The sequence below is a fragment of the Algoriphagus formosus genome (genome assembly GCF_002807035.1).
GTDB lineage: Bacteria > Bacteroidota > Bacteroidia > Cytophagales > Cyclobacteriaceae > Algoriphagus > Algoriphagus formosus.
In genome coordinates this window covers 230,686-346,028 of record NZ_NIUC01000001.1, presented here as the reverse complement: position 1 = coordinate 346,028, position 115,343 = coordinate 230,686, and the positions used below count along the sequence as shown (strand labels likewise).

Genomic DNA, 115,343 nt, shown 5'->3' with positions numbered 1-115,343 from the left:
GAGAGGAGTCGCTTTGCATTTTCCAAGCCCAGTGACCAAGCAATAGTTGCTTTAAGCGCTTCACTTGGCTCGGCTTTGTCCACAATGATTGCGCTAAGCGCAAAAATCCCAATTCCACTTTCTCGGTCAAGTTCATTCCTTTTATAGGCATCCACCAGATTACTTCGCATAGTTTGAAGGGCACTTCCTACGCCATAAGGCATGATATTTTGAATCCCATCCAAAATCGAAAGTTCAAGCTCAGAATTCCCAGTATTCAAGATTGAACTGGTCTTTACAAAACCATAATTATCGCTGGTGGACCATTCATATCTAAAGCATAGCTCTAGATCCAGGTTTTCCTCTTCAAACAAGATTTTATTACCAAAAACACTCTTGTATAGATTCCTTTTCAACCGATACTCATTGGCGAAATGGATAGAAAATGGTTCCCAAACATGGGTTTGGTTGTTTTTCTGAACACGAATGATTGATTTCGAGCCGGTTACTTCTGATGACTCGAGGATTTTATCATCAGTGTAATAAGGAAAAAGTGCATTTTCGGGGTCTTTTCTACCGGCACTAAGCCCTCCATTACTTCCAATAAACAACCAATGATTATAGGGGCTGATAATGCTCATAAAGAAGGGGAGCATTTGATCAGAATTTGAAATTTTTAAAAATACCTCGGAGTCAATGACCTTGGTTTCAAGATTTATTGGTTGATTTTCTTCGTATTCACTGATACTTTTTTGCATATAAAATTTTTTGGACTAAGAATAAAGACTTTAAAATAAAGCTATCTGCTAAACCAAACGAGCGATAAGGCCAATTTCTTTGTTGCTTCTCCCTGATACCATGAATCTTTCTAACATTTTGCCTTTTCGGGACTCCATGGACTTTGGTTGAGGTTCACCTATTTTTATTGGCTAGTTGAATAGATTCGACTAAATCAATAGCTGAAAAATGTTTTTCAATTTTTTCTAGGGTCATTCCTGGTGAAAAGGGATTTATTTCATGTGCTTTTTTCAGGGCAAAATAAGCGGCTCTTGGATAGAGTTTATAGTAACCTTCTGGGTTTGTTTCACCTTTAGAAGTGATCCCAAACCACTCCTCATTCATGTTTTTCTCGCCTTTTTTATAATCAAATTCGTATCCGCCATTCGCCCAGGATGCTTCATTGTTATGAATATCCAGTTCTACGGTTTGACCGGTTTTCCACCAACCGTCACTGAATTGAAATGTAAATCCTCCCAGGGAATTTCCGGATTTTCCCAAGCCTGCAGCATTTTCATAGATTTCTTTCCAATTTTCAACCATGTAGAATGCTTGAGACTTTTGATCCTCAGTTTTTGTAATGGCATTGAAAGCATCTGCACCAAATTCTGTAAAAAGAATGGGTTTATTCAATTCATTTTTAACGCGCTCAAAAGCATCTCCAAAGGATGAGCCGCGGTACATATTTGTTCCGAAAATATCTATGTCCTGACACTCTTCTTTTATGATCTCTAGAAAGAGTAAATCACCGTTACAAATAGCTATGGGCACAGTCCTGTCAATTTTTTTCATAGCGACAGTTGCCTCATTAAACAATTTGTACATGGCAGTTGCTCGGATGATAGATTCCTCATTCTCCTCTGGAATATCCTCTGTTTCAGCGCCTTCCCAGAATAATCCATAGTTGTTCTCATTACCAAGCAGGTAGAGTAGGAGGCCTTCTGTCCCTTGGTACTCCTTTACCATCTCTACGACTTCCTTCAGTAATTTTCTTCTTACCCTGGAGTCAGAATATTCCGTGTTTTCCATCCAACCATCATTAAGGTCCATTCCATATCGACCAAAAGCATGATTGAGCATGGTATAAATTCCGTAATTCTTATAGATATATGCAATCCATCTTGAAGGTATACCCGTGTATATTCGCACCGAATTGACCCCCATGTCTTTTAAAAGTGACATTTCATCATCAAGAGCTTTCATGATGAATTCATCCGGTTGATCCCAAATACTATAGTCGAAATTGGTGCCTCTTGGAAAATAATCCCAGTTCATACCATTGACCATAAAACTTTCTCCTTCAACCAAGAGCTTTATTCCTTGATCATCATTAATCAGTTCTACTTGAGAATTTTGAGAATAGAGGATTTCAGGGATAAGAAGGCAGACGAGAATTAAAAAGGTGGAAATTTTCATTGGGCTTAAATTGTAAATTGATTACGACTATTTATGAAATAATCTTGTTTCAAATCATAGGTAAGTACTCCATTTATGACTGATATAGCAAGGATGAGTACTACGTCATTTCTTTCATATGACTACTACAAAATTTCAAAATTGAGCCATCCAATTGATTTTCTGATTGCATTTGCATTGATAAAGCGGGTAGAGGTCGAATAGATGCCGATTGTGAGGTTGATTAACATCATCGTCCTAAATTTCTGTCTTAGGGTTAAAAATTTATACTCTGATTCTGGCTAAGCTATGTTGAATTGCTTTGATTCTAGCGGGGAAGGGAAAAGGCTTGTTAATGGTGGGTGTTTCAGAGATGAAAGAAAGAATAACAACAGTCGTTTTTGCAAGTAAAATGGCGTAAGGGATGGTGTCACCCCAGGTATGGACCTTAAAGCGGGTTCAATTAATGTAAAAATTTGTACGCCGAAAAAGCCAAAACGGGTTAGCAAGTCAACTATGGTACATCTGCAAGCTTGTTTTTCAAGAGAATGAATGGTTAGCCTTAAAAAGGCTGCTTTAAGAACTTGAAAAACACTAGTCAACTTAGACAAAAATATGGTCTTGACTTTGACCAGAACATCTACATGAAAGAAAGAAATTTTTATAAAAACATTGATAAGTATGATGGTTGAGGTTACTTTGAATGAGAGAAAATAATACCTAATAATCCGACAGGAATAATAAAGTTAATCGCTGATGAATAGATCACCGGAAAATTTCACCAAAATTCAATTCGTTGCGAAGTCCAAACTTTACAAACCTGCTTTAAGGAAAGAGTTTGTAAATCGAAAAGCTCTTATCGAACAGTTGGAGGCCAATATTTCTGCACCATTTACCTTGGTCTCAGCTTCAACAGGTTGTGGTAAAAGCATAACAGTAAGCCAATGGATTGAAGAAAAGGGGCATAATTACGGATGGCTCTCCCTTGATGAGGAACACAATGACGTGCAGGTTTTCCTAACGTATATAGTTGCCTTATTCAAAGAACAATGGCCGCAAAGAACCTTCCATTTGGAATCTTTGCTTGGAGGAAGTGATCTTCCATCAAATTTAATTTCTGCCCTTCTGATCAATGATTTGGATGAAACTCACGAGCCTTATGTTCTGGTTCTGGATGACTATCATGTCATCAGAGAACAGAAAATTCATGAAATCATTCAGGAAATTTTGCAGTTTCCTCCGGAGAAATTTCATTTGGTGATTCTGACCCGACGGGACCCTCCATTTAAAATGGCTAGGCTAAGGGCACAGAATAAGCTTTTGGAGATCAGAATGGTGGATCTTGCATTTACTGCGGATGAGGCAATAAAACTTCGATCTAAAATTGCTTCCACCATTACGGATGAACAAATAAAGTCCTTAATCCAGAATACAGAAGGATGGATTACTGGAATCACTGTAGGACTTATGGGATTAAAAGAGGGGATTTCATTTGAGAAAATTCTGGCATCTCTGACAAATAGCAATTCCATAATTTCGGACCTGTTTGATGAAGTTGTCTACAAGGGATTGCCAATAAATATCCAAAAATACCTGATTTTGACTTCTTTGTTGGATCAATTCTCATTGGAATTGATCAGAACTATGGAAGCATCCATAGATGACAGTGACTTGACACAACCCGGGTGTAGAGAATTTATAAGATTGTCAAGGGAGCGTAATTTCTTTCTCATCCCACTTGATTCTACGGGCGAGTGGTACAGATATCACCACTTATTCAGGAGCCAGCTGAATTATCGAACCGAACGCTATTTTACCAAGGAAGTTGTTGAGCGTCTCTATAAAGCAGCAAGTGGTTGGTTTGAGGAAAACCAAATGTTTGAAGAATCACTGATATATGCAATTAGATCAAAGGATCTTCAATTTGCTGTGACACTTTTTAACAGACATCGAATTGAATTGTTTAATCACGATAGGATCCAAAAACTGAATCAGTTTATTTCCCTTTTCCCCCCTCAGGCGATGAATGATTGCCTTGAAATAGTACTTAGTTCGGCAATGTTACAAAACTACAATGCCAACTTTGTGGATTTGGCAAAACACATCGATCGCGCCGAAGAGCTATCCAAAGCGTTGGATTTCTACAAACCCTACGATAGGAAGTTGTTTGGTGAGTTACACTGTTTAAAGGATATTATGTCCTTCAAATCAGGAGATATTGAGCGAACACTATTTTATGCGGAGAAAGCGATGGAGTTCATCCCTGGGGATGAACACTATTTTCATCGGGAATCCTCTGTGGCCTATTATTCCATGGCCTTGTACGTCAAGGGTTTAAAAGATCAGGCGTTGGAGAATCTGGATAGTGAGTTCGGAAAATTTGCGTCTTCGGACCCTTATTATAAGATGCGCTTGTTGCAGGGAAGATGTTTAATTCATTTTCTGGAAGGAAATACGGACCTGTTGGCAACTGATGGCGAAGCCCTTAAAACGTTTGCTGCCTCAGACATATTCCCCGCTGCTTGGATGATGGGCGCGTATAGTTTAGCTACTTCGCTATACATTACTAACCGTCTTGATAAAATCGGGGAATTCCATGAAGATGTAAAAAAACACCGCTATAGAGGTTGGCCCTTATGGATCATGCACTTTTATTTTATAAAGTGTCTTTCAGACATGGCTACAGGTAAATGGGAGGAACTAGACCGTGAAATTACTCACTGCGAAATTCTGGCAAATGAATTTGGCCAGGAATCAATTAAGGGATTGGTGAAAGCATTTCAAGTGGAAGTGTTTCTGAGAAAAGGTGATATTGATAGTGCGGTTGCTATTTCACCATTCGCAAACTTCAATGTAGGCTCTTCTTTTTGGGGGCTCTATTATATACCGGAATTAACTCAGGTAAAGCTCCTCATTTTAACAGGTAAAGAGGAAAAGGGAAAAGAACTCCTTCAAAATTTAATTCATTCTGCAAGGGAGTACCGCAAAAATAATCACCTTATTCAATGCCTTGCACTGAAGGCAATTGTGTATGCAAGGGAATCTCGGTATGAGCAGGCAAAGGAACTCCTTTGTGAAGCACTTGCACTGTCAAAAGATTTAAATCATAAGCGTACCTTCCTAGATATGGGATGGGGGATACTTCCTTTATTGAAGGAAATTGGCGAAACCCAGGCAGATAATGCACACGTCCTAAGTCTTTTAAATGCCTTTGAAGAAGAAAAACGTTACTCCCTTAAAAAAGGTCCTGAAAAAAACATAACGCCCAAAAAATCTATATCAGATTTATCAAAACGTGAATTGGAAATTCTTTTGCTTGTTTCCCGGGGTGCCAATAATGGGGAAATTGCAGAGGAATTATTCATTTCCCTGGACACCGTTAAAAAACACCTCTACAGGGCTTACCAGAAACTTTATGTCAATAATCGAATGGCAGCGGTCCGCAGGGCTCAGGAACTCGATTTATTGCCCGAGGAGTAAAACCTGATAAAAATCATACTCCATATCTCTTCTCTTTATTGAATGTCCACTTTAGTGGCTATTGCTGATGGATTTCGATCAATACTTTTGACGTGATCAAATCATCATCACTTTGTCTCATCCACATACCTATACTATTCAGTTTTCAGGCCCTGGTACCTATCGAATCAGGGTCCTGGGAAACATAGGTAAGAATATGCTGGATCTCTTTGAGGGGATAGTGGAAAGCGTGGATGATATCGGTGAAGGAAAGGTTTCCACTTCAATAATCGTAAATGTCCTTGATCAGGCCCAATTATGTGGCATCATCAATATACTCTACGACCATCGCCTGGCACTTATCTCCCTTATTTGGGCTCCATCTTACAACATCAAAGAGAATATTAGCACTTGAAAACACTTGGAATATGAAAAAATCACTTTTAACCCTCTTTATTTCTGTACTTATTTTCAGCAGTTGTAATCAGACAACCACTGAAAAAGGGGCAGATCCGAATCAGGAATTTGACGTTGTCATCCTTAATGGACGCGTCATGGATCCGGAGACCAACTTTGACGGCATCAGAAACGTCGGTGTTAAAGACGGTAAAATTGCGATCATCACTGAAGCTGAAATCTCTGGAAAAGAAACCATTGATGCTACTGGACATGTTGTTGCCCCCGGTTTTATTGACACCCACTATCATGCCACCGACGTGCTCGCTACCAAAATGGCATTAAGAGACGGTGTCACTACAGGTATGGATCTTGAAGCCGGTTCGTTCAATGTAAAAGCGTGGTACGACGAAAAAGCAAAGACGGGGTGGCAAGTCAACTACGGTACAACAGCCAGCTTGTTATTTAATAGAATGGCTGTGCATGATCCTGATGCTGAACTTAGCGGTCCAGTCGATTTTTCTACTGTTCCAACTTATGCAGCCAAAGCTTTGACAGATGGCGTTCAAGGTTGGGCAGATACAAATTCCACTATCGAGGAAATGAATAAAGTGATGGCTTTAATGGATGAAGATCTTCGACAAGGAGCCATTGGTGTTGCTGTGCCCGGCGCATATATGGCTAAGGGAATGACCAGCTACGAGCTTTTTACCGCACAACGGGCCGGCGCTAACTATGGCCGTCTTACATCTGTTCATACCAGGTATCATCTTATATCAGAAACACCCACTGAAGCTCCAATAGCCTTCGACGAGGTGTTTACCAATGCAATGTTATTAGACGCTCCCTTATTGATGGCACATAACAATGATTTTGGCTGGTGGGAAATTGAAGAAAAATTGCAATTGGCAAGAGAAAAAGGATTGAATATGTGGTCTGAGTATTATCCTTATGCTGCCGGATCAACAGCAATAACAGCGGCTTTCTTAAGCCCTTCGGAATGGGTGGAGAAACGTGGTTATAAATACGAAGAAACCATCTACGACCCTGTTGATGATCAATACCTTACCAACGAAACGTATGCTGCACTGATGAAAAAAGATCCGGGAAGATCAGTTGTTGTCGAATTCCCCTATCGAAAAGAGTGGATGAATCACTGGTTGGCAATTCCTCACATGACTATTGCGAGTGATGCGATGGCAGGCGTTGGTGCAGACGGTACTTTATTGCCATGGGATGCGGATTGGACTGAATACCGAGGCCACCCTCGTACCTCTGGCTCGCATGGTGCTGCATTCCGATTGGCTCGCGAACAGGGTGTGCCATTGATGTTTACTATATCGCAAGCCAGTTACTGGCCAGCCAAACACTTGGGAGATACCGGGCTTGAAGCCATGAAGGAACGCGGCAGAATTCAAGTTGGAAAAATTGCCGACATCACCATTTTTAATCCTCTTTCCATTACAGATAATTCAAGCTTCAAAGTAGGCGAGCATGGTACCCCTACCACCGGTATTCCTTATGTAATTGTGAATGGTGTAATCGTGGTAAAAAACAATGAAGTACTCCCCGTAAAACCAGGACAGGAAATTCGTTTCCCGGTCGAAGCCAAGGGAAGGTATACACCAATTAATCAAGAAAAATGGTTAAATGAACATACTATTGGTCTAAATCCAGAGCTTGGGGAGATGCATTTAGATGATGACTCTGGTGCGGGAAAAGCAGTGAAGAAAAATTAATTAGAAATTAAAATTCATAACATGAAAAAAGCACTTTTAACCCTCTTTATTTCAGCCCTAATTTTCAGCAGCTGTAAGGAGACAACCACTGAAAAAGGGTCTGACCCCAATCAGGAATTTGACATAGTCATCCTTAATGGACGCGTCATGGATCCCGAAACCAATTTTGATGGCATCAGAAATGTGGGTATCAAAGACGGCATAATCGCCTTAATTACCGAAGAAGATATCAAAGGAAAGGAAACCATTGATGCCAAAGACCATGTGGTAGCACCTGGATTTATCGATGGTCATCAGCATACTATTGAGCCCTATATCTATCGTCTCATGTTGCGTGATGGACGCACAACTATTTTAGATTTAGAGGTTGGAGGATTCGGTCCGGAAATCGACAAATTTTATGATCAAAGAGAAGGCAACGCTCCGGTCAATTATGGAGTGGCCGTTGCCCATGAATTGGTTCGAGCTGCCGTGTTAGATGAATTCAAAGATTGGAAACGATATTACACTTTGGATGCGGCTGGTGTACGATCGGGAAAAGAAGGATGGTCAAAGACCCGTCCAAGTCTGGAGCAAGCCAATGAAATTCTCAAAATGATGGATGAAGGTTTGCGTAAAGGAGGCATAGGTATCGGTTCTACTGTTGGCTATATGCGAGAAGGGGTTTCTTCTAGAGAAATTTTTGAGCTTCAAAAACTTGCTGGAGCCTACGGTCGCCAAATAGGTATGCATTTTAGATTGACGCCCGGATCGGATGTAGAAGAAACCTTGGGTATTCAGGAAATGCTCGCCAATGCTTCAGCTTTAGGCGCCCCGGCCAATGCACTTCATTTCAATAACCCCGGTTATAATTTGGTTTATGAACTACTGCTTAGAATGCAAGAAAAAGGCAACAATGTGTGGGGAGAAATATATCCGTATGCTGCTGGCTCAACAGCCCTAAACGCAGTATTCTTGGAGCCAGAGATTTGGGTAAATGCACTTGGCAATAAATATGAAGAAACCCTTCAAGACGTGGAAACTGGAGAATTTTACACCCAAGAAACACGAGAAGAAATGCTGAAGAAAGAGCCTACCCGTTTAGTCCTTGTTTATAAAAGCAAAGAAGAATGGATAGTGAATTGGATTAAAATGAAAGGAGTGGCTATAGGTAGCGACGGTATGCCTTTCATACCCGATGACGGACTTACATGGGAAACTCCCTACGAAGACTTTCCTAATACCCACCCACGCTTAGCCGGTTCGTTCGCCAAAGTTTTACGATTAGCAAGAGAAAATAATATTCCTTTAATGCAGGCTGTTTCCATGACCAGTTATAACTACGCAAATCCTTTAGGCAAAATGGGTCTTAAAGCCATGCAAGTGAGAGGAAGATTACAAGAGGGTATGGTAGCTGATATTACCATTTTTAATCCTGAGACCGTAACTGATAATTCGACATATGCCAAAGGTACACTTCCATCAACCGGGATTCCTCATGTAATAGTAAATGGCATCATTGTAATGAGAGATTCAGAACCTATAAAACGCTTCGATGCTGGTCAACCCATTCGTTTTGAGGTTGAAGAAAAAGGACATTTTGAACCCTTATCTGTCGAAAATTGGGAAAAAGCTTTCTATGCCTCACCCGCTGATTTTAGTGGAGCTGCCCTAAAGTAATACAACTTTAATAATTGGGAGAGCCATAATCTCTCAAAAAAACGAACCAATAAATTGAAAGACTTTTTAAAAATGAAAAAACCGCTCCTTGTATGTATTCTTTGTGTCCTCAGTTTAGGACTGTTTGCTCAGGAGCAAGCCAAGCAAATCACTCTGTTTACCAATGTCCAAGTGTTTGACGGAACATCAGATCAACTGATCAAGGCAGATGTATTGGTTGAGGGCAACCTCATTAAGCAAATATCAAAAGAACCATTGATGGTTATGCAAACCGATAATGTTAGTATTATTGATGGGCAAGGCATGACCCTTATGCCTGGTCTCATCGACAACCATTGGCATACGGTATTTAATTTCTGGCCGGTAAGCAAACTCTTAAATACAGATTTCGCGCACCTTGGCATCAATGCAGGCCACCATTCAGGAAAAACCCTGTTAAGAGGGTTTACTACGGTGAGAGATGTTGGCGGCAATTCTTTTGGTGTAAAAAAGGCAATAGATGAGGGTACCATTTTTGGCCCAAGGATATACCCTTCTGGCCCCACGATCAGCCAAACTTCGGGGCATGGCGATTTTCTGGCGCCCAATGCAGTTCCTTCTAACCCGGATCAAGCATTAGATTACATTCAGAGAACAGGCCATACAATAATTGCGGATGGAGTGCCGGAAGTGACAAAAAGAACCCGTGAGGCACTTAGAATGGGGGCTACCCAAATTAAAGTGATGGCTGGCGGTGGAGTATCTTCTTTGTATGACCCGCTCGATGTTACCCAATATACCAAGGCTGAGGCCGAGGCTATGGTTGAGGTCGCCGCAAGTTGGTACACTTATGTCGCCATCCATGCCAATACCGATGATGCCATTCAAATGTGGGTAAGAGCTGGCGCAAAATCCGTCGAACATGCTTTCCTCATCACCGAAGAAACCGCTAAACTCATGGCCGAGAAAGGTGCATGGTTTAGCATGCAGCCCATCATAAACGATGAAGATGCCATTCGATTTGAAGACCCAATCAGCACAGCAAAATTTGTTGAAGTAACTGACGGTTTGGATAATGCGATTGCTTTAGCCAAAAAATATAAACTGAAAACCGCATTCGGTACTGACATTCTCTTCGATGCAAAGTTGGGCGAAAAGCAAGGAAAATTGCTTGCTAAACTGAAAAGATGGTACACCCCTTACGAAATCCTGAAAATGGCCACTTCCGGCAATGCCGAATTGGTGAAACTCTGCGGCCCTCGAGATCCCTATCCACACCCCATAGGCGTTATCAAAGAGGGTGCTTATGCGGATCTGATATTGGTGGACGGCAATCCAATAGAGAATATTGATTTAGTTGCCGATCCCGAAAATAAATTTAGGGTGATCATGAAAGACGGTGTTCTATATAAAAACACTCTAAAATAATTCATTTTCAGTATATAAATCAGAGTTTATGGAAAGAAGAAAATTTGTTACGCTAGCTGGTTCTGCAGGTGCTGCTATAGCATCAGTACCTCTACTTTCCTTTTCTTTGAAAGAGGAAAACAAATTGAAAAAAAATAAAAAATTAAGAGTCTCCTATGTAGGTTTTTTCCATGAAACCAACACCTACCTCACCGAGGGCATGGGCGAAACCACGCTCGACAGAATGCGCACGTTCCGGGGCGATCAGATCAAGAATATGTTGAAAGGAACTGCCATTGGTGGGGCAGTGGATGTGTGCGAAGAAGAAGGCTGGGACTTGCTTCCCGGTCTCATGTACTATATAGACTGGTGCTTTAGTACAGTAAGCGATGAAGCTTGGAAAGAGGCGAAAAAGGAGATCATGGACACGCTGAAATCACAGTTGCCAATGGACATCGTTTACCTTGGTGTTCACGGTGCCGGCATGGTGATTAGTACGAATGATCTTGAAGGAGACTTGGCGGAATCGGTCAGAGAACTGGTTGGAAAGGACACGATGATTGTCTGGAGTGGTGACCTGCATGGCAAGATCACAGATAAAATGAAGGACAATATGAATTTCTTCAGTGCCTGCAAAGAATATCCTCATATGGATATGAATGCTTGCGCGCGTGATGCGATGTATCGTGGTGCTGCTATCCTGGCAGGAGAATCGAATCCCACTCCCGCATATCGCAAAGTGCCCCTGATGATGGGCATGAGTAATACCGAAGAGGAGGGCACCTTTGCAAATCGTCTTAAAGAAAAGTGCATTGAAATAGAAAAGCAGCCTGGTGTTCTGAACTGCTCTGTTATGCATGGCTTCCCATATCAGGACAGCAATTTTTGTGGCGTGTACCCAATGGTCACTACCGAAAAAAACCTCAAGCTGGCAGAAGAACTGGTGGACGAACTGGCACAATGGATATGGGATCACCGGAAGGAGTCTATCCTTCCATTAGAACCTTTGGACAAAACGATGAGCACTGTGCTGGCCATGCTTGAGAAGGACGGTCGCTATGTTCTCGAATTACCAAAGAAAGGCGGTCTCATCGACCATACCCCGATTGTGATTGGGGACGCGGCAGACAACCCTGGAGGGGGCGCCGGAGGGGGTGGTACCCACCTGCTAAAGGCCCTTATGGAGACCAAAGGCTTGGGGAAAGTCGCTTTCATGTCCATACACGATCCGGAAACTGCAAAGGCAGCAGTGGCTGCTGGTGTAGGAGCAACAATCGATGTGAGCCTTGGTGGCAAATATGAGGCGTTGGCGGGCGAACCGATCAAGACCAAAGCCTATGTCAAGTCCATTTCGGATGGGAATGAGACCGTTCGCGGGGGAACCGCTTTCAAGGGTCCATTCCAGCTTGGCCCTACCGCCAGATTGATCATTGAAGCGGAAAATACGGTGGATGTCATCGTTATTTCCGGCCTGTGCCAGACCTATGATGATACGCAGGGACGTCCGCATGGCATTATCATTCAGGAATACGATGTGATAGGTGTCAAAAGTGGGATGCACTTTCGAGCATTCTATGAAAACTTCACCGATAAGTTACTGCTCGCTGATGTTCCCGGAACCACTAGTCGCGATATTACCCTTTTCGAGCACACCAAGCTAAAGTATCCTATCTATCCTTTAGACGAAAACGCAACTTTTAGTATAAGAGATTAATGTTAATCGATTAAAAGCAATTATTAATGTTTATAACAAAAGAAAGATGAAGAGAAATTTGAAACTATTATTTACTCTAATAATCTCGGCATTATTTGCAGTTCAACCGGCATTTGCTCAAAAGCAAAATGTTGAAGCTCTTTCTAAAAAGATTGAGAATCTCACAGAGAAGTTAGCAGGTCGCATAGGAGTGGCGGCACAGGAAATTGGTTCGAAGGAGACGATCACCATAAACGGCGATGAACAGTTTGTGATGGCGAGTACCTACAAGGTTGCGATTGCCGCTGCCGTGCTGGATCGCGTGGACAGGGGGGAGCTGCGGCTCGACCAGATGGTCGATGTCACACTCGATATGATGATGATCGGGGACGCTGCGCTTAATGGCAGATTCGTTCACCCTGGGATCCAGTTGTCGATTGCGAACCTGATCGAGGTGATGATCACGGAGAGCGACAACACGGCGACTGACATCTCGATGGGGCTGGCCGGTGGCCCCGCGGCAGTGACCAACTATCTGCGCAGGATTGGGATCAGCGATTTCAGGGTCGATCGGTCGACAGGCGAGATCATCGGGGAGTTCTATGGTTTGCCGGGACCGGCCACGCATAAACTCGCCACAGAGGTCTTCAAGGCTCGGCCGGAGCTCTTGAAGATCCAGAGTGACCGCAATCTGGACTTCGAGGCAGATCCACGTGACCAAGCAACGCCCTTTGCGATGCTGCAGCTCCTGCTTGCCATTGACGGTGGCAAAGCGACGAGCTCCGAGAGCCGCGACTTCCTAATTAATGTCATGTCGCGCACGCGCACGGGCTCTGGCCGGCTCAAGGGGCTGCTGCCCAAGGGAACGCCCGTAGCGAACAAGACCGGAACTATAGGGGGAGTAGCCAACGACGTCGGCTATATCACGCTACCCGACGGCCGACGTTTTGCGATTGTAGTATTCACTAAGAGTAGTACGACTTCAGAAGCTGATCGTGATCGGGCCATTGCAGAAGTGACACGGACTTTATACGACTTTTATTATTTAAAGCCCTAAGACGTATTTCAATTATTATTTATAGGAGAAAAAAATGAAAAAAATAATTAAACAACCAATAAAGTTGCTATTTACTGTAATGATCTTGTCATTATTTGCAGTTCAACCGGCATTTGCACAAAAAAAGCAACAGTCCAATAAAACAATGACAAAGAAGCAGGGCCAGGCGACCTTTGATGCGGTTCTCGCCGAAACTGCTGAACTGATCAAGGAAATGAAAATCCCGGGGCTTGCTGTCGGGGTTATCCATGGACCCAATACCTACAGCGCCGGCCTCGGTGTCACCAAGGTAGGCACCGACGAGGCAGTTACCCCTGATACGAAATTTCAAATTGGCTCTGTGACAAAAACCTTTCTTTCGACGGTGGCCATGCAGCTGTCCGAAGAAGGCAAACTGGATTTGAACGCCCGTGTAGTGGACATCCTGCCGTGGTGGAGAGTTGCTGATCCTGATGCTACTTCCAAAGCGCGGGTCGTTGACTTGTTCCATCATCGTGCTGGCTGGTATGGCGACCACGGTTTTCTTCGTGTTCCTCCGGGTGGATCTATATCCGAGAAGGTCATGCTCCAGGCAGCTTACGTCGAGCAGATCTATCCGTTCGATCAAACCTGGATGTACAACAACACCAGTATCACCTTTGCTACCCATGTGGTGTCGCATATCGGCGGAAAGCCGATCGAGACCCTAATCGAAGAGCACCTGCTCAACCCACTCGGCATGGATTCGTCATCCTTTAATTACGACACCACTCCTCCGGCTAATAACTACGCATGGGGTCATCCGCCGATCTACGGGGAAGGCAGCATCAGTGATCTAAAACCATACTACATTCCGTTGATTAGAGAGTCCGCAGCCTCCGGCGCACTCCGGTCTACGGTTACCGACATGCTGAAATACGCCCGCTTTCAGCTGGACGGCAAGGACGCCTCAGGGAACCAGCTGCTGTCACAAGAAGCACTGGACTATGCCCACGCTCCGGCAGTCGAGGCTGAGACCGGCGACTTCACTGGGCTGACATGGTTTGTCCACGACTACGGCGGGGTCACCAGCCCCAGCCACGGGGGGAATTGGCCAGGCACGCGTTCTTTTCTGCAACTGATCCCTGATCACGACTTTGCCGTAGTGGTTTTGGTTCACAGCGATCGCGGAGCCGAGGCCTATAAAAAAGTTGCAAACGCAATGGTCAAGGCCTTCACTGGTATCGAGGCTAAGTCTCCGGTGGCAGCGGGTGTTGATGCGTCTGTCCTCGACCCATTTGTAGGTGTCTTCAAGGGTAATTCCCAAAACATTGAGATTCGCAAGGAGGGTGACAAATATGTGTTTATCCAGTTCTCCGCATTGACTAGCGGGGCGGATCCCGCACCTGCCAATGTGGCTAACACGGCTGATGGCTATTTTATCATCACCGAAGGCCCAAACAAGGGATCTCTTGGTGAATTGCTCAAAGATCCTTCTGGTGAATACAACTACGTGCGATTCAACCACCGGATCTTCATTCGGGGAGAAGGGGCGGTCGACGAGTTCGATCTCTCCGGATCAGTATTCGACAAATAACCTGTTCGGAAGAGGATATATCAATTCACGCCTTATGAAATTCCCAAGATGGTAAAATTCATCAAAGCTGAATTGATTTAATTGAGTGTGCTACGCTATTCTTACCAGGCAGATCCTCTTGGTATGATTGAAAGTGGTAGCTAAACCGATAGCCACTTGGTGAATGGAAACCCATTGGAAAACCTTGATTTGGTCAAGGATTCCGGTAAAAACTTCGTTGTTATCATGAAGGACTGAGTGATCTATAAAAACACACTTAAATAACAAGTTTAAAGACTGGCACTCAGATAGTAGCCATTAAATAAGGTTGCTGTCTGGGCGCTATCATGCCAGCCAATGTAATGCAAGTAATTGATAATATTGGTTTTAGAGTTCTTGGTTCTATTACTGTGGGGGATTTGGCACTTAGTACGCCACAATACTATAAAATGTTCATAGTAGAGATGATTCTGGTACCTAGAATTATGATTGATTATACAAATATACAGCCGGAAGAAAGTCTCTAATGTAATACCTCAAAAAACGAAACCTTGAATGCTGACTTTCTAAAAATAAATTTGACGCTATCAAAATCCATTTATATGAAAAACACTTTACTTCGATTATTTACTATCATTTGGTTAAGCTTTCTCGGATTTGATACTCAAGCTCAAAACTCAAAAAAAATTATCAACAGCGACTTGCTTACTGAATATGGGATTTCTCCCAAAGCTTTAGATGCAGCACTGAGTACTACCCTTCAAAAAGGAGAGTTTACACAGAAAATGGAGGTGTCCAGAACTTTGGATGGTAAAACAGAAAGTTCAAATTTCTATCTCATCTACGACCCCACATATAAAGAGGGAATAGATATTCAATTAGCATTTAACGAAGATTCAATTAGTATTTTAAAACAAAAATTACTTTTAAAAACTATGCAGGAAATGCATTCTTTCAGTCGCTTATCCAAAGAGAACCTTTATGATGAAAAGTCTTTAAAAGTAATCAGTAATGAAGGAAATACCATAATTATATCATATAGGTACAATAAAAGCATGCTGGAACCTGAGCTGATGTATGCGAAAAAATTATTGGGTAAAATATATATAGTCGATGGCCAATTAGAAAAAGTTGAATTGACTAATGAGGCGCCTATAAAATTTATGGGACAAAAGGTCGAAGCAGAAAATGTAATCTCCACTACATACTTTACTCGCACCCAAAGCCATGATGGGTATATCGTGAAATCTACAGATCAGAAATACAATTACCAAAAAAAGAAAGATAGGGTGGAGGTAATTATCAAAGGTACTACTGTTGAATATAAAGATGAAGATGGAGTTGCCCTCTCTTGGCCAGAAAAAACTAAACCCTTTACTCTTGATTCGAGCGCTAAAACATTAACCGGAAGTCTTGGTTGGGGTCTTCCGATTTACGGTAAAGGAGCTAGAAAGCTGGGCTATAGTCTCCCTAGACCTATTGGAATTAATATTTTCAGTCATCAACAAGCTCAACAACTACAGTTTACTGATCTTCAAGTTGGATCGAATGAATCTGATTTGGTTTCATTGGTTAATCTTTTTGAACTGGAGGGATCGACTGTTGATCAATTTACAAAAGTCACAATGATTAAGGGGGATGTTTGGTTACTTCCATTTCTCAATGTAATGGGAGTATTTGGACAAGGTAAAAACCAAATTGATGGATCTCTTTTTCTTAGTGAAGAGGTGAAAGACGCGCTATCAAAACTTGGTTGGATTATAGGTCTTGATCCTGATGACATCCCTGACTATCTCCCCATCCAATCTGAGTTGACAGCATTAACTTATGGAGGGGGCGTCACCCTTGCTGGAGGGGTAGACAATATTAATGTCTCATTAAGTTATCAGTTTGTGGCCTCAAGTATTCCTGAGGTCAACACTACCAAACTTGCTCATGTATTGGCTCCCTCTTTAGGATACATGACTAATTTTGGAATGAATGTGATGATAGGTGCACAGGGCCAATTTTACAATACTAACACCAAAGGCTTTATCGGTTTACCCAATGATAACAATTTGAATTACCAGGTAAATTTCAAACCCATCAGATGGAATTTTATTGCTGGTCTCTATGTGCCTATCTCTAATCACTTGGAACTAGCCGTGCAAAGTGGATGGGGTCAAAGAAGGTCTTTGACCTTTGTGTTTGGCTATAGATTCTAACTAGAAAGAAGAATTTAAAATCTTTGCCATGGAACCTTCCAACTTAAAACTTTTCCTTTTCCTTATTTCTTTATTAGTCTCGCTTCCAAATTTTGCACAAGAAGAAAATGAGCAAAATTCGGCAGATATAGCTAAAGAATTGGCGAATCCCAATACCGTCTTGGGTACCATGAACTTTAACTTTGATTTTATGCACTATGATGGCACTTTGCCCAATGCAGGAAGCCAAAACAGCTTTGCTATGAGTTTTCAACCTAGCCTTCCCATGCCAATAAACAAGACTACCAATCTTTTTGTAAGACTAAATATTCCGGTTTATTTTTCGCAGTCGGCATATGGCCCAAATGGTTTTGAAAATACTGGGGCCAATCTAGGAAATATAAGTGCTGACATAGCGGTGGGTAAAACATTTCCATCAAAAACCGTAGTTGTTCTTGGCGTGTTCGCCAGTTTCAGAACGGCAACAGACGATGCCTTAAAATCTCCTTATACATTAATAGGGCCTGAGCTAGCCTTGGCTCAAATTTTTAATTGGGGGGTTGCTGGTTTTATGATAAATCATTCATGGAATGCGAATAAGGTTGACCCAAATTCTAATGATAGTTTTTCTAGTTTGGGTGATGATATCTGGATTTTTTCGGAAGGAGGGGAGTCTGCTAGTATTACCGCTGGTCAATATTTTTATGTGATTACTTTACCAAATGCCTGGCAAATCACTGGCTCACCTACTTGGTCTATTAATCACAAAGCCTCTAAAGGAAATAAATTCACATTTCCTATTGGTACGGGTGTAAATAAAGTGACCCGTATTGGGAAGTTACCTCTTAAAGTAAGCATACAATATTGGTTTTATGTAGCCTCGCCTGAAGCTTATGGGCCTCAACATCAACTACGTCTTACGATTGCTCCTGTTGTGCCATTACCCTGGTAAACAACTCCTTAAATTCAATTATTAGAGCAAACCTTATAACAAAAAAGTTCTATGAAAGATTCCATTCTAATAACATTAATCCTGTTGCTTTCCATACCAAAAGTAGCAAATGCACAGGACTGGCATCCCGGAGATACGCTTAATATAGTTAAAACCGATTCAATTCGAATTAGTGATTTTAGAGATAATATAATTGACTATACCGGGCAGGATTTGGTAGATGCTACTTTCCCAAACTCATGGCCATTATTTGGAACCAAAGCCCGAATGGCTATTGGGGGTTATGTGAAATTGGATTATATCCAGGATTTTGATGGCGGTTATAATCGATTTCAATATGAAATCCAGAACGTTCCAGTGGACGGAGATGGGCGCCCCGCACAAAGTGGTTATATGAACCTGCATGCGCGCGAATCGCGGATCAACTTTGATATTCGAAGTATAAACGAGGTTGGTCGCCCTTATCAAATTTTTATTGAATTAGACTTTTATAACCTTGATCGCGGGCCATTTAACCAAACCCCAAGACTCCGCCATGCATACGGTGTTATGGGCCGATTACTTATTGGTAGAACATGGGGTACGCAATCGGATTTGTTTGCTGTACCATCTACTATTGATTTTGCAGCAGGTGATGCATTAACAGGAACGCGAAGAGCTCAGGTGCGATGGGAAGACAAACTTGGAAGCAAGTTTATGTATGCGTTAGCTCTTGAAATGCTCGAATTTCCAGGTATTGATGGAAGAGATACTGTTGGTCAAGCCAGTCAACAACTCCCTCTTCTAACTGGGAGAATTACAAAAAAAACAGCTTCAGGTGGTCGCTTGTTTTTAGGAGCTTCGGTTTTTCAACTCCGTTGGGATGGATTGGGTATAATTCCAAATGCTACTGCAATGGGTTGGGGTTTTAGCTTTAGCGGGCGAGAATACTTTGGTGCAAAAAATCATTATTTTCGTTGGATGACCAGTTATGGACAGGGTTGGGGTAGCCAAATTGTAGCTACAATTGGCACAGAATCTTCGGCCATAGTAACACCGCAAGGCAATTTGGAGCAGATGCCAGCATTGAATATAGGTGGTGGATTTGGATTCCGCATATTAAATACACTTATAGCGAATCTTAACTCAAACTTTTATTCTATTGATCCTTCACAGTATAAGACAGGATATGATATGAAAGCAGGTATGTCGGGTCATGCTAATTTGATATGGTCACCAATAAAAAGTCTGAATACTGGAATAGAATATATGATAGTACAACGCACTAACGTTAATGAATCAAAAGGTACAGGCAGGCGAGCACAGTTGATGATTAAGTATTTGTTTTAAACGAAAATAACAGGTTTTATTTAATTACACTAATTGCATTTTTCCTATGATTTTCCTAATGATGACGAGCTATTCAAATGCAGAGTCAGATAGTAGTAATCCAATTAAATTGGGTTAGACAAAAATCAATGATTATGCTTATTGTTACATAATTTATATTATGTTAAGTAAAGTTTTTTTTCACCTACACATTCTGAAATATTTTTAACTTAGGCCCCGTCTTTAAGTCCACCACCCTAATGAAGATTTCTTTTACTAGTCTAGGCTTGATTCTAGGCCCACTTTCATTTTTTATCATCCTGTATGGCGTAAATTCTCCCGATTTAAATCAAGAAGCTTTGGCCATGTTGGCTTTGGCCAGCTGGATGGCGATCTGGTGGATCACTGAAGCACTACCTATAGCAGCTACTGCATTCTTGCCTTTAATTCTAATGCCTACTCTGGGAATTCTTCCTATAAAATCTGTTTCATCAAACTACATGCATCCTACAGTGATGCTATACATGGGCGGATTTCTAATGGCTACAGGAATTGAAAAATGGAATTTACACCGGAGGATCGCCCTATCGATTATTCAATTGATTGGAACTAACTTAAGAACTATCGTCTTGGGATTTATAGTAGCTACAGGTTTTCTTTCTATGTGGATTTCCAATTCGGCAACTTCACTGATGATGCTTCCGATTGGCTTAGCAGTTGTGAAGCAGTTTCAAGAGCAATTTGGAGCTGATCAATCCCAACTCAGCGATCGATTGGGTAAAAATATCATGTTGGGCATAGCCTACAGCGCATCCATTGGTGGAGTGGCTACCTTGATCGGTACCCCTACCAATACTATTCTAGCAGCCGTAGTCAGTGATCTTTATGATTACACCATTGGCTTTAATGAATGGATGCTTTTTGGCTTTCCCCTCGCTGTTTTTTTAATTCTCATTTGCTGGTGGTATTTGGTCTCTTATGCGAATCCCCTTCCCAAGAACTTTAAGCTAAATGACGCGAAACATATAGTAAAAGAGCAACTTATAAAACTTGGAAAAATCTCCTATGAAGAAAAAAATGTATTGATAGTCTTTGGCTTAGTCTGCTTCTCCTGGATTTCAAGAAGCTTTTTTCTGGCTAAGTTTATTCCAGGCATCGATGATACCATTATCGTTTTGACAGGAGTCTTGGTTTTGTTTCTCCTCCCCGATTCAACTAAAACTAAAAGAATTTTGGATTGGAAAACCGCTGAACGCATCCCTTGGGGTATTTTGATACTTTTTGGAGGTGGTTTGGCTCTAGCGGAAGGATTCAAAGAAACCGGACTGGCGGAATGGATTGGTCAACGGTTTACCTTGATAGAAGGAATTTCTTTCTTCTTATTGCTGCTGATTATTATCGCTTCGGTCAATTTCCTTACGGAAGTTACATCCAATGTGGCCACAGCTTCCATGCTTCTACCGATTTTGGCCTCTGTCGCCCTCAAGCTGGATCTTCATCCATTTGGCTTAATGGTGGGCGCTACTTTAGCTGCGAGTTGTGCATTTATGCTTCCTGTGGCTACTCCACCCAACGCTGTCGTATTTGGATCAGGCTTTCTACAAATGAAAGATATGGTCAAAGCAGGGTTTTGGCTAAATATTTTCTCCATACTGATAGTTAGTCTCTTAGTGTATTTCCTTCTTCCCGTTCTTTGGAATATCGATCTGGAGATTTATCCTTTTTGATTTTTCCCAAACTCAGATAAAATAACCTTGCATCCTTTAAACTTTCTAATTCCTAAGGAGATGGCTTCGTCACAACTTGATATTTTAACAAACAATGATTTTGAAATCAGCTCCTCGCCATGACTATAAACATCCTATTCCTACTACTTAACTCCCAAACTTCCTAACTCACCAACCTTCCTACTTCCTAACTCCCTAACTTCCCATCTCCCAAACTCCCTTTCTTCCTAACTCCCCAACCCCCAAACTTCCCTCCTCCCACCGTTCCATCCCACTAAACCCACTATTCATCCCAACTTTTTGATGTCTAATTAAGGATTTGCGATTCTTGTGTCCATGAAGGCAAGCAATCCAATCCAAGAAAAAGTAAAAAGGCATAGAGGAATCTATTTCCTCTTGCTGCTCGCCCTTGTTTGTTATCTCTACCAACTAGTAAACTTGATTTAATCCCAGCATTATGAAGGAAAGAAGTTTTGATTTTAGACAGATCGAATGGTGGATTACCACTTTGGTTTTCGTCAGTATCGTGCTATTCAATTTGATCAGCATGAATACCAATCGCTGGGCAGGAACTCTCCCCTCGCCCTATGACCGTATTTTTGTTCCTACCGCGCTCTATGTGGTATTTTATATTTTCCATATGCAGTTGATTCCAACCTATCTGAAAAACCGGAAAATCGGTCCTCTGATCGGTTGGGGAATCCTGACTTTTGGACTCGCTTTTATTTTTTCTACGATTCTGACAGTAGCATCAGATCGCTCCTTCGAGAAGCTTTTCCAACTCTTCTTGGGGGTTATCTTCTTGTATATCAGCCATCAAGGAGGAGCATTGGTTTTGAAGAATATGCTCACACCGCCTCGGGTTTCTTCCTATTACTTTTACAATTTGACCCGGATGATTCTGACGTTTATAGTGCTCATTTTCTTTTTGTTACTAGGGCAGTCATCAATCATCAATGAAGGGGTTCTGATTCTATTTATCATGATTTTTCCTGTACTCCTATCCTTGGTTTTATACAATTATTACCTGGTCTATGGCAAGCGGAAAGCTGGCAAAAACAAGCAGGCCAATTGGTATTTGGCGCTTTTATTAGTGATTATTTTTATCATATTTTTTGCAATAGCTGCAGAGAATAATCAGGAAGAAATCATTTTAATTGGATTTTTGATCAATGGAATTATTTTATTGATAATCAATCCTTTATCAAATCTGATTTTCAAGAAGTACGAAAACCTGACAGGTAAAATTTTCAACCTCAGCACGGAGGTAGGACAAGGACAGGCAAACCTTGATTTTCTTCGCTCTCAGATCAATCCGCACTTTCTTTTTAATGCCCTAAACACCCTTTATGCGAGTGCATTGATGGAAAATGCAGAAAAGACTTCTGACGGCATCCAAAAGCTGGGAGATATGATGCGTTTTATGCTTCATGAAAATCAGCAACCCAAAATCTCCCTTTCTCGGGAAATAGACTATCTCCGAAATTACCTCGACTTACAGATGCTTCGTTTTGGCTCGCAGGAAAATCTCGATGTAGATTTTCAAATCAATACGGATGGCTGTCAGGGTCAGATTGCTCCCATGCTATTGATTCCTTTTGTAGAAAATGCTTTCAAACACGGGATTTCTGCGAAGGAAAAGTCTTGGATTCGGATGAACTTGCGATGCATCTCAGGCTCGGTTCATCTCGACTTGGTCAATAGTGTGCATCCAGTCAAGTCTACAGAAAGATCAAATGAAACTTCAGGGATAGGTTTGGAAAATGTGAAAAAGCGTCTCAACTTGGTTTATCCCAACCGGCATCAATTAAATATTGTATCCAATGACTCGGATTTCTTTGTACATTTTTCAGTGCAAATTCATTAATCTATGATCAAAGCTATTGCCATCGATGATGAGGGTTTTGCATTAGAAGTGATCAAATCCCATGCTTCGAAAGTGCCTTTTTTAGAGATTCAGGCCAGCTTTACCAATGCAATGCAGGGACTGGAATACCTTAAAAATCATGATATCCCTTTGGTTTTTCTAGATATCAATATGCCGGATATCTCAGGAATTGATCTGGTAGAACTCCTTCCTGCTGGCACAGAGGTGATTTTTACTACAGCCTATTCGGAGTTTGCGGTAAAAGGATTTGACTTAGAGGCTTTGGACTATCTCTTGAAGCCTTTCAACCTTACCCGCTTTGTGAAGGCCTGTGAAAAAGCCAGAACTCGTATTTTGGGAAATACAGATGATTCCTGGACTTTCATCAAAACACAGGAAGGTCAGGTGCGAATAGACTTTCCGGACTTATTGTACTGCGAATCGCAGGGGAATTATGTGATTTTTCAAAACAGTGAGGAAAAGTATCAAAGTCGGATGACACTTCAGGAAGCCGAGCGACTGCTGCCCTCCTACTTTATCCGGACCCATCGTTCATTCCTTGCCAATAAAAACCAAATCAAAGTTGCAGAAAAGCATCAGTTGCGACTTGGGAAATTTATTGTCCCGGTGAGTTCTACTTATTCTGATGAAGTCATGACCAAAATTAAAATCGAGTAGGAAAAAATAGACCGATGGAGATCAAAGAATTAATTGAAAGACCCGAAATTGACCAAGATAGCAAACTTAATACTGCCTATTCTCTGTTAAAGAATCTTTTGTCAGAATTGAGAAAAAGAGAGATACCGATTGAAATTTTGAATTCTATCAATCAGGAAATTGATAAGTTAAATGGCTTTTCAGGTTCGGATAAAGAACTGCTAAAGCAGGTCCGAAATTCCCAATCGCTGATTCTTTCCCTTGTCAAAAAAGAGCTTGGTCTAGTTACAAAAGGGCATTTTCAAACCATGTGGATGGCTATGGGAATGGCAACTTTTGGGATTCCATTCGGAGTGGTTTTTGGGCTTACTTTGGGAAATATGGCATTCTTTGCAATAGGTATTACGATCGGTATGTCCATCGGGTTGGCAATAGGTGCAGGAATGGATAAGAAAGCGCAGGAAGAAGGAAGGCAGTTGGATATTGAAATTAAAGCCTAAAAATGAAGCTGGTATTCCTTTCGATATTCTAAGGGTGTTTTTTGGGTTCGCTGCCGAAAAAGCCGATTGAAATTAGAGAGTGTATGGAAGCCTGAACTAAAGGCTACTTCGCTGACATTCAAATCAGTATCGTGCAGCAGCTTGCAAGCATGAGCAATTCGAACTTCGGTCAAAAAATCAGAAAAAGAGCGGTTCATCCGGGATTTGAAAAAGCGACTGAAAGCTGAAACCGACAAATTAGCAAGGCCAGCTGCATCTTCAAGTGATACTTTTCCTTGGAAATGATTCATGACATAATCATGCACTTTACCCATTCTATCTTCTTCAGATTCTTTATGTGAGTTGATATAACCAGGATTAGCGATCAATTGCTTTTCGTTGGAATGAGCAATTGTTTCCAAGATACTCAACAAATGAATGACTTGGCTTGGACCGGAACTTTGGAGCATGTCCAGCATCAGCTTTTTCACCTGAAGATTGGTCTCTCCCCCTATTTCAATTCCAAACCTCGATTGCTCAAGTAAAACAGAAATGGGCTCAAACTCTTTAAAAATAAAGGGTGAATCATTCAGGAAATTCTCAGGGAAATAAATCACCACGCCGCGAGTTTCCAATTGATTTTCACTACGAAAATAAGCTGGATCATTTCTCCATAGATGCGGAAGATTAGGCCCCGTCAAGACCATATCCCCTTCCCGAAAAGCCTGAATATTATCTCCGACGAAACGGGTTCCCCTACCCTTCAAAACAGTAAATAACTGATATTCGGAATGAAAGTGCCAATTGACATCAAAATATGGGGCTACCAAGTCCTTAATCAAAAGGGCTTTGTTTTCGGGAATTCTTGACTTTTTTAAGGGCTTTCTCACTGCTTAATGACTTAATTTTATCATTACGGGACCTAAATAAGCAAAATACAGTCAGAAAATACCAACAAATAGGAAGAAGTATTCAACAAAATTGTGGAATATAGCTACTCGATATTGCTTAAACCCAAATAATCATGAATCTAAAGAATATAGGAACTAGCCTTTTTGCGCTTTTGCTTCTATTGATAGCGAGCTGTAGCCAAAGCAAAAAGGAAGTTTTCCTCTCTATGACAGAGCCAAGAAGAGTTGAAATTCTTGTGCTTGGACACGAAAGCGAACATCATAATTCCGAGAAATTCATGCAGCATCTTGGAATTCCTTTGTTCCAAAAAGGCATCAATCTGACTTACACTGCCGATCCCAATGATCTGAATGAGGATATGCTCTACAATTATGATGGCTTGATGATTTATGCAAATCATGATGACATCACCTCTGATCAGGAAGATGCTCTCAAAGACTATGTACAAAGCGGAAAAGCTTTAATTCCAATCCATAGTGCTTCTTGGTGTTTCCGAAACTCTGATTGGTATATCAATACTGTGGGTGGCCAGTTCGAATCTCATGGAGAAGGCAATTTCACAGCTACGATTGTCGATGCGGATCACCCCATCATGAACGGGATTGAGGAATTCGAAACTTGGGATGAGACTTATGTGCATTCTCAACTCAATCCAGATATGCATGTTCTAATGGAGCGTGTGGATGGAGACCACCGAGAGCCTTATACCTGGACATTGGAAGAAGGAAAAGGTAGAGTTTTCTACACCGCTTTTGGACACAATGAAGAGACTTGGAAGCAGCCTGAATTTCAAGAACTCGTAGCAAATGGGATTTTGTGGGCTGTGGGTGATGAGGTAAATGCACTTTTGGCAGCTTATGATATTCCTCAGCCGGAATTTCGAGATGCAGAAATTCCAAACTATGAGCGAAAGGATCCCGCCCCACGCTATCAGCTTCCGCTTTCTCCTGAGGAAAGCATGAAAACCGTACAGCTTCCTGTAGGATTCGAAATGACACTTTTTGCTTCTGAACCGATGATCATCAATCCAATGTCAATGACTTGGGATGAAAGTGGTAGGCTTTATGTAATCGAAACAGTCGATTATCCGAATGAGGTAAGAACTGAAGGAGGAAATGACAAAATCAAAATTCTAGAAGATACTGATGGAGACGGAAAAGCTGATAAGGTGACCGTTTTCGCAGATAATTTGAATATCCCAACTTCAATCATGGCTGTCAATGGAGGGATTTTAATATCCATGGCTCCTGATTTTGTTTTTCTAAAAGACACCGATGGAGATGATGTAGCGGATGTGCGAGAAGTCATTATGACTGGCTGGGGAAAAAGCGATACACACGCTGGTCCATCCAATCTCAAATATGGATTTGATAATAAAATTTGGGGAGTTTTAGGATACTCTGGATTTAGAGGTACTGTCAGCGGAGAGGAGCATTCTTTCGGGCAGGGTGTTTACCGCTTTAAACCGAATGGGGAAAATCTGGAATACCTAGGCAATACTTCTAACAATACTTGGGGTTTGGCCTTCACAGAAGACTTTGAAACCTTTATTTCTACTGCAAACGGACAGCACAGTGTGTACTTTTCAATGGAAAATAAATATGTGAAGCGTCCGGTCTTCCAAGGTTCAGCCAATACCGTCCATGGAATCGACAGTCACTACGATATGCCTCACCTGACCCCTTTCCTTCGTCAAGTGGATTGGCATGGAGGCTACACGGCAGCTGCAGGACATTATTTCTACACAGCAAGAAGTTTCCCGGAGAAATTCTGGAATCGAATTGCTTTCGTAGCTGAACCTACCGGCCGAGTCCTACACAATGCCGTCATCGAATCAGATGGTTCAGGATATACCGAGAAGAATGGATTCAATATTTTGGCTAGTTCGGACGAATGGTTCTCCCCTGTTCATGCGGAAGTAGGACCGGATGGAGCCCTTTGGGTGGCGGATTGGTATAATTTCATTATTCAGCATAATCCAACGCCAAGAGGCTTCGAAAATGGAGCTGGAAATGCTTACATCAACCCACTTCGTGATAGTCAGCATGGAAGAATCTATCGCGTAAGTTATAAAGGAGGGGAAGACTCCAAAACCTTTGATCTTCGGGATGCCAGTAATGCCGAACTGATTGAAGCTCTGAAAAGTGAAAATATGTTTTGGAGATTGACTGCTCAGCGTCTGATTGTAGAGCAGCAAAATACCGAAGTAATCCCTGACCTATACAAGATAATCGCTGACCAATCAGTAGATAAAATTGGTCTAAATGCTCCGGCAGTCAATGCCCTGTGGACACTTCATGGACTTGGCCAATTGGATGGAAGTAATAAGGAGGCAAGTATGCTTGTAGAAAAGGCCCTTCGTCATCCATCAGCTGCTGTTCGTAAAAATGCATTACGTGTTTTACCATCCAATCAAGAAAGCTTGAGAGCGATTTTAGGGTCCGGTATTTTGGATGATTCAGACATGCACACAAGAAAGTTCGCGTTCCTTGCACTTTCTGAAATGCCTTTCTCTGAGGATGCAGCTAAAACTTTGCTTCAGACAGCTGAAAAAGATGAAAATGGTCAGGATCCATTTTTGCCTCAAGCAATGTTTGCGGCAGTACTCTCCCATCCTACCGAATTTGCTAAGCGAGATAATACAGCGGCACTTCAAGCTTCAGGAGACTCTGAGTTGTCTTTGGCAGATCGAATCAGTAGAAGCTTGGTGGCCGAGCAATATCCATTGGATTCAAGAAACTCCATCCTCTTTCCTCCGGACATAGCTGGAAAAGAGATTTCAATTCGAATGATCGTTTCCAAAGCGAATAATCCAATGGATGGAATTTTGGTAGCTTCTGGCAATAACACGAATGGCTACAGTTTGTACATTTTTGAGGATGCGCTTCACTTTGCAGTAGCACAGGATGAAAAATTGACAATCATCAGTACCAAAAACCCACTTCCTGAGGAGCAATTTATCATTGATGCCAATTTGGTGGAAGATGGAAGCATGAGTTTGAAAATAAACGGTGAAGAAATTGGCAAAGCCAAAACCAAAGGTCTATTCACGGCAGAACTTTCTCCTAGAAGAGTTCGTGTAGGCCAAAATGATTCTAGAAATCAAGTTGGAAAATATGTGGGAGGTTGGATGTTCTCAGGAAGAATAAGCAACAAATCTACTTTGGCATTGAAAAAGCCAGGAACAGATCTCTCTGATGATTCAGATAAGGTTGCTACGGTTTCAGCCAATGGAACTTCGATTGTCAAGCTAGCTGTCATCCCACACGAGATGAAATATGACAAGACCACCTTTACCGTAAAGGCTGGTTCACAGGTGACTATCGACTTTGAAAACCCTGATTTCATGCAGCACAATCTAGTTATCGGTCAAAAAGGCTCGATGGAAACTATTGGAGAAGCTGCAGATGCCTTGGCCAGAGATCCGAAAGGAGCTGAGCAAAATTATGTACCTAAAATACCGCAAGTCATAGCCGCCACTCGATTGGTCGATCCTGAAGGACGGGAATCACTGGTTTTTGTAGCTCCTACCGAACCCGGAGAATACCCATTTGTCTGTACCGTACCGGGTCACTGGAGAATTATGAACGGAATTATGATTGTGGAATAAGGATGGCTTTAGATGTAAAATTTGGTGTAAGTACCTGGCTTTGGACTTCACCCTTTAATTCAGATACGATTTCTCTTTTTGAGAAAATCAAATCCTTCGGATACGATGCGGTAGAAATACCGGTCGAAGATCCTGAGTTGATTGACATTGACCGGGTCAAGAAAGCGCTCGCAGAACATGCTCTCAAACCTATCATCTGCGGGGCTTTCGGGCCTACCCGGGATTTGACTCATGAGGATCCCAAATTCCATCAGACTTGCTTCGATTACCTGGATGCTTGCTTTGAAATTGCTTCCGAATTGGGTGCAGGCTTTGTGGGAGGCCCTATGTACTCTGCTGTAGGCAAAGCCCGCTTGGTATCTCCCGAGCAACGAAAAGTCGAATGGGATCGTGCTGTCACTAATCTTCAGAAGGTAAGCAAACGAGCCGGAGAATTCGGGTTGGAGATCGCCTTAGAAACCTTGAATCGATTCGAAACAGATCTAATTAACACTGCTGCAGAACTCAAGCAATTAATCGCTGATATCAACGAACCTCAAGCGAAGGCTCTTCTGGATGGCTTTCATATGAGTATTGAAGAACCAAGCATTGAAGATGCCATTGCAGCTGTTGGGGACAAATTAATCCACGTGCAAGTCTCTGAAAACTACAGAGGAACCCCAGGTACTGGACAGACAAATTGGTCTGCATGGAAACGAGGCTTGGAAAAAATCAATTACCAAGGTGCCATTTCCATCGAAAGCTTTACACCGAATGTCAAGGAATTGGCCGGAGCGGTCTGCATTTGGAAGCCATTGGTGCCATCTCAGGATGGCTTCGCCAAAGAGGGGCTTGAATTCTTGAAAAAATGGGCAGCTGAATAGACAAAAGTATCAAGACGCAAGTATCAAGAAAACACTAAACAACATCTGACATCCGATAATATTTTATTCTTTTAAACCCAAAAAACAACGTATCTATGAGCCAAAAACCAATCAATATTGCCATCATCGGCCTTGGATTTGGTGCTGAGTTTATTCCCATCTATCAAAAGCACCCCTTGGCTAACATGTATGCCGTTTGCCAAAGAAATAAAGAAAAAGCCGAAGAAATCGGGAAAGCTTTTGGCATCGAAAAAGTCTACACAGACTATGACGAGCTGCTAAAGGATCCAAATATCGACGCAGTCCATATTAATACCCCTATCCAAAATCACGCGGAACAATCCATCAAAGCACTGAAAGCGGGAAAACATGTAGCCTGTACTGTTCCGATGGCAACTACCGTAGATGAATGCCGTCAGATCGTCGAACTCTGTGAAGAAACGGGGTTGACCTATATGATGATGGAAACAGTAATCTACAGCCGGGAATTTCTTTTTGTAAAGGAAATGTATGAGAAGGGTGAATTGGGGAAAATTCAATTTCTAAGAGCTTCGCATCAGCAGGAAATGGCAGGATGGCCTGGATACTGGGAAGGTCTCCCTCCTATGCACTATGCGACTCATTGCGTAGGTCCTGTTTTGGCTTTGCCAAAAGGTCAGGCTGAGTATGTTTCTTGCCTCGGATCGGGTCGAATAGATGAAAATTTGATTCCAAAGTACGGTTCTCCTTTCGCTATTGAAACTTGCCACATCAAGTTAAAAGATTCTGATCTAGCCGCAGAAGTAACTCGTTCCCTTTTCAACACAGCAAGACAGTACCGGGAAAGCTTTGATGTGTACGGTTCTAAAAAGTCCTTTGAATGGACACTCATCGAACATGAAGACTCAGTGATTCATACCGGTGAAGTTCCGGAAAAGGTCAAAATCCCTGATTATGCTCATTTACTACCTGAGGGAATTCAAAAATTCACAACCCAAGGGGTATACGACTCAGATGAAAATCAGCATTTATCCTTTACTCAAGGATCAGGTCATGGTGGTTCTCATCCTCATTTGGTCGATGAGTTCTTGAATGCGCTTACAGAAGGCAGAGCTCCCTATCCGGATGCCAGGCAATCAGCAAATATAACCTGCGTGGGTATTTTGGCACATGAATCTGCAATGGATGGCGGAAAAATCAAATATCTACCTGAGTTTACCCTAAGCAAATAAAACCAAAATGGCCTGGAAAATTTCCAGGCCTTATTTTTTGATTTTTTACCACATGGGACTCAAAGGAGTTTTTGAAACACAAAGGACACGAAAGGCACGAAGAAGATGAACCACTAAGGAGAATAAGGGCCAGTTTGTCCCGAGTATCGGGAAAGGATGGGTAAGAAAAAGCTTTGTGTTCGTTGTGCTCTTGGTGGTTTTTATTACCTCGGAGGGCACAAAGAAAAACTTTAAACTTCCCACTTCCAGCTACCGTCTTCCTTCTTCCAGCTTCCTACTTACTTCACCTTCTTTGCCTCAGTCACAAACATGTCCATCAGCGATCCTGAAGCATTTTCATCATCCACTTTTTTCAGACTCAAGTAAACGTCATAACCTGTGATATTGAAATAAGCTGTTAGAACACCATCTGTGATACTGACTGAGGACATTTCCTTTTCTGTACCGGAAGCATCTTCTACGAAATAGCCCATGGTCTTGCCGTCAACAGTTTCAAATCGCATAGGAATAGTTGCTGTACCTTCTGGGGTATCGTAAACCGTCACGGCCCACTTACCTTCGAAATACTCAGGAGAGGCAGTAAAACTGGAAAAGGTGACCAGTGAGCCCATAGCCACAAGCAGGACTAGCAATAAGGAGGATAATTTTTTCATTGATGTAAAGGGTTAAATTTTTCAGAATTTAAACAATCTAAATGATTGAAAAAACACCTTGATTAAAATTAATTTATAAAATTTATAACCTGAATAGGTAAATTAACTCTTTAAATAGTAATAAAAATATAAAATGAATTTCTTACTTTAATTATGGATTAACTTCCTTTGAAAGGATCTGCAATGGTTATAATAAATTAATTCTCTAAATAATAACATTTCAAATGAAGACAGTGAGCTCATTTTAGTGTTACGGTCTCAATACTATTTCTCATTCTAATTAAAACCATTTATGTAAAGTATTGTATTTTTTAATATGTTTTGCTTACCAATAACAAAACGGATTAAATCCTGAATTTCAGATATTTATGATTATTTCTAATGTGTAAAATATATTTAAAACAATGATATATTCCTTATACATACAGTTTTTTGCATTAAACTAAATTCAAAAAAATTAGTAATAAGACTTATAATTAAAATATCGTTTATTTATCTTTAAGAGCTAAAAAATTAGCTGTCCTCTGCTCAGAGTATGATGTTTAGCTTGAGCAGACATATATCGAATATCAGATTTATATATTATTCAATGCCCAAATTAGTATTATTTCTCTTATTGATTTTCAATTCCGCTGACCCTGTAAGTGACAGCTTGACTTTGGAACTTCAAAAAACAGAAAATCCAGCCACCAAAGCCTCGCTTTATTATTCCTTAGCTAGACACTACTACGGTGCGGATCAGGATTTAGCTATTTCGTATGCAGATTCATCCATTTATTTTGGAGAGTTGGCTGATTTGCCCAAAATGCAAGGAAATGCCATCAATATTAAAGCTGTAGCTTATCTGATTAAATCTGATTTTGAAACCTCAATGAAGTTAAATCTGGATGCATTGAGAATCAGAGAAAACATACAAGATACCCTTGGACTTGTTGAATCTCATCTTAACATTGGCAATATTCTCTATCGAACCGGAAAGAGTTTTGAAGCGGCAGAGCGGTATAAAAAGGCTTTGGCTTATGCAAAAATGGCCAATAGTCAGAGAGGATTGAGTCTGCTATACAATAACCTTGGAAGTTACTATAGAGATAAATGGATATCCACCAATGCAAAAGAAGATTTGGACTCCGCAAAAGCGTACCTATCCGAATCTTTAGAAATCAAAACCAGCTTAAATGACGCAAGTGGACTTATCCATACACTGAATCAGCTTTCAGAGTTAGCTCAAGGTGAAAAGCAATATATGCTTGCTGAGAATTATCTAAAAAGGAGTTTGAAGGTATCCGAAGGAATCAATGATACAGAGCTTCAAATTTCAGTACTAACGCAACTTTCTCAATTCAATCTAGAGGTAGGAGATAAAAATCAGGCATTAAATTATGCCAAAAGTGCCTTTGAGCTTGCAAAAGGAATGGGATCAAATTACATGATCTCAAATACTGCAAATTATCTAATTGATGCGTATCAGGAGAAAGGAGATTATCGAAATGCATTTGAAATTGCAAAGCAAAAATTGGAAGCTGATGCACTCCTATTCAATGAAAGCAAGCAAAAAATACAGGATGATTTACTGATCCAATATGAGTCTGAGAAAAAGGAATTGGAAAATCAAAGACTCCTGGAGGAACAACGGTTTTTAGATTTAAACCTGCAGCGGAAGAATGAACTTCTGATTGGTGCTGTGATCATTTTGGTTGGTATGATTGGTCTGGGAGTCTACCAGAGGAAGAAAAATCATGAATTAGCACAGGCCAAGAAAAAGATAGACATAACCTTAGCCCAATTGACTGAAAAGAATGATCAGGTGGAAAAACAGTCAGTGCTTCTCAGCAATGCGAATTCTGAACTCAAAGAGGCAAATTCTATTCGGGAGAAGTTGTTGTCTGTAGTGTCTCACGATGTAAAAGCCCCCCTCTCCTCTCTTCAGGTTCTTTTGGAGTATTGGGATCAAAAGATCTTAACCAATGAAGATTTAGCCAGCCTAGTGCCTAGAATCGCAAAACAGACAAAAACTGTTCAAGAACTACTGAAGAACCTTCTCCAATGGGCTCAAACGCAGATGGAGTTTAACAATATTCAACTAGCTGAGACAAACTTGAAGAAGTTGGTAGATGAATCCATTCAATTTGCTATTCCAACAGCAGAAGGTAAAAACATTACTATTATAAACAGGATTCCTGAAGACCAAACCATTCAAACTGATAGCAATCGGCTTAATTTCATTATTCGAAATCTAGTCTCGAACTCTTTGAAATTCACCAATCCCGATGGTCAAATTGAAGTTTCCTTTGAGTCTATTGGAAAAGGGAAAATCCATATTTCGGATAACGGAATAGGAATGAGTCAGAAGAAACTCGAGTCTCTTTTTCACAAAGGTATGGGCCCCTCCATAGGAACAGCAGGAGAAAAGGGTTCAGGCATTGGATTATTACTCTGTAAGGAATTTGCCGAGAGCATGGGTGCTCGATTAGAAGTAGAAAGCGAAGAGAAAAAAGGCTCAACCTTTACGATTGTTCTTGGGTAGGTTTTGGATCCTTCAACTGATATTTTAAAATGACAATCTATGGGTTTCACCCTTGGCCGTTGTGAGGTATCACTCATTTTTAAACGGTGATTTCAATAGCTTTTTTCCAATGAACATTAAGTTAATAGAAAGGCTGAATAACCAGGGATTTGGGTACTCTGTAAGGCTTTAGCTTGTCAATAAGCAATTCCAAAAAATATCTTCGCTAAATACCCCTGAAAAGATTATTTATTCAATCTAAGCTTATTCTAATCTCAGGAGAGCCATGAAAATCTTTTCTAAAAGCTTAAAACAAAAAAACCACTCATCTCTGAGTGGTTTTTTTTGAGCCCCTTGCCGGGATCGAACCAGCGACCTACTGATTACAAGTCAGTTGCTCTACCAGCTGAGCTAAAGAGGCTTTCTTTAAGGTGGTGCAAATATATACTTTCAAGTTTTTCGCTCCAAGTACAGCAGAAGGATTTTTTTTTGCCTTTTGCTATCTCGCTAATACTGAGGAGAAAAAATTTTAAAATTCTCTAAGTATTGAAAGCTTCTTCTTTAGTTTCTCAATCTCTTCTTCTGCTTTTTGGATTTTAGCATCAAATTGATTCTTCAATTTATCAGCGGTTTTCGATGCAGCGAAGAATTCCAGGTTATTTTTCCAGAGTGTAATATTATTCTCTAGATCTGAAATTTGCTTTCTGATACCGTGCTCTTTCTTGTTGAAGGTCTTGTTGGCATTCGGATCTCCCTGAATTCTGTTCAAGTTTAATCGGAACAAGAAATCATCACGATCAAAGTCCTGCTCCATATGCTCTAGATAGCTATCTACAGCAGCTTTAAACTCAGCCTGAATTTCCTTCATGTTCTTTCGTGGAACAAAGCCCAAGTCATTGAATTCTTTTACAAATTCAGTGATTTGCTCCTCAGTTGGATTGGACTTAGCTGCCTCCAAAATTTTAGCACAGATTTCCTTTTTCTTTTTGAGGTTTTCCTCGTATTCGGAATTAGCTTGTTTGTTGGCATTTCGACGTTGATCAAAGAAGAAGTCACAAGCACTTTTAAAACGCTTGTACAGGCCGTCTCTGTTCTTCTCAGGCATCGGTCCGAGCTTCTTCCAGTCCTGCTGAAGCTTGATCATTTCGTTTGCCGTAGCCTGCCAATCTGTAGACTCTTTTATGGCATCTGCTTTTTGAATCAATTCCTCAGCCTTAGCCGCATTGGTAGCGCGCACTTCATCCAGTTCTTTAAAGAATTGATTTTTATGGCTAAAGAACTGCTTAAAGGATCCCCAGAAAGCACGATTGATTTCACGAGCAGCTTCGCGAGGCACCTGCCCTATTTTCTCCCATTGCTTTTGGATTTCTAGGATTTCTTTGGTTTTCGCATTCCACTCCTTGATTCGATCAGCCTTGAAATCCAAAAAGTCCTTTAGCTTTTCTACTAATTGTTCTTTTTCTTCCTGATTCTTTTTGAATACTTCCTTCTGGCTTTCGTAGAAGGCCTTTCGTCTGTCGTAGACCGCATCAGAAGCCGCCTTGAATCGCTGCCAAAGAGGCTCTTGTTCCTCTCTTGGCACAGGCCCAATATGCTTAAACTCCTCATGCAATTCATTCAACTCCTTAATAGCCTCCTGAAGGTTTGCATGATCTTTCAAGGCTTCTGCCTTGTCACAAAGCTCAAGCTTTGCCTCTAAATTCTTCTTACGATCTAATTCCTTTAGCTCAAAATAAATGCTTCGATTATCATAGAATCGATCCATCAACGCATTATAGCTTGCCCAAAGGCTTCTATTTTGCGAGGAAGGAACTGGACCAATAGACTTCCATTCCTCTTGAATAGCTTTGATAGCGTTGATGCTTAAAGTCGTCTCCTCACCATCCACTAGCTCCCGAAGTCTATCCAGAATTTGATTTTTAGATTCTAGATTTTTCTCCTTTTGTCGCTCTGCTTCTTTTCGTATAGAGTTTACTTTTGCTCTAAACTCAAAAAATACCCGATTGAATTCTTTCTCTTCATCAGAAGGTCTAAAGTCAAAGTCATCTTCCGCACCGCCATCGCTTTTGAATTTTTCAAACGCTTCCTCACGCTCTTTAGATGTATATTCATCAAAAGCGGATTTGATATTGGTGACCAGTTTTTCAATTTTGGAAGGATTCGGCGCATCGGCCGTTTTCTCCCTGAGTAACTTGATCAAAGCTGCTTTGCTGAGTCCCTCTAGATCGATCTCTTCTTCATGCTCCTCCTCTTCAGAATCTTCCTCAGATTCATCATCTGAAGCAGCACTTTCAGTATCGTCTTTAGAATCAACCTCAGTTTCTAACTTTTCTTCCTGATTCTCTTCTACAGATTCAGCGGTTGCCTCTGCATCCTGAGATCCGCTTGAGGAAGCATCTTGAATAGATGTTTCCTCAGCAACCTCTTCCACCGTATTGGAAACTTCGTCCTCTACTTTTTCAGGAGTCAAATCTTCCGCAGGCTTGACCTCTTCAGAAGCTTCAGCAACATTTTCAATTTCTTCATTTTTACCCTTTGCTGGTGTAGTTTCTCCAGCTTGAGTCACCTTGTCCTTTTCGGACGAATCCTTGCTATGATCAGTCATAAAATCGTTACTATTTCAATACTATATGGGCAAATGTATGGATTTTGGCTAATTTAATCTTGGGTCCGGTGGATAATTTGCAATAACCTTGAATTCGCCTCCCATATTTTTCAAAAGACTTCTCCAAAGCTCCTCAGGAGTATTGGCAAGGGTGTCAGGATTAATTTCGGATTGACAGATAATCCAGACATTTTCACTTAACTCTTCCTGCAATTGATCGGGAGCCCAACCGGAATAACCTAAAAAGAACCGAATGGTTTCGACTTGAATTAAACCAAGACGTAATGCCTCTATTAATTCCTGAAAATCACCTCCCCACCAAAGCTGTTCCCCGATTTTAATGCTTCCTTCTATCTTCTTCTCTCCTACATAGACAAAGTGTAGGGTATTCTGCTCCACAGGCCCACCTACATACACCTCAGCGTCCAAAAAATCCATTCCATCTACGATTTCATTGAGCCTTAGTATGGAAGGTTTGTTCAGCACCAACCCAAAACTTCCTTCTTCATTATGCTCACAAAGAAGTACTACAGATCTAGAAAAATTCTCATCCTGCAAAAAGGGCTCAGAAATCAAAAGATCTCCGGCTTGCGGATTTTGAGTACTTTGGTTTTTCATTCCATTGATTTTTTCAGATTAATGAAAGGAAAAATATAGGTCGAAATTTTATAAATGCAATAGCGATCGTACTTTTATTGATAATTTTAATAGGAGATTAATCAAGCATGGATATTTCATCAATTCGTAAAGACTACACACTCAAATCACTGGATATCAGCGATGTAAATGATAGCCCATTTGAGCAATTTCACCAATGGCTACGAGAGGCGATCAGTGCTGAAGTACTGGAAGTCAATGCGATGACTCTCTCCACCCTGCATGCAGATGGCTATCCAAATGGACGGGTAGTTCTTTTAAAAGAATTGGACTACGGTTTTGTCTTTTTCAGTAATTACCAAAGCGAGAAAGGTCAAGAATTAGAAAATCACCCAAAAGCTTCTTTGACCTTCTTTTGGCCTGAGCTAGAAAGACAAGTCAGAGTCATGGGAACCGTAGAAAAAATCAGTGAAAGTCAATCCGATGAGTATTTCCTAAGTCGTCCTAGAGGTTCTCAAATTGGCGCTTGGGCCTCTCCACAAAGCCATAAAATCAATTCTCGAGAAGTGCTAGAAGAGCGATTAAAAGAAATGCAGCTACGATTTGAGGAAGAGAAATTAGTTCGCCCGCCGCACTGGGGTGGATACCGGGTACTGCCTCACAAGATTGAATTCTGGCAGGGAAGACCTAGTCGGCTTCATGATCGTATTTTGTATGAAAAAAATGAAGCTGGCGCTTGGACTATTAGCAGACTTGCTCCTTGATTATTTCAAATCAAAAAGGTCATTTACCCCAATCATTCGCTCTACAGTGAATCCCTCTCCGTACTTGGCCATAATTTTATGCCCCATTTCCCTAGAGCGTGCCTCTATAAATGGTAAAAATTCAGGATCAGAAATAAAGCTCTCAGGCTCTTTACTGTTTGGATCATAAAATTGAGACTGGTAAGCCAAAATACTGGCTACTTTGGTATCCCAATATTCTGTGATATCTACTACAAAATCTGGCTCGATGTAATTGTTTTGAATAAAGTGGTAGACAAATTTCGGCCTCCAAGCTTTTTGCTTTTGTCCATCTACTTCTGTTTCAATTTTACGCAAGCCACTCATAAAACAAGCATTTGTGGCTAAAGAGGAGCCTTTACCATGGTCAGGGTGTCTGTCTGTAAAAGCATTTGCCAATACGATGTCTGGCTGATATTTCCGAATTACTTTGACCAACTCGAGCTGGTGGGCAGTATCATCCTGAAAGTACACATCCTTGAAGCCCATATTTTCTCGGGCAGCTAATCCTAAAATTTTTGAAGCTTTTTCGGCCTCTTCCAACCGAAGTTCAGGCGTGCCTCTAGTACCCATTTCACCCTTGGTGAGATCAATGATACCGACTTTATGACCTTTTGCCACATGAGCGGCAATAGTTCCTGAACAACCCAATTCTGCATCATCAGGATGCGCAGCAATCACTAATATATCCAGCTTCAACATTTTATCTAATTCTCAAGTTTTGTCCTATTCGCAAAATACTCCGTGTCGATATCCCATTCATTCTAGCAATACTGCTTACTGAAACGCCGTATCGCCTGGCTATGACTCCTAGGTTTTCGCCACTCCTGACACGGTGATAGACACGCTGTCGGGCTTTGGCAATGTGAGAAAAAGTGGCTGGGGATATAAAAAGTTCCTGACTCAAGATTTTTGGTGCGCTGAAGTCATAAACGATTTCTGGATCAAAGGCAAGGCCCCGATAGCGAAGCTCATAGTGAAGGTGTGAACCTGTACTTCTACCAGTATTTCCACCTTTAGCAATAATATCCCCTGCTTTGACTTCCTGTCCTACATCGACTAGAATTTTGGAGAGGTGACCGTAGACTGTCTCTAACCCATTTTTGTGTCTGACTACTACGTAATACCCATAGCCATAGCGGTCGTAAGACCTTATTCGCACTATTCCATCAAAGGCTGCATAAACCGGATCGCCGGTAATCAAATCCAAATCAGTGCCATAGTGCCATCTTCTCCATCTATAACCAAATCGAGAAGTGACAGGAGTTTCATCAAGAGGTAGCTTCCAATCGTAGCCAAAAAATGTATCGTAGAGCCTTACTTTTACAGTGTCCTGAAATTGGTCAACATCGAAATTGTAAATATCAATTTTCTTGGAGTCCCAGGAAGAATAGTATTCATAGGCAGTTACCCAAATACTATCAATCAAAATTTGCTCTGACACCTTTGCCAATCGGTTGGTGGGAGCCCAAATCATATAATCCTGATCTTCGGAAACAATAGATCTAACCTTTCCCAAATTGACATTATTTTGAAAAAGGATAGAGTCTGTGATCGATGAGAGGGTTCGTAAATATGACTCTTGGTCAAATCCTCTCAATTCGATATTAGGACGCTCCTTTGCTTCAAATTGGGTTTCTGATTTATCTTTTTTTATGATCTTAGGAAAAATTTGAGCATTGGAATGTTCTATTCCAATGCTCAGTAAAGTTCCTAGAATCAGTATCAACCGAAGATACTTCATGCATTTAATTAATGGGTTTCTGACTCTGCCAGATAGCGTTCAGCATCCAAAGCAGCCATACATCCTGTACCAGCTGCTGTGACAGCTTGTCGGTACACATTGTCTTGGGCATCTCCACAGGCAAATACCCCTTCCACGTTTGTTTTTGTCGTCCCTGGAATGGTTTTGATATAGCCTGCTTCATCCATGTGGATGAAATCTTTGAATACTTCTGTGTTTGGCTGATGACCAATAGCAACAAAGAAGCCAGAAATTTTCAATTCCCGTTTTTCTCCTGTTATATTATTTAAAACACGCACGCCAGTCACCTCATCCTCTCCTAAGATCTCATCCGTTTCGGTATTCCAGAGAACCTCAATTTTAGGATTATTCAAGACACGCTTTTGCATAATTTGAGAAGCACGCATTTCGTCTCTTCTAACCAGCATGTAAACCTTATTGGTGATATTTGCCAAATAGGAAGCTTCTTCGCAGGCTGTATCCCCTGCCCCAACGATTGCTACATTCTGACCTCGGAAGAAAAATCCATCACAAACGGCACAGGCTGAGACACCCTTACCATTCAATCGAGTCTCACTGTCAAGACCGAGCCATTTAGCAGAGGCTCCTGTAGAAATGATCACTGTGTCTGCTTGTAGCTGGATTTGATCATCTACCGTAACCAAATGCGGTTTTTGGGAGAAATCTACAGCTGTCACAAGACCATAGCGAACTTTGGTTCCAAAGCGCTCAGCTTGCTTTCGAAAATCTTCCATCATTTCAGGCCCCATGATTCCATCTGGATAGCCGGGGTAATTCTCTACATCTGTAGTAATGGTCAATTGTCCACCAGGTTGGCCACCTGTATAAAGAATAGGGTTCAAACCTGCTCGCGCAGCATAAATAGCTGCTGTGTATCCAGCAGGCCCTGATCCTACGATCAATACTTTAACTTTTTCTATTTCTTGATTCATCTAATTTGAAATTAAATAAGGCAAATTTTTGTAAATCTGTTTGTGTCACAAATATAGAACATGTTAAAGTTCCCAAATGTGACCCAAATCATTTAAGAAAATTGGAAAAAGGCAAAAAAGAAAGGGGCCGAAACCCCTTTTTATGTTAGCCTAAGTATGGTTTGAGCGTCTTACTTCTCGAGGTATGTCTGAGTCTTCGGATCGCTTTCTCCTTAATCTGTCTTACCCGCTCACGAGTAAGATTAAACTTCTCTCCTATCTCTTCAAGAGTCATGGCATGCTGACCATTCAAACCGAAATACAAGGTGATCACGTCCGCTTCACGCTGTGTAAGCGTAGAAAGTGCTCGCTGTACTTCTTTTCGAAGGGAATCAGTCATCAAGCCATCATCCGGCTTTTCATCACCATCATTCTCTAATACATCCAAAAGGCTATTTTCTTCACCTTGAACGAATGGAGCATCCATGGATACGTGACGCCCGGAAATTTTCATCGTATCGACTACTTCGGAAGCTGTGACTTCCAAAACCTCCGCTAGTTCTTCGGGCGAAGGTTCACGTTCGAACTTCTGCTCCAACTCGCTGAAAGTCTTTGAAATTTTATTCAAAGATCCCACTCGGTTTAGAGGAAGACGAACAATACGTGATTGCTCGGCAAGGGCCTGAAGAATGGATTGTCTAATCCACCAAACAGCATAAGAGATGAATTTAAAACCACGGGTTTCGTCAAATCGCTGTGCTGCTTTGATCAAACCAAGATTACCCTCATTGATCAAGTCACCTAAAGAAAGACCCTGATTTTGATATTGCTTGGCTACAGACACTACGAAACGTAGGTTTGCCTTGGTCAATTTCTCTAAAGCTAATTGATCTCCTTCGCGAATTCGCTTAGCAAGAACTACTTCCTCGTCTGCAGTCAAAAGATCCACTTTTCCGATCTCTTGAAGGTACTTATCGAGAGACTGACTCTCCCGATTGGTAATCTGCTTACTAATCTTCAGCTGCCTCATTCAGTATTGTATTGGTTGATTCTTATGAAGTTAATGATAATATTTTAAATCAGGTTTATGAAGGCTGATCTGATTTTGGCTTTTCAGGTTTTGGTAAAAGAGCCTTTCGGGACAACTTAAATTTACCTGTCTTCTTGTCAATATCAATCAACTTAACCATGATTTCTTCTCCTGGCTCAAGTACACCGTCCATGCTTTCTACACGCTCCCACTTGATTTCGGATATATGTAGTAAACCATCTTTACCTGGCATAAATTCCACGAATGCTCCAAAAGGCTGAATATTCTTCACCTTGCCAGTATATGTTTCACCAATTTCGGGCTGAGCAACAATAGATTTGATTCTCGCCAAGGCCTGATTCAAGTTATCTTGGTTCGCAGAGAAAATATTTATTTTACCCTGATTATCAATCTCTTCAATCACAATCGTGGTAGCTGTATCCTTTTGGATTTCCTGAATGACTTTTCCACCAGGACCGATAACAGCACCGATCAATTCCTTAGGAATAAACATCACGTAAGAACGTGGAGTATGTGGCTTAAGATCAGCTTTTGGTGCAGCAAGAGTCTTGGTGATTTCATTCAAAATATGAAGACGACCTTCTTTTGCTTGATAAAGAGCTTCTTTCAATACACTGTAATCCAAGCCTTCTACTTTAAGATCCATTTGGCAAGCAGTGATACCTTTCTCTGTACCAGTGACCTTGAAGTCCATATCTCCTAGATGATCTTCATCTCCAAGAATATCACTCAAGATGGAATAATTACCAGTCTTAGCATCTGAAATCATCCCCATCGCGATTCCTGTAACCGGAGCTTTGATTTGGATACCTGCATCCATCAATGCCAACGATCCTGCACAAACTGTCGCCATGGAAGATGAACCATTAGACTCTAGAATATCAGATACGATTCGAATTGTATATGGATTTTCATTCTCAGAAGGAAGTACCTTCTTCAAAGCTCTCATTGCCAAGTTGCCATGACCTACTTCACGTCGGCCAGGTCCTCTGTTTGGTTTTACTTCTCCTGTAGAGAATCCCGGGAAATTATAATGAAGGAAAAACTTATTATATCCGGAAAGCACAGCTCCGTCAACCATTTGCTCATCCATTTTAGTTCCAAGCGTACAAGTGGTCACAGATTGTGTTTCTCCTCTTGTAAATACAGCCGAACCGTGCGCAGAAGGCAAATAATCAACAACAGACCAAATTGGTCTTACTTCATCTAGTTTTCTACCGTCAAGACGCTTCTTTTCATTCAAAGTCAAATTACGGGCGGCTTCCTTGTGAATCTTATGGAAATATGGACCGATCAAACTTGCTTCAAATTCATGCTCTTCGCCCAAGCTTTCGATAAACTCATCCTTGATAGCTTTTACCAATTCTGTACGCTCAGTTTTATTAGCAATTTGCTTACTGACCACATCGTAAAGCTTATCATATAATTCGGCTTTCATTTTGTCAAAAAGTGCCGGATCTGTTTTCTCGTGATTGTACTCACGCTTTTGTTCTTTTCCTACTGCTTTGGTAAGCTCTACTTGAACTTGGCAGTGACGAACAATCTCCTCGTGAGCAAACTGAAGAGCTTCAACCATTTCATCTTCTGAAATTTCGTCAGCTTCTCCCTCTACCATTAGGATATAGTCAAGAGATCCAGCAACGATAAATTCTAAAGTAGCTTTTTCGAGATCAGAAGGACTAGGATTGATTACTAATTGGCCATCAATCTTAGCAACTCTGACTTCCGAAATTGGTCCATTGAAAGGAATATCTGAAACTGCCAAAGCCGCAGAAGCTGCTAAACCAGCTAGTGCATCTGGCAATACATCCTCGTCTGAGGACATCAATGTGATTGCAATCTGAGTATCAGCATGATAATCATCCGGAAAAATGGGTCGGATAGCTCTATCAACCAATCGGCTGATCAAGATTTCGTAATCTGATAGTCTTCCTTCTCTTTTCAAAAATCCTCCAGGTATTTTTCCTGAAGCAGCAAATTTCTCTTGGTAATCTACCGACATCGGTAAAAAATCAACACCTTCTCCAGCCTCTTTTTTTGAAACGACCGTGGCAAGAAGCATTGCCTTTCCCATCCGCACAACAACCGAACCGTCTGCCTGCTTGGCAAGGGCACCGGTCTCAATAGAGATCTCACGACCATCCTGTAGGGTGATAGTCTTTGTAATTAAATTTGGTAACATAAATTTTTTTTGATGAATTTTTCTTTGTCTTAAAAGTAAGCGCGTCCAGCTAAAAAAGAAAAAAGTAAGGTTCTCGATGTGGAGAACCTTACTTAGGATTATTTTCTGATTCCTAGCTCGGCGATAATACTTCTATATCGCTCGATGTCTTTCTTTGAAAGGTAGTCTAGCAAGCTTCTTCGCTTACCTACCAACTTCAAAAGACCTAATCTAGATGAGTGATCTTTTTTGTTGCTTTTCAAATGCTCAGTCAAATGCTTGATTCGATGAGTGAAGAGGGCAATCTGAGATTCAGGTGATCCTGTATCAGCTTCAGATTTTAACCGTCCATGATTCTTAAACAACTCTTGTTTTTTCTCTGATGTTAAATACATGTTTAGCTAAATTAATTAAAACAGTCACAAAGGTAAGGGGATTAATTTGAAAATAAAATATCCTTTTGGAATCAATCCTTGCTGATCCACTTAGCTTTTACCCCTTTCCACCATTGAATGTAGAAGTCTGGCTCGAATAGTCTAGCGTCTTTTCTTGCTTGCTTCAAAAAGAAAAGTCCAAAAGGCAATAGCATGACGCAGCTAAACCAAGTCCCTATAATCGGATCGGTTACTCCCTCCTTTGCCCATTTTTCCCCGGTAATGGTCAGCATGTAATAGACGATAAAGAAAATAATTGAGACCAAAACTGGCATTCCCAATCCTCCCTTCTTAATAATTGCACCTAATGGAGCACCTATCAGGAACATGACGAAACATGCAAAGGCTTGTGTATATTTTTGATGCCAGGCAATCTGAAAGCGACGGTACTCCCGTTCATAGTTTTCGATTTGACTTCGCTTGACATTAAAATTATTCTTAAGGTTGCGTGCATTGTTTAGTGCCATCGTCAGGGAATTAGATCGATAACCTCTTTTAAATACGATCGAGTCAATTTTGGATTTTTCCTCTTCAGTAAGTAGTTCTGTTCGGACCACTTTACCCGTTTTCTTTTCTACAATATCTTCTTGCGGATTTTCAACCAACTCTTCCTCATCAAGGACTTCTTGATTTTTAATTCGATTTGCTTTTTTCGCAGAAAAAATTGAATCACTTTTCGAAACTGACTTCACTGATTTAACAGATAGAATTGAGTCCCCTCCTCCTACTTTGATTCTGTTTTCAGGAGATTCAACCACTTTTTCAGTGCTGTCTCTCTTCAACAGGTTTTTCGCCTCAAGGATTGAATCCTGTTCTGCTCTTAACCTTCTTGCCTTCTCGGCTCTTAGCGTATCATCTTGTGCTTTGCGCTCTGCAATAGCTGGAAGAGGCTCCAAAGTCCGCTCTCTGGTAAAAAATGGATAAATACCCGAAGCAGTTTGATAATTTTGAAAGCGCTGATCATTCACAAGTGTATAAATTGAATCCAGGCCTACTTTGATCTGCGAAATATTTTTGATAGCCCGGTTGGTAGACCAAAGATCTTCTGGGGTACGGCTGAGCTGAAACTCATCCATATCGAAAATAATCACATTTTCGTCGAAGGTACTTCTTCTGAATTCTACTGGTTTTTCACTGATTCCTCGTGTGGCCCGCGCTTCCCGATAGTTGATACCATTATAGAGCGTCAGGCGCATGTAGTTTTCATTGAAAAACTTCTCCATCCTACCCGAATCGGCGATAGTCACGTCAAGATTGCCTAAGGCATCATTATGATTGTAAATAATAATATCCCGTAGGTCGTTATCCCCTATTTTTTGATTGACTTTGATACTATATCCAGGAATACCTGCGTAAAAAATCCCTTCCCGGATGTCTAAAGCCGGAGATTTCATTCTGATATCATACAGAAGACTGAAGGTTTTAAGGTTGACCTTTGGGACGAGAAAGTTATTGGATAAAAATGCCAGAATAACCAAGAAAACAGTAAAAACTGCAATAGGTCTCAAGGCTCTCAAAAGGGAAATGCCACTACTTTTAATAGCAGTGAGTTCGAAGTGCTCTCCAAGGTTGCCAAAGGTCATCAAGCTTGACAGCAAAACTGCCAGCGGCAAAGCCATAGGAGAAATACTGACCACAAAATACCCGATCAACTCAGCATAAATCCAAAAGCTGAGTCCTTTCCCAAAAATCTCATCGAAATACTTCAGCATGTTGACGATCAACAAAATGAAGTCAACCACGACAAAAGTCAATAAAAATGGACCTATAAAAGACCCTATAATCAGTTTATCTAGTTTTTTCATGCCTGTCCTTACTCTTATTCCATAGAATTAGAGGAAAGCAAAATTAATTACGTGTCAAAATTGGTGAATTCCGACAAATTAACCACCAACAATTTCTTTTAGTTTCCCAACGAGCCCTTCCCAAATTGCCTCGAGCTCTTCGTCATCATAGCCATCAGAATAATCAATGACTTTTAGAAATAAAGTTTGAGTCAATTCATTTTCCTCAAGCTTAAACTCGATGTATGAATGGTCTTTTTCTTCTGGATTGGTAGGATCAAAAAACTCAAATTTTACATGAGAATTATTTCTGATAGAGGCGATTTTGGCATGATGCTCATCATTATCAAAATCGAAAATAAAAACCTTGTCCTCATTGATCTTTACCTCATCGGCAAACCACTCCTCTAATCCACTAGCCGTGCTGATGTATTGGAAAAGAATTTTTTTGGAGGCATTGATTTGATAATCAGCAACAAATTTATTTTTAACCATGATTTCAGGCTTTTTAGGTCTATTTTTTTTACTTTTTTAAAGAACGTCAGCTTGCATTTAACATTGCAAGACCTCATATTTGCATTCCCATTTGACAGGGAGATCTTCTTGGTTGGAAAACACGTTTTCGACCTCAGTGTTTTAGAATCTGAAGTGCTTTAATATAGGCATTAATTTGAAATATAAACACTAAAAAAAGTTAAGTGATTCTGGCGAGGTAGCTCAGTTGGTTAGAGCGCAGGATTCATAACCCTGAGGTCACGGGTTCAACTCCCGTCCTCGCTACAAAGGCTTTCGGAAACGGAAGCCTTTTTTTTATTTTCCAAGATGGAAGAATAACCAATTGGTTAGCGTACAGATTTATATCCGCTACGCTATCACGAATGGCGACAACATCAACTTTAATCCAAAATCAATCTATTCTCGAGAATGCATAAAAAAAGCCCTCCCAAATGGGAAGGCTTTCCGTCAAGTAAGGTGCTAACGCTTACTTTACTTTTTCAACAACTGCTTTAAATGCCTCGGGATGATTCATTGCTAAATCAGCCAAAACCTTACGGTTTAGCTCGATATCAGCTTTTTTCAACATACCCATGAATTGTGAGTAGGAAATGCCATGCTGTCTTGCACCGGCATTGATACGCTGGATCCAAAGTGCACGAAACTCACGCTTCTTCACTTTTCTATCTCTGTACGCGTACTGAAGTCCTTTCTCGTACTTGTTTTTGGCTACTGTCCACACATTTTTACCTCTTCCGAAGTAACCTTTCGTGGCTTTAAGCACTTTTTTTCTTCTTGCTCTAGACGCTACTGCGTTTACTGATCTTGGCATAACTTTTTGTTTTTTGACACTCGGTGCCCCGAATTCTCGAGATCTTTTTTACCGAAGCATCTGGTGAATAAATAAACCTTAATTAATTGATAGACAGGCTGATCAGATTCTCAACATGTCACGTACTCGGCCCTCATCAGACTCGTGAACCAAACCAGTTTTGGTCAGATTACGCTTTCTTTTGGTGGCTTTCTTAGTCAGGATGTGGCTTTTGTAAGCGTGCTTCCTTTTGATTTTTCCTGTTCCGGTCAAAGCGAAACGCTTTTTAGCGGAAGATTTGGTTTTTACTTTTGGCATTTTAGCTATTTTTAGTTGGTTGAAATTATTTTTTATTCTTAGGTGCGATGAAAATATTCATTCGCTTTCCTTCGAGCTTTGGAAGCTGCTCTACTGCACCATAATCTTCCAGTGCTTGGGCAAACTTCAAAAGAAGCATTTCACCGCGCTCCTTAAATACAATACTTCTACCCACAAAGTGCACATAGGCTTTCACCTTTGCTCCTTCTTTTAGGAAGTTGATTGCATGCTTTAGCTTGAAATTGAAATCATGATCATCGGTGTTAGGACCGAATCGGATTTCCTTCAAAACTACCTTCGCAGCGTTAGCTTTGATTTCTTTTTGCTTCTTCTTCTGCTCGTACTTAAACTTGGCGTAATCCAAGATTTTACAAACAGGAGGATCCACATTCGGGGATATCTCCACCAAATCCAGGTCATTTTCTCTCGCTAATCTTAAAGCCTTGTCAGTGGCCATCAGGGCGTTTCCGCCGTCGACGTATTCTCCTACGACACGTACTTCTCTAGCTCGTATTCTTTCATTTACCTTGTATGGTTCTTCTCTCCGACCTCGGTTTGGTTGTCTGTTGTTTCTCAAATTACTTAGTTTATTTTATTGAAATCGACTGCAAATATCGGAATTATTTCCAATTCAAAAAAGCAGAAGAATATTTTACGAAATTATTATTTGCTTAATGATTCTGCGATGATCCCTTGAAAATACTGGATAAATCCATCTACCGTATGGCTTCCAAGGTCTCCCTCTCCATGCTTTCTGACAGATAGTTTTCCTTCAGCAGCCTCTTTTTCGCCCACGATAAGCATGAAAGGCACTTTCTTTACTTCGGCATCCCGAATCTTACGACCGATTTTCTCATCACGATTATCTATACTTCCGGTGATACCGGCATCATCGAGCTCCGCTTTGACTTGCTCAGCATAGTCCTTAAATTTCTCAGAAATAGGTAAGATGATCAATTGCTCTGGCGCCAACCAAAGTGGGAAATTACCAGCACAATGCTCAATCAAGACAGCGACAAATCGCTCCAGAGAACCAAAAGGCGCCCGGTGAATCATCACAGGTCTATGCTTTGAATTATCCGAACCAATGTATTCAAGCTCAAAACGCTCTGGAAGGTTATAATCCACCTGAATGGTTCCCAATTGCCACTTTCTGCCTAAGGCATCCTTCACCATGAAGTCAAGCTTTGGACCGTAGAAAGCAGCCTCTCCTAATTCAGTAACTGTTTCCAGTCCTTTCTCAGCTGCGGCTTCGATAATGGCTGATTCTGCCTTTTCCCAAGCTTCATCTGTACCGATGTATTTTTGCTTGTTTTCTGGATCACGAAGGGAAACCTGTGCGGTGTAATCCTCAAAACCCAAGGCTTTGAATACATACAACACCAAGTCAATTACTTTGATGAACTCTTCCTTTACCTGCTCAGGGCGACAGAAAATATGTGCATCGTCTTGGGTAAAGCCTCGAACACGGGTCAAACCGTGCAACTCACCACTTTGCTCATATCGATAAACGGTACCAAACTCAGCATAGCGAATCGGAAGATCTTTATAAGATCTAGGTTTATGCTTATATATCTCGCAGTGATGCGGACAGTTCATCGGCTTCAGCAAAAACTCCTCTCCCTCATGTGGAGTGGCTATCGGCTGAAAGGAGTCTTTCCCATATTTCTCGTAGTGGCCAGAAGTCTCATACAAAGCCTTATGACCAATGTGCGGAGTAGTTACCTGCTCATAACCTGATTTGTCCTGAGCCTTTTTCATAAAAGCGACCAAACGCTCACGAAGCAGAGTACCCTTTGGCAACCAAAGCGGAAGCCCCTGCCCTACTTTTTCGGAAAAAGTGAACAGTTCTAATTCACGGCCAATCTTTCGGTGATCTCGCTTTTTGGCCTCTTCGAGTAGGGTCAAATACTCCTGAAGTTCTTTTGCCTTCGGGAAAGTCACCCCATAAATACGAGTCAGCATTTTCCGATTCTCGTCACCTCTCCAGTAAGCTCCGGCAATATTGGTCAGCTTGACCGCTTTGATAAATCCAGTGTTTGGAATGTGAGGACCACGGCAAAGATCCGTGAAGTTACCCTGCTCGTAGAAGGTAATCGAACCGTCTTCCAGGCCTTCTAAGAGGTCTAATTTATATTCATCGCCTTTTTCTTGATAGTAGGCGATTGCATCTTTCTTTGAAATGGCTTTTCGGATATACTCATTCTTCTCCCGGGCCAATTCGATCATTTTTTGCTCGATCTTTTCAAGTTCTGACCCATCAAGCGTATGATCTCCGAAATCTACATCATAATAAAAACCTGTTTCAATTGGAGGCCCAATTCCAAACTTGATTCCTGGATAGAGCGCTTCTAAAGCCTCAGCTAATAAGTGGGCAGAAGAGTGCCAGAAGGTATTTTTACCCTCTCCATCGTTCCAAGTCAGCAATTGGAGCTGAGAATCTTCTTCGATCGGCCTTGTGGCATCCCATACCTGACCGTTGACTTTTGCGGCTAGGACATTCCGGGCTAAACCCTCGCTGATACTGGCAGCAATCTGTAGTCCGGTAGTACCTTTTTCATACGCCCTTTCCGAACCGTCCGGAAGGGTAATTTTAATTTGTTGTGACATAAAATTTTTAAGCCTTTACAAACAGGCGTTTGGTTGAAGGTGCAAATATGCAATAAGTGCATGCAAAGGAAAAATTTGAAGAGACTCAATATTCAATTACAAAATAATCTGCGCACTCACTTTGAATACAAAAGGCCTAGCCTCAGGCATATCCAAATAGGTCATGCGGTGAAAAAAATCTACTCTGAAAAATTTAAAGATGTTTTCTATCCCATAGCCCAATTCGATGTAAGGTCGGGTGGGATCTAATCTTCCAAAGCTTTCTAAGGCTGTCCCATCAGGTCCAAAAGCAGGAATATTATTGATGTTTTGGTCAGAAACCGATCCCATGAGGAAATTGGCATTGGCAACCGCTCGCCATTTTAGTCGCCGCATCAATGGGATTCGATTAAGCAGAAAGCCTTCGAAAAAATGTCTATACCTCAAACTGACAAATTGATCCGAGGCGAATTCATTGAAATTCATTGTATTAAAAGCCGCAGTCGTGTAGAAAAGGGTCTCATTTCCCAGATGGTTTTTCAAGATGGGATAAGGCACCTCACCAAATACTTTCCCCGCATCCAATTCATAGCGCGAAACCCCAAAAAGCCCCATATTCAATCGCTGATAGAGGTAAAAGCTCAGTTTTTGATAATCGATCTCCCCACCCAGCCAATCAAAGCCTCGGGCATAATTCAATTCCAAGATGGGCCATTTGGATGGACCCAAAGAAGAGCGCTCATTGTCGTTGATCAAAATAATCTCATCCCGTCCGTAGCGAAGACTAGCTCGCCACTCAGTCGTTTGGAAATCAGACTTCAGTTCGCCCGTGCCCTTTTCTATGAAGTAAAAATCAAAGAGCGGATCAAACTGAGCTCTCCTAATTCCGGTACGGAAAAGAAATCCCTTGAAAAACTCCCGATCAAAATTTAATTGCTGAGAGGTACTGATAAAGGGCCTTCTCAGTGTCCCAAATCGGCTTGCTGCCAGGAATATGGAATTTCCCTCCAAGGATTCCATCTCCAATCCCACCTGGTCAATTTCCCGAGTGGATTTCAATTCGAGCGTCGTCCAATGCTTTCGATCTAGAATATTTTTCGCAGAAACGGAGTATTTAAATCGTTGATCTTTGAACCCATAGGCCAAGTAACCTTGAAAAGCCCATTTTTTAGAGAATTTATAATTCGTACGAAGCCCGAAACCACCTCTCAGTCCTTCGACATTGTTGTAGTTTCCAAATTCTGTCCAAGGTCCCAAATCGATTTTTCCCACTGGCAAAAAGCCAGTGGCAAAAAACTTCAATCCTTCCGAATAAAAGCGAATGACGGGAATCTTCTTTAGCGTATCTACCATTTGCAAAACAGCCAACTCCTCAGAAGAAAGCGGATCCATACGGTTTGCAGCCCAAAATTCTTCACTCGCCTCGCCAAAATCGGGTTTAAGCTCTACGGCATTGTTGAAAAATTTGGTTGCCTTGGGTTCACTTAGTTTGACACTGTCTGTTGCGGTATAAAACTTAGCCAAAAGACCCGCTGTATTTGGCGTCACCTGACCGATTTTGATTTGAACCCGTGTTCGTTTTGGAATTAATGGACCTTTTTCCGTCGGCTCCAGTTCTTGTTGGATTTTTATTCGCTCAATGAAATTGAGATTGGCAGAATTGGGCACGGTCAAATCCACCTGCTTGAGCGAGTAATCTTCCTTTTTGATCCAAATAGTACCGGAAAAAGCCAAGTCCTGTTCCCGTCTTGGATAGACCTGAAGCTGATAGCAAGTGTCCTGACCCACCAAAACCGAATCCATCAAATCATAGTCGTAAAAGGTCTTCCAGCCATCAGCTATAGGCGATACAAATTCCTTCTCTAGAATAGTCAGCCAGTTTCTGTAAAAATTATATTCCTGAAAAGCCGAACCGGTAATCTGAGAAGTTGTGGAACCGTCGGTAATACCTACCCCGGTGACTTTGGATTTTTCAACGATTTCCTTTCTTAAGAGTGGATTATTTCGAAAATAAAATCTACTGACTGTCTCCGAAAAGAAGACTGGCAGAATCTTTTCTCCCTCATCATTGGTCAATTGGCGAATGCTGTCGAGCACCGAAGTAACTTTCTGCACGGTTTTCCGCTGTCTAAATTCCTCGGAAACCTGATCAATATCAATCTCGATTTTGGTGTAATTCTTCGTTTCATAGGCCTCCAGACTTCGTTTATCAAAGTCCTTTCTTCTTTCCACCGCTTGCCGGATGATTTCAAAAGCGGGATTTTCTCCAGCCTCAAATACAAAAGCCTCTAATTCAAAATCAGATGGCCGAAGTTGGAAATTGATGGTTTGCTCAGGGGAATTGGCAATTGGCTTGACTTGGGTGATATAGCCTAGGTAGCTAACCTGAATGCTGTCTGCGGCCGCTTTTAATTCCAAATCATAAAAACCCTCAAAATCAGTATTCATCCCGGTTCCAGTGCCTTTAATTAATACCGCTGCGAAGGGAATGGGGTCTCCTGTTTCTGCATCAGTAACTTTTCCCTTGATCCGGAACTGTCCGTAGGAAAACTGGGAAATCAAAAACAGTAAAAAGAAAAGTGAAACTCGGTTCATCAAATAGGTTTTCCCTGAAACTTAAGGATGGCAAATTAAATTCATTTTGAGCGGTTTCTCGGAGTAGAAACGTGATTTTTTCCAAAAACGACCAAATCATTCCTAGAATTGTACTGGAAAAGTTAAAAGTCCCTAAGCTATATTTGGGCTTCAAAACAGGAAGAAATGCTTTACGACATTGCTATCATAGGAGGAGGAATAGTGGGACTTGCTACAGGATTGAAAATCCTAAATGAGCGACCCGAGTTGAAAATTGCTTTGTTTGAGAAGGAAGATCAGCTGGCCAAGCATCAGACTGGCAACAATTCTGGGGTGATTCACTCTGGACTTTATTACAAGCCGGGATCATTGAAAGCCACCAATTGTATCAGAGGCTACCATGAATTAATAGATTTTTGCAAAGCCGAAAAAATCCCCTTCGAAATCACCGGGAAAGTAGTCGTAGCAACCCGAGAAGAACAGAAGCCTTTATTGGATACCCTGCTAGAAAGAGGCTTGGCAAATGGGCTTACAGGCACTCGGAAGATCACTTTAGAAGAGCTGAAAGAATATGAGCCTCACTGTGCGGGAGTAGCGGCATTGCATGTGCCTCAAACAGGAATCGTGGATTATTATCAAGTTGCTTTGGCGTATGGAAGAAAAATTCTTCAAAAAGGAGGAGAAATATTTCTTAGTCATAAAGTACTGGAAATCAATTCAAAGGAAGCTATCAATCACATTGAAACTTCAAAAGAAAAATTTGAAGCTAAATTAGTCATCAACTGTGCCGGCCTCTACTCAGATAAGGTTGCCAAACTGACTGATGAGCAGATCAAGGATGTGAAAATCATCCCTTTCCGCGGAGAATACTACAAGCTAAAGCAGGATAAAGAATACCTTGTCAAAAATCTAATTTACCCGGTTCCTGACCCCAATTTCCCCTTCTTGGGAGTGCATTTTACCCGAATGAAAAAAGGAGGCGTCGAAGCAGGACCCAATGCGGTACTGGCATTTAGACGGGAAGGATACAAAAAATCACAGATTTCCCTTCCTGAGCTTACCGAAACCTTAGCTTGGCCCGGCTTTCAAAAAGTAGCAGCCAAATACTGGAAAACCGGTTTTGGGGAACTTTATCGATCTTTTTCAAAATCAGCCTTCACCAAGGCCTTGCAGGAATTGATTCCTGAAATCCAAGAATCTGACCTAGTCGATGGTGGTGCGGGGGTTCGTGCTCAAGCTTGTGATCGAACCGGAGGACTGTTGGATGATTTTGCCATTCGAGAGTCTGCCCATGCAATCAATGTATTGAATGCCCCTTCCCCTGCAGCTACGAGTTCGCTCTCGATCGGTGGAACAGTGGCAGAAATGGCTTTAAAGCGGTTTGATTAAACTTGGGTGTTGACCGTATCCGGGAAATAGCGGTTTGCGAGCTTGATCATTTCATCACCTTTGACCAAATCATGCACGCTTAGCTCCTCGGTGTGATAGTGACCTGCAGCGCCTAAAAGTTCGCTGACTGCCTTGACAGAGTTTTTATGAAAGTTGTAAACCCGCTCGGATTTATCATTGACAACCAGGCCTTTTACTAATCCTCTGCGCTGAGTAGCTACTCCCGTTGGACATTCATTCGTATTGCAGCGCAAGGCTTGGATACATCCCAAGCTGAACATAAATCCACGGGCAGAATTACAAGCATCCGCTCCCAAGGCGATATTTTTTATTATAGAAAAAGCACTCAAAATCTTACCAGAAGCAATGATTTTGACCTTTTCACGGAGATTGTACTTTTCGAGTGTTGCTCGTACAAAAATCAAGGCTGGCTCAAGAGGTAAACCCACACTATCTGAAAACTCAAGAGGTGCAGCACCTGTCCCACCTTCAGCACCGTCGATGGTAATAAAATCCGGCCAACAGTTTTGAGCCACCATTTCCTTACAAATTTCGATGAATTCCTCTGTTCTACCGATGCAGAGTTTAATGCCGATTGGTTTCCCTTCTGATAAATCTCTTAATTTCTCGACAAACTGAATCAGGCTTTTTGGGTCTGAGAAAGCAGAATGAGATGGTGGGGATAAGACCGTCGTACCTGCTTTTAGTCCTCGGATTGAAGCTATTTCAGGGGTGTTTTTTACACCTGGAAGAACCCCTCCATGTCCTGGCTTGGCACCTTGGGAAATTTTGATTTCTATTAGTTTGACCTCAGGAAGTTTTGCTTTTTCCTGAAACATCTCAGGATTGAAATTTCCCTCTTCATCCCGGCAACCAAAATAACCTGTACCTATTTGCCAACAGATATCTCCACCCTGTAGATGGTAGGGAGAAATTCCTCCCTCCCCTGTATTGTGAAAGAACTTGCCCTTTTTAGCACCTAGATTCAAAGCTTTAATCGCATTGGAAGAAAGCGAACCAAAGCTCATGGCAGAAATATTGAAAATAGAAGCTGAATAGGGCTGTTTGCAAAACTCTGAACCGATGGTAACCCGAAGATCTTCTTCCTTTGGGTGAACTGCATAAATGGAATGTCTCAAGGCCAGATAATCTTCTCCATCCAAGTCTCGCTGAGTTCCGAATGGATGGGTGTCATTGACACTTTTTGATCTGCGATAGGCAAGAGAGCGGAGATTCCTATTGAATGGCTTTCCGTCAGTGTTGCTTTCAATGAAATACTGCTGAATCTCCGGGCTAATGGATTCCAAGATATACCGAAAATGCCCGACTACAGGGAAATTCTTGAGTATCGCATGCTTGGATTGTAAGGAATCATAGATACCAAGGGCGGTCAAAACACCTAAAATACCCAAGACAAAATATCCCAAACTGAAATCCCGAAAGGAATAATACCACATCAAAAAAAGTGTGAGAAAGAAAAATACTAGAATGGAAAAGAAAAATAGTTTTCTCATGATTAAAGCAATTTACCAAGGGATAACAAGAGGCTAACCCTTCTCAAATTCAATTTTGGGTTCGAAATTCCAATTTAAATAAATCGTCTGCTATTCCTCCAAAAAGAATCTTAAAAAGCGATATTCTGCCCAAGTAAATTCATCTTTGGAAAGTATAAAGCCTGTATGCCCGCCCCTTTTGGGCATTTCTAAAATGATTTCTGACTTTCGTTCAGCTAATTTTACTGGGTAGCATTCCTCACCCAAAAGGGGATCATTCAATGCATTGACGATCAATGTCGGGATTGGAACCTTTTCAATCCATGGACCAGGGCTCGCAGACTGATAAAAATCCCTAGCATCTTCAAAACCATGTAATTTGGCTGTGAAAAGGGTGTCAAATGAATCAAAATCCTGGACCTGTTCCAGTAAATCCAAGTCAATCAAATCGGGAAATTGAAGCGCTTTACGACGCATTTTATCTTTCAATTTGCCCAAAAAGCGCTTTTTGTAGAAAACATTTCTTCGACTCTTCAATGTCGCTGCACTGGAAGGCAGATCGCAAGGAGTGGAATAAACAGCTGCTTTTTTGATTTGAGCAGGCAAGTCCTCACTATTTTTCCCCAAGTAGTTTAGGGTTTGGGCTCCACCCATACTGATACCTGTGAGGAAGATTTCCTCATAATCATATTTGTCCACCACATGGGAAATCACAGTCTTCAAATCATAGTCTGCTCCATGATGGTAGAGAACCGGCTGCAGGTTCATTTCTCCACCACAACTGCGATTATTCCAAGCGAGGACGTCAATTTGATTATTATTGAAAAGCTTTGCTAGGCCTCTTACGTAATGTCGCTCAGAGTCTCCTTCCAAGCCATGGGAAATGATTAGAAGTCGTCGGGAACCTACTTTGGACCAATCCAGATTCAAAAAATCATTATCTGGAGTAGGGATTTTTTCCCTCAGATAGTTCAAACCATCAATCTTTCTATAAAGACTTGGAATAATGGTTTCTAAATGTCCATTAAAGAGATAAAAAGGAGGTCCTTGGTAAGTAGTTGGTTTAATAGGCATGAAAGACATTCAATAAAAAACATCACAAGTTGTTGATATTGAGATCAAATTCAAAACACATTCAAGCGATACTTTTGCGAGTGTAAATGTATTTCATAGGGTTATTAAAAACTGGAGCGCCGAGTGGTTGCTCCATTTTTTGTTGATAACCCCTGTGGCCAATCCATGGAAAAATCTCAAATTACATGGCATCCTTTAAAGAGGATACTTCTTGTATAACTTCATCAAGTTTGGATGTAAAATCTTTAAAATGGGATTCAAAATTAACTCCAAACCCCTCGCTTTCTAATATTTGCTTTCCCTCCTGTAAAGACTCCGAAAGTTCATCAAACTCAAACATGGCTAAAGTTGGTTTGACTTTGTGCCTGATTTGCTGAATGATATCCAAGTCAGCTTTTTCCTTTCCTATAGAATATTGCTGTCTGAGTTCCAGTAGGCCGGAATGAATGGCTGAAGTGAGTTCAACTTTGAAATCCTCGTCTCCTTCAGACATTTCTAATATCTTTTGAGATAATACCGCGGAATCTAATTTCATGAGAGGGCTTTAATGGGTGGACTTTCCTGCAAGATATCCTGTAGTCCAAGCAGCCTGAAAATTAAAACCTCCAGTGATGCCGTCTAGATCCAGAACTTCTCCCGCAAAGAAAATATTTGGGTGATAAATACTTTCCATGGTGTGTGGATTGACTTCTTTCAGATCGATTCCTCCTGAGGTGACGAATTCCTCCTTAAAAGTAGTCTTTCCTTCGATGGTCAAAATAAAGCAAAAAAGATTTTGAACCAATCGGTTAATCTGTTTTTTGGATAGATTTCCAAAATCAGTTTCCGAATCAATACCAGATTCACTGATTAAAAACTCCCAAAGTCTATTGGGTAATTCATTTAAGGGATAATTCCTGACTTTCCTTGCAGGATGCTTTTCCTTGAAACCTCTAATAATCGCCTCCCATCCCTGCTCACTCATGTCCACATCCCAATTTATAATGGCTTCAGCCCGATAATGCTGATCATAAAGCCATTTAGCGCCAAAGGCTGAAAGTTTGAGTACAGCAGGCCCACTCACTCCCCAATGGGTAATTAAAAGAGGGCCTTGATAAGAAAGCTTTGTCCCAGCAAGACGAATATGCGCCTGAGGTACGGACAAACCCATTAATTCCCGAATGGGATTTCCGGGTGTATTAAAGGTAAAAAGGGAAGGAATCGGTGGAATGATTTTATGATTTAGCTTTGATAAAAAGGAATAACCTGAACTGCTAGGACTTCCTCCTGAGGCAATAATTAATTTATCAGCTGTGATTTCACTCCCACTAACCGTTAAAATATACTTGCCATTTACTTCCTTGATAGACTCCACAGCTTGTCGGATTTTAATTTTGACACCTGCATCTTCAGATGCCTTCATCAATGCATCTATAATGCTTTGGCTACTATCTGATTGGGGAAATACGCGTCCGTCGGACTCCGTTTTAAGCTTTACTCCCCGACTTTCAAACCAGGTCCAGGTATCGGGAATAGAAAAGTGCGTGAAAGCTTTTTTCAAGAATTTTTCACCTCTTGGATAGTTTTTGACCAGTTGGCTATTGGGCATCAGCCGATGAGTCACGTTGCATCGACCACCGCCCGAGATTTTCACCTTGGATAAAAGCTTTGGACTCTTTTCCAAAATGAAAACCTCACGGCCTTTTGATGCGGCATGGATTGCAGCAAAAAAGCCAGCAGCTCCCCCACCGACAATGATTATTTTCAATTTATTCTATTGATTTACAAAATTTTAAATACGCTACCTTCTTCTAGAGAATGATCCAAGAATTCCTCGGGTCAATTCTCGAAAGATCGTTCGACCGATTTGTCTGACCATGGTATTTTTACTCAGTTCTTCAATCAAAGATTCGTCCTGTGTAGTGCGAGTTGTTGTCCTAGGTTTTGGTCCGGGTAAGGTTGCTTTTTCCTGCTCTTTTTCGACTTCATCAAGCTTTGAGTTCAACATTTCAAATGCTGACTCTCTGTCTAAATGAACATTGTATTTCGCAGTCAAGCTCGAATTGCTTACTAAATCATCAATCTCGGATGTGCTGAGAATATCCATTCTTGAAATTGGAGCTCTGACCAAGGTATGCGCCAAAGGCGTTGGGATACCTTTTTCGCTCAAAGCAGTAATCAATGCCTCTCCGATACCCATGGATGTTAAGACTTCAGCCGTATCATAAAACTCGGTAATCGGATAATTTTCGGCGGTTTTTGTAATGGCTTTTCGATCTTTTGCCGTAAAAGCCCGCAGGGCATGTTGGACTTTCAAACCCAACTGACCCAAAACTGAATCCGGAACATCCGTGGGAGTTTGTGTGCAGAAATAAACACCCACCCCTTTGGATCGAATAAGCTTGATGATAGCTTCTATCTTTTCCAAGAGATCCTTGGATGCATTTGAAAAGACCAAATGCGCCTCATCGATGAAAATACATAGTTTGGGCTGATCCGCATCTCCTTGCTCAGGAAATGTCTCGTAGACTTCTGAAAGAAGACTTAGCATAAATGTAGAGAACAGCTTCGGCTTGCTTTGAATATCGGTCAAGCGAATGATTGAAATCACCCCTTTTCCATCTTCAGTTCGTACAAAATCGTTGACTTCAAAGGATCGTTCTCCAAAAAACTTATCCGCACCCTGCTGCTCCAATTCGATGATTTTGCGCATGATGGTATTCACAGAGGCAGATGAAACCTGACCAAATTCAGCTTTAATCTGCTCTTTGCCTTCATTAATGATAAACTGGAGGACGCGCTTCAGATCCTTCAAATCTAAAAGCGGCAAATGATGCAGATCACAGTATCTAAACACAAGTGCCATTACTCCGCGCTGTGTATCGTTCAATTCCAAAATTTGAGACATGAGTACCGGACCAAATTCGGAAACGGTTGCCTTGAGCTTGACACCTTTTTCATCCGATATGGACATCAGTTCTACAGGAAGACCTTGAGGAGTGTAATCCACCCCAATTTTTTCGGACCGACTAATGATAAAATCCTTCACTTCTCCGGGTTTGGCTAGACCAGATAAGTCTCCCTTGAGGTCCATCAGGACAGAGGGAACGCCTTTCAAAGAGAGTTGCTCAGCAATCACCTGAAGCGTTTTGGTCTTTCCTGTACCTGTCGCTCCAGCGATCAACCCGTGCCTGTTCATAGTTTTGAGTGGAACTTTGACATTAGCCTCTGTGATGGCTTCTCCGTCCAGAATTCCTGTACCCAAGGTGATAAAATCCTTTTTATAAGTTTGACCTTTAGTCAAAACATCAATAAAGCTGTCTCTCTTGCTCATTATTTGAATTTTTTAAAAATCTAAAACTACAAAAAAACCTTTTTGCGGGGGCAAAAAGGTCTTTATCCGAAGCAAAATAGTATTCGATTAGTGGGTGACTTTGGGCTCCAAAGACTTAGCCTGCTCAATGAAATCGGCTACTTTATCTGCATTGGGAACAACTTTAGTCAATCCTTTTTCTTCTTGGGTTTTTGTCAAAGCTGCATGTAGGTTTTCAGCGTTTCGGTTTCTAAGCTCCTTTACAGTATCAACACCAGCTGCTTTTAGTAACTCGGCAAACTGTCCCCCAATTCCATTGATTCGGAAAAGATCAGCCATATTTACCCACTTCAAAATTTGACTGGCATCCAAACCTGTCTGCTCAGCAAGTTTTTGTCTGCCAGATTTAGAAGCTCCAGCGTCAAGCAGACCTTCTACAGATTTTACACCTGCTTCCGCAAGCTTAGCTTTGTAAGCAGGTCCGATACCTTCGATTGAGTCAATTGGTTTTCCCATTTTAAAATAATTTTGAGATTAAACATATACCTTACGGCAACATAATTTTTTCCAAAATAAATACAATTTTTTGTTTGTGAAACGGAAAAAGACAAATGTTCTTAAAACCATTTAGGAAACTTTAATTCCAAAATTCGATTTAGAGTGAGATATTTAAAAACTCAATTTAAAAAAGGCTTACCCAGGTGAAAATCATCCTTCAATTTCTGATCGTAGTTTTTATTCTCGCTACCCCCTCAATTCTTAAAGCCCAAGCTATTCCCAATTTGGGGCAAACTGACCGCTGGATGACAGGAGCACTTGCAGCCATGGAGCGGGAGGATTACGAAACTGCAAACTCCATTTTCCGGAACTTGATTGATTCGGGGCTGCCTTTACCGGAAGAAATGCCCTATTTCTTTGCATTGACACTTTTCGAACTAGGGCAGTATGATAATTCTGCCAGTTTTTTGGATAAATATTTTGATCTGAATGGCTTCAAAGGTCAAAATTATGAATTGGCAAAAAACCTTCAAGGGCAGCTTAAGGAACCCTTGCAAGCCATCAGAGCATGTAATCTCTGCGATACGAAGGGTTACAGATACGCGCTATGCGAAACCTGCCAAGGAGCAAAAAATACTGAACAGGACTGCAGCTACTGTAGAGGTGCAGGAGTCGTGGGTTGTAGCCGATGCGCTGCCACCGGCATGATCACCAAAAGAAATATTTTCAACATCATAGAATACTATGAATGTGATCGATGCAATGGCAAAGGAAGGCTGGAATGCCCTACCTGTAAGGGTTCACTAAAAGAGATTAGCGAATGCAAAACTTGTTTGGGGTTTGGGAAAATTGCCTCCGATGTAATTTGTGATCATAAAGAACATGAGCACGATCATGCGGAGTCGAAAAGTGAAAATTAAAAAGTCACAAAAAAAGCTGATTGGAATTCAATCAGCTTTTTTTCTATCACTTACAATACTTTAAGATTGCCTCCTCAGCAGCTCCATATTCAAGGCTTTTCGCCAATTGAAAGTCCTCACAAGCACTGCGTTTTCTTTTCAAAGCCAATTTTAACATGCCTCTGTTAAAGTAAGCAGGAGCATAATTTTTATCTAATTGGATGGCATTGCCGTAAGCCTTCAGGGCATCTTCTGTATAACCCAATTGATGCATAGCCCGACCTTTCATAAAGGAAGCTGCAGCTGGAGCACCGGAAATTTCCTCAGCTCTAGAAGCAAAAAGCATAGCCTTTTCATAATTGTTTTGGGTATAGTGGAAATTTGAAATCGCCAAAAGAACCTGAAAGTTATTCGGGTCAATCTGCAATGCAGCTTCAAAATCTGCAAGTGCAGAGTCTAATTGACCTTGTTCTTCATGAGCTCTTCCCCGATTATAAAGCAAAACCACATTTTTTGGATTATACTTTAAATCTTTGGAATACTCTTCCACAGCCTCATCATAGGCTCCTTGGTTAAAGGCAACATCGCCTTGGTTTCCTGTTTTTCCACCACATGCAAAAATAGCCGAGCTCAAAAGCACGACTATTCCTACTCGATAAATGATATTCATACTAGTTGGTTTACACTGCTACGTTGTTTTCTCTTAACGCATCATTGAGTGATGTTTTCAAATCCGTAGAAGCTTTTCGCTGACCAATGATTAAAGCGCAAGGCACTTGAAAAGTTCCCGCTGCAAATTCTTTTGGAATGGATCCAGGGATCACTACAGATCTTGGTGGGACATAGCCCTTGTACTCTACCGGCTTATCACCTGTGACATCAATGATCTTAGAACTAGCCGTAAGCGTCACTCCTGCTCCAAGTACGGCTTCTTTGCCAATTCTGACACCTTCTACCACGATAGCTCTAGAGCCAATAAATGCTCCATCTTCTACAATTACCGGAGCAGCCTGTACCGGCTCAAGCACTCCTCCAAGTCCTACTCCACCACTCAAATGAACGTTTTTGCCGACCTGAGCACAGGATCCGACCGTCGCCCAAGTATCAACCATCGTGCCACTATCAACAAAAGCTCCTATATTAACATAACTTGGCATCATCACCACACCAGGAGCCAAATGTGCTCCGTAACGGGCTACTGCATGAGGAACTACCCGCACACCCTGCTTGGCGTAATTAGTCTTTAGAGCCATTTTATCGTGGAACTCAAAAGGACCCACTTCTATCGTCTGCATTTTCTGAATTGGGAAATACAAGATGACCGCTTTCTTTACCCAGTCATTTACTTGCCAGTTCCCATCTTCCAGCGGTTCTGCCACTCGAAGACTTCCAGCATCCAAATCTGCGATGACAGTCTTGATAGCAATTTCAGTGTCCTTTTCTTTTAAAAGCTCTCTATTTTCCCAAGCTTTTTCGATGATGGTTTTCAGTTCCATATTTTTGGTTAGTTTCGATTATGTCTAAAGGTTTTTCCCAGAAAATCCCTGTCCTAATCGCTTCTTCGCTCAAACCAGCGAAAGATGCGAGGGCTTTTTGGAGATTGGGTCAAACGCTGCGTGAAACAAATAAATACGATCTAAACTTCATAGGTTTTTCATCAAAAGCGGCCTCAAGTCCGCAAAATGACCGATTTTTTATTTCGATTACTAATACAAAATCTCAATTGGAGCGAATTGTTTCCATTTTTAGGTTTTTCAATTACTGCCTAATCGTCAAGCCAAAAATCCTGATTTGCTGTACTTGGGAGTATTTGATTCCTGCAAAAATACTCAAATCCTACTTGGGGTTTCGAATCATTTACGATGTGCAGGAAAACTACTTGGCAAATCTAAACTTGATTCTAAATAGATCAACTTGGAAAGTAAAGCTTGCCAAATGGCTAATTGAGAAATCTGAATGCATTAAAGGAATCGATTATTATATCTTAGCCGAGAAATGCTATCAAGATGAAATGCCAAGTAAAAAACCATTCATCATCTTGGAGAATAAGTACAATGGACCAAAATACGATCCTAAGCCTCCGGTGGTTTTTAAGGAAAAGGAAGCCTTTGAATTTCTCTTGACGGGGACCATTACACCGGCTTACGGAATGGAAAAAGGAATTCAGTTTTTCCTCCAAATTTTGGAGCGATTTCCCAAAAGTAAACTGCGAGTTTTTGGGCATGTCACTTTGGAGTACTTCGGGAAAAACCTCCTTGATCAATACAAGAATCATCCCCGGATTTTTATTGAATTGTCTTCTGATCCTATCCCTTATACCGAGGTTTTGGATGCAATTTACAAGACTGATTTTTTGCTTTTGCCCTACCTAAATCATAAAGCTTTAGCTCAGAAAATCCCGAGTAAACTTTTTGAAGCGGGAGCATTAAATACGGCCGTTATCATTCAAGAAAATCCTACATGGACTGACTTTGTCTCATCCCATAAAATGGGAGTTTCGGTAGATTTTCAGAATACTCAGGAAGCCGTAAAGGAATTTATTTCAGGACTGGATCAAGACTTTTTTCAAGGGCAAATTCCGGAAGTTTTTCACTGGAAAGCTGAAGGGGAGAAACTCCTTTCAGTTCTAGATTCCCTATCATCCTAATCCCAATTAAGGTGGAAAACTATCCACACTTATCCACCTTATACGCATGTTTGGAAACCGAAAATTCAAATATGGAAACTTGGCGATAGACCTCATCATAGAAGATTTTTGTAGCTAAATGAATTTATAATTAACTGTTTTTTAATACTTTATTCATTTTTTAAAACCATTCTTAATTTTATTTTAGACTTATCTAAAATCAAACTCACATCAAATTTGAACTTATCCACACATGATTTAGCTTTTATGAAAATTATTTTTAGCCATTTCTAAATAAATTTTTACCTTTGTATCAAAGCATTGAAATATGAATTTGACTGTAGCCGAGGAAAACTATCTGAAAGCCATCTACCACCTTTCAGAGGAAGGAACCAAATCCGTCTCGACCAATGACATCGCAGCTGAGATGAAAACTAAGCCTGCCTCCGTCTCTGACATGCTCAGGAAGCTGAGCGAAAAAGAAGTCATCAGCTATCGGAAATATTACGGGGTGAACATCACTCCCGAAGGAAAAAAGCTAGCACTTCAAACTGTCAGAAAGCATCGGCTCTGGGAGGTCTTCCTGGTTGAAAAATTAAACTTTGCCTGGGATGAAGTTCATGAAGTGGCTGAGGAGTTGGAGCACATTCAGTCTCCCCTACTCATTCAGCGTCTCGATGCCTATTTGAACTACCCTAAGTTTGACCCGCATGGCGATCCGATTCCAGACGAATTTGGAGATGTCAAAGCAAGGCCAAGAGTCCCGATCAATGAAATGGAAGTCAATCAAAGTGGACAAATCGTGGCCGTCAAAGACAGCTCTGCTGCTTTCCTGCGATACATGGATAAGGTGGGTGCATATATCGGTGCTCGGGTGAAAATCCTAGACAAGGTAGAATTCGACGGTTCAGTTGAAATTCTGGTAGATCAAAAGAAGAATGTCTTTATGTCGAAGGATGTTGCTGCAAATATTTTGGCCATTCAGTCATGAAATCGAGCCTGTCAGAAACATATAAACATGAAGAAATTCGACACAAAGGAGGAAGTTTATTCGTCATACGAGATTCCATGTGGCCTTTGAAAAAAATATTATAAACACATGAAAAGGCTCCTAACCATACTTACGATTAGCTTGCTTTTGCAGGCTTGCAAATGGGATAGCCCCGACACGCGATCCAAACCTTTGATCGTGGCTACTACCAGCATTCTGGCAGATGCTATTTCTGTCATAGTGGGAGATTCTGCCGATGTCCGGGCACTAATGCCTGCAGGGGTCGACCCTCATTTATACAAGGCTTCCGTCCGAGATCTGGATCTACTTACCGAAGCAGATCTGGTGATATATCATGGCTTGTACCTGGAAGGGAAAATGACTGAAATCTTTGAAAAGCTTGAATTCAGTCAGCGATTAATCAATATTTCCGAAGAGCTGCCTGAAGAAAAACTCCTCCGCTCTGGACCGGAAGCTCACAGCGTAGATCCGCATATTTGGTTTGATGTGAAGCTGTGGACGCTAGCAATGGACTACAGTGCCAAAGAATTGATTGCCTGGAAGCCTGAGTGGAAGGACTATATTCAAGAAAATTGGAAGACTTATCAAAAAGACCTTCTCGCTGCCGATCAGGAGATTCAGGAGAAGGTTTCAGAACTTCATGCTAAAGGAATGGCGCTTGTAACAGCCCATGATGCCTTTGCTTATTTTGGAGAGGCTTATGGGTTTGAAGTGAGAGGTCTTCAAGGGCTTTCCACACTAAGTGAACCAGGGCTTCGGGACTTGGGAGATTTGGCTCAATTCATCATTGATCGAAACATCAAAGCAGTTTTCGCAGAGCAGACGATATCACCGAGAGCATTGAAGGCCCTGGTAGAAGCCTGTGAGCAAAAAGGTCATCAGATCGAGTTGGCAGGCCCATTATTTACAGATAGTCTGGACGCAGCAAATACTCCTGCCGGAACCTATCTCGGCATGATTAAAACAAATTTGGAAATCATTTATCAAGCACTTGTCTCATGATCAAACAAGTAGAAAACCCCATACTGGAAATCCATGATCTGACGGTGAGTTATGATCAAAGCCCCGTGCTTTGGAATGTAGACCTGTCACTTCCTGCCGGCAAATTGATCGGTATTTTAGGACCTAATGGAGCCGGAAAATCTACGTTGATTAAATCAGTCATGGGCTTAGTGGAGCCAAGCAGTGGCTATGTGAAGCTTTTTGATCAAACGCTTGATGCTGTCCGCAACAGAATTAGCTACGTTCCCCAGCGTGAATCGGTGGACTGGAATTTCCCTGCTTCGGTTCTCGATGTAGTTTTAATGGGAACCTACGGGAAATTAGGCTTATTCCGCCGTCCGGGGAAAAAAGAAAAAACCTTAGCACTTGATTGCCTGGAAAAAGTCGGCATGACCGCATTTGTTCATCGTCAAATATCCGAACTCTCAGGAGGACAGCAGCAGCGCGTTTTTATTGCAAGGGCGCTTGCACAAGAGGCTGACTTGTATTTGATGGATGAGCCCTTCGCAGGAGTAGATATGAATACGGAGGCGGCGATTTTCCAACTTTTGCAGGAGATGAGCGCCGCTGGAAAAACAGTCGTAGTGGTTCACCATGACATTTACTCAGCAGTTAATTACTTCGATTGGTTTATTATGCTAAACCTTCACTTGGTCGCTTCAGGACCAAAAAACGAGGTAGTGACGGAAGAACTGCTTCGAAAAACTTACGGCGGAAAACTCAACCTACTTTCCAAAGTATCTGAATTGATCCGGCAGAAAGAATTTAATCCATTGAAAGGCTGATGAGCGATTTTCTCTACTTCTTTTCATTTCAAGATTCTTCCATTGCCTTTGTAGTGATGGGGATTACGCTTTTGGGGATAGGGTCTGCTTTTGTAGGCACCTTTTCCTTCTTGGACAATAAAGCCCTTTTAGGAGATGCAATCTCGCATGCGGTATTTCCGGGAATCTGTCTGGGCTTTATGCTTGCTGGAGAGAAAAACCCCTTTTACATCGTCGGAGGAGCTTTCTTGTCCGGGGCTTTGGCAACTTTTCTGAGTTCCTGGCTGAAATCAAATACCAAACTAAGTGACGACACCATCATTGCCGTAATCCTTTCCGTCTTTTTTGGGATTGGAGTTGTCTTTTTGACTGTAATTCAAAAATCAGGAAATCCTGAAATGGCTGGACTCAATCAGTTTATTTTCGGAAATGCAATCGGCATAGTAGAGCGAGACCTATGGGTCTATGGAAGCCTATCTGTTCTGATTATTGGGGTCATAGGCTTTATGCTCAAGGAATTTCAAATTCTCGTTTTCAATCCAGAATTCGGAAAGGCAGTTGGACTTCCGATGAATATGATTCGATTCGTATTTGATGTACTGCTCATTTTGTCAGTGGTAATTGGGATCCAAGCTATTGGAGTGGTTTTAATGGCAGCTTTGCTGATTACTCCGGGTACTGCAGCTAGGTTTTGGACTGATAGGTTGGGGATCTTGCTCGGCTTAGCTTCCGTTTTTGCCATCCTATCCGGAGTCTTTGGCACCTACATTTCTTACCTCCTTCCCCAAATGCCAACAGGGCCTTGGGTAGTGGTGATTCTTTCAAGTATTGCATTGATTTCCTTTCTTTTTGCTCCTAAAAAAGGTATGGTTTCCCGCTATTTCCATCGAAGGTCTTACCTGCAAAAAACGCAGCGGGACCATGTTTTGAAAAGTATTTTCAAAGCCCGAGAACTAGGACAGGAAGGCCTAACTCGTGCAGAGCTTCTAAGTCTCTACCCGCATCAGCAAAGCTCTATTAAAAATTCAATCAAAAGTTTAGAAAAAGAAGGTTTACTATTTGTAAATCAATCATTAATAAAACTGACAGAACCCGGAAAATATCAAGCCAAGCGAGTAGTTCGGCTTCATAGACTTTGGGAATCCTATCTGAATGAATACATGAATATTGCGCCCGATCACGTACATGAATCGGCTGAAAAACTCGAGCATTTGCTTACCCCTGACCTAGAAGCCATGCTGGAAAGCCGGTTGAACTTCCCGAAACTCGATCCTCACCAAGAACAAATCCCGAGAGACCATGATGAGCTTTGACCAAAACGCTTTTTTGATCATCATCACCGCTTCGATGATTGCTATTTCCTGTGGATTGCTCGGGGTATTTATGATGCTTCGCAAAATGTCTATGACAGGAGATGCGATATCGCATGCAGTGCTTCCCGGAATCGTCATCGGTTTTCTAGTTTCCGGAACTCAAAGAGGATTGGAAGTGATCATTGGTGCAGGTATCCTAGGGATCCTTGCCACCCTGATGATCGATTGGCTGCGCAAAAAGGCACGGGTTCAGCTTGATGCTTCCATCGGTATTACCTTCACCCTCTTATTCGCCATCGGAATTATTCTGATTAGCGTTTTTGCCTATCGTGTTGACCTCGACCAAGAATGTGTCCTTTATGGTGAAATTGCTTACCTGCCTATCGACCTCTGGATTAGCAGCAGCGGTCAAAGTTTTGGGCCTAGAATCATGTGGCTGGCTATTCTAAATTTACTTTTAGTAGGCGGATTTATCGCATTGTTTTATAAAGAGTTAAAGATTACAAGCTTTGATGAAAAATTTGGAATCGTCATCGGTATTCCTGCCTCAGCAATCAATCTGGGATTGATGAGTATGGTATCCTATACTACTGTCAGTAGTTTTGAAGCTGTGGGAGCAATTCTTGTCGTAGCACTATTGGTAGTACCACCTGCTACTGCCTACCTTTGGACCAGAGATTTGCGCCCACTAATCCAATTAACCATACTTACCGGAGTCCTGGTTTCGGTGGTTGGCTATTATTTGGCCTACCTTTTCGATTCCTCGATAGCAGGTATGATGGTGACCGTAGCAGGTATAATCTTCTTTTTATCTGTAATTTTCACTCACAAAAAGTTTAAATTCACCTTGGGAACCCAAAAAGAAACACAGCCGTTTAGTTCGTAATATGCAAAAGTTAATTCTCACCCTTGGATTGCTGTTTTTTGCTTCCATCGGTTTCTCACAAGATCAAATTACCTGGCTCAAATTTGAGGAAGCAGTAGCTGCCAATCAGTCTGACCCAAAAATGCTTTTGGTGGATGTCTACACAGATTGGTGTGGTTGGTGTAAAAAAATGGACAAAGAGACTTTCACTGATCCAGAAGTAGTCAAATACGTCAATGAAAATTTTTACGCGGTCAAATTGAACGCAGAGGACACCAAGCGAACCTTTGACTTTATGGGAAAGAAGTTTAGCGAAGCCCAACTCGCTGCGGCTATGCGCGTTCGCTCCTACCCTAATTTTGTGGTCATTGAGCCTACCCTTCAGAATATCGCACAACTTCCGGGTTATAGACCGGCAGATGCATTTCTAGAAGGAATCAACGAGTTGATTGAAAAGGCATTCCGCCCGAAACTATGAGTTTTTCACTAGCAGAACGCGATGATACTATCATTGCCTTAGCTACCCCGCAGGGAGTAGGTGCCATTGCGGTCATTCGCCTTTCAGGCAAAAACGCCATATCATTGACAAATCAGGTTTTTCACGGTAAAAACCTTGAAAAACAAGCTAGCCATACCATTCATTTTGGCACTATCCGGGATGGAGATCGGGTAATTGATGAAGTGCTGGTTTCGATTTTCATCGCTCCAAAATCATTTACCAAAGAAAACGTAGTGGAGATTTCCACTCACGGATCTTCCTATATCATCAATCAGGTCATCCGATTATTTATCAAACTCGGGGCAAGACCAGCCAAACCTGGGGAATTTACCCAACGGGCATTCTTGCACGGTCAGTTTGACCTTGCGCAAGCCGAGGCAGTAGCAGACCTGATTCATGCGGACTCAGAAGCATCCCATGCAGCCGCACTCAATCAAATGAGAGGAGGCTTTTCATCGGAGATTCAGGAACTTCGTGCCCAACTCATCCATTTTGCCTCCATGATTGAGCTCGAGCTTGATTTCACCGAAGAGGATGTGGAGTTTGCCAGTCGGGATGATTTGCGGGTGTTAGTGGAGCGGCTTTTACGAGTGGTGGAGGAACTAATTTTAAGCTTTGATCTAGGAAATGTGATCAAAAATGGAGTTCCGACAGTGATTGCAGGCAAACCAAATGCAGGCAAGTCTACCCTGCTCAATGCCCTTTTGAATGAGGAAAAAGCCATCGTATCGGATATCGCAGGGACAACCCGGGATTTTATAGAGGATGAAATCAACATCGGAGGAGTGATTTTCCGCTTTATCGATACTGCTGGACTTCGTGAAACCACAGATGCTATCGAGAAGATTGGGGTAAGCAGGACACAGGAAAAAATGAAAACTGCTTCCTTGATCCTTTACCTTTTTGACTTGAGCGATACTGACTTGATCGAAATCAACCGGGATATCAATAAGTTGGAAAATCTTGGCGTACCCTTTTTGAAAGTAGCCAATAAAACAGATAAGGCTAAAGAAAATATTATCAGTGAGTTAACTGAGAAGCATCCGGATACTATTTTTATTTCAGCTGGCAAAAAAGAAAATCTTGATTCACTAAAAGCCAGAATCCTTGAGCTTGTCAATTTGGATAAATTCAAAACTGGAAACACGGTGGTGACCAATATTCGGCATTATGATAGCCTGACTAAAACCAGAGAATCCCTGCTAGATGTATTGGGTGGTTTGGATCAGGAAGTCACCAATGATTTCCTTGCCATGGATATCCGTCGATCCCTTCATTTCCTCGGAGAGATTACGGGAGAGATCACCACCGACGACCTTTTAGCCAATATTTTCTCGAAGTTTTGCATCGGAAAGTAATTACTTTTCGAATAGTACGCTAAACCCTTCTTTTACTTACTTTTAGGCTGTTTTTACTTCCTTTTCTTGTTGCTAAATTTCCTATTTTTTCCTATCTTTCGTTTCTAATTTGTTGCTGACCAATCAATATTTGTTGTTAGCAACAAATTTTTAAGATCGAGGCGAGATGATGTTACATAGAGATACATCCTGATACAAAGGGATACACTCTGAGACAGAAACAAGCCGAAAAAGGAAACACCATGAGCAGCAACATTCGAGTTCCCAAAATCTGTCAGCATTGCGGTACTGAGTTTATCGCCAAGACTACTGTGACCAAATTTTGTGGTGATAACTGTGCCAAGCGTGCCTACAAGAAACGCAAGAGAGATCAGAAGGTGCAGGAGATTGCCCCTACTGCAGTACAGAAACAAGAATACAATCAGGAGCAAGTCAGAGACAAAGACTTTCTAAGTATTGCCGAAACCTGCAAACTACTTGGTGCAAGTAGAATGACCCTGTACCGTCAAATCAAGAACGGGAAAATACAAGCTGCAAAAATTGGGAGCCGAACCATTATCAAGAGAGAAGAAATCGAAAAACTGTTTCAGGGATGAAAGTAACACTAAGAAAACGCAATCAAGGTGGCAAGACCAGTCTATACCTCGACTACTACCACAAAGGGAAAAGGAAGACGGAATACCTCAAATTATACCTTTCTCCCAATGCAAAGACCAAAGAGGAAAAGGAAGTTAACAAAAAGACCCTTCAATTGGCTGAGACTATTAGAGCACAGCGACAAATCGAAATCCAAAACGGTGTATATGGATTCAGAGATAATGAGAAATTGAAAGGCAGCTTCCTTGCATACATTGAGCTACTGGCTAACCAGAGGCAGGATAGCCCTGGCAATTACGGCAATTGGACAAGTATGCTGAAACATCTAAAGGCTTTCTGTTCCTATGAGGTATCCTTCTCAGATATTGACCGACAGTTTATTCAGGATTTCAAATACTACCTTGATAAGAAGGCTATTGCACATGGTGACCAGAAACTATCTCAAAATTCTAAGTACTCCTACTTTAACAAGCTGCGAGCAGCTTTAAAGCAAGCAGTGAAAGACGGTATTCTACCTACCAACCCAAGTGAAGGAGTTGACGCCTTTAAACAAGGTGAACCTGAAAGAGAATTTCTGACTTTGGAGGAACTGCAAGCAGCAGCCAATACGGAATGTGAAATACCTCAGATGAAAACGGCATTCATATTTTCATGCCTTACTGGTTTGCGGTGGTCAGACATTAATAAGCTACTCTGGTCAGAGGTGCAGCACTCAAATGATAACGGGTATTACATCCGATTCAGACAAAAGAAAACCAAGGGAGCAGAAACCCTCCCTATTTCAGAACAAGCCTTTGGCTTGCTCGGTGAAAGGCAAGCTCCAGAAGAGCGAGTATTCAAAGGATTGAAATACTCTGCATGGCATAACCTGAAATTGCAACAATGGATGATGAAAGCTGGTATCTCCAAAACCATCACTTTCCATTGTGCCCGTCATACCTATGCCACTTTGCAGCTTACGGCAGGAACTGATATTTACACAGTCTCAAAGCTCTTAGGCCATAAGGAATTGAAGACCACCCAAGTCTATGCCAAAATCATAGATGAAAAGAAACAGGAAGCAGCCAACAAAATCAAACTTGACCTATGAGCAATCAAACCAAATTACTTGACGACATCCTGTACCAAGAGCTTCGCCCTTGGTTAGGAAAAAACAGCCTTGATCAAAAGTATGCTTCCAAACTCAGTAGCGTAAAGGAAGCCTCCACAGATTTTCAATTCAAATATGAAATCAGCTTTCACAGGCCATTCGATCACAAAACAAAGTACTATTCCAAACTAATATTGAATAATGTCAAATCAGAATGTGTCAGGCTTGTCGAGCTGATCAAGGAGGACAACAACGAAAACTTAATCAAGTATTGGCTTGAAGACACACTTAACAAGCGGATTAAAACACGTTTAAAAGACCTTGGAAAGCTCATTAAAGAAAAGGACTATGCACTGACGTACATAGATCCTAAAAAAACATCCTTTGAATTAGACCAAACTCACAAGGCAAACACATTCATCTTACAGCTTCTAAAGCTTGCATACATGCAGCTTTACTTAGAAATCCAAAATGCTTTCAGCACTTGGATAGAAGATCAATTCATACTGGAGGACTTTTACAGCCAACTACTTTTAGAACCTGTCCCGGACAAACATTTCTTGAAACCAGTTCAAGTAATTGAAGTTGAATCCAAACCATTACCAGCAGCCAAAACGGAAACCGCAGCAACGGCAAATTCATTTCATTCATTTACCTACAAGCAGCTAAACACCAACCCAGATAAATTGACCGATTTATGGGATAGCCTAAAGCTGAATCATTTCATTAGCAAATCCACAACCCTACTCAACTTCAAAAAGGTATTCTCAGGAGGTGAAATCAAAACACCTATAGAATGGACAGGAAATATCAGCGAGCTATTCTATTTCATTAAGCTGATATACTCAGAACATAAGTTGGTGGATGATCTAAAGCAAAAGCAATGGGAAGTGACTTGCCTATGCTTCGTTGATACTGATGGGAATTCCTTTGACAGGTCAAAGTTCAGGTCTTTAAAAAGACCGAACCTGACAGGAGATAAAATAGAAAAGGCAGTTTCGCACCTGATATAGTCCACTCTGCACTATACTCCTTTTATCTTTTTTCTGTTTTTGTTTAGTCCTCTTTTACCTTAAAAGTGGACTATCAATTTTTACAGCCCACTCTGCACTCTGCACTCTACACTGCACCATGCTTTAGAGCCTCATAACGCCCCTTTTAGCCTCCTACTTTAGCATCGTATTCGACAATCGGATATGACTTTTGGCCAAGAGTCCATTCATTAATTCTTAATACGATTTAAGATGGACGAAATAATTGAACGTCTTGAAAATCTCCAACGCCTAATTGAGAGCCAGGGGATTTACACGAAAGAAGTTTTAAACTTCAATGAGGCTTGCCAGTACTTGGAGCTTTCACAGTCACACTTATACAAGTTGACAAGTGGAGGTAATATTCCACACTACAAGCCAAACGGAAAGAAGCTCTATTTCAAGAGAACGGAGTTAGAAAGCTGGTTGCTTCGCAACCGCAATTCTACTCAGGAAGAAATAGACCGCAGAGCTGCGGATTACCTAATCAAAAAAGGGAGGGTAAAGCTATGACAGAGGTTTTCGATATGCTCTTGACAGTAGCTCAAGACATAAAAACAATCAAAGCATACCTCCTCAATTTCCATAAGTCACGATTGGAGCAATTCAGTGACGAATGGATTGATGGTCAGGTAGTGATGCAAACGCTGCACATTAGCAAAAGAACCCTTCAATCCCTTCGGGATAGTGGGGTTCTTCCCTACAGCCGAATCAATGGCAAGTTCTATTACAAAGTTTCTGATATGGAAGCTTTACTGGAATCCAACTACTCACCTTCAAAATCAAAGCATTATGGAGATCAGTAGAGAAGCCATTTTGAGAAAGACACATTACGGCTTGAATATCTATGCCCATGTATTACGCCACTACTATCAGGGTGAAACAGTCCTATCCCTTTCGGGACGGGACTGCAAACCTGCTAAGAATCCTTTCAATGCGGACAAGCCCACATTGATGGTTAAAGTAGTTGACGGCATTGCTACACACACAGATACAGAAGAAGCCATTGCACAGGGCAATATCTTTGATTTTGCTTCATTGCATTTCAGCCTCGAAGGGCAAGCCCTTCTCGAAAAGATCAATGAAGAACTATACCTGAGAATTGGCAAGGAAAGAGGTTTTTATCATCAAGAGGAAACGCAACCTGCGGTTGCTATTCCTGAAGTTCAAAAGCCTACACCGCCAGTATTCAGCTATTTCAAAAAGCCTGTTTCTAATGTGAAACCAAGTCGCCAAGTCTCCTTGATTGAGGTGTACCATCTCATCAAAGGCAATGATTTTGCTTCGTGTACAAGTACACTTCGCAACATCTCAGAGCCAAAAGATGCCCGAAAATACAAGGCTCAAAACTTCGATTATGTGACCTTCTCAGGCTCATTCTCTAAGCGGAATGATGCAAACCTCCAAAGACATTCAGGTTTGCTTACAATCGATTTTGACCACATTGAGGACATCCCAACGCTCAAGCAATCATTACTCGATGACCATTATTTTGAAACGGAGCTACTGTTTGTATCTCCTTCAGGTGATGGGTTGAAATGGGTAATACCGATTGACTTGACACAGGCAAAACACCAGGACTATTTCAAGGCAGTGGCAAACTACGTTTCCCACACCTATCAATTAGAAGTAGACCAGTCAGGAAAGGACATTTCAAGAGCATGTTTCCTTCCGCACGATACAGAAATATTCATCAACCCTAAATACATATAGGTTATGGAGCGAAAAACATTCAATCCGTTGGAATGGCTTGATAAGCCAGGGCAGCAAGTAAAAGTTACAGAGCAAAGCAAATACAATACAAGTACACAACTCGAAGAAGTTGAACGAATCATTCAAGGCATTGAGGCCAGCCACATAGATGTCACCTCCGCTTACAGCGATTGGGTAAACATCGGCTTTGCCTTTGCGGATGAGTTTGGTGAGACAGGTAGAAACCTGTTTCACCGTGTTAGTCAATATCATCCTGAGTATTCCACACAGGAATGCGACAAGCAGTTTGATAATTGCATGAAGGCAAGGGGTCAGGGAGTTTCCCTGAAAACCTTCTTCTATCATGCCAAGGAAGCAGGAATACCACTGACTACACCAAAGCAGGAAAGACAAGCCTACAGCCCTGCAAGCAGGTCTGAGAATCATAGCAAGAATCTCAATACTCAGGCAGAAATCAAGAAAGAACCGGAACAAATGCCAACCTTTTCTGATTCCTTATTTCCTGAACTTCCTGAGTTTTTGCAAAAGGTAATACAGATAGCCACTTCCAATGAGGAAAGGGATATTCTACTCCTTGGCTCCTTAGTGGCTATTAGTGCTTGTTTACCCAAAGTGTCAGGTATTTATGATGGCAAGCGTGTCTATTCCAATCTGTTTCTATTCATTACCGCCCAAGCCTCGGCAGGTAAAGGTCGTTTGGTGCATTGTCGCCAACTAGTGAATCCAGTACACAAAGAGTTCAGGGAGCAAGCCAAACTCCACAAGCAACATTACGAACTGGAATTGGCTGAATACAACGCCAACAAAGGGAAAGTTGAAGGAATAGAGAAACCCGAGAAGCCACCCGAAAAGATGCTCTTTATCCCCGCCAATAACAGCTCCACAGGAGCTTATCAATTATTGGGTGATAGTGACGGTAAAGGACTGATATTTGAAACTGAGGGTGACACACTTGCACATGCTTTTAAGAGCGATTACGGCAATTATAGTGACGGCTTTAGAAAAGCCTTTCACCATGAGACTATTTCCTATTATCGCAGGACAGACCGTGAATATGTGGACATAGAAAGCCCTTGTCTTTCTACTGTCTTGTCAGGTACGCCCAAGCAAGTAGCAGCACTAATCCCGAATGCAGAAAACGGCTTATTCAGCCGTTTCATATTCTATTACATGAATGTTCGGCCAGTGTGGAAGAATGTATTTGCTTCGCAAACTACCAATGGATTAGATGACTACTTTGATGCGTTAGGAAATGAGTTCTTTAACCTTTACAGTTCGTTGAAAGCTGGACAGGATGTTCAATTCTTTCTCACCGCTGACCAGCAAGACCAATTCAATCAGTTCTTTGGTCAGATACAAGAAAAGTATATGAGCATTCAAGGAATCGACTACATGGCAACCATCCGAAGGTTGGGATTGATTGCCTATCGTTTCTGCATGATATTCTCCGCTTTGCGGATCATGGAGACTGGTGAAACATCATCAAAGATGATTTGTGAAGAAAGAGACTTTCAAGCTTCGCTTGCAATGGTCAAAGTGTTGGTAAAGCATTCGAGTAAAGTATTTGCAGAACTCCCGGAAGACGTACAGAAACCTACTCGATTAAATAGGAAAGAGAAATTCTTGAATAAGCTACCCAAACACTTCAACCGTCAAAAGTACCTTGAAGTGGCAGCAGCTTTGAGCATTCCTCACAAAACGGCAGAGGGCTATATCACTGACTTCTGCAAATCAGGTCTGCTTCACCGTGAGTCTCAGGACAACTACATAAACACCTCGATTGAGGATACTCAGGATTCTGAGGATGCTAAGGAAAATTAATCCTTGGTATCCTCCATTTCCTTAAAATCCTGAAACATTAAATCCACAAATCTACCTACTTCGTTTCTTCTTTTTCTTTCCTATATTTGGCATTATTTGTCAAGTAATATATTGCCAACATGGATAACTTCGGTTCTAGACTGAAAGCATTAAGAACAAAACAAGGGCTATTAATGCGACAAGTCGCTGCTGCTACAGATGTGGACACCTCTATGATAAGCAAGTTTGAGAATGGTGATCGACTTCCAACAAGAAAACAAATTGAAAAGCTCGCTTTGATTTTAAAGGTTACAGAAGAGGAATTACTCGTTCAAGCATATAGTGAAAAAATTGCATACGATTTAATCAAAGAACCGCTAGCTGAGGAAATTGTCGAATTGGCATTAAAAAAATTACAATTAAAAAAATGAACTAACCAAACAGTACATCTTTATGCCTAGCCATTGTTTCAACATACTAACATTCAATCACCCGAGCGAATCGCTCACCTTCTATTTTTCCGAGAAGGAGCAAGAAGGAACCACACGAATCCATAAATCATTGGTTCCTAATGAGGTCGTTAATAGATTTGGTGAACAGGAGCATTACTACACTTCATTTTGCCAAGAAAAAGAAGGATTCATTCCGGTCACAAAACCAACTTCTCCAACATTTAAGCAAATTATTACGGAAGAAGGGATTGAAAAATCTGTTCAAGTTTCTGATTCGGCTTTCTCCTCACGTATTCTAAAAAGGTATTATAACTCGTTAATCCATAACCACTTCAAATCAAAAGGCTGTTTGGTAAAGCCTAATTTTGTGAGGGATACAGAAGTTTGGCTAAAAAGTGATGACCAAGACAAAGAAGGGCTTTATAAAACCTTCGATAAATTTACGCTGAGAGTCCAATTCAAAACCGTATCAAAGGAACTTGAATTACTAGTGACATTTGAAGGCAAGTCTAAGATTTTTAAAACTCCTGTATCGTCCTTATTTGAAGAAGTACCTCAGAAAGCTTTCAATTGGGTTGTTTTTGATAGATGCCTTTACCACTATGATGAATTACCAGAAGAGGCAAGAAGGCAGTATGATCATGTTTATCCAGTATGGAATTTTGACATTCGTGATGCACTCCACCAGTCCACTGAAGCACCTGACAAAACCAACAAATACAAAAAATTCAAAACTGCAATAGATAAATTTTACCGCCAATACCTGAATACTTCAGAGTTCAAAGCAATTATTCCATTGACTTCTAATGGCTTTATTGAGGTAGATGAAAAAAGAATAGGTTCAGTAGAAAAGGCAAGTAATAAACTAATCTTTGGTGAGCAAAATCTTCATGTTGTCCCTTTCAGTGGAATATCTAAACACGGGCCATTTGCGCTTAGTCCAGCAGTAAAAATCCATTTCTTTTTCATTCTTCATGAAGATGATAGAGAAGTGGCTGCTACTATTCATCGTTACCTTAATGGTGATTTCTCAACATTCAAAGGCCTTACCAAATTCATAAGTACACCATATCATCCAGACAAAAACTTAGCAATCTATTTCAATAACAGAGAGAATCCTTGGCCAGAACTCTACGACCAAATCAACGATAAAGACTTTGACCCGGACATTCAGCATTTAGCAATATACATAAGCCCAATAAGCAAGAATGTACCTGTCAAATCACAACGGTTAGTTTATTATAAGTTGAAAGAACTTCTTCTAAAAAAAGGCGTGTCCTCTCAGGTTATTGACCCCGAAAAGGTAATTACCAACGACAAGTATCATTACAGCCTTCCGAATATTGCTATTGCGATTCTCGCAAAGCTCAATGGCATTCCTTGGAGATTAAACACCAAGCCAAAAAACGAACTTGTAGTAGGTGTAGGTGCTTTCAAACATACTGATATTGACGTTCAATATATTGGTAGTGCTTTTAGCTTCTCTAATACAGGAAAATTTAATCGCTTTGAATGTTTTCAGAAAGACCAGACAAAAGAGTTGGCAGGTTCAATTCTGAGAGCAGTTAAGGATTATGTCAGCGTAAATTCTGGCATCAGTCGCCTTATAATCCATTTTTTCAAAGAAATGAGTAAAGATGAGGTTGAGCCGATTGAAAAAGGATTGAAGGAATTGGAATTGAAAATCCCAGTCTTTATAGTAACAATCAACAAAACAGAATCCTCCGATATTGTTGCCTTCGATATGGGTTGGAAAGATTTGATGCCTGTAAGCGGTACATTTATCAAATTGGGCTACAATCGATTTTTGCTTTTCAATAATACCAGGTACCCTGATTCGGAATTTAATTACCATGATGGTTACTCATTCCCTGTAAAACTGAAAATCACTTGCTCAAATCCTGAATTGGTTGAAGAATACAAAACTGTAAAAGAGCTTATCGACCAAGTTTACCAATTCAGCCGCATGTACTGGAAATCAGTAAGACAACAAAATTTGCCCGTAACAATCAAGTACCCTGAAATGGTGGCAGAAATGCTCCCCTACTTTGAAGGCAACGAGATTCCTGATTACGGAAAAGACAATCTTTGGTTTTTATGATCACTTCGACAACCATATATATCAAAAACATGGTCTGTCCTCGCTGTATAATGTCAGTGAAGTCCATTTTACAAGACCTTTCCATTCAATTCAATAATATCGCTTTAGGTCAAGTGGAAATGGCGGAAGAAATGACAAAGTATCAACGTGCATTATTAGAGGAACGTCTTCTTGCAGTAGGTTTTGAATTGCTCGAGCCGGGCAAGTCAGCCATCATATCGAAAATAAAGACCGTGGTAATTGAACAGATTCATTACTCAAACGAGCCAATTTCTGTCAATTTCTCAAACCTTATCTCCAACAAACTTCATCATGAATATGCTTACCTAAGTCGTCTATTCTCTTCAATTGAAGGTATCACCATCGAAAAATTCATTGCCAAGCAAAAAATCGAAAAAGTGAAGGAACTTTTGTTCTATGATCAAATGTCCCTTTCTCAAATTGCACTTGACATGAATTACAGTAGTGTCTCTCATCTTTCAGCACAATTCAAGAAGGAAACAGGAATGACTCCTACTCAGTTTAAGTCGCAGGCTAATCCAAATAGAAAATCGCTGGATGATCTTCAATCTTAATTTCACAAATCAAAGTCAAAATTATGTAAAGCATTTATGCAGCCCAATGACCAATTTTGTATCTGTAATAATCAAGTATTGATCTATGATAACGAAAACATACAAAATTGAAGGAATGACTTGCGGTGGATGTGTTGCAAGTGTCAAAAAACAACTCGATGAATCTGATTCAATTTCAGACGCTAATATCCGACTTGACTTTCCTCAAGCTAAAATTTCATTTGTAAACGAGTTAGGAATTGAAACACTCCAATCAATCATTAATAAGGCTGGTAATTATACCATCAAGCTAAATGGGTCGGAAACACAAAACACGGAGTTATCACTTCCTGAAAAGAATGTCCGCACCTTCAAACCATTGTTACTTATTGTAGGTTTTATAGCCGTAGTAAGTGCATTGACTCAATTTCCATTCTCTTCCTTTTCAGGCATGTTATGGATGCGCCATTTTATGGCTGGCTTCTTTATTGTTTTTGCATTTTTCAAATTATTGAACCTTCAAGGGTTTGCCAACTCGTATAGCATGTACGACATTGTAGCTGCTAAATGGAAATCTTGGGGTTATGTTTACCCATTTGTTGAGTTGGCTCTCGGGCTTCTATACCTTACTAATATTGCACCATTAGCCACCAATATTAGTACAGCGTTAATCTTAGGAATAAGTAGTATTGGAGTGATAAAAAGCAACTTGAATAAGAAAAAGATTAAATGCGCCTGTTTAGGGGATGTTTTCAATTTACCAATGAGCACAGTTACTATTGTTGAAGACCTATCAATGGTCGGCATGTCTCTGATTATGCTCTTTCAATACCAAATCATATAAAGAAAAGTCAAAATTTTATAAAAGTTCCTTCTTTTAATTTCCTATTTTTGCTTTAGGTGAAAAGAATAATCTCCATATCGCTCTCTTTGCTCATGTTGGTTTCCAACGTGGGTTTCTCTATGAACACCCACTTTTGCGGTGGTGAAGCGGTTGAGACCTCTTTTTCAATCGGGCTTCATAATCCTGATTGCGGTATGCCCGACATGGATAGAGATTGCGAAACCATTCCATCCACTGAAGAACAAGTAAAATCGAAACCTTGCTGCGAAAATCAGCATCAGTTAATTCAGTTAGATGAGAACGCTGATTTACAAGCCTTCTCAACTGAGGTTAACCCGACTTTCTTCGTTGCTTTTGTTCATTCGTTTGTTCAGCCGATTCTATTTGCTGATCAAGCTTTTGTTCATAACACTTATTACTCTCCTCCCATACCTGATAAGGATATTCAAGTCCTTTTTCAGACCTTTTTAATTTAATCCGCATAGTACAATTTGATGTTCCTGGTCTTGTGACTATGGAGCATAGTGGCATTTCCTGCCATTGAACGATACTTTTCTGTTCAATCAAATTCAATTGTATTATGCTCAATAAAATCATAAAATATTTCTTAGAGAATAAGTTGGTCACTGTTCTCGTCCTTACAGGTTTTGTAGCCTGGGGAATTGTAACTGCTCCATTTGGATGGCAAGTGGGTGCATTGCCTTCTGACCCTGTTCCGGTAGATGCCATACCAGACATTGGAGAAAACCAACAAATCGTTTTTACGCAATGGGCTGGCCGTTCGCCACAGGATATTGAAGATCAAATTTCTTATCCTTTAACTACCTATTTATTAGGTATCCCAGGAGTAAAATCTATTAGAAGCTCATCCATATTCGGTTTCTCCAGTATCTATATCATCTTCTCAGAAGATGTAGAGTTTTATTGGTCACGTTCCAGAATACTCGAAAAACTCAACTCACTACCTTCTGGTTTACTTCCTGATGCCGTCCAGCCTGCATTGGGTCCAGATGCCACCGCCTTAGGGCAGGTGTATTGGTACACCATTGAAGGAAGGGACAAAAACGGAAATCCAACTGGCGGTTGGGATTTGCACGAAATCCGCACGGTTCAGGACTTCTATGTGAAGTATGGTTTAAATGCAACAGAAGGCGTTTCAGAAGTTGCTTCCATTGGCGGTTTTATTCAGGAATACCAAATTGATGTAAATCCTGACGCCTTGAAAGCCTACAACATCCCCTTGCATAAAGTCATGCAGGCAGTACAAAAATCCAATAAGGATGTTGGTGCAAAGACCATAGAAATCAATCAGGCTGAATATTTAGTGCGTGGTTTAGGCTATGTCAAGAAAGTAGAAGACATAGAAAAAGCAGTAGTTGCAGTACAAGACAATGTGCCTATAAGGATAAAAGACATTGGTGTAGTATCTCTTGGACCCGCTACAAGACGAGGTATTTTGGACAAAGATGGTGCTGAAGTAGTAGGTGGTGTTGTAGTAGCTCGATATGGAGCGAATCCCTTGCAAGTCATCAACAATGTAAAAGCCAAAATTATTGAAATAGCACCCGGCCTTCCCAAGAAGACATTGGCTGACGGTAGAGAAAGCCAGCTAACAATTGTCCCGTTTTATGATCGCTCAGAATTAATCTATGAAACCTTAGGTACACTGGAAGAAGCTTTGTCGCTGGAAATTCTCATTACCGTTCTGGTGGTGATTGTGATGGTGTATAACCTAAGAGCTTCATTCCTAATTTCCAGCCTTTTGCCGATTGCCGTACTCATGGTGTTTATTGCCATGCGATACTTTGGTGTGGATGCGAATATTGTAGCACTATCAGGAATAGCCATTGCCATAGGAACGATGGTAGACTTAGGGATTATTCTTTCTGAAAATATCATCAAGCATATTGATGAAGCCCCACCAGGTCAAAAACTTATTGATACCATTTACAATGGAGCATCAGAAGTAGCAACTGCGATAGTAACGGCTGTCTCTACCACAATTGTAAGTTTTATCCCTGTATTCACCATGCAGGCAGCAGAAGGCAAACTATTTGGTCCCCTGGCATTTACAAAGTCATTTGCTCTATTAGCTGCATTGATCGTTTCATTGTTGATTTTGCCAACACTGGCACATTGGTTTTTCGGCTTTAATATCAAAAACAAGTTCTTAAAAAAATACGGCCACTACGGCTTAGTCCTTATTGGAATTATTAGCCTCTTTATTGGACAGGTTTGGACTGGAGTACTGTTGGTTCTGTTTGGAGTCATTGGTATTGTTAAAAACATTGTAGAACTCAAAAATGCTACATTACCAACTATAGTAAAGTTCTTACTCAAGTATGCGGAATTAATCATTGTTCTGTTAGGAGTCATCTGGTTGCTGGCAAAATATTGGTTGCCTCTCGGTGCATCTAAATCCCTTCTCCTCAACTTTGTTTTTGTTGCCCTATTAGTAGGTATTATACTGGGTGGGTTTACTCTATTGGAATTTCAATACAAAAAAATCCTCACTTGGTGTTTAAATAACAAAATCAAGTTTTTGATTATCCCGACTATACTCATCCTATTAGGTGCAAATATTTGGCTAGGGTTTAATAGTGTTTTTGGTTTTGTTTCAAAGGGTTTTGAGAAGGTTGGATGGAATTTGGATCAGACCAAAGGATGGTCAGCCATGTCCCACACCTTTCCAGGTATCGGAAAGGAATTTATGCCTTCTCTGGATGAAGGCAGCTTTCTGTTGATGCCAACCTCAATGCCTCATTCCGGAGTAACATTCAATCGAAAGATAGTAGGCCAATTGGATATGCTACTAACCAGTATCCCCGAAGTAGAGCTAACGGTTGGTAAACTCGGACGGGTAGAATCAGCCCTTGACCCAGCCCCTATTTCTATGTATGAAAACATTATCAATTACAAGCCAGAATATATTCTGAACAAAAAAGGACACAGGCAAAGGTTTAAAGTAGATAAAAACAATCGCTTTATAACAGTTTCTGGTGATTCACTAACCAATCAAGAAGGATTAAGTAAAGGCATTGAAGCCAAGGAACTCATTGCAGATGAAAATGGGGAGTACTATCGCAATTGGCGTGATCACATTCAATCACCTGATGATATTTGGAATGAGATAGTAAAAGCCACCAAACTACCAGGTGTCACCTCAGCACCTAAGCTTCAACCGATTGAAACTCGGTTGGTCATGCTCCAAACGGGGATGCGAGCACCTATGGGTATTAAGGTATATGGCCCTGATCTCAAAACCATTGAGAATTTTGGTTTACAGTTAGAAAACATCCTGAAAGAAGTGCCCTCAGTAAAAGCAGAAGCAGTATTTGCGGATAGGATTGTGGGTAAGCCATACATTCACCTCAACATTAACAGGGATGAAATTTCCCGGTATGGGCTGAATATAGAAGATGTTCAGCAGACCATAGAAACCGCCATTGGTGGCATGAAAATAACCTCCACAGTAGAAGGTCGAGAACGATTTCCTGTCAGGGTACGCTATCCAAGAGAATTGAGGGATGACCCGGAAGCATTGGGTAAAATACTAATGCCTACACCCACAGGTGCTCAAATTCCATTATCTCAAATCATAGACTTTGAATATGTAAGGGGTCCACAAGCGATAAAAAGTGAAGAAACCTTTCTGGTTGGCTATGTACTGTTTGATAAACGTGCTGGTTTCTCGGAAGTCACCGTGGTAAACGATGCTCAACGCACGATTCAGGATAAAATTGATTCAGGTGAACTGACCGTACCTGCTGGTGTGAGCTATAAGTTTTCAGGGAGTTATGAAAATCAGGTGAGGGCAGAAAAACGACTTTCTATAATAGTTCCTTTGGTATTAGGAATTGTGTTTCTCATTCTTTATTTCCAGTTCCGTTCGGTATCTACTTCATTAATGGTATTTACTGGAATAGCAATGGCCTTTAGTGGTGGTTTTATCATGCTATGGCTCTATGGGCAAAATTGGTTTGCAGACTTCTCAGTCTTCGGCACAAACTTTCGTGATTTATTCCAAATACATACTATTAATTTAAGTGTGGCAGTTTGGGTTGGCTTTATTGCCCTTTTTGGAATAGCAACTGACGATGGGGTATTGATGGCTACTTATCTGGATCAAAGCTTTGATAGAAATAAAACAGATAATATAAAAGGAATAAGAGCGGCAACAGTGGAAGCAGGACAGCGCAGAATAAAGCCAGCAGTAATGACAACTGCCACGACCATCATTGCTTTACTACCTATCCTCACTTCAACAGGAAGAGGTTCAGATATTATGATACCCATGGCATTGCCTGCTGTTGGAGGGATGCTATTTGCTGCCATCACTTATTTCATCGTTCCGGTGATTTACTGCTGGAGAGAAGAACGTAAAATTTCAAAAGGCCAATCATGAAAAAAATAATCATAATCATATTCACGGCATTTGGCTTTTCCACATTAACAAATGCTCAGTCGTTAGATGACTATTTCAAGTTAGCGGCAGAAAACAATCCGGGATTGCAGGCTAAATACAAATCCTTTGAAGCTGCTATGCAAAAAGTAACACAAGTTAGCAGTTTGCCAGACCCCAATCTTTCCTTCGGTTATTTCGTGTCTCCGGTGGAAACAAGAGTGGGGCCGCAACGAGCAAGGTTTTCTTTGACACAAATGTTTCCATGGTTCGGCACTTTAAAAGCCCAGGAAGATGCTGCTACTTTAATGGCAGATGCAAAATATCAAGAGTTTTTAGATGCCCGAAACAAATTGTACTACCAAGTATCAGCATCATATTATCCACTCTATGAGCTGCAAAAGTTGATTTCAATTGAAGAAGAAAATCAACGCATCCTATCCTCATACAAAGAGATAGCCACTATTCAATTTCAAAACGATAAAGGCTCAATGGTAGATGTATTGAGGGTGGACATTATGCTCAAAGATGCAACTACTAATTTGTCTATACTGGAACAAAAGCAAAAACCTCTTGTAACTCGTTTTAATAAGCTTTTGAATCGGTCTGATGACGACAATATTGTTGTTCAGGACTCTTTATTCACTTTTAGTTTACCTGCAAACTATCGTAAAGACTCGTTACTCGCGTCCAATCCTATTCTTGATGAATTGGAGTTGAAAATTGAAGCCAGTAAAGCAAGTGAACAAGCCGCAATCAAACAGGGCTTACCTAAGCTCGGTGTAGGTATGGATTACGTCATTGTTGGTCAACGTACGGATATGTCTGTACCCGACAATGGTAAAGATGTTTTTATGCCAATGGTCTCTGTGAGCCTCCCGATTTTTAGACGCAAGTATAAAGCAGCACAAAAGGAAGCTCAACTCATGCAAGAATCTTATTCTCTACAAAGAGAAGAAGCTACCAACAGGTTAACCAGTTCCTATGACATGATTTGGTTCGAGATTCAACAACAGGTTGAGTTAATTCAGTTGTATGAAGAACAAATAAAGGAGTCCGGTCAATCTTTAAATCTTTTATTCTCCGCTTACAGCAATTCGGGAAAAGACTTTGAAGAAGTATTGCGGATGCAACAGCAAATATTAAAGTATCAAAAAATGAAAGCTACTGCCTTGTCGGAATACAACATCGCCATAGCAGAAATGGATTATATCACTGCTAAATCGAAATAATCATGGAAAATAACCATCATAATCATACAAACGAAGATCACAAGCATAGTCATGAACACCATGACCATAGTAATCATAATAATGGCCATGAATCTCATGACCATCACCAGGGACATCATGCCCACATGATTGAAGATTTCAAAAAACGCTTTTGGATTTCTTTAGTCATCACCCTGCCTATCGTAGTGCTTGCACCAATGATACAGGGATTAATCGGTTATGAACTTCGCTTCAATGGTGATCGATATGTTCAATTCGTGCTTTCATCCATTATTTTCTTTTATGGAGGTTGGCCATTCCTAAAAGGTCTCGCAGATGAAGTAAAAAAGAAAGCTCCGGGTATGATGACTTTGATTGCTTTAGCTATTTCAGTAGCCTATTTCTACAGTTCAGCTGTAGTATTTGGACTTGGTGGCAAAATCTTCTTTTGGGAACTCGCCAGTTTAATTGTCATCATGCTGTTAGGCCACTGGATAGAAATGAAATCCGTTATGGGTGCTTCCAATGCCTTGCAGGAACTGGCTAAAATGATGCCTTCAACCGCTCGTAGAATCAAGGAAGATGGGGAACATGAAGATGTGTCTATTGATAATTTAAAAGGCAATGACACCATACTGGTAAGACCAGGCGAAAAAATCCCTGCCGATGGTATCGTATTGGAAGGTGAAAGTCATGTAAATGAGTCCATGCTTACAGGGGAATCAAAACCTGTAACCAAACATAAAAATGATCAGGTTATTGGTGGTTCGGTCAATGACAATGGCACACTTAAAATCAAAGTTAGGCACATAGGAGAAGACTCATACCTTTCAAAGGTTATAGGTATGGTGAAGGAAGCTCAGGCAACCAAATCTAAAACTCAAAATCTGGCAGATAAAGCCGCTGCATGGTTATTCTACATCGCTTTAGGAGCAGGTATTACCACACTTGTAGTATGGTTAAGCCTCGGTAAAGACTTTGAATATGCATTAGAACGCATGGTAACCGTCATGATCATCTCATGTCCTCATGCTCTGGGTTTAGCTGTTCCTCTGGTAGTGGCCATTTCCACTGCTGTTTCTGCTAAAAACGGATTATTGATCAGAAACCGAACGGCATTTGAGAATGCACGGAAACTAACCGCAATTATATTCGACAAGACAGGTACTTTAACCAAAGGTGAATTTGGGGTAACACGCTTTAAAAGCACTTTAGACAAGTACTCGGACAATGAATTACTTCAAATTGCTGCGTCTATAGAAAATAGTTCTGAGCATCCTATAGCGGCAGGTATCGTTCGTAAGGCAAAAGCAAATGATTTGGCTTTACAAGAGCCTGAGAACTTCCAAAATATTACAGGAAAAGGAATCAAGGCAAACCTCAAAGGACAGGAAATCAAGATTATTAGTCCGGGAATGCTTAAAGAGCAAGGAATTGACACTCCCTCTGACGCTTTTAAAACAGAAGATGAAACGGTTGTTTTTGTTTTGATTGACAATTCATTGGCAGGATACATTGCCCTTGCAGACGAAATTCGACCAGAATCTTTATCAGCAATAAATACGCTAAAAGAGAGAGGTATAAAAGTTTACATGGCAACAGGTGATAACCAGCAAGTGGCAAAAGCAGTTAGCCAGCAACTCTCTTTGGACAACTTCTATGCAGAAGTACTACCGGAAGACAAACAACGCATCATTAAAGAGCTTCAGGAAAAAGGTGAATATGTAGCCATGACAGGTGATGGTGTAAATGATGCCCCTGCACTTGCACAGGCTAATGTCGGTATTGCCGTTGGTTCAGGCACAGATGTAGCAGCCGAAACGGCTGATATTGTTTTGGTCAACAGTAACCCAAAAGACATTGCCAATTTGATTCTTTTCGGTGCTGCTACTTACAAAAAAATGATGCAAAACTTATGGTGGGCAGCAGGTTACAACATTGTAGCCGTTCCTTTAGCTGCTGGTGTTTTGGCAGGTGCTGGCATTATTCTTAGCCCTGCCATCGGTGCGGTTCTAATGAGCCTTAGCACTGTGATAGTTGCTTTCAATGCACAATTATTAAAAAGACAAATCAAGAATTAAGATGAAAAATATAAATAAAACAACAGTAATTATTGCCATAAGCACATTGGTAATCGGCTTGCTATTTGGATGGCTAATTTTCGGAAGATCCAATGAACCCCAAGCGGATGAACATAACCATTCAACAACTGCTGAGTCTGAAACAATTTGGACATGTTCAATGCATCCTCAAATCCGTCAAAACGAACCTGGTGATTGCCCGCTTTGTGGAATGGATTTAATTCCATTGGAATCAACTGATGGTGAATTAGACCCTATGGCAGTGAGCATGTCACCTACTGCCATGCAGTTGGCACAAGTTCAAACTATGGTGGTCGATAAGGGTAAGACTAATAAATCGATACGTCTAAATGGAAAAGTACAGGCAGATGAACGTTTGCTATTTACCCAATCATCTCATATACCAGGAAGAATTGAAAAACTCAGTGTCAACTTTACAGGAGAGTTTATTACTCAAGGCCAAGTGATAGCCTATGTCTATTCACCTGAATTGGTAACGGCACAGGAAGAATTGTTTGAAGCAAAAAAAATTAAAGAATCCCAACCTGCACTGTTCAATGCAGCCAAAGAAAAGCTGAAAAACTGGAAGCTCTCAGACAAACAGATTGACCAGATAGTCGCTTCAAATAAAACCATAGAACAGTTTCCAATTCTCGCCAATGTTTCAGGGTATGTAACTAAAAAAATGGTCAGCCTGGGCGACTATATCAAACAAGGGGAAGCATTATATGAAATAGCAGACTTATCTAAAGTATGGGTGCTTTTTGATGTGTATGAGTCAGATATGACTTGGATTAACAAAGGAGATGCAGTGATATACACAGTGCAATCAATACCAGGCAAAACATTTCAAGGAAGAATTAGCTACATCGATCCTGTTATCGATCCAAAAACCAGAGTGGCAAAAGCAAGACTTGAAGCAACAAACAAAGGTTTAATGCTCAAACCAGAAATGTTCGCAACTGGAACGATAGAAGCAATAACCAATACTGGTAATGCATCCTTAATTGTTCCAAAAACTGCTGTAATGTGGACGGGCAAACGCTCCGTAGTTTATGTGATGCAAATGTCAGCTCAAGGTGTAAGTTTCGTCATGCGAGAAGTTACTTTGGGTCCAGAATTAGGAGAAAGTTATGTGATTGAAGAGGGCTTGCAGCCTGGCGAAGAAATAGCAATCAATGGCACATTCAGTATTGATGCAGCAGCACAATTGGCAGGCAAACCAAGTATGATGAACCCGGAAGGTGGTGTAGCCATGACTGGCCACAACCATGGGGGAAATACCAATTCAAATATGGAAAAAATGCCTGTTTCATCTAAGAAAACAACATTATCAGAGGATGCCAAAAAGTCTTTACAACCACTTTTTGACAACTACTTCAAATTGAAGGATGCGTTGGCAAGTGATGATTTTGAAGATGCTAAAGCATCGGGAGTAGCTATGAACAACTCCTTAGGAAAGATTGATATGAACCTTTTTAAAGGAGATGCACACTCTTTATGGATGCAACAATCCACTGCATTAAAACCTAGTTTACAGCATATTGAACATCTCGGTGACATCAAAGCCATTAGAGGAAAGTTCATCAGCATATCCAATTTAATGATTGCAATAGCAGAATCTTTTGCCCCATTATCCACTGCTATTTATATTCAGAATTGCCCTATGGCAGACTCTAACAAAGGAGCAGATTGGTTGAGTCTGGATAAAGAAATTCAAAATCCATATTTCGGAGAGTCAATGCTTTCTTGTGGCGAAAACACCAAAACAATAAAATGAAAGAGTGTTGCAAAATCGGAGACAATGCACCTCCCTCAATATTTAATAAATGGGCTTCCAGAATAATATGGGGTATCATATCCTTCATCGTTCTTGGCTTATCACTAATTCAAATGTTTAACTTCTAAATTTTAACACAATGAAAAAATCAAATTCAATCTTAAATCTCGCTTTAGTAGCAGGTCTCTCATTTTCGCTTCTTGCCTGCGGAAATAGTAAATCAACCGATCATAACGATGATAATACTGAACATGATCATAGTGGTATCGATCATGCAGCCGAGCATAAAATGCCCGATGGTTCAGTTATGGAAATGAGCGAAAACAAATCCATTTCTCAATTGATCGATCAATACCTCGCAATTAAAAATGCCTTGGTACAAGACGATTCAAAATCTGCTGCAAGTGCGGGTCAAAAACTTGCAGAAGAGGCTTCAAGTATAGACGTTAACACTTTTGAAGTGTCCAAGCAGCCCGAGATTAAGGAAATATTGGAAGTAGTAAAAGAACATGGCGAACACATTGCTAAAAGCGAAATAGTTCATCAACGTGAGCATTTTGAAGGAATGGCAAAAGATTTCATGGACATACTTGCAATCACAGGAACTGACAGAACACTATATCAGCAGTATTGCCCAATGTACAACAAAAATAAGGGAGGGTATTGGTTGAGTGACTCTCAAGAGATCAAAAATCCATTATTTGGCAGTAAAATGCTGACTTGTGGTTCGGTGAAAGAAACCATTTCAATGAAATGAAAAAATGGCTTAAATTATCTCTATGGATAGTTTTAATTGTGTTGGTGGGGATTCAATTTGTCCCCGTCCAACGCAATGAAATAGAACCAGTTACCAATGCTGATTTTATTGAGCATTACGAGTCCCCTATTGTCATTGGAAATATTATCCGAGCATCCTGTTATGATTGCCATAGCAACCAAACCAAATACCCATGGTACAGTAATGTTCAACCTATAGGCTTTCTTTTACAGAATCATATTTCAGAAGGAAATTCTGAATTAAACCTATCAGAATTTGGTCTTCTATCAAATCGAATGAAACGGACAAAACTAAAATCAATTCTAAGTCAAATTGATAACGATAAAATGCCAATGCCATCCTACCTATTTCTTCATTCAGAAGCCAAACTGGATTCGCTAAAAAAAACTCTTTTGGTTAGTTACTTTGATTCAATATTAGTTGATATTGATAGGTGAAAAAAAACCTTTGTTTTTTATAATGGAAAAATCTGTATTCAAAATATCACAAATGGATTGCCCTTCTGAGGAACAAATGATTCGGATGAAATTGGATGGAATAAACGAAATCAAACAACTTGAATTTGAGATACCTCAAAGGAAACTAACCATATTTCACATTGGCAATACTACGGAAATTGAAAGGATATTAGCAGAACTAAAATTAGGTTCAAAACTAATATCAAACACACAATCACAGGTAGTAATTGATGTAGAATCAGACCCAAGCAACCAACGAAAAATCCTTTGGGCTGTTCTTATCATCAATTTTGTCTTTTTTGTTCTTGAAATGCTATTCGGCTTGATTTCTAAATCTATGGGGTTGGTGGCAGATTCTTTGGATATGCTAGCAGATTCGTTAGTGTATGCATTAAGCTTACTGGCAGTAGGTCAAACATTAATTCGTAAAAAGAAAGTAGCTAAACTAAGTGGGTACTTTCAAATGTCATTAGCTCTATTTGGTTTATTGGAAGTCATTAGACGTTTTGTAGGATCTGATGGCATACCGATTTTTCAAAACATGATTATCATATCCTTTTTAGCTCTTTTGGCAAATTCCGTTTCACTTTACCTGATTCAAAAGGCGAAGAGCAAAGAAGCACACATGCAAGCTTCTGCAATTTTTACTTCCAATGATATTATCATCAATTTAGGTGTAATTTTGGCTGGAGGCTTAGTCTACTATTTTGAAAGTAAAATACCTGACTTAGTTATTGGTTCTGTTGTTTTCATTATTGTATTTAGAGGAGCAACAAGGATTTTAAGATTAGCGAAATAACCCCACCCTCACCCATGTGCTTCCAGTAGGTTCATTGCATTCGTTCGTACCTCACTCTTTACATTCACCCACTTCCTGCACCACACAGCAAGAGTAGCACGTTATTCCATTCCGCTGCGCTACATTCCATACCGTGCCACACTTGCTTTTCCCAACGCACCCCCCAACGCAGGTAAAGCGGTGTTCGTCAGTCGTTCCGTTTTGTTCCGCAAAAACATATCTGCAAGGGTTATAAAATGAACTCCCTTCGGTCGCCCTTGCATATACCGTTCACTTACCAGCTCGTTTGCGCTCCAGTAGGTGCTCACTCACTGCCGTTCACTTGTTTTGCTTCACACACTCTCTCCTTCCTCACTCGCAGCTATTTCATCCCCCCAAACCCCTTCTAAGGTGTTCGCTACACTCACAATATTTTTAATTGGGGGTCTGCCGCTGCTTATTGTTTTTGCTCGCCTGCGGGTCGCTGCGGGCTGATCGGGCTGTCATGTTTTTTGCTTTCCCCAATGTGCTTTCAGTCGCTTCGTTTCAGTCATTCGTTCCTCATTCCTTCAACTCAGCCACTTTCAGCACCGCTCACAAGAATAGCTCTTTCACTTCACTACACGAGCCAACGCACCGTCATTCCGCAATCTGCCTGCAATCCCCCTCCAATGGGTTTGTACTGCAATCAAAAAATACAAACCCTACCAAAACTATTGCAGGCAGTTATTGCTCCATTCCTTTCCAACAATCGTTTCGTTCCGTTCAGTCGCTACCCTTGCCTTTGCCGACCCTGATGCAAAAAAACACGCCAGCCCTGCCGTAAACGGTAGGCGTCTGCCGCCCTCATTCTTCGGGCTTTTGCAGCCACCACCCTTGCTCCGCTCGCAGGCGGCTCGCAGAAATGACTTCGCCTGGGTTTACCTGCGTTCACACACCTATCGTAATGAAGCTTATCTCTGATTGATATATTTAAGTATTTGCTTAAATATTAAACTCTTTTTCCTTTCTTTGTATTTATTTAAGTAATCTCTTAAATACGATTCTATATGACGAAATCTTGTATTAGAGTTTATGCTGATGCACAACAGATCATCCAGTGTAAACAAGACATTGAAAAAGTAGAGAATACAATAAACCAAATAGCAAGAACACTTAATCTTGCTGGTAATGAAGTACGCCTAAAGATTCTGTTTCTATTGGAAAAGGAATCCAAAATGTGTCCATGTGATCTTAGCGATATTCTGGGCATGACAGTTCCTGCTATTTCTCAGCATTTGAGAAAGCTAAAAGATGCAGGTCTGGTTGAAACAAACAAAGTAGGTCAAACAATATTCTACTCTATTTCCGAATCCAACAACCTCATTCTGAATCCAATATTTGGGCTATTAACACCAGAAAAAGAATCAGCATTATGAAAAACAAGAAATCAAGCTCATTAGCAATGACAAGCGTATTGACGGCTATTAGTGCATCGCTTTGTTGCATTACACCAGTGTTGGCACTACTTGCAGGTTCAAGTGGAGTAGCTGCAACATTTTCTTGGTTAGAACCTTTTCGCCCTTGGTTGATTGGAATAACTGTAGTCGTTTTAGCATTTGCATGGTATCAGAAATTGAGGCCAAGAACGGAGGAAGAAATTGCCTGCGTTTGTGATGAAGAAAAGCCCTCTTTTTGGCAGTCAAAGAAATTCCTTGGTATAGTGACGGTATTTGCAGCGATCATGCTTGCATTCCCTTATTACTCAGATACTTTTTACCCCAAAACCAAACTATCAGAATCAGAAAATGTCAATTTCGAATCAACCTACGAAATCAATATTGTTGGAATGACCTGTACGGGATGCGAAGAACATGTAAAACTTGAAATTGGTAAGCTTCCTGGTATTTTAGGATTAGAGGTTTCTTATGAAAAAGCAAATGCAGTGGTAACGTTTGATGAATCTAAAACAGACATTGAGCAAGTAAAATCAGCTGTTAACAAAACAGGTTACAAAGTAGAATCGGTAAACAAATCAAAATGAGTGAAGTAGTCCTTAAATCAACAATTACTTGTCCTAAATGTGGACATGAGAAAGAAGAAACCATGCCTACAGATGCGTGTCAGTATTTCTATGAGTGCGAAAATTGTAAGGAGATACTTAAACCGTTACAAGGTGATTGTTGCGTTTACTGCTCTTATGGTACAGTGGCATGCCCACCAATCCAAGAAGGTGGTAACAGTTCATGCTGTCGGTAAATCAGACAATAAATAACTCAAACATAAAGCAAAGTTACAGGCGTGCGGATGCGAGAGCTGCAAGGGTTCGCTTCGCCTGTTAGGAAAAAAAATCTCCACCCTACGGGTAGTATTTTTTTTCCACAGCCCTTGCTGCAATCGCACCGTCCTGTAGTGTGAGGGCATTATGTTTAAGTTATTATTCAGAGTCCGTTTCGGCAGCCGGTGGTTGTTGGCGGGCGTTCGCACCTCAGGTCTCCCGTTTCATGCAGGCATTCAGCGTTGTGGCATCACAGATTATACGCTGCGTGTTTTTTGGTTCGAGTTGTGCCTTTCAGAGCTTCCTTTTTAGGGGGCTCTTTTTTTTACTCGTTAAGGGAAAATTTTAAAAAGAGAAAAGCAAAGATAGGCGGGTTCGCACATGCCCATCGCACTTTCGGACAGTCAAGGTCAAGCCCTACGGGTTTTGAAAAAAATCTCCACCCTTCGGGTAGTATTTTTTCCAAAAACCTTGACAGCCGAGCCTCACCCGCCTGAAAGACAGCTTTCTCTTTTCTTTTTTTCCCTTTTTTCTTTTCTCTTTTGAAAAAATATATGCGAAGCGCAGCGAGCAAAACTTTAATGGCTCACTGTATGAAATCGTTTCGTATCAAAACACATCGACTGGAAAGCAGCTACCAACAGCCGCACTTCTTTATCCTGAATAAAGGATTGAACAGCGGGAAACCGCTCAACAACGCTTGCCCGAATTGCTTTGTTTGCCTCACCGACAACCAAGAGGACAGGGAATTTCTCTTTTGGCTTTGCTTTGGATTGTGGAGGTCAAAATCATTTCACTATCTCCTGAAAGGCTCTGTAATTCCATTTGTGACTATTGATGAAAGCCGAAAGCTGATCCGGGAAAGCTCTACCAAAGCAAGCTGCAAAGCCCTGGCATTTCAAAAGGCAATTCAAGCCCTTCAACTACTCGATACCAACGAGCAAAAAATCAAAGTCACACTAAAGATGATTGATACTGCCAGACAAGCCATATTTTATGACTTGATGAAAGAAGCAGATGCAGGGTAACTTCCTGCCCTGCCAAAAAAACAGGGCGACAAAAGCAAAATAAAGCACACCACCGCAACAGCACCCAAGAGAGAACTACCGCCTAATTCTTGAAGTAATTTAGTTGGCGAAGGGCAAATCCATGGTAAGTCCGTGTCAAGTCCAAGCAAATGTTTAACTCCTTAAAAATCGTAAAGAGATGGGAAAAATTAATCAAGGTATTCTCGGTGGCGTATCAGGCCAAGTAGGGAATGTAATCGGTGGAACTTGGAAGGGCATCGATTACCTGCGCATCAAACCTTCCAGTGTAGCGAATCCAAGAACGGAAGGTCAGGTTGACCAGCGTTCGAAGTTCTCAACTGTCTTGCGGTTCTTGCAGCCCATGACAGACTTCCTGAGAGTCGGTTTCAAGTTGTATGCAAACAAAATGACCCAGTTCAATGCGGCCATGTCATACAACCTGAACAATGCGATTACCGGAGTTTATCCAAACTTCATGATTGACTATGCAAGTGCATTGGTTACTCGTGGAAATCTCACAGGAGCTGCCAACGGTGCTGCCACTTCTCCAAGTGCTGGATCAGTGGAAGTGACCTGGACAGATAACTCAGGCAGTGGTAGTGCTCAGGCAACAGACAAGGCGCTGATTGCCCTTTTGAACACTACCCGTGGAGAAGCAGTTTTTACAACTGCTGGACCTGCAAGGAGTGCCGCAGCTGCAGCCATTCCTGTACCTTCTGAGTACTCAGGAGAAGATGTAGAAGTCTTCTTAGGGTTTGTATCAGAAGACGGTACAAAAGTCGCCAACAGCGTTTATTTAGGCTCTGTAACAGTTGCGTAAAGCGATTGGTGTTTTCGATAAAAACCGCTTCCTTTGTGGAGCGGTTTTTTTATGCCCGCACACTTCGTTTTTCCTTTCTTTAGTCCTTAATTAGCCTAATATCAACACTTCTTGTTGCTAATCTGTTGCTATTACGACATAACTACCTGATATACAGGTATTGAAAAGATATTGCATCGGGAAGTAAGACTATTTGGACAATAGGACTCCTTTTCTGATTATTTTTTACGTAATTTTTGAGCCATTTTTACAAATATGATTAAATTAGAAGTGTTTTCTAGGTAAGTCAAATTTATGTTTGAATTTGATCCATCAAAAAGTAAGGCTAATAAAATCAAACATGGAATTGATTTTGAAGAATCCATAAAATTATGGAACGATCCGAATAGGATCATAATTAAAGCACGTACAATTGATGAACAGCGATTTATGATGATTGCCGAACTTAATGGGGCTATTTGGTCAACCATTTACACAGTTCGCTCAGATTCAAAAAGAATTATATCGGTAAGAAGATCCAGAGAAAATGAAAAAGAAATCTATTACAGCGGCTGAATTTGACAAGAAATTTGACGATATTGAAAATCTCATTGAATTTCTTGATTTGGAAAAAAATACCAGACCTGGCCAAAAACCAAAAAGAGTAAGTGTAGACTTTCCAGAGTGGATGGTTCAAGAATTGGATAAAGTAGCTAGGAATCTAGGGATAACCAGGCAAAGTGTGATTAAGGTTTTCATTTCTGAAAAGCTTAAAAAGACTGTTTGAGATAATTCAAAGAGTATGAATTATTTGTGTATTTATTCAAAACCGGAAATACTGTCACAACCAATATTCGGCATTTTGACAGCCTGACCAAAACTAGAGAATCCCTGCTTGATGTTTTGGATGGTTTGGATCAGGAAGTCACCAATGATTTCCTAGCCATGGATATCCTTCGATCCTTACATTTCCTTGGAAAGATTACCACTGACGACCTTTTGGCGAATTTCTTTTCGACATTATGTATTGGGAAGTGATCCAATCCCCTCACCTAGCCTATTTCAAATCAATTCACCGCCCGATAAAAAACATCCTGCAAGGCTTCCCGAATTCCTAAGCTGTACAGTTTCCGATGATCTCTTGTGGGATATACCCGATTGGAGAGAAAAATAAAGGTGAGTTTATGCACCGGGTCAGCCAAGACAAAGGTGCCTGTAAAGCCTGAGTGACCAAAACTTTCAGCACTTACCAGTGGCGAAGGATAAGCCTCCTCAAGAGAATGCGCCGCATTGTCAAGCAAGGGCTTATCAAAACCTAAACCTCTTCGATTATCATTCTCTGGAAATTGAACTCGAGTAAATTCCCGAACGGTTTTCTCAGAAATAAGCTGTTTGCCATCCACATTTCCATAGTTCTGATAGAAGATCATCAATTTCGCTAGGTCATCAGCCGTCCCAAACAAACCTGCATTTCCGGACACGCCGGCTTTCAGTGCCGCATTTTCATCATGCACCCAACCTTTTACCAGCGTTTTCCGAAATAGGGAATCCACTTCGGTTGGAACGATCGCATTTTCCAAGTTTTTCTCCCTAGGATTATAGACAAGCGTGTGGCAGCCTATGGGTTTGTAGAAGTTTTCCTCCAAATAGCTTTCATAGTCCGTACCCGTTAGCTGCTCAATCAGACTTGGAAAAATCAAAAAACTCAGTCCGGAATACAGGTATTTTTTATCTTTCGAAACTTTTGACCGGTTGATGATTCGGTTCATTTTTCGTTCAAAGCGATCATTGATAAAAAACCCATCATAGACCTGCCCCTGAAACCGATTGGAAGGAGAATCATGGACAAAGCGCTTTTTGATTTTGCCATTTTTCTTGATCACTTTCTGCAAAAACACAATATATGGGACCAAACCAGCCTGATGAGCCAAAATCTCCCGCAAAGTCAAATCCCTTTTGTCCTTTCGCTTTTTCCAGGGTTTCCAATAGTTACTAAAAGGTTGGTCCAGATCCAGCTTGCCTTCATCTACCAGCTTCATCAAAGCCGGCAGTGGACCGGAGATTTTGGTTACCGATGCCAAATCATATAAATCGTCTAAAGCTACGGCCTGCACTCCCTCGTAAGTATGAAAGCCATAGGCTTGGTGAAAAATGACCGTATCGTTCTTTGCCACCAACACTTGCGCACCGGGAAAGGCCAAACTGTCGATTCCCATTTGCATGATGGAGTCCACTTTTTGCTTAATAAAAGCTTCATCCATTTCTAATTGAGACGGGCGAGCGTGGATCAATTCATTTTGTGCAAATCCTAACTGGACCAGGAGGATAATTGAGCAAAAGGCAGACAGTATTTTCTTCATTCCAATGGGTTTTTTCAAAAGTATAGAAAAAATTTTGGCTAACTAAAGCAAGGTTTGTTTGGCCTGAACTTCAACACTTTAGCAATTCTAAAAAAAATTATACTTTGGGTTAGAAATTCACCCTATGCTTTTTGCTTTTGATATTCATAAAAGTGAATAATATATTGTAAATCAATTTTTTTCAAAATATTATTTTAATTTTCGATTGAACTATGCTAATTTTCAGCAGTTTATATGATTACTAGGAGCAAGATCTCCTTTCACCCTTTTATCAATTATAAACTTATCACCTTATGAAAATTGGAATATTGGGGGGTACATCCCTTGCAAAAACCCTTGGGAAAAAATTTATCGAGGCAGGTCTTGATGTAGTTTTTGGCGTTCGTCCGGACTTTGATACCCAAGAGCCTGAATGGAAAATGCTCAATCGACTCCATCATCGGATCTGTCCTTACGAATCTGCCATCATTCAGTCAGAATTTGTTCTTATCTGTGCAGATACAGGATACCTTCCCGAAATCTGGATGTCACTTAAAAACACAGATACTCATGATAAGCTAATCATCGACTGTACCAATACGGTATATGATGATCGGATCAAAAATTCACATATCAGACTATTGAAGAAGGCAGCTCCGAAGGCTCACCTTTTCAAGGCTTTCAACAACTTAGGGATTGACTATCCAATGTCCGATAACTTGGGTGTGATCAAAGAGACCTACTATTGTGGAGAAGATGTACCTGAAAAAATCCGTGTCAAGAGGCTAATAGAATTCATTGGATTCAAAGCGATCGATGCCGGAAAGTTTGAAAATGCAGCACTCTTGGAAGCCTTTTATCACCTAGAAAGAGAAATCGCTGTAAACAAAAGTCAAAACAGTCAATATCACTTCAAGCTGATATCAGCCTAAATGGGCTTTCGCCCGTTTAGCTTATCATTTTAACCAAAATCGACTTGGTCTTATCGTCTTTTCCCTGATTTTTCATAGTTTCGGGCTATATAATCTATAATCTAAACTTAGCCATTCCAAAGGGAAAGGAAGTTCAAGAAATGAAGAAACCAAAAAAGAAAATTCTGGTAATCGACATCGGAGGTTCCAATGTCAAAATCTTGGCTACAGGCCAAAAAGACCGTATCAAAATCCCATCTGGAGCTGATTTTTCGCCAGAGCAACTAGTACCACTTGTAAGAGAGCATGCTACCAATTGGGAATATGATCACATTACCATGGGTTTTCCCGGAGTGGTTAAGCATAATCAAATCATCAGTGACCCTGTAAATATGGGTTCCGGATGGACTGAGTTTGACTTTCATTCAGCCTTCGATTTGCCTATCAAAATACTAAATGATGCAGCGATGCAGGCATTGGGTAGCTATGAAGGCAAAAAGCTTTTATTTCTTGGTTTAGGTACAGGTTTGGGTACTGCCATGGTCATGAATGGCACCATTATCCCTATTGAAGGCGGACACCTGCCTTACAAGAAATCCACCTTTGAGAATTACGTTGGTAAGGCATACCTCTTTAAAAGCGGTCAAAAGCGCTGGGAAAAGCACGTTAGAAATACAGTTTCCATTCTTTCTGATGCTTTGCAGCCTGATGATATCGTTTTAGGAGGAGGTAATTCCAAACTACTTTCAGAAATCCCCGAAGGCTGCCGTCTTGGAACCAATCAAAACGCTTTTTTGGGCGGATTTAGAATGTGGGAAGAAGATTTCTGGATTTGATTAATCCTTGATCAGACGCTTTAGATAAGTGCCATATCCACTCTTTCCGAGTTTTTCAGCTGCTTGAAGGAGCTGTTCTTTTCCAATAAAACCACTTCGAAAAGCAATCTCTTCGATACAGCCGATCTTCAGTCCTTGTCTTTCTTCAATCACCTCTACAAACTGGGCCGCCTGAAGCAGAGACTGATGTGTTCCGGTATCTAGCCATGCTGTTCCTCGATTGAGTATTGCCACCTGCAACTCATCCATTTTCAGATACTCGTTATTCACATCAGTGATTTCAAGCTCCCCTCTTGGACTAGGCTTGATGTTCTTGGCAATATCCACCACCCGATTGTCATAAAAATATAGTCCGGGAACGGCAAAACTTGATTTTGGATTTTTTGGCTTTTCCTCAATGCTGATGGCTTTCTGCTCTTCATTAAATTCCACCACACCATATCGCTCCGGATCAGTCACATGATAGGCAAAAACAACTCCCCCCGTAGGATTGGTATTTTCTTGCAAAGTCTTGGCTAATCCCGAACCGTAGAAGATATTATCCCCAAGAATCAAAGCAACCTTATCATCTCCGATAAATTCCTCTCCAATGATAAAAGCTTGAGCCAATCCATCTGGAGAAGGCTGCACGGCATATTCAAACTTACATCCGACCTGAGAGCCATCGCCCAACAACTTTTGAAATGATTCCGAATCCTCGGGAGTGGTAATGATCAAAATCTCACGAATTCCCGCCATCATCAATACCGATAATGGGTAATAAATCATGGGCTTATCGTAGACAGGCATAAGCTGCTTGCTGACTGCGATGGTAAGCGGATAAAGTCTAGTACCGGAGCCTCCGGCCAAAATGATGCCTTTCATAGTTGAGAAAATAATAACACGAACAAAACTAAGGCATATTCCCTATTTACACATAGTTTAATGATTTTTTTCAGGCTGGACTAAAGGGAAATTGAGTTCTTTATTCTAGCTCTATTTAAATCTCCTTGGAGGGTCTTTGATTTTCCTTTTCTATTGATTGCTGTTAAACAGTTTAAACATCGAGCTAATTGTTTCGAACCATTGATTTTTTTGACTTTTTTCAAAAAATATCAATACATGGAATTTTAACACCTTTTAAAACCTTTTCAATGACTACTTGCGTAAGTCACTAAGAGTGAATTGCTCAGACTACCACAAATTCTCATTGAAAACGATATGAACCAACAATTTACACTTCTTAAAAAAGCTGTGGAAGTTTTCCACTCCTACGGAATCATGCTGAATGGTGCTCGAAAAAACGATCACTTTATCCAAAACTTGAATATGGACCCAGTTTTCGTAAACGGTCTCATTTTCGAGCTGGAGTTCCAACTGAAAGTTTACCTGCAGGAAGAAATGCTTCAAAGAGCTTGTACTCCAAAAGAATTGATTGCGCTTTTTCTGGAAATGCCACAAAGCAATTAATTTCTGTTCATCCATACTAAATAGGTCTATTCCATCGTAAAAATTTCAGTACGATTGAGATTGGACAATGAGTAGACCTATTCTAGTATTCCTCCTATTATGTATTCATCTAGAAGTAAATGCTCAAAATTGGTCCTTGGCTGATTATGAGGATTTTACTTGGGAGTCATTTTACAGATATGAGCCAGCCTATCAGGTTTTGGACCCTTCAGATATTGATTATCCGTTACTTCATGCGGCGATTTTTTATGTAAGCAATGAATATAGGACCATACAAGGTCTACCTGCTTTTCAGTATTCCTACAAAATAGAGAAACTTGCAGCCGATCATGCTAGCGACATGGTCAAACATAATTTTTACGGGCATCAAAGTAAAATTAGAAACAAGCGGAAACTCAGGGATCGTTTTCAAATTGTAGGATTAAATCCACCACTGATAGCTGAAAATATCAGTGCAACCGCAGGGATAGATTATGAATATGGAAAAAGGATTTACCCTCCTACCAGCCCCGGAGAGTTTATTTATCAGGGGAAAGAGCCTGAACCGGTCCCCTACCATAGCTATATTTCCTACGCACGTGAGATAGTACAACTTTGGATTGACTCCCCTGGCCATCGAGCCAATCTGATCAATCCAGGCTTAAATCAAATGGCAGCAGGATGTGCCATTTATCCAGAAAAGAGTTTTTACAACATGCCCTATTTTATTAATGTGCAATGCTTTAGCAATGAATAAATAGGTAAAATGCCGTATTGAGTCCTAGTCACTAAACCATGAGCTTTGGAGAAACAAAAAACTTTCAAAGCCATGAAAATTTCAAACTTTTATCGAATTCTATCTTTTGTATTTCTGCTAGGGCTTGCTGCTTCATGCGATTCAGATTCAGAAGATCCGCAACAAACAACACAGACCAATCCTTTGCCGACTCCTGGAGATGCGGATGGTGTTTTAGCAGCTATTAAAGCAAAATCAAACCTTCCCGAAGGTACACCAACCGTGCCTGGCATGCCGGATATTTTGATTGATGTAGCCAATGCCAACTTCTATTCTTCTGGCATCAATAGCAGCCTGGTCAATGCGGGAGATGTCAGTATCAATGCCTTTGCCATGCAAAATGTCAATGGAACTTATGTTAATAATTTCACTGATATCACCTTGGGAATCAACGAGGGCCAAGCGAATGATTGGAATGTCTCTGGAGGAAATGGATTTGATGGGTTTTCTCACACCACCAGCAAACCAATGCCCGGAGTAGTTAGATTTCAAACGAGCGTAAGTGATCAAATCGCTTTGGGTGGTGACGTCACACTAAGCATTCAAAATGTACCTTCCAACGTTGATAATATTCTTTGGGTAATATCTGATGGACGTGAAGTGGTCACCAAAGAGGCTAGATCCACAAGCATGACTTTCTCAGCATCAGAAATCAGTGGACTTCGAGCTACTTCTCAGGGAATTGTCCAAGTAGCTGCTTACAATAGCGAAAGCCAAACCTTTGGCGGTAAGAAAATATACTTCATCAACGAAACAGTCGATAGCAAATTCGTGGAATTGAATTAAGTTCAAACACTACCTTTCTGCAAAAAAAAAGTTGATATATACATTTTAAAAAGCTAATATTCAGCAAGTTGTCATTCAGCTTGCTGATTTTTTTATACCGCTATTCGCTTCCATTTTCCTTTTTTGAAAAATATATAAGCTACGACGGCATGAAGTGAATGTGCGACGGCTATGGCTATAAATATTCCGAGATATTTTAAGTCAAAGGTAAAAGCCAAAACCCAAGCAAGCGGAATTTCAAATGCCAATAATACAGCTACATTGATCCAAGCAGGAGTTTTGGTATCTCCTGCTCCATTGAAGGCTTGAGTTAAAACCATCCCGATCGCAAAAAACACATAACCCAAGGCAATCACCCAAAGACCTTGAGCTGCAATATCCTTCACTTCCTGATTATCTGTGAAAATTCCCGCCAATTCATCTGAATAGAAAAGATAAATCCCTGTGACGGATGCCATAAAAATCATGCAGTATTTGGCAGTGAGCCAAACAGATTCTTCTGCCCTTCCTACTTCCTTTGCACCCAGATTTTGACCAACCAAAGTGGCTGCAGCACCGGATATACCCCAAGCAGGTAAGATGGTAAAAATCAATACCCGCATAGCAATCGTGTAACCGGCAAGTGCAGTGGATCCAAATTCCGCATTCATTCGGGTCAAAGCAACCCAGGAGACAGAGTCAATTAAGAATTGGCCCATACCTCCAAGGGCAATATCCATGATCTTACGGATAGTCTTCCATTTGACAATCAGATTAGCAGCGGTGATCTTCAGTCGGTGTTTTCCATTAAAAAGGTGGTAGAGTTGGTATAAAACCCCGGTTCCGCGGCCAACTGTAGTAGCCCAAGCAGCACCTTCCAGCCCGAAACCTTCAAAACTACCAAGCCCAAAAATCAACAAAGGATCTAGAATTATATTAAATCCATTGGCAATCCAAAGTGATCGCATCGCATGATGAGCCTGACCCGCTCCGCGGAAAGCTCCATTTATCAAAAAGAGCAGTAGAATAGCTGCATTCCCTGCAAATATTATTTGGGTAAACTTCGATCCCGTCACAATGACTTCTTCCTCAGCTCCCATGAGTAGGAGGATTTCAGAAGCAAAGAATATCCCCAAAACACTGAAAATAAGCGATATAGCTCCTCCCACCAAAAGTAATTGAAAGGCCAGGGATCCTGCTTGATGATAGTTCTTTTCTCCAAACCTCCTAGAAATCAAAGCTGTAGCAGCCATACTGATACCAAAACCAACTGCATAAACAAGCACGATTACGGACTCAGTCAAGCCCACCGTAGCAATGGCTTTTTCTCCCAATTTGGCTACAAAAAATATGTCCACTACAGCAAAGAGAGACTCCATCATCATCTCCAAAATCATCGGCACGGCCAATACAAAAATTGCAGTCTTCAGCGAAAGCTTGGTAAAGTCTTGCTCCTTACCTGCGATGGCATCTTTTAATAGTTGGAAGTTCATGGTCTCAATCCAAAAAAGCTCTGACAAAATTAGAGATTCTTAGACCTTAAGCGCACAATGAGAAAAATATCTTTTGGATGGTGATGCGATTCATTTTACCGAACTTTGGCAAAAATTGAACCCCATGTAAAAAATGGGGGTTTACAAGTGAAATTCAATGGACCTTTAATCCATCTCTGAATCATGACAAATACAAAACCACGAGTTGTAGTTGGGCTATCCGGTGGTGTGGATAGCTCCGTAGCTGCCCATCTTTTGCTGGAACAAGGCTACGAAGTCATCGGCATGTTTATGAAAAACTGGCACGATGAATCTGTCACCATCTCCAATGAATGTCCTTGGATGGAGGACTCCACCGATGCCATGTTGGTGGCCGAGAAACTTGGGATTCCTTTCCAAGCCATCGATCTCAGCGAGGAATACCGCGAGCGAATCGTCGATTACATGTTTGCCGAATATGAGGCAGGCAGAACACCCAATCCGGATATACTTTGTAACCGGGAAATCAAGTTTGACATTTTCCTAAAAGCGGCACAAAAGCTAAAAGCTGATTTTGTGGCTACAGGTCATTATTGCCAAAAAGGTGAAATAGAAGTTGATGGAAAAGCCGTTTACCAACTTCTAGCCGGAGCTGATCCCAATAAGGACCAAAGCTATTTCTTATGTCAATTGACCCAAAGTCAATTATCGAAAGCACTATTTCCCATTGGCCATCTGCAAAAGTCTGAGGTGAGAGCCATTGCCAAAAAACTAGACTTGATTACGGCAGAAAAGAAAGATTCTCAGGGACTTTGTTTTATCGGAAAAGTGAGACTGCCTGATTTTCTACAGCAGCAATTGAAGCCGAAAACAGGCCCAATCATCGAAATTCCGGCAGATTTGGGCAAACTGAAAAAATACCAAGTACCTGCCAATCTGGATCCTGAAGATTACGAGGAGGAGACGCTGCATGATCTAGCCTTTCCCCTATCTTATCAAATAGATGAAGGAAAAAAAGTCGGCGAACATCCAGGTGCCCATTATTTTACGGTGGGACAGCGAAAAGGCTTGAATGTAGGGGGAACTGGCAAACCGCTTTTTGTGATCGCTACGGATACCAAAGAAAATGTCATCTACGTAGGACTTGGAGAAGATCATCCAGGACTATTAAGGCATGCTCTTTTTGTGAAAAATGATCAAATTCATTGGATTCGAGAGGATCTGAAGCTTCAGCCTGGAGAAACTGCCCGATATGAAGCTAGAATTCGATATCGACAGGCCCTTTCCGGAGCCACTCTTTTGCAGCGCGAAAATGGTCTGTACATCATCTTCGATCAAGCCCAAAAAGGGATAGCCTCAGGTCAATTTGTAGCCTGGTATCAAGGGGAAGAGTGCATAGGCTCAGGTACTATCTATTGAATCTGAATCAGATGCTGGAGATTCTTTATGAAGATGCTGGGCTAATTGCCATTAATAAGCCGGCCGGACTTTTGGTGCACAGAACAAGAATAGCAGCAGAGGAGCAGCATGAGTTTGCCATCCAAATGCTTCGGGATCAAATTGGTGTCTACGTCCATCCCGTTCACCGATTAGACAGGGCTACTTCAGGGGTTTTACTTTTCACTAAGAATCGAGAGTTGATTCCACTGATTGAAAAGGAATTTGCTGAGCGAAGGGTGAAAAAAACTTACCTAGCCCTGGTGCGGGGTGTACCGAGAGAAGCTGTGGGTACTTTTGATCGACCGCTTGAAAGTGAGCGAAGCAAAAGACTTCAGGAGGCAATTACCCGCTTTAAAGTCCTTTGCTCAGCAGAAATCCCCTTTGATACCACAGGACGTTATTCGAGCAGTCGCTACGCTTTACTTGAGCTTTCTCCTGAAACGGGCCGAACACATCAGATTAGAAGGCATTTAGCACAAGCCAGACATTACATAATCGGAGATAAGAAACACGGAGACAATAAACAAAACAAGTTTTTTGAGTCACAATTCAAGCTTCAAAAGATGCTGCTTCATGCCCATACTCTGGAGTTCACCCACCCGATTGAAAATGAGGTAATCCGAATTAAAGCAGAATTACCTGTACATTTTCGGGCAATTTTAATGGATATAGGGATTAAAAAGGAAGAAGTTTCGAATTTGAGTTAAACGCTATTTCTATTTCTTGTATTTTCAGGCAATTAAACCCAATCAGATGAACAAAAAGATTTTAAGCTTGGCACTGTTAGTCTCACTTTCAGGCCTCGCTACTGCACAGCAAGAGACGATCGAAAAACGATTTAAAGACAAAGAAGCGATAGGCCATTTTACATATTTGGCTTCTGACGAATTGATGGGAAGAGATCCTGCACGTCCTGAGATGGCCTTAGCCTACGATTACATCGCAAAATATCTCAAAAAATATAAGGCTCAACCTATCCCTGGATCGGATGGCTACTTCCAAAATATTCCATTTAGACTCTCCCAACCTCCCAAAACAGGGGAATTGATGATAGGGGATTCGAAATTCACTCAAGGGGAGGAATTGCTTGTGTTGGATGGAGAAGCGGCAACCGGAAGTTATGAGGTGGTTGACTTAGGCTTTGGCCTGGAAGAAGACTTTGCCGGTAAAGACGTCAAAGGAAAAGTCGTTATAACCAACGTAGGCGCACCTGATCAAATGAGTCCTGCTGCACTTTTCGCTTTGGGAAGATCAAAGACTGCCAGAGCGCAAGAAGCCGGAGCTGTAGCATTGGTGGAGCGCTTTAATATCCCTTCCATTCCTTGGCAATTGGTGGCTAATTACCTAAACCGCCCAACTATGGGGATCGATCAGGGCGAAAGCTCCAATCTACCTTACCTATGGGTAAAAGATGTAGAAAATACCCTAAGTAAAGGTATCAGTGAAGGCAAAGTAAAAAACATTCAACTGAATGTAGAAGGAAAGGTGAATACCAAGATCGAAGGAAAAAATGTGATGGCCTGGATCGAGGGAACTGATCCTGAGCTTAAGGATGAGTATTTACTTCTTTCGGCTCATTATGATCATGTGGGTGTGGGAACTCCTGATGCAGAGGGAGATTCCATTTATAATGGCGCAAGAGACAATGCAGTAGGAACTGTAGCTGTAATGAATGCAGCAAAATACTTTGCAAAAAATCCACCGAAACGATCCATCATCCTAGCACTTTGGACCGCAGAGGAAAAAGGACTCTTGGGCTCAGCCTATTTCGCTGAAAACCCATTAATTCCTCTTGATCAAATCATCTACAATCTAAATATTGATAACGGCGGATACAATGACACCGAGGTAATCACGGTTATTGGCTTGGGACGAACAAGTAGTGACCCACTGATTAGTCAAGCTGTTACAGAGTTTGGATTGGAAGCAATTGCAGATCCTTCTCCTGAGCAAGGGCTTTATGATCGCTCTGATAATGTAAACTTTGCCAGAAAAGGAATCCCGGCGCCTACGTTTTCATTAGGCTTTAGAGCCTTTGATGATGAGATCAATAAGTATTATCACAAGCCTGGAGATCAGGTGGACAACTTTGATCTGGACTATGCGGTGAAATACTGGAAATCATATATCCGAGCTGCTGAACTCATCGCCAACGATCCTTCCAAGCCAAAATGGGTTGCAGGTGACAAGTACGAGCAGGCAAGCAAAGAGCTTTACGGAGATCAGTAATTAATAAATTCTTAAAAATTCAAACCCGGGGATATGATTCATCTCCGGGTTTTTTTTTATCAGTTTTAAAACTTTATCAAGGTGAAGTCTTTTTCGAGCTCGCTGCTACTGAGTACTTACTTCTTGAGACCTGCTCTTACTACTAAAATAACATTCCCGCTATCGTAGCTGTCATCATACAAGCAAGCGAAGCAGCAAAAAGGGAAATCAAACCGAGTTTACTGAGGGTTCCTTGTTTATTTGGAGCGATGATGCTGATTCCTCCCAATTGAATGGCAATTGAACTGAAATTAGAAAAGCCGCAAAGTGCATAGGTTGCAATCACGATTGACTTGGGAGAAAGAGAACCTACCTCCTTCATTTCGGAAAGACTCAAGTACGCGACAAATTCATTGATTACAGTCTTTTGACCCAAGAGACTTCCTACCTGCAGGGTATCTGTCCACTCTACGCCAATAACCCAGGCGAAGACTCGGAATACCTGCCCAAAAATATATTCTAAGGAAAAGCCATCAAACTGTCCTCCGGTAGTACTTACCACAAAGCCATTGATTCCTGTCACTTCTCCGATCAAATCGTTTAAGAAGTAATTGACAGCTGCAATCACCGCGATAAAGGCTAAAAGCATCGCTCCTACGTTGAGAGCAAGCTTTAATCCTTCGGAAGCACCAATAGACATAGCGTCGATCAGGTTAACTCCCATACTTTCCTTACTCACTTCCAGCTTTTCTTCGACCCGCTCTTTTTCCACTTCAGGGATGAAAATCTTTGAAAGCACTATTGCAGCCGGTGCATTCATAATACTCGCTCCCAACAAGTAAGCGGCAAATTTACTTTGCTCTTCTAGACTATCTCCTCCCAAAAAAGCTACATAACCTGCCAGAACACCTCCTGCTATCGTCGCCATACCACCCGTCATCAAACACATCAGTTCTGACTTGGTCATATTGGGAATAAAGGGGCGAACAAGTAGTGGCGCTTCGGTTTGTCCCAAGAAAATATTTCCCGCTGCAGAGAGACTTTCCGGACCGGACAGTCGCATCGTACGTGCCATTATCCAGGCGATTCCAAATACAACTTTTTGAAGAATTCCTAAGTAATACAGCCCGGCAGAAACGGTAGAAAAGAAAATAATGGTCGGTAAAACCTTAAAAGCGAATATGAATCCGAAACTATCTCCTGCCAGATCGCCGAAAATAAACCTTGCTCCTGCCTCACTGAAGCTCAGAAATTTTACAAATGCACTGGATAAAGCCGAAAAGCCGGAAGCTACGATTGGTACTTTGGTGATCAGAATTCCAAAAACTAATTGGAGAGCAATTCCTATGAGTACTAGTCTCCAATCTACTTTTCGTCGGTTTGCGGAAAAAATGTAAGCAATTGCCACGATGACAAGCAAACCAATGATACCTCTGATATAATCCATAGAATTCCTGTTGAAGCAGAAGCCTCAAAATTAGAGAATAGGGAGCAATAAAAAAGCCTGATCTCTCAGGCTTTTTTCGAAGTCCTAGTTTCGTTTATTAATTTCATCCCTGATTCGCGCAGCTTTTTCATAGTCCTCATCAGCGATTGCTTTATCCAGCAATTGATTGAGTTTATCCAAGCTAAAATCCTTCAAGGATGGTTCTTTCTTTGCAGTAAATTTTTGTGAAGAAGTTGACTTGGTACTTTTGGTTTGGGGCTCTTCTACATCGAAATGCTCCACGCCACCTTCCGACATCACCTTTTCGCTACAGAATATCGGACAACCAAAGCGAATTGCAATGGCAATAGCATCGGATGGCCTAGAATCGATTTCTGCATCGACCTGATCACTACGACATTGAATTTTGGCGTAATACACGCCTTCTTTCATATCAGTAATCACTACTCGATCGATATCATAATTGAATCCTGTAGCAAATGATTTAAATAAGTCATGCGTCATCGGACGATTAGGAATGATTTTTTCAATCTCCAGGGCAATTGCCTGAGCTTCAAACATCCCAATGACGATGGGTAGACGGCGGATTCCTCCAACCTCTCCCAGTACCAAAGTAAAAGATCCTGACTGAGAATGGTTAGAAGAAAGACCTAAAATTTCCAGTTCAATAACTTTTTCCACAAAAATTAGAGTTCAGCTTTAAGCGCTTCGTTCAACTTAGGAACAACTTCAAAAGCATCTCCTACGATCCCATAATCCGCAGCTTTGAAAAATGGAGCTTCCGGATCTTTATTGATCACGACGATATATTTTGAAGAGTTTACGCCCGCAAGATGCTGAATAGCGCCTGAAATTCCTATTGCTACGTATAAAGTTGGTGCAACTTTTACACCAGTTTGGCCTACGTGCTCGTGATGAGGTCTCCAACCGATGTCAGAAACTGGCTTTGAACAGCCTGTTGCAGCTCCCAAGGTTTTGGCCAAGTCTTCGATCATTCCCCAATTCTCAGGACCTTTCATTCCACGTCCGCCTGATACTACGATGTCAGCTTCAGGAAGTAGTATTTCACCTGTAGCCTGCTCAGTAGATGTGATTTTCGAAGCAAAATCAGAATCTGCCAAGCTAACTTCAAAGGATTCCACACTTGCTGGAGCACCATCCGTTTTCAAGTCAACAGCATTCTTTTTGATCGCCAAGATTTTATTTTCAGTTTCTACTGCCGTCATGGCAAAAGCCTTTCCGGTGTAAATACTTCTTTTTACTTGGTACCCTGAACTTGTATCGGGCAATTCGACTACGTTTGAAACAAGTCCCGCTTTAATTTTAATTGCCAATCGGGCAGCTACAGCATCACCCAGAGATGACTTTGCTAAAACTACGGTCTTTGCTCCTACCTTCTCGAATGCCTGAGCAACAGCTGATGCATGTGCCTGAATTACTCCCGCAGAAAGCCTGTCATCTGATGCATGCAATACTTTTGCAGCACCGGCAGAACCCACAGAAGCTAACTCATCATCTCCGATAGCACCTAATGCTACAGCGACGACTTCTCCTTCGTTGGTTTTAGCTGCCAAAGCATTTGCAAAAGATACTGCCTCAAGACTTGTCTTTTTTACCTTACCTCCCGCGTGTTCTATATATACTAAAATTGCCATATTATCTTGATTTTAAATTCTTTATTTAATTGAATTAAAGGACTTTAGCTTCATTTTTCAAAAGCTTCACTAGCTCTCCAACATTGTCCTTATCGATGAGCTTCACAGCACCTTTTGCAGGAGGAAGCTGGTATTGGGTAGCTTCAGCTTGTGTTTCCTCAGAAACGGCTTCCACTACGTTCAAAGGCTTTGTTCGGGCAGACATGATTCCCCGCATGTTTGGAATTTTCCACTCTGCGATGGGCTCCTGACATCCAGCGATCAAAGGAAGGGTAGCTTCAAGCATTTCCTTTCCTCCTTCAATCTCACGGGCCATTTTCACAGTGCTTCCTTCCACATCCAGCTTCATTACTGGAGAAAAGGATGGCATACCTAGGATTTCTCCGACCATTCCATGAACCATTCCGCCATTGAAATCGATAGACTCTCTACCCATCAGAATCAAGTCATAGCCTCCTTCTTTGGCATAATGAGCGATTTGAGAGGCTACAAAGAAAGAATCTTTTGGCTCAGCATTTACTCGGATCGCTTCGTCAGCACCGATAGCCAATGCCTTTCGCAGTGTAGGGTCACTTTCTGCAAGTCCTACATTTAACACAGTCAATTTACCTCCAGTTTGATCTCTTAGCTCAACTGCTCGAGCCAATGCGTAGTCGTCGTACGGACCGATGATAAATTGAACCCCTGTGGTGTCAAACTTTGTATTATTGTCAGTGAATTGAATCTTTGACGTCGTATCTGGCACGTGGGTGATACATACAAGAATCTTCATTGGTTTAGAATTTGATTATTTTAGATTTATTTGTCGTGAAAATAACAGTAAGACCTTAATTAAAAAAACAATTCATGGCCAATTTAGAGCGACTTAGACTTTTAGAAGAGTTTGCAAAAGAAGAACCTAACAACCCCTTTAACTGGTACGCCTTAGCCTTGGAAACTGAAACTAGTCAACCTGATAAAGCTCTATTTTACTTTAGGAAAGTTCTAAAGGATTTTCCTGAATATTTACCGGTCTATTTTCCATCAGCTCACTTTTTTGCAGAAAACGAACTGATCCAAGAAGCCAAAGAAACTTTCGAATCAGGAATTGAACTGGCCAAGCAACTCAAGGAATCGAAAGCGCTCCGTGAACTGCAAAATGCCTATCAAAACTTCCTGTTCGAATATGACCTAGACTAGGTCAAATTTTGAAATTTGCAGGAAAATGCTCTTGCTTGATCTCCTGTGCTCCCGCCATGTGGCCTAAATCATATAATTTTCGACAGTTTTTTGCATTATCCATCGCGGCTAGGCTATCCACCTGCTTTTGAGTATATGGTTTCGAGGGCTTAAATCGCTCATTCAGATCTTCCACGTCTAGCATCACATTGTAGCGTAGGTAGTGAATCAATCCCTTTTTTCTTCCTGGTTCATCCGTAAGAATATCATCTTCCAAAGCAGTCACTTCACTATCAATCTCAACCGCTGTAGGCGAGCGCGATAGCCATTGCATGATTTGTTGATTTTGCCAACTGGCATCTTGCATGAACATTTCTGGAAGATTGGAAGCCCAATTCAGCAGGTGACTTTTACTGATTCGTCGAGGTAACTTTTTCCAGCGAGTCATTCCTGTCCCTACTGACACGACCATCAATTTATCCTCACCCATTTCCCAATGATAGGGGAATCCTTTAAGCGTAGCGACCATCAACATCTGCAGAGCAGGGTTATTGGCCATGCTTACTCCACCGTCTACAAATGCGGCATAGCTGTCCTTTCCACCCACATGGATGCTTTGTGGAAGAAAATAAGTAGGAGCCGCTGCACTCGCGCGTACACATTCCCAAACGGGTATGGCCTTATTATTCCCGTGCTCTGTGTCATAAAACTTTCCTTTGGGATGGTTATTCAAGGGCCAAACGGAATTGGTATCTGCACGCTTAGCTACGATGACAAGAGCTGTTTTGATTTCCTTCTGATCCCCAAGCAAAGTGTCCCCGAATACGTTTTTCAGTTCAGAGATCAAGGCCTTATCGTCATATTTGGCTTTCAGAAGATCATCAATCTCGAAAATCCGATACCATCTGTATTTCTTGCCAAAGATTTTTGTGCCTAGCTCAAAGTATTTATCCCGGATTTCATCCACAGACATTCCTTTGGCCAAGGCCGCGGCAATGATAGACCCGGTACTTGTCCCTCCTATCATGTCAAAGTACTCACAAAGCAACATGTCTGGTTTTGAGTGCTGTTTTCGAATAAGGTCTTCAATGTGTTTCAAATACCCAAGCGTCAATGCACCTCGAATCCCCCCACCATCCAGGGCAAGGATTCGTTTGTTTCCAGTCTTCGCATCAAATTTTTCGGCTAAAGTCTTCATAAAAGTGATTTTGGATTTTTGGAGAAAAACATTTTTATACAATTTAGTAAATTGAAATTCAGCTAGTTAAAAAATCAGGAATTTTTATGGCAGTCACACAGAAAGAAATGCTCGAATACTTCATTCCGAGAATTGAAGAAAAGGGTAAAACCTACGAAAAGAAAACGCTTGTGACTGCTAAAAAAGCAAAGCCGGGGGAAAAAGTAATTACCCGAACATCAGATGGTGTAGAAACCCAAAACACGGCGAAGGAAGGTGATTTTTTGGTTGAAAATCAAACCAGTTCAGGTGAGCAATACTTGGTTGGTAAGGAGGTCTTCGAAAGTAAATACCAAATCCATCAAAGCTTGTCAAAAGGCTGGGCCAGCTACCATCCGATCGGGAAAATCAATGCAATTGAAGTCAATGCCCAAGACCTAGAGCACTTCAAAAGTGATGAGGAGCTTACTTTTATAGCTCCTTGGGGTGAAAGCATGGTAGTCAAAGAAGGTGACTTTCTGGTATGCCCACTGGATTTTTCAGAAATTTACCGAATTGCCAAAAAGGAGTTTGGTGAGACTTACAAGGCAGTTAAGGCTTAAGAACAATTTTCCCCAACTGTTTTCCATCCCGCATTCTGTCAAATGCAGCTACGGCATTTTCAAAAGGAAAGACTTGATCTACCAAAGGCTTGATTTCCTTTTCTTCCACCAACTTCAGCATTTCAGAGAAGTCATTATCCGAACCCATGGTGCTGCCCATGATTTTTAGCTGATTCCAAAAAATCCGTCTCGCTTCCAATTTACCTGGGTTTCCCTGAGTTGCTCCGTAGATGACTATCCTAGCCCCTGGACGAGAAACTTTGATCAAGTCATTCAAGCCATCACCTGAAGCCCCATCAATAATTAAATCAAATCCTCCTGTTTCGTTTTGGGCTTTCTTAGTCCAATCATCATCTCTGTAATTGAAGCCTCCATCTAGCCCAATTTCGAGGGCT

103 protein-coding genes, 2 tRNA genes and 1 pseudogene (2 of these 106 only partly in view) are annotated in these 115,343 nt (G+C 41.1%); 68 read left to right on the top strand and 38 right to left on the bottom strand.

Annotation, left to right across the window (positions count from 1 at the left end; translation table 11 throughout):
- Positions 1–737 carry the start of a hypothetical protein gene (locus CDH51_RS01595; protein WP_100626945.1) on the bottom strand. 2,716 nt of this gene lie to the left of the window's left edge, so 737 of the gene's 3,453 nt are visible here — the first part of the coding sequence; the start codon lies at positions 735–737; its stop codon lies beyond the left edge, outside the window.
- A gap of 154 nt (positions 738–891) precedes the next feature.
- Positions 892–2,172: a glycoside hydrolase family 2 TIM barrel-domain containing protein gene (locus tag CDH51_RS01590; protein ID WP_100626944.1), complete on the bottom strand. Its 1,281-nt coding sequence runs from the start codon at positions 2,170–2,172 to the stop codon at positions 892–894.
- 735 nt (positions 2,173–2,907) lie between these two features.
- On the opposite strand from CDH51_RS01590, the gene CDH51_RS20375 reads away from it, so the two are divergent.
- The 12 genes from CDH51_RS20375 (at position 2,908) to CDH51_RS01525 (ending at position 21,244) form a co-directional block, all read left to right on the top strand.
- Positions 2,908–5,631, top strand: a complete 2,724-nt coding sequence (locus CDH51_RS20375) for a LuxR C-terminal-related transcriptional regulator (RefSeq protein ID WP_100626943.1) — start codon at positions 2,908–2,910, stop codon at positions 5,629–5,631.
- Positions 5,632–5,743: 112 nt separating this feature from the next.
- On the top strand, positions 5,744–6,025 hold the full coding sequence (locus tag CDH51_RS01580; protein WP_100626942.1) for a hypothetical protein: 282 nt from the start codon (positions 5,744–5,746) through the stop codon (positions 6,023–6,025).
- A 13-nt stretch (positions 6,026–6,038) separates the two neighbouring features.
- Positions 6,039–7,745: an amidohydrolase family protein gene (locus CDH51_RS01575; protein ID WP_100626941.1), complete on the top strand. Its 1,707-nt coding sequence runs from the start codon at positions 6,039–6,041 to the stop codon at positions 7,743–7,745.
- Between the two features lie 21 nt (positions 7,746–7,766).
- Positions 7,767–9,404: an amidohydrolase family protein gene (locus CDH51_RS01570; RefSeq protein WP_100626940.1), complete on the top strand. Its 1,638-nt coding sequence runs from the start codon at positions 7,767–7,769 to the stop codon at positions 9,402–9,404.
- Between the two features lie 54 nt (positions 9,405–9,458).
- Positions 9,459–10,811, top strand: coding sequence for a metal-dependent hydrolase family protein (locus CDH51_RS01565; RefSeq protein WP_198514245.1), 1,353 nt, complete (start codon positions 9,459–9,461; stop codon positions 10,809–10,811).
- Positions 10,812–10,839: 28 nt separating this feature from the next.
- Positions 10,840–12,504: a M81 family metallopeptidase gene (locus CDH51_RS01560; RefSeq protein WP_100626938.1), complete on the top strand. Its 1,665-nt coding sequence runs from the start codon at positions 10,840–10,842 to the stop codon at positions 12,502–12,504.
- 46 nt (positions 12,505–12,550) lie between these two features.
- The gene (bla, locus tag CDH51_RS01555) at positions 12,551–13,540 is read left to right on the top strand and encodes a class A beta-lactamase (protein ID WP_100626937.1); all 990 of its coding nucleotides are present in this window, start codon (positions 12,551–12,553) and stop codon (positions 13,538–13,540) included.
- A 34-nt stretch (positions 13,541–13,574) separates the two neighbouring features.
- The gene (locus CDH51_RS01550) at positions 13,575–15,095 is read left to right on the top strand and encodes a serine hydrolase domain-containing protein (protein WP_100626936.1); all 1,521 of its coding nucleotides are present in this window, start codon (positions 13,575–13,577) and stop codon (positions 15,093–15,095) included.
- Positions 15,096–15,676: 581 nt separating this feature from the next.
- Positions 15,677–17,278 carry a hypothetical protein gene (locus CDH51_RS01540; protein ID WP_100626934.1) on the top strand — a complete coding sequence of 534 codons (1,602 nt, stop codon included), beginning with the start codon at positions 15,677–15,679 and terminating at the stop codon, positions 17,276–17,278.
- 28 nt (positions 17,279–17,306) lie between these two features.
- The gene (locus CDH51_RS01535) at positions 17,307–18,209 is read left to right on the top strand and encodes a hypothetical protein (RefSeq protein ID WP_100626933.1); all 903 of its coding nucleotides are present in this window, start codon (positions 17,307–17,309) and stop codon (positions 18,207–18,209) included.
- A 51-nt stretch (positions 18,210–18,260) separates the two neighbouring features.
- Entirely contained in the window at positions 18,261–19,538 is a 1,278-nt protein-coding gene (locus CDH51_RS01530; RefSeq protein ID WP_100626932.1) for a DcaP family trimeric outer membrane transporter, read from the top strand.
- 239 nt (positions 19,539–19,777) lie between these two features.
- A complete protein-coding gene (locus tag CDH51_RS01525; protein ID WP_100626931.1) occupies positions 19,778–21,244 on the top strand; it encodes an SLC13 family permease in 1,467 nt (488 codons plus the stop codon).
- Between the two features lie 195 nt (positions 21,245–21,439).
- On the opposite strand, the gene CDH51_RS01520 is transcribed toward CDH51_RS01525, so the two are convergent.
- A complete protein-coding gene (locus CDH51_RS01520; RefSeq protein WP_100626930.1) occupies positions 21,440–21,673 on the bottom strand; it encodes a hypothetical protein in 234 nt (77 codons plus the stop codon).
- 28 nt (positions 21,674–21,701) lie between these two features.
- On the opposite strand from CDH51_RS01520, the gene CDH51_RS01515 reads away from it, so the two are divergent.
- The 3 genes from CDH51_RS01515 to CDH51_RS01505 are packed head-to-tail and all read left to right on the top strand — an operon-like array spanning position 21,702 to position 24,268.
- On the top strand, positions 21,702–23,111 hold the full coding sequence (locus CDH51_RS01515; RefSeq protein WP_100626929.1) for a sensor histidine kinase: 1,410 nt from the start codon (positions 21,702–21,704) through the stop codon (positions 23,109–23,111).
- A gap of 3 nt (positions 23,112–23,114) precedes the next feature.
- Positions 23,115–23,789 carry a LytR/AlgR family response regulator transcription factor gene (locus tag CDH51_RS01510; RefSeq protein WP_100626928.1) on the top strand — a complete coding sequence of 225 codons (675 nt, stop codon included), beginning with the start codon at positions 23,115–23,117 and terminating at the stop codon, positions 23,787–23,789.
- Between the two features lie 14 nt (positions 23,790–23,803).
- Positions 23,804–24,268: a hypothetical protein gene (locus CDH51_RS01505; protein WP_198514244.1), complete on the top strand. Its 465-nt coding sequence runs from the start codon at positions 23,804–23,806 to the stop codon at positions 24,266–24,268.
- Here the strand turns inward: CDH51_RS01505 and CDH51_RS01500 are convergent.
- The gene (locus CDH51_RS01500; protein ID WP_100626927.1) at positions 24,265–25,137 is read right to left on the bottom strand and encodes an AraC family transcriptional regulator; all 873 of its coding nucleotides are present in this window, start codon (positions 25,135–25,137) and stop codon (positions 24,265–24,267) included. The genes CDH51_RS01505 and CDH51_RS01500 overlap by 4 nt on opposite strands.
- A gap of 134 nt (positions 25,138–25,271) precedes the next feature.
- Between CDH51_RS01500 and CDH51_RS01495 the strand changes: the two genes are divergently transcribed.
- From CDH51_RS01495 to CDH51_RS01485, 3 genes are all read left to right on the top strand, one after another.
- The gene (locus CDH51_RS01495; protein ID WP_100626926.1) at positions 25,272–28,769 is read left to right on the top strand and encodes a PVC-type heme-binding CxxCH protein; all 3,498 of its coding nucleotides are present in this window, start codon (positions 25,272–25,274) and stop codon (positions 28,767–28,769) included.
- Between the two features lie 2 nt (positions 28,770–28,771).
- Positions 28,772–29,632: a sugar phosphate isomerase/epimerase family protein gene (locus CDH51_RS01490; protein WP_100626925.1), complete on the top strand. Its 861-nt coding sequence runs from the start codon at positions 28,772–28,774 to the stop codon at positions 29,630–29,632.
- 95 nt (positions 29,633–29,727) lie between these two features.
- Positions 29,728–30,843, top strand: coding sequence for a Gfo/Idh/MocA family protein (locus CDH51_RS01485; protein WP_026945592.1), 1,116 nt, complete (start codon positions 29,728–29,730; stop codon positions 30,841–30,843).
- A 278-nt stretch (positions 30,844–31,121) separates the two neighbouring features.
- Here CDH51_RS01485 and CDH51_RS01480 read toward each other — a convergent pair whose 3' ends face one another.
- Positions 31,122–31,496, bottom strand: coding sequence for a hypothetical protein (locus CDH51_RS01480; RefSeq protein WP_100626924.1), 375 nt, complete (start codon positions 31,494–31,496; stop codon positions 31,122–31,124).
- 589 nt (positions 31,497–32,085) lie between these two features.
- Here CDH51_RS01480 and CDH51_RS01475 point away from each other — a divergent pair.
- Positions 32,086–34,020 (top strand): ATP-binding protein, encoded by a 1,935-nt coding sequence (locus CDH51_RS01475; RefSeq protein ID WP_198514243.1) that lies wholly within the window; start codon positions 32,086–32,088, stop codon positions 34,018–34,020.
- Positions 34,021–34,347: 327 nt separating this feature from the next.
- On the opposite strand, the gene CDH51_RS01470 is transcribed toward CDH51_RS01475, so the two are convergent.
- The 3 genes from CDH51_RS01470 to CDH51_RS01460 form a co-directional block, all read right to left on the bottom strand.
- A tRNA-Thr gene (locus CDH51_RS01470) sits at positions 34,348–34,420 on the bottom strand.
- A 108-nt stretch (positions 34,421–34,528) separates the two neighbouring features.
- Complete coding sequence (locus CDH51_RS01465) at positions 34,529–36,604, bottom strand: DUF349 domain-containing protein (RefSeq protein WP_100626922.1); 2,076 nt, start codon at positions 36,602–36,604, stop codon at positions 34,529–34,531.
- Positions 36,605–36,652: 48 nt separating this feature from the next.
- Entirely contained in the window at positions 36,653–37,222 is a 570-nt protein-coding gene (locus CDH51_RS01460; RefSeq protein WP_100626921.1) for a YqgE/AlgH family protein, read from the bottom strand.
- 107 nt (positions 37,223–37,329) lie between these two features.
- On the opposite strand from CDH51_RS01460, the gene pdxH reads away from it, so the two are divergent.
- The gene (gene pdxH, locus CDH51_RS01455) at positions 37,330–37,965 is read left to right on the top strand and encodes a pyridoxamine 5'-phosphate oxidase (protein ID WP_100626920.1); all 636 of its coding nucleotides are present in this window, start codon (positions 37,330–37,332) and stop codon (positions 37,963–37,965) included.
- Here the strand turns inward: pdxH and bshB1 are convergent, their stop codons facing one another.
- The 8 genes from bshB1 to CDH51_RS01415 form a co-directional block, all read right to left on the bottom strand.
- Complete coding sequence (gene bshB1 / locus CDH51_RS01450) at positions 37,966–38,682, bottom strand: bacillithiol biosynthesis deacetylase BshB1 (protein ID WP_100627774.1); 717 nt, start codon at positions 38,680–38,682, stop codon at positions 37,966–37,968.
- 4 nt (positions 38,683–38,686) lie between these two features.
- On the bottom strand, positions 38,687–39,727 hold the full coding sequence (locus tag CDH51_RS01445; protein WP_100626919.1) for a peptidoglycan DD-metalloendopeptidase family protein: 1,041 nt from the start codon (positions 39,725–39,727) through the stop codon (positions 38,687–38,689).
- A gap of 8 nt (positions 39,728–39,735) precedes the next feature.
- Positions 39,736–40,680 carry a thioredoxin-disulfide reductase gene (gene trxB, locus CDH51_RS01440; protein WP_100626918.1) on the bottom strand — a complete coding sequence of 315 codons (945 nt, stop codon included), beginning with the start codon at positions 40,678–40,680 and terminating at the stop codon, positions 39,736–39,738.
- Positions 40,681–40,825: 145 nt separating this feature from the next.
- The gene (locus tag CDH51_RS01435; RefSeq protein ID WP_024282485.1) at positions 40,826–41,689 is read right to left on the bottom strand and encodes a sigma-70 family RNA polymerase sigma factor; all 864 of its coding nucleotides are present in this window, start codon (positions 41,687–41,689) and stop codon (positions 40,826–40,828) included.
- 55 nt (positions 41,690–41,744) lie between these two features.
- Positions 41,745–43,892 (bottom strand): polyribonucleotide nucleotidyltransferase, encoded by a 2,148-nt coding sequence (gene pnp / locus CDH51_RS01430; RefSeq protein WP_100626917.1) that lies wholly within the window; start codon positions 43,890–43,892, stop codon positions 41,745–41,747.
- Positions 43,893–43,990: 98 nt separating this feature from the next.
- The gene (gene rpsO, locus CDH51_RS01425; protein ID WP_100626916.1) at positions 43,991–44,266 is read right to left on the bottom strand and encodes a 30S ribosomal protein S15; all 276 of its coding nucleotides are present in this window, start codon (positions 44,264–44,266) and stop codon (positions 43,991–43,993) included.
- A gap of 71 nt (positions 44,267–44,337) precedes the next feature.
- Positions 44,338–46,110: an LptF/LptG family permease gene (locus CDH51_RS01420; RefSeq protein WP_100626915.1), complete on the bottom strand. Its 1,773-nt coding sequence runs from the start codon at positions 46,108–46,110 to the stop codon at positions 44,338–44,340.
- A gap of 78 nt (positions 46,111–46,188) precedes the next feature.
- Complete coding sequence (locus CDH51_RS01415) at positions 46,189–46,584, bottom strand: START-like domain-containing protein (RefSeq protein WP_100626914.1); 396 nt, start codon at positions 46,582–46,584, stop codon at positions 46,189–46,191.
- A 211-nt stretch (positions 46,585–46,795) separates the two neighbouring features.
- On the opposite strand from CDH51_RS01415, the gene CDH51_RS01410 reads away from it, so the two are divergent.
- Positions 46,796–46,869, top strand: a tRNA-Met gene (locus CDH51_RS01410).
- A gap of 202 nt (positions 46,870–47,071) precedes the next feature.
- Here the strand turns inward: CDH51_RS01410 and rplT are convergent.
- The 5 genes from rplT to CDH51_RS01385 all read right to left on the bottom strand — a co-directional run bounded on the left by rplT (position 47,072) and on the right by CDH51_RS01385 (position 52,897).
- The gene (gene rplT, locus CDH51_RS01405; protein ID WP_024282491.1) at positions 47,072–47,416 is read right to left on the bottom strand and encodes a 50S ribosomal protein L20; all 345 of its coding nucleotides are present in this window, start codon (positions 47,414–47,416) and stop codon (positions 47,072–47,074) included.
- A 102-nt stretch (positions 47,417–47,518) separates the two neighbouring features.
- Positions 47,519–47,713: a 50S ribosomal protein L35 gene (rpmI, locus tag CDH51_RS01400; RefSeq protein WP_024282492.1), complete on the bottom strand. Its 195-nt coding sequence runs from the start codon at positions 47,711–47,713 to the stop codon at positions 47,519–47,521.
- 25 nt (positions 47,714–47,738) lie between these two features.
- Entirely contained in the window at positions 47,739–48,290 is a 552-nt protein-coding gene (gene infC, locus CDH51_RS01395) for a translation initiation factor IF-3 (RefSeq protein WP_026946446.1), read from the bottom strand.
- 86 nt (positions 48,291–48,376) lie between these two features.
- Entirely contained in the window at positions 48,377–50,323 is a 1,947-nt protein-coding gene (gene thrS, locus CDH51_RS01390) for a threonine--tRNA ligase (RefSeq protein WP_100626913.1), read from the bottom strand.
- Positions 50,324–50,419: 96 nt separating this feature from the next.
- Positions 50,420–52,897, bottom strand: a complete 2,478-nt coding sequence (locus tag CDH51_RS01385; RefSeq protein ID WP_100626912.1) for a DUF5686 and carboxypeptidase-like regulatory domain-containing protein — start codon at positions 52,895–52,897, stop codon at positions 50,420–50,422.
- A 165-nt stretch (positions 52,898–53,062) separates the two neighbouring features.
- Between CDH51_RS01385 and lhgO the strand changes: the two genes are divergently transcribed.
- A complete protein-coding gene (gene lhgO, locus CDH51_RS01380; RefSeq protein WP_100626911.1) occupies positions 53,063–54,265 on the top strand; it encodes an L-2-hydroxyglutarate oxidase in 1,203 nt (400 codons plus the stop codon).
- Here lhgO and CDH51_RS01375 read toward each other — a convergent pair.
- The 6 genes from CDH51_RS01375 to CDH51_RS01350 form a co-directional block, all read right to left on the bottom strand.
- Positions 54,262–55,779 carry an FMN-binding glutamate synthase family protein gene (locus CDH51_RS01375; RefSeq protein ID WP_100626910.1) on the bottom strand — a complete coding sequence of 506 codons (1,518 nt, stop codon included), beginning with the start codon at positions 55,777–55,779 and terminating at the stop codon, positions 54,262–54,264. The genes lhgO and CDH51_RS01375 overlap by 4 nt on opposite strands.
- 90 nt (positions 55,780–55,869) lie before the next feature.
- Positions 55,870–56,832, bottom strand: coding sequence for a YheT family hydrolase (locus tag CDH51_RS01370; protein ID WP_100627773.1), 963 nt, complete (start codon positions 56,830–56,832; stop codon positions 55,870–55,872).
- Positions 56,833–57,013: 181 nt separating this feature from the next.
- Positions 57,014–57,367 (bottom strand): hypothetical protein, encoded by a 354-nt coding sequence (locus CDH51_RS01365; protein WP_100626909.1) that lies wholly within the window; start codon positions 57,365–57,367, stop codon positions 57,014–57,016.
- A 9-nt stretch (positions 57,368–57,376) separates the two neighbouring features.
- Positions 57,377–58,579, bottom strand: a complete 1,203-nt coding sequence (locus CDH51_RS01360; protein WP_100626908.1) for a BaiN/RdsA family NAD(P)/FAD-dependent oxidoreductase — start codon at positions 58,577–58,579, stop codon at positions 57,377–57,379.
- A 33-nt stretch (positions 58,580–58,612) separates the two neighbouring features.
- Entirely contained in the window at positions 58,613–60,145 is a 1,533-nt protein-coding gene (locus CDH51_RS01355) for a helicase HerA-like domain-containing protein (protein ID WP_100626907.1), read from the bottom strand.
- An 87-nt stretch (positions 60,146–60,232) separates the two neighbouring features.
- The gene (locus tag CDH51_RS01350; protein WP_026946455.1) at positions 60,233–60,640 is read right to left on the bottom strand and encodes a DUF4332 domain-containing protein; all 408 of its coding nucleotides are present in this window, start codon (positions 60,638–60,640) and stop codon (positions 60,233–60,235) included.
- Between the two features lie 185 nt (positions 60,641–60,825).
- Between CDH51_RS01350 and CDH51_RS01345 the strand changes: the two genes are divergently transcribed.
- Positions 60,826–61,542 carry an outer membrane protein assembly factor BamD gene (locus CDH51_RS01345; RefSeq protein WP_100626906.1) on the top strand — a complete coding sequence of 239 codons (717 nt, stop codon included), beginning with the start codon at positions 60,826–60,828 and terminating at the stop codon, positions 61,540–61,542.
- Between the two features lie 46 nt (positions 61,543–61,588).
- On the opposite strand, the gene CDH51_RS01340 is transcribed toward CDH51_RS01345, so the two are convergent.
- On the bottom strand, positions 61,589–62,191 hold the full coding sequence (locus CDH51_RS01340) for a tetratricopeptide repeat protein (protein ID WP_100626905.1): 603 nt from the start codon (positions 62,189–62,191) through the stop codon (positions 61,589–61,591).
- Positions 62,192–62,201: 10 nt separating this feature from the next.
- Positions 62,202–63,017 (bottom strand): 2,3,4,5-tetrahydropyridine-2,6-dicarboxylate N-succinyltransferase, encoded by an 816-nt coding sequence (locus CDH51_RS01335; protein ID WP_100626904.1) that lies wholly within the window; start codon positions 63,015–63,017, stop codon positions 62,202–62,204.
- Positions 63,018–63,037: 20 nt separating this feature from the next.
- Between CDH51_RS01335 and CDH51_RS01330 the strand changes: the two genes are divergently transcribed.
- The 35 genes and pseudogenes from CDH51_RS01330 to CDH51_RS01160 all read left to right on the top strand — a co-directional run.
- The gene (locus tag CDH51_RS01330; protein ID WP_100626903.1) at positions 63,038–64,168 is read left to right on the top strand and encodes a glycosyltransferase family protein; all 1,131 of its coding nucleotides are present in this window, start codon (positions 63,038–63,040) and stop codon (positions 64,166–64,168) included.
- 307 nt (positions 64,169–64,475) lie between these two features.
- Positions 64,476–65,138: a metal-dependent transcriptional regulator gene (locus CDH51_RS01325; RefSeq protein ID WP_026946460.1), complete on the top strand. Its 663-nt coding sequence runs from the start codon at positions 64,476–64,478 to the stop codon at positions 65,136–65,138.
- A gap of 108 nt (positions 65,139–65,246) precedes the next feature.
- The gene (locus tag CDH51_RS01320; protein WP_100626902.1) at positions 65,247–66,161 is read left to right on the top strand and encodes a metal ABC transporter solute-binding protein, Zn/Mn family; all 915 of its coding nucleotides are present in this window, start codon (positions 65,247–65,249) and stop codon (positions 66,159–66,161) included.
- Entirely contained in the window at positions 66,158–66,946 is a 789-nt protein-coding gene (locus CDH51_RS01315; protein ID WP_100626901.1) for a metal ABC transporter ATP-binding protein, read from the top strand. Before CDH51_RS01320 ends, CDH51_RS01315 begins: the two co-directional genes overlap by 4 nt.
- Positions 66,946–68,238: a metal ABC transporter permease gene (locus tag CDH51_RS01310; protein WP_100626900.1), complete on the top strand. Its 1,293-nt coding sequence runs from the start codon at positions 66,946–66,948 to the stop codon at positions 68,236–68,238. The genes CDH51_RS01315 and CDH51_RS01310 overlap by 1 nt, the downstream gene beginning before the upstream one ends.
- Positions 68,225–69,124 (top strand): metal ABC transporter permease, encoded by a 900-nt coding sequence (locus CDH51_RS01305; protein ID WP_317045916.1) that lies wholly within the window; start codon positions 68,225–68,227, stop codon positions 69,122–69,124. The genes CDH51_RS01310 and CDH51_RS01305 overlap by 14 nt, the downstream gene beginning before the upstream one ends.
- 1 nt (position 69,125) lies before the next feature.
- Complete coding sequence (locus CDH51_RS01300) at positions 69,126–69,581, top strand: thioredoxin family protein (RefSeq protein WP_024282511.1); 456 nt, start codon at positions 69,126–69,128, stop codon at positions 69,579–69,581.
- Complete coding sequence (gene mnmE / locus CDH51_RS01295) at positions 69,578–70,960, top strand: tRNA uridine-5-carboxymethylaminomethyl(34) synthesis GTPase MnmE (RefSeq protein ID WP_100626898.1); 1,383 nt, start codon at positions 69,578–69,580, stop codon at positions 70,958–70,960. Before CDH51_RS01300 ends, mnmE begins: the two co-directional genes overlap by 4 nt.
- Before the next feature lie 242 nt (positions 70,961–71,202).
- On the top strand, positions 71,203–71,556 hold the full coding sequence (locus CDH51_RS01290) for a helix-turn-helix domain-containing protein (RefSeq protein ID WP_073093948.1): 354 nt from the start codon (positions 71,203–71,205) through the stop codon (positions 71,554–71,556).
- Positions 71,553–72,647, top strand: coding sequence for a site-specific integrase (locus CDH51_RS01285; RefSeq protein WP_014022280.1), 1,095 nt, complete (start codon positions 71,553–71,555; stop codon positions 72,645–72,647). Before CDH51_RS01290 ends, CDH51_RS01285 begins: the two co-directional genes overlap by 4 nt.
- The gene (locus CDH51_RS01280) at positions 72,644–73,660 is read left to right on the top strand and encodes a hypothetical protein (protein ID WP_014022281.1); all 1,017 of its coding nucleotides are present in this window, start codon (positions 72,644–72,646) and stop codon (positions 73,658–73,660) included. The genes CDH51_RS01285 and CDH51_RS01280 overlap by 4 nt, the downstream gene beginning before the upstream one ends.
- Positions 73,661–73,891: 231 nt before the next feature.
- Positions 73,892–74,191 (top strand): helix-turn-helix domain-containing protein, encoded by a 300-nt coding sequence (locus CDH51_RS01275; protein WP_014022282.1) that lies wholly within the window; start codon positions 73,892–73,894, stop codon positions 74,189–74,191.
- Positions 74,188–74,484, top strand: coding sequence for a helix-turn-helix domain-containing protein (locus CDH51_RS01270; protein ID WP_100626897.1), 297 nt, complete (start codon positions 74,188–74,190; stop codon positions 74,482–74,484). Before CDH51_RS01275 ends, CDH51_RS01270 begins: the two co-directional genes overlap by 4 nt.
- Positions 74,471–75,391 carry a BT4734/BF3469 family protein gene (locus CDH51_RS01265; RefSeq protein ID WP_100626896.1) on the top strand — a complete coding sequence of 307 codons (921 nt, stop codon included), beginning with the start codon at positions 74,471–74,473 and terminating at the stop codon, positions 75,389–75,391. Before CDH51_RS01270 ends, CDH51_RS01265 begins: the two co-directional genes overlap by 14 nt.
- Positions 75,392–75,394: 3 nt before the next feature.
- The gene (locus tag CDH51_RS01260) at positions 75,395–77,212 is read left to right on the top strand and encodes a DUF3987 domain-containing protein (RefSeq protein ID WP_100626895.1); all 1,818 of its coding nucleotides are present in this window, start codon (positions 75,395–75,397) and stop codon (positions 77,210–77,212) included.
- A 119-nt stretch (positions 77,213–77,331) separates the two neighbouring features.
- Entirely contained in the window at positions 77,332–77,622 is a 291-nt protein-coding gene (locus CDH51_RS01255) for a helix-turn-helix domain-containing protein (RefSeq protein ID WP_073093954.1), read from the top strand.
- A 130-nt stretch (positions 77,623–77,752) separates the two neighbouring features.
- A complete protein-coding gene (locus tag CDH51_RS01250) occupies positions 77,753–79,744 on the top strand; it encodes a Piwi domain-containing protein (protein WP_157807019.1) in 1,992 nt (663 codons plus the stop codon).
- On the top strand, positions 79,741–80,319 hold the full coding sequence (locus CDH51_RS01245; RefSeq protein ID WP_198514242.1) for a helix-turn-helix domain-containing protein: 579 nt from the start codon (positions 79,741–79,743) through the stop codon (positions 80,317–80,319). Before CDH51_RS01250 ends, CDH51_RS01245 begins: the two co-directional genes overlap by 4 nt.
- A gap of 85 nt (positions 80,320–80,404) precedes the next feature.
- The gene (locus CDH51_RS01240) at positions 80,405–81,142 is read left to right on the top strand and encodes a heavy-metal-associated domain-containing protein (RefSeq protein ID WP_232724721.1); all 738 of its coding nucleotides are present in this window, start codon (positions 80,405–80,407) and stop codon (positions 81,140–81,142) included.
- A gap of 56 nt (positions 81,143–81,198) precedes the next feature.
- The gene (locus CDH51_RS01235; RefSeq protein ID WP_449353824.1) at positions 81,199–81,618 is read left to right on the top strand and encodes an HYC_CC_PP family protein; all 420 of its coding nucleotides are present in this window, start codon (positions 81,199–81,201) and stop codon (positions 81,616–81,618) included.
- 104 nt (positions 81,619–81,722) lie between these two features.
- Positions 81,723–85,547: an efflux RND transporter permease subunit gene (locus CDH51_RS01230; protein ID WP_100626892.1), complete on the top strand. Its 3,825-nt coding sequence runs from the start codon at positions 81,723–81,725 to the stop codon at positions 85,545–85,547.
- Entirely contained in the window at positions 85,544–86,776 is a 1,233-nt protein-coding gene (locus tag CDH51_RS01225) for a TolC family protein (protein ID WP_100626891.1), read from the top strand. Before CDH51_RS01230 ends, CDH51_RS01225 begins: the two co-directional genes overlap by 4 nt.
- 2 nt (positions 86,777–86,778) lie before the next feature.
- A complete protein-coding gene (locus CDH51_RS01220; RefSeq protein ID WP_100626890.1) occupies positions 86,779–88,836 on the top strand; it encodes a copper-translocating P-type ATPase in 2,058 nt (685 codons plus the stop codon).
- Position 88,837: 1 nt separating this feature from the next.
- Complete coding sequence (locus CDH51_RS01215; RefSeq protein WP_100626889.1) at positions 88,838–90,616, top strand: efflux RND transporter periplasmic adaptor subunit; 1,779 nt, start codon at positions 88,838–88,840, stop codon at positions 90,614–90,616.
- Positions 90,617–90,755: 139 nt separating this feature from the next.
- Entirely contained in the window at positions 90,756–91,373 is a 618-nt protein-coding gene (locus tag CDH51_RS01210; protein WP_100626888.1) for a DUF3347 domain-containing protein, read from the top strand.
- Positions 91,370–91,831 (top strand): heme-binding domain-containing protein, encoded by a 462-nt coding sequence (locus CDH51_RS01205; RefSeq protein ID WP_100626887.1) that lies wholly within the window; start codon positions 91,370–91,372, stop codon positions 91,829–91,831. Before CDH51_RS01210 ends, CDH51_RS01205 begins: the two co-directional genes overlap by 4 nt.
- 22 nt (positions 91,832–91,853) lie before the next feature.
- A complete protein-coding gene (locus CDH51_RS01200) occupies positions 91,854–92,651 on the top strand; it encodes a cation transporter (RefSeq protein WP_014022303.1) in 798 nt (265 codons plus the stop codon).
- A gap of 1,028 nt (positions 92,652–93,679) precedes the next feature.
- A complete protein-coding gene (locus tag CDH51_RS01195; protein WP_053224309.1) occupies positions 93,680–94,048 on the top strand; it encodes an ArsR/SmtB family transcription factor in 369 nt (122 codons plus the stop codon).
- Entirely contained in the window at positions 94,045–94,653 is a 609-nt protein-coding gene (merTP, locus tag CDH51_RS01190) for a mercuric transport protein MerTP (RefSeq protein ID WP_053224310.1), read from the top strand. Before CDH51_RS01195 ends, merTP begins: the two co-directional genes overlap by 4 nt.
- A complete protein-coding gene (locus CDH51_RS20250) occupies positions 94,650–94,868 on the top strand; it encodes a GDCCVxC domain-containing (seleno)protein (RefSeq protein WP_100626886.1) in 219 nt (72 codons plus the stop codon). Before merTP ends, CDH51_RS20250 begins: the two co-directional genes overlap by 4 nt.
- A 612-nt stretch (positions 94,869–95,480) precedes the next feature.
- Complete coding sequence (locus tag CDH51_RS01180) at positions 95,481–95,915, top strand: DUF6943 family protein (protein WP_100626885.1); 435 nt, start codon at positions 95,481–95,483, stop codon at positions 95,913–95,915.
- A gap of 178 nt (positions 95,916–96,093) precedes the next feature.
- The gene (locus CDH51_RS01175; protein WP_100626884.1) at positions 96,094–96,735 is read left to right on the top strand and encodes a DUF6266 family protein; all 642 of its coding nucleotides are present in this window, start codon (positions 96,094–96,096) and stop codon (positions 96,733–96,735) included.
- A 294-nt stretch (positions 96,736–97,029) separates the two neighbouring features.
- Positions 97,030–97,290, top strand: coding sequence for a BrnT family toxin (locus tag CDH51_RS01170; protein WP_100626883.1), 261 nt, complete (start codon positions 97,030–97,032; stop codon positions 97,288–97,290).
- A complete protein-coding gene (brnA, locus tag CDH51_RS01165) occupies positions 97,262–97,501 on the top strand; it encodes a type II toxin-antitoxin system BrnA family antitoxin (protein ID WP_198514240.1) in 240 nt (79 codons plus the stop codon). The genes CDH51_RS01170 and brnA overlap by 29 nt, the downstream gene beginning before the upstream one ends.
- Before the next feature lie 35 nt (positions 97,502–97,536).
- A pseudogene (locus CDH51_RS01160) lies at positions 97,537–97,752 on the top strand (tRNA uridine-5-carboxymethylaminomethyl(34) synthesis GTPase MnmE); the annotation flags it as partial.
- A gap of 29 nt (positions 97,753–97,781) precedes the next feature.
- Here CDH51_RS01160 and CDH51_RS01155 read toward each other — a convergent pair.
- Positions 97,782–99,074 (bottom strand): serine hydrolase domain-containing protein, encoded by a 1,293-nt coding sequence (locus CDH51_RS01155; protein WP_100626882.1) that lies wholly within the window; start codon positions 99,072–99,074, stop codon positions 97,782–97,784.
- A gap of 293 nt (positions 99,075–99,367) precedes the next feature.
- On the opposite strand from CDH51_RS01155, the gene CDH51_RS01150 reads away from it, so the two are divergent.
- Both CDH51_RS01150 and CDH51_RS01145 read left to right on the top strand, forming a co-directional pair.
- A complete protein-coding gene (locus CDH51_RS01150; protein ID WP_100626881.1) occupies positions 99,368–99,985 on the top strand; it encodes an NADPH-dependent F420 reductase in 618 nt (205 codons plus the stop codon).
- Positions 99,986–100,125: 140 nt separating this feature from the next.
- Positions 100,126–100,800, top strand: coding sequence for an ROK family protein (locus CDH51_RS01145; protein ID WP_100626880.1), 675 nt, complete (start codon positions 100,126–100,128; stop codon positions 100,798–100,800).
- Here CDH51_RS01145 and rfbA read toward each other — a convergent pair whose 3' ends face one another.
- Positions 100,801–101,664, bottom strand: a complete 864-nt coding sequence (gene rfbA / locus CDH51_RS01140; RefSeq protein WP_100626879.1) for a glucose-1-phosphate thymidylyltransferase RfbA — start codon at positions 101,662–101,664, stop codon at positions 100,801–100,803.
- A 336-nt stretch (positions 101,665–102,000) separates the two neighbouring features.
- Between rfbA and CDH51_RS01135 the strand changes: the two genes are divergently transcribed.
- From CDH51_RS01135 to CDH51_RS01125, 3 genes are all read left to right on the top strand, one after another.
- A complete protein-coding gene (locus CDH51_RS01135; RefSeq protein WP_100627769.1) occupies positions 102,001–102,249 on the top strand; it encodes an acyl carrier protein in 249 nt (82 codons plus the stop codon).
- Between the two features lie 67 nt (positions 102,250–102,316).
- Complete coding sequence (locus CDH51_RS01130) at positions 102,317–102,985, top strand: CAP domain-containing protein (RefSeq protein WP_100626878.1); 669 nt, start codon at positions 102,317–102,319, stop codon at positions 102,983–102,985.
- A 72-nt stretch (positions 102,986–103,057) separates the two neighbouring features.
- The gene (locus CDH51_RS01125; RefSeq protein ID WP_100626877.1) at positions 103,058–103,810 is read left to right on the top strand and encodes a hypothetical protein; all 753 of its coding nucleotides are present in this window, start codon (positions 103,058–103,060) and stop codon (positions 103,808–103,810) included.
- 92 nt (positions 103,811–103,902) lie between these two features.
- On the opposite strand, the gene CDH51_RS01120 is transcribed toward CDH51_RS01125, so the two are convergent.
- Complete coding sequence (locus CDH51_RS01120) at positions 103,903–105,282, bottom strand: MATE family efflux transporter (RefSeq protein ID WP_100627768.1); 1,380 nt, start codon at positions 105,280–105,282, stop codon at positions 103,903–103,905.
- Positions 105,283–105,465: 183 nt separating this feature from the next.
- On the opposite strand from CDH51_RS01120, the gene mnmA reads away from it, so the two are divergent.
- From mnmA to CDH51_RS01105, 3 genes are read left to right on the top strand one after another with little or no spacing between them, the layout of a single operon-like run.
- On the top strand, positions 105,466–106,680 hold the full coding sequence (gene mnmA, locus CDH51_RS01115; protein WP_100626876.1) for a tRNA 2-thiouridine(34) synthase MnmA: 1,215 nt from the start codon (positions 105,466–105,468) through the stop codon (positions 106,678–106,680).
- Between the two features lie 11 nt (positions 106,681–106,691).
- Positions 106,692–107,408, top strand: a complete 717-nt coding sequence (locus CDH51_RS01110) for a pseudouridine synthase (RefSeq protein WP_100627767.1) — start codon at positions 106,692–106,694, stop codon at positions 107,406–107,408.
- Between the two features lie 46 nt (positions 107,409–107,454).
- Positions 107,455–108,930, top strand: coding sequence for a M28 family peptidase (locus CDH51_RS01105; protein WP_100626875.1), 1,476 nt, complete (start codon positions 107,455–107,457; stop codon positions 108,928–108,930).
- Positions 108,931–109,072: 142 nt separating this feature from the next.
- On the opposite strand, the gene CDH51_RS01100 is transcribed toward CDH51_RS01105, so the two are convergent.
- The 4 genes from CDH51_RS01100 to CDH51_RS01085 form a co-directional block, all read right to left on the bottom strand.
- Positions 109,073–110,356 carry a NupC/NupG family nucleoside CNT transporter gene (locus tag CDH51_RS01100; RefSeq protein WP_100626874.1) on the bottom strand — a complete coding sequence of 428 codons (1,284 nt, stop codon included), beginning with the start codon at positions 110,354–110,356 and terminating at the stop codon, positions 109,073–109,075.
- 84 nt (positions 110,357–110,440) lie between these two features.
- The gene (locus CDH51_RS01095; protein ID WP_024282551.1) at positions 110,441–111,037 is read right to left on the bottom strand and encodes a bifunctional nuclease family protein; all 597 of its coding nucleotides are present in this window, start codon (positions 111,035–111,037) and stop codon (positions 110,441–110,443) included.
- A 5-nt stretch (positions 111,038–111,042) separates the two neighbouring features.
- Positions 111,043–112,011: an electron transfer flavoprotein subunit alpha/FixB family protein gene (locus CDH51_RS01090; protein WP_024282552.1), complete on the bottom strand. Its 969-nt coding sequence runs from the start codon at positions 112,009–112,011 to the stop codon at positions 111,043–111,045.
- A 34-nt stretch (positions 112,012–112,045) separates the two neighbouring features.
- Positions 112,046–112,783, bottom strand: a complete 738-nt coding sequence (locus tag CDH51_RS01085) for an electron transfer flavoprotein subunit beta/FixA family protein (protein WP_100626873.1) — start codon at positions 112,781–112,783, stop codon at positions 112,046–112,048.
- A gap of 74 nt (positions 112,784–112,857) precedes the next feature.
- Between CDH51_RS01085 and CDH51_RS01080 the strand changes: the two genes are divergently transcribed.
- On the top strand, positions 112,858–113,190 hold the full coding sequence (locus CDH51_RS01080; protein WP_100626872.1) for an enzyme of heme biosynthesis: 333 nt from the start codon (positions 112,858–112,860) through the stop codon (positions 113,188–113,190).
- A gap of 1 nt (position 113,191) precedes the next feature.
- Here the strand turns inward: CDH51_RS01080 and CDH51_RS01075 are convergent, their stop codons facing one another.
- Positions 113,192–114,367: a patatin-like phospholipase family protein gene (locus CDH51_RS01075; RefSeq protein WP_157807018.1), complete on the bottom strand. Its 1,176-nt coding sequence runs from the start codon at positions 114,365–114,367 to the stop codon at positions 113,192–113,194.
- 86 nt (positions 114,368–114,453) lie between these two features.
- Between CDH51_RS01075 and CDH51_RS01070 the strand changes: the two genes are divergently transcribed.
- Positions 114,454–114,948 (top strand): hypothetical protein, encoded by a 495-nt coding sequence (locus CDH51_RS01070; RefSeq protein ID WP_100626870.1) that lies wholly within the window; start codon positions 114,454–114,456, stop codon positions 114,946–114,948.
- Here the strand turns inward: CDH51_RS01070 and CDH51_RS01065 are convergent.
- Positions 114,938–115,343, bottom strand: partial view of a zinc-binding dehydrogenase gene (locus CDH51_RS01065; RefSeq protein ID WP_100626869.1) — the 3' portion only. Its footprint extends 593 nt past the window's final position; only the last 406 of its 999 coding nucleotides appear in the window; the start codon falls outside the window, past its right edge — the gene reads right to left on this strand; its stop codon occupies positions 114,938–114,940. The genes CDH51_RS01070 and CDH51_RS01065 overlap by 11 nt on opposite strands.

Excerpts from the sequence above, each read along its gene's own strand:
- CDH51_RS01590 (WP_100626944.1), bottom strand. The coding sequence starts at position 2,172 with ATGAAAATTTCCACCTTTTTAATTCTCGTCTGCCTTCTTATCCCTGAA.
- CDH51_RS20375 (WP_100626943.1), top strand. The coding sequence starts at position 2,908 with ATGAATAGATCACCGGAAAATTTCACCAAAATTCAATTCGTTGCGAAG.
- CDH51_RS01575 (WP_100626941.1), top strand. The coding sequence starts at position 6,039 with ATGAAAAAATCACTTTTAACCCTCTTTATTTCTGTACTTATTTTCAGC.
- CDH51_RS01570 (WP_100626940.1), top strand. The coding sequence starts at position 7,767 with ATGAAAAAAGCACTTTTAACCCTCTTTATTTCAGCCCTAATTTTCAGC.
- CDH51_RS01560 (WP_100626938.1), top strand. The coding sequence starts at position 10,840 with ATGGAAAGAAGAAAATTTGTTACGCTAGCTGGTTCTGCAGGTGCTGCT.
- bla (WP_100626937.1), top strand. The coding sequence starts at position 12,551 with ATGAAGAGAAATTTGAAACTATTATTTACTCTAATAATCTCGGCATTA.
- CDH51_RS01550 (WP_100626936.1), top strand. The coding sequence starts at position 13,575 with ATGAAAAAAATAATTAAACAACCAATAAAGTTGCTATTTACTGTAATG.
- CDH51_RS01540 (WP_100626934.1), top strand. The coding sequence starts at position 15,677 with ATGAAAAACACTTTACTTCGATTATTTACTATCATTTGGTTAAGCTTT.
- CDH51_RS01535 (WP_100626933.1), top strand. The coding sequence starts at position 17,307 with ATGGAACCTTCCAACTTAAAACTTTTCCTTTTCCTTATTTCTTTATTA.
- CDH51_RS01530 (WP_100626932.1), top strand. The coding sequence starts at position 18,261 with ATGAAAGATTCCATTCTAATAACATTAATCCTGTTGCTTTCCATACCA.
- CDH51_RS01525 (WP_100626931.1), top strand. The coding sequence starts at position 19,778 with ATGAAGATTTCTTTTACTAGTCTAGGCTTGATTCTAGGCCCACTTTCA.
- CDH51_RS01515 (WP_100626929.1), top strand. The coding sequence starts at position 21,702 with ATGAAGGAAAGAAGTTTTGATTTTAGACAGATCGAATGGTGGATTACC.
- CDH51_RS01510 (WP_100626928.1), top strand. The coding sequence starts at position 23,115 with ATGATCAAAGCTATTGCCATCGATGATGAGGGTTTTGCATTAGAAGTG.
- CDH51_RS01505 (WP_198514244.1), top strand. The coding sequence starts at position 23,804 with ATGGAGATCAAAGAATTAATTGAAAGACCCGAAATTGACCAAGATAGC.
- CDH51_RS01495 (WP_100626926.1), top strand. The coding sequence starts at position 25,272 with ATGAATCTAAAGAATATAGGAACTAGCCTTTTTGCGCTTTTGCTTCTA.
- CDH51_RS01490 (WP_100626925.1), top strand. The coding sequence starts at position 28,772 with ATGGCTTTAGATGTAAAATTTGGTGTAAGTACCTGGCTTTGGACTTCA.
- CDH51_RS01485 (WP_026945592.1), top strand. The coding sequence starts at position 29,728 with ATGAGCCAAAAACCAATCAATATTGCCATCATCGGCCTTGGATTTGGT.
- CDH51_RS01480 (WP_100626924.1), bottom strand. The coding sequence starts at position 31,496 with ATGAAAAAATTATCCTCCTTATTGCTAGTCCTGCTTGTGGCTATGGGC.
- CDH51_RS01475 (WP_198514243.1), top strand. The coding sequence starts at position 32,086 with ATGCCCAAATTAGTATTATTTCTCTTATTGATTTTCAATTCCGCTGAC.
- CDH51_RS01465 (WP_100626922.1), bottom strand. The coding sequence starts at position 36,604 with ATGACTGATCATAGCAAGGATTCGTCCGAAAAGGACAAGGTGACTCAA.
- CDH51_RS01460 (WP_100626921.1), bottom strand. The coding sequence starts at position 37,222 with ATGAAAAACCAAAGTACTCAAAATCCGCAAGCCGGAGATCTTTTGATT.
- pdxH (WP_100626920.1), top strand. The coding sequence starts at position 37,330 with ATGGATATTTCATCAATTCGTAAAGACTACACACTCAAATCACTGGAT.
- CDH51_RS01445 (WP_100626919.1), bottom strand. The coding sequence starts at position 39,727 with ATGAAGTATCTTCGGTTGATACTGATTCTAGGAACTTTACTGAGCATT.
- trxB (WP_100626918.1), bottom strand. The coding sequence starts at position 40,680 with ATGAATCAAGAAATAGAAAAAGTTAAAGTATTGATCGTAGGATCAGGG.
- CDH51_RS01435 (WP_024282485.1), bottom strand. The coding sequence starts at position 41,689 with ATGAGGCAGCTGAAGATTAGTAAGCAGATTACCAATCGGGAGAGTCAG.
- pnp (WP_100626917.1), bottom strand. The coding sequence starts at position 43,892 with ATGTTACCAAATTTAATTACAAAGACTATCACCCTACAGGATGGTCGT.
- rpsO (WP_100626916.1), bottom strand. The coding sequence starts at position 44,266 with ATGTATTTAACATCAGAGAAAAAACAAGAGTTGTTTAAGAATCATGGA.
- CDH51_RS01420 (WP_100626915.1), bottom strand. The coding sequence starts at position 46,110 with ATGAAAAAACTAGATAAACTGATTATAGGGTCTTTTATAGGTCCATTT.
- CDH51_RS01415 (WP_100626914.1), bottom strand. The coding sequence starts at position 46,584 with ATGGTTAAAAATAAATTTGTTGCTGATTATCAAATCAATGCCTCCAAA.
- rplT (WP_024282491.1), bottom strand. The coding sequence starts at position 47,416 with ATGCCAAGATCAGTAAACGCAGTAGCGTCTAGAGCAAGAAGAAAAAAA.
- rpmI (WP_024282492.1), bottom strand. The coding sequence starts at position 47,713 with ATGCCAAAAGTAAAAACCAAATCTTCCGCTAAAAAGCGTTTCGCTTTG.
- thrS (WP_100626913.1), bottom strand. The coding sequence starts at position 50,323 with ATGTCACAACAAATTAAAATTACCCTTCCGGACGGTTCGGAAAGGGCG.
- CDH51_RS01385 (WP_100626912.1), bottom strand. The coding sequence starts at position 52,897 with ATGAACCGAGTTTCACTTTTCTTTTTACTGTTTTTGATTTCCCAGTTT.
- lhgO (WP_100626911.1), top strand. The coding sequence starts at position 53,063 with ATGCTTTACGACATTGCTATCATAGGAGGAGGAATAGTGGGACTTGCT.
- CDH51_RS01375 (WP_100626910.1), bottom strand. The coding sequence starts at position 55,779 with ATGAGAAAACTATTTTTCTTTTCCATTCTAGTATTTTTCTTTCTCACA.
- CDH51_RS01370 (WP_100627773.1), bottom strand. The coding sequence starts at position 56,832 with ATGCCTATTAAACCAACTACTTACCAAGGACCTCCTTTTTATCTCTTT.
- CDH51_RS01365 (WP_100626909.1), bottom strand. The coding sequence starts at position 57,367 with ATGAAATTAGATTCCGCGGTATTATCTCAAAAGATATTAGAAATGTCT.
- CDH51_RS01355 (WP_100626907.1), bottom strand. The coding sequence starts at position 60,145 with ATGAGCAAGAGAGACAGCTTTATTGATGTTTTGACTAAAGGTCAAACT.
- CDH51_RS01350 (WP_026946455.1), bottom strand. The coding sequence starts at position 60,640 with ATGGGAAAACCAATTGACTCAATCGAAGGTATCGGACCTGCTTACAAA.
- CDH51_RS01340 (WP_100626905.1), bottom strand. The coding sequence starts at position 62,191 with ATGAATATCATTTATCGAGTAGGAATAGTCGTGCTTTTGAGCTCGGCT.
- CDH51_RS01335 (WP_100626904.1), bottom strand. The coding sequence starts at position 63,017 with ATGGAACTGAAAACCATCATCGAAAAAGCTTGGGAAAATAGAGAGCTT.
- CDH51_RS01330 (WP_100626903.1), top strand. The coding sequence starts at position 63,038 with ATGTCTAAAGGTTTTTCCCAGAAAATCCCTGTCCTAATCGCTTCTTCG.
- CDH51_RS01325 (WP_026946460.1), top strand. The coding sequence starts at position 64,476 with ATGAATTTGACTGTAGCCGAGGAAAACTATCTGAAAGCCATCTACCAC.
- CDH51_RS01320 (WP_100626902.1), top strand. The coding sequence starts at position 65,247 with ATGAAAAGGCTCCTAACCATACTTACGATTAGCTTGCTTTTGCAGGCT.
- CDH51_RS01315 (WP_100626901.1), top strand. The coding sequence starts at position 66,158 with ATGATCAAACAAGTAGAAAACCCCATACTGGAAATCCATGATCTGACG.
- CDH51_RS01310 (WP_100626900.1), top strand. The coding sequence starts at position 66,946 with ATGAGCGATTTTCTCTACTTCTTTTCATTTCAAGATTCTTCCATTGCC.
- CDH51_RS01305 (WP_317045916.1), top strand. The coding sequence starts at position 68,225 with ATGATGAGCTTTGACCAAAACGCTTTTTTGATCATCATCACCGCTTCG.
- CDH51_RS01300 (WP_024282511.1), top strand. The coding sequence starts at position 69,126 with ATGCAAAAGTTAATTCTCACCCTTGGATTGCTGTTTTTTGCTTCCATC.
- mnmE (WP_100626898.1), top strand. The coding sequence starts at position 69,578 with ATGAGTTTTTCACTAGCAGAACGCGATGATACTATCATTGCCTTAGCT.
- CDH51_RS01290 (WP_073093948.1), top strand. The coding sequence starts at position 71,203 with ATGAGCAGCAACATTCGAGTTCCCAAAATCTGTCAGCATTGCGGTACT.
- CDH51_RS01285 (WP_014022280.1), top strand. The coding sequence starts at position 71,553 with ATGAAAGTAACACTAAGAAAACGCAATCAAGGTGGCAAGACCAGTCTA.
- CDH51_RS01280 (WP_014022281.1), top strand. The coding sequence starts at position 72,644 with ATGAGCAATCAAACCAAATTACTTGACGACATCCTGTACCAAGAGCTT.
- CDH51_RS01275 (WP_014022282.1), top strand. The coding sequence starts at position 73,892 with ATGGACGAAATAATTGAACGTCTTGAAAATCTCCAACGCCTAATTGAG.
- CDH51_RS01270 (WP_100626897.1), top strand. The coding sequence starts at position 74,188 with ATGACAGAGGTTTTCGATATGCTCTTGACAGTAGCTCAAGACATAAAA.
- CDH51_RS01265 (WP_100626896.1), top strand. The coding sequence starts at position 74,471 with ATGGAGATCAGTAGAGAAGCCATTTTGAGAAAGACACATTACGGCTTG.
- CDH51_RS01260 (WP_100626895.1), top strand. The coding sequence starts at position 75,395 with ATGGAGCGAAAAACATTCAATCCGTTGGAATGGCTTGATAAGCCAGGG.
- CDH51_RS01255 (WP_073093954.1), top strand. The coding sequence starts at position 77,332 with ATGGATAACTTCGGTTCTAGACTGAAAGCATTAAGAACAAAACAAGGG.
- CDH51_RS01245 (WP_198514242.1), top strand. The coding sequence starts at position 79,741 with ATGATCACTTCGACAACCATATATATCAAAAACATGGTCTGTCCTCGC.
- CDH51_RS01240 (WP_232724721.1), top strand. The coding sequence starts at position 80,405 with ATGATAACGAAAACATACAAAATTGAAGGAATGACTTGCGGTGGATGT.
- CDH51_RS01230 (WP_100626892.1), top strand. The coding sequence starts at position 81,723 with ATGCTCAATAAAATCATAAAATATTTCTTAGAGAATAAGTTGGTCACT.
- CDH51_RS01225 (WP_100626891.1), top strand. The coding sequence starts at position 85,544 with ATGAAAAAAATAATCATAATCATATTCACGGCATTTGGCTTTTCCACA.
- CDH51_RS01220 (WP_100626890.1), top strand. The coding sequence starts at position 86,779 with ATGGAAAATAACCATCATAATCATACAAACGAAGATCACAAGCATAGT.
- CDH51_RS01215 (WP_100626889.1), top strand. The coding sequence starts at position 88,838 with ATGAAAAATATAAATAAAACAACAGTAATTATTGCCATAAGCACATTG.
- CDH51_RS01210 (WP_100626888.1), top strand. The coding sequence starts at position 90,756 with ATGAAAAAATCAAATTCAATCTTAAATCTCGCTTTAGTAGCAGGTCTC.
- CDH51_RS01205 (WP_100626887.1), top strand. The coding sequence starts at position 91,370 with ATGAAAAAATGGCTTAAATTATCTCTATGGATAGTTTTAATTGTGTTG.
- CDH51_RS01200 (WP_014022303.1), top strand. The coding sequence starts at position 91,854 with ATGGAAAAATCTGTATTCAAAATATCACAAATGGATTGCCCTTCTGAG.
- CDH51_RS01195 (WP_053224309.1), top strand. The coding sequence starts at position 93,680 with ATGACGAAATCTTGTATTAGAGTTTATGCTGATGCACAACAGATCATC.
- merTP (WP_053224310.1), top strand. The coding sequence starts at position 94,045 with ATGAAAAACAAGAAATCAAGCTCATTAGCAATGACAAGCGTATTGACG.
- CDH51_RS20250 (WP_100626886.1), top strand. The coding sequence starts at position 94,650 with ATGAGTGAAGTAGTCCTTAAATCAACAATTACTTGTCCTAAATGTGGA.
- CDH51_RS01180 (WP_100626885.1), top strand. The coding sequence starts at position 95,481 with ATGAAATCGTTTCGTATCAAAACACATCGACTGGAAAGCAGCTACCAA.
- CDH51_RS01175 (WP_100626884.1), top strand. The coding sequence starts at position 96,094 with ATGGGAAAAATTAATCAAGGTATTCTCGGTGGCGTATCAGGCCAAGTA.
- CDH51_RS01170 (WP_100626883.1), top strand. The coding sequence starts at position 97,030 with ATGTTTGAATTTGATCCATCAAAAAGTAAGGCTAATAAAATCAAACAT.
- brnA (WP_198514240.1), top strand. The coding sequence starts at position 97,262 with ATGAAAAAGAAATCTATTACAGCGGCTGAATTTGACAAGAAATTTGAC.
- CDH51_RS01155 (WP_100626882.1), bottom strand. The coding sequence starts at position 99,074 with ATGAAGAAAATACTGTCTGCCTTTTGCTCAATTATCCTCCTGGTCCAG.
- CDH51_RS01150 (WP_100626881.1), top strand. The coding sequence starts at position 99,368 with ATGAAAATTGGAATATTGGGGGGTACATCCCTTGCAAAAACCCTTGGG.
- CDH51_RS01145 (WP_100626880.1), top strand. The coding sequence starts at position 100,126 with ATGAAGAAACCAAAAAAGAAAATTCTGGTAATCGACATCGGAGGTTCC.
- rfbA (WP_100626879.1), bottom strand. The coding sequence starts at position 101,664 with ATGAAAGGCATCATTTTGGCCGGAGGCTCCGGTACTAGACTTTATCCG.
- CDH51_RS01135 (WP_100627769.1), top strand. The coding sequence starts at position 102,001 with ATGAACCAACAATTTACACTTCTTAAAAAAGCTGTGGAAGTTTTCCAC.
- CDH51_RS01130 (WP_100626878.1), top strand. The coding sequence starts at position 102,317 with ATGAGTAGACCTATTCTAGTATTCCTCCTATTATGTATTCATCTAGAA.
- CDH51_RS01125 (WP_100626877.1), top strand. The coding sequence starts at position 103,058 with ATGAAAATTTCAAACTTTTATCGAATTCTATCTTTTGTATTTCTGCTA.
- CDH51_RS01120 (WP_100627768.1), bottom strand. The coding sequence starts at position 105,282 with ATGAACTTCCAACTATTAAAAGATGCCATCGCAGGTAAGGAGCAAGAC.
- mnmA (WP_100626876.1), top strand. The coding sequence starts at position 105,466 with ATGACAAATACAAAACCACGAGTTGTAGTTGGGCTATCCGGTGGTGTG.
- CDH51_RS01110 (WP_100627767.1), top strand. The coding sequence starts at position 106,692 with ATGCTGGAGATTCTTTATGAAGATGCTGGGCTAATTGCCATTAATAAG.
- CDH51_RS01105 (WP_100626875.1), top strand. The coding sequence starts at position 107,455 with ATGAACAAAAAGATTTTAAGCTTGGCACTGTTAGTCTCACTTTCAGGC.
- CDH51_RS01100 (WP_100626874.1), bottom strand. The coding sequence starts at position 110,356 with ATGGATTATATCAGAGGTATCATTGGTTTGCTTGTCATCGTGGCAATT.
- CDH51_RS01090 (WP_024282552.1), bottom strand. The coding sequence starts at position 112,011 with ATGGCAATTTTAGTATATATAGAACACGCGGGAGGTAAGGTAAAAAAG.
- CDH51_RS01085 (WP_100626873.1), bottom strand. The coding sequence starts at position 112,783 with ATGAAGATTCTTGTATGTATCACCCACGTGCCAGATACGACGTCAAAG.
- CDH51_RS01080 (WP_100626872.1), top strand. The coding sequence starts at position 112,858 with ATGGCCAATTTAGAGCGACTTAGACTTTTAGAAGAGTTTGCAAAAGAA.
- CDH51_RS01075 (WP_157807018.1), bottom strand. The coding sequence starts at position 114,367 with ATGAAGACTTTAGCCGAAAAATTTGATGCGAAGACTGGAAACAAACGA.
- CDH51_RS01070 (WP_100626870.1), top strand. The coding sequence starts at position 114,454 with ATGGCAGTCACACAGAAAGAAATGCTCGAATACTTCATTCCGAGAATT.